Raw genomic sequence first — 115,343 nt, 5'->3', positions numbered from 1 at the left:
GAGCGGTCCAGTGACCAGTCGCCGGAGGGTTCCTGGATCCGGACCTGGCTCGACACGGTGCTGGAACTGCCGTGGAACGAGCGGACCGACGACACCGGCGCGTACGACATCCAGGGCGCCAAGGCCGTCCTGGACGCCGAGCACGCCGGACTCGACGACGTGAAGGAACGCATCACCGAGTACCTCGCGGTGCGCAAGCGCCGCTCCGAGCGCGGGCTCGGCGTGGTCGGCGGGCGGCGCGGCGGTGCCGTGCTCGCGCTCGTGGGGCCGCCCGGTGTCGGCAAGACCTCGCTCGGCGAGTCCGTCGCGCACGCGATGGGCCGGAAGTTCGTCCGGGTCGCCCTCGGCGGCGTCCGGGACGAGGCGGAGATCCGCGGCCACCGGCGTACGTACGTCGGCGCGCTGCCCGGCCGTATCGTCCGCGCCATCAAGGAGGCCGGGTCCATGAACCCGGTGGTCCTGCTGGACGAGATCGACAAGGTGGGCTCCGACTTCCGGGGCGACCCGGCGGCGGCCCTGCTCGAGGTCCTCGACCCCGCGCAGAACCACACCTTCCGGGACCACTACCTGGAGGTCGAACTCGACCTCAGCGACGTGGTGTTCCTGGCGACGGCCAACGTGCTGGAAGCCATCCCGGAGGCACTGCTCGACCGCATGGAACTGGTCAGGCTCGACGGGTACACCGAGGACGAGAAGGTCGTCATCGCCCGTGACCACCTGCTGCCGCGCCAGCTGGAGCGGGCGGGTCTGGCGAAGGACGAGGTCACGCTCGACGAGAGCGCGCTGCGCAAGCTCGCCGGGGAGTACACCCGGGAGGCGGGCGTCCGCAATCTGGAGCGGGCCGTCGCCCGGCTGCTCCGCAAGATCGCCGCGCAGCACGAACTGGGCGCGCGGGAGCTGCCGTTCACGGTGACCGACGCCGATCTGCGCGGGCTCCTCGGGCGGCCGCACCATGTGCCCGAGTCCGCCCAGGACCCGGCCGAGCGCCGTACCGCGGTGCCCGGTGTCGCCACCGGTCTGGCCGTCACGGGCGCGGGCGGTGACGTCCTCTACGTGGAGGCGTCGCTCGCCGACCCGGAGACGGGCGCGGCCGGTCTGACCCTGACCGGTCAGCTGGGTGACGTGATGAAGGAGTCGGCGCAGATCGCGCTGAGCTTCCTGCGGTCGCACGGAGCCGAGCTGGAACTGCCGGTCGGCGACCTCAAGGACCGGGGCGTGCACATCCACTTCCCGGCGGGTGCCGTTCCCAAGGACGGTCCGAGCGCGGGCGTCACCATGACGACGGCCCTCGCGTCGCTGCTCAGCGGGCGGCCGGTCCGTACGGACGTGGCGATGACCGGCGAGGTCTCGCTGACCGGGCGGGTGCTGCCGATCGGCGGCGTCAAGCAGAAGCTGCTGGCCGCCCACCGGGCCGGGGTGACGACGGTCGTGATCCCGAAGCGCAACGAGCCGGACCTGGACGACGTCCCCGCGGAGGTCCTGGAGAAGCTCGACGTCCACGCCGTCACGGACGTCCGGCAGGTGCTGGAGCTGGCGCTGACCCCGGCGACCAGCGGCGCGACCCCGGAGGTGACGGTGGCGGCGTGACGGACGCCGCCGGTACGTCCGGACGGGGAAGGCCCGGGCCCGTGAGGGAGCCCGGGCCTTCCCCTGTCCGGCCACTCACCCGTCGGTGGGCGGCCACGGCCCGCGCCGTGGCGGGCGACCCCCAGGTGATGGCGTGCCCATGCCAGTATTTGTCCGTCCGGGGCGCGGGGGACGGGGAAGGCCGCGGTGAGGGGGCCCGGAGGCTGCCGTTGGCCTATGCCTGCGAAATACTGGCGGAGCTGCGGCGACGGCGACTTTTGGCAGAAACTTTCAGGATCGGGAAACCGGGTCAGGGGTGCTGACGTGCACGAGGACGCAAACGGCGACGGACGTCGTGTCGACTCCGAAGCGCCGGAAAATGGTGTGGACCAGGAATTCCCGGCGCTGGAGCGGGAGTTGACTGTTTTCCTGCGACGCGCACGGGCCAATTCCGGTGAGATGGCTCGCGAGGTCCACCCGGACCTGGAGTCCTCGGCGTACGGACTCCTCTTCCGTCTGGAGGAGTGCGGCCGGCAGCGCGCCACGGAACTGGCCGCCTACATCGGCGTCGGCAAGGCCACGATGTCCCGGCAGCTGCGCGCCCTGGAAGAACTCGGCCTCGTCGCGCGCGAGCCCGACCCGGCCGACGGCCGGGCCTGGCTCGTCCACCTCACCGAGGGGGGCCGGGACCGTTTCCGCCGGGTCCGGGAGGCCCGCCGGGCACGGTACGTCCGCGAGCTCGCCGGCTGGGACCCGCACGAGGTCGCCGAACTCGCCCGTCTGCTGCACCAGCTGAACCAGGGCATGGAGAAGTAACCCCCCGCCGGTCGCTCCGTGAGCGGACCGGCGTCCCTCGGATGCCGCACCGGGCTGCGCCACGGACGCCGAGCCGCGCTGCGATTACCGGCTCGGGTCGCGCTGCGATTACCGGCTCGGGCCGCGCTTCGGTTGCGGCGCCGGGCCGCGGGCGTCGTGCGGCCCTGAGCCGCGTGTGCCGTGCCGCCCCGAGCAACGGGCGCCGAGCCGCGCCGCGGGTGCTGCCCCGGTGGGCGCCGCCCTGTTCCGCGGGCGGATCGCCTCCTGGTGGGCGGCCCGACAGGTCACGGGTGGACAACCGCGGAAGGGCGGTCCGTCGTCTCACGGGTGGGCCACCGCCCCTGGGGCGGCCCCTGCCTCGACGGTGGCCCGCACCCCTTGGACGACCGGTCGTCCCCCGGGTGCCCGGTCGTGCCGTGGCGGGTGGCCCGGCCGCCGTCGGTGGCACGTCCCTGGGCGGCTGCCGTCCGTGAGCGGCTGCCGTCCGTGGCCGGCCCGCCGCTCCGGGCCTGACCGGCGCACGGTTCGCGCGCCGGCGCTCACGGCGGACGCCCGCCGTGGTCCCTCGCGGCCCGCTTCGGCGCGCCCCCGCACGGAGGCGGCGCCCGGCGGATCGACCGCCGGAGGCGGCCCGCGTTCAGTACTCCACGAACACCACCGTCGCGTCGTCGTGCGTCTTGCTCCGTCGCAGGCGCACGCGGCTCTCCGCGTCGTCGCGCTCCAGCGTCCGTACGCGGTCGACGAGGGCCTGCGCGCCCTCCTTGCGGACGAGCGTGAACAGGTCGCCCCAGCCGCCCTCCTCGAACTTCTCGACCCACCGGGTCGCGCCGTCCGTGAGCGCGGCCAGCGCGCGCACCTCCGCACGCGGCAGCACGCCCGTCACGGCCCGCGCCGCCACCGACGGATCCGCAGCCGCCGTGAAGAAGCCCCCCTCCTTGTTGCGGACCGTCGCGTCGGCGATCGCGTCCGTGGCGAGCCAGGCGCGCGGGACGAGGTCGAGGCGGTTGTCCAGGACCGGTGTCACCTCCCCGGTGGGGGACTCCACCAGCAGGGCCGAGTCCGACAGGACCAGGTATTCGACCAGTTCGGCGGACCACCGTGCGACCACGACGGTTGCCTGCGGCGTACGCGGGTGAGAAAGGTCACAAGAGGCGGCGTGAACCTCCGCGGTGCGCCGGATCGCCACGGAAAGGATCTCCGCCAGGGGTAGATCCCGGCGGGTAACGGACAGTTCGGTCAGTGATCCGCCGAGCCGTGCCGAGAACCAGGCAACGGAATGGAGACATCCGACGTCACCCGGCGGAGGCGTCACGCCGTCGAGGAGGACCAGCGAACCCCCCTGTCCCGAGGCGGGAAGTCCGACCGATGCGAAGTCCTCATTGGGGCGACCCGGGTCGCCCGGTTCGGAAACGAGTTCGGTGCGCATCCAGCCAGTCTGCACGAGCTCTTCACAAGGTCCACGAAAGGCTGGCAACGGTCGCCGAACGGGTGCGGACCAGCAGCTCAGCCGCCTGGTTTGACATGGAATGATCGACTCCGGGAACGCGTGGCGGCGAATACTGCCAAAGCCCGCCGCCGACGTCCAACCGGCCCACCGCGCAAGGGGGTCGCACACGCCAGAGGAACTTGCCCGCCAACTCCCGTCCGGGGTTCACTCCTTCGGGTGGCGGGTCTGATGATGCGGGACCACTGCCCACCGGCACTGGGAGGGTCGGGAGCCGATGAGGGGCAACCCCTTCTCGCGCCGGTTCGAAGGCGCGCGGGGGACGGACACCCTCATCGACGGAGCGTCACCCGGGCCCTTGGGTACACGAGTCAGGAATGCGAGCACCGGTGCAGAAGATGCGGTCTCGGCGCACAGGCAGGCAGTCGGCCCCCGAGAGGGGCGCGGAACGTCCGCCGGGAGCCGCGGAGGACACCTCCGCGGGCAAGGGCCGCGCCGCTCACGTGCGCAATCGGCTGATCGTCGCCGTGGCGGTCGTCGCGGCCGCCATCGCCGGCGCCGGAGCCCCCACGGTCATGACGGCCTCCGGGCAACTCAACGACTCCCAGAACCTGGTGACGCTCGCGCAGCGGACCCAGCAGGCGCTCACGCTCGCCCACTCGCTGGCCGACGAGCGCGACGACGTCACCACGTACATCGCCGCGGGACGCCCCAAGTCCAAGGCGCCCTCGGAGCAGCGCAGCGCCCGGGTCGACCGGCAGGTCACGGAGCTGCGGGCGGACGAGGAAGCGCCCGCCGTGCTGCTGAACGACCTGGACGGCATCGGCGCGGTCCGCAGAGCGGCGCTCACCGGCAAGAGCGACGCTCTCGACACGCACGAGGCCTACTCCGCCGTCATCACCGAACTGCACGGCCTCGCCGAGGACCTGGCCGAGCGACTGCCGCCCCGGGCGGGGTCCGGCGCGCACTCGCTCGCCGAGCTCGACTCCGCCGTCCAGCAGTCCGCCGCCGCCCGCGGACTGCTCCTCGCGGCCCTCGGCATCCCGCGCACCACCCGGACGGTCGTCGACCCGCTCACCGGTCTGGCGACCACCACGAGCGGCTCGTCGGCCGCCGGCACCAAACAGCGCGACGCGCTCAGCGCCGCCGCCCAGCAGGCCGCACTGCGCTCGGACGCGGCCCTCGCGGACTTCCGTGCGACCGCGCCCAAGGCCGCCAGGGCCTCCTACGACTCGACGGTCACCGGACCCGACGTCACCACCGCCGACAAGTACCTCGCCGGCCTCACCGATCAGCCGACCTTCTCCGACGACGAGCTCGACACCAGCACGAAGAAGGCGGACGCCGCGCTCTCCGCCCGTGTCGAGCTGATGCGTGGCGCGGAGGCCTCCCTCTACGAGCACCGCACCAAGGACCTCGAACTGCTGCGGGACGACGACGTCACCGCGCTGGAGATCCGGATCGCCCTGATCGGCGCCCTGATGCTGGTCGCGGTCGGCGTCTCCATGGCGATGGCCCGCACCCTCACCCGCCCGCTGGCCGTGCTGCGGATCGGATCGGCCCGCCTCGCCGCCGACCCGGGGTCGGGAGAACCGGTCAAGTTCACCGGCCGCAACGACGAGTTCGCGCAGGTCGTCCGCTCCGTCAACGCGCTGCACACGCACGCCGCCGCGCTGCACGAGCGGCTCGCCACCCTCGAAGGGGACCGCAAGCACCTCGTCGGGCAGCGCCAGTCGATGGCCGACGAGCGCGACCGACTCCGGGCCGAACTGGCCCACGCCGCCGCCCACTTGGAGCAGGTGCGCGGCACCATCCACGGCACCTTCGTCAACCTCGCGCTGCGCACCCTCGGCCTGGTCGAGCGGCAACTCGGCGTCATCGAGGGCCTGGAGGAGCGCGAACAGGACCCGGAGCGGCTGGGCACGCTCTTCAAGCTGGACCACTTCGCCACCGTCATGCGGCGCCACAGCGAGAACCTGCTGGTACTCGCCGGGCACGAGCACGTCCAGCACCACGCGGGCCCGGTCCCGCTCGTCGACGTCGTGCGCGCCGCGGTCAGTGAGATCGAGCGGTACGAGCGGGTCCGGATCGCCGCGATGCCGCCGCACGCCCACCTGGCCGGCTTCGCCGCGGACGACCTCTCGCACCTGGTGGCCGAACTCCTGGAGAACGCCTCGTCGTTCTCGCCGCCGGACCTCCCCGTCGAGGTCTCGGGCTGGCTCCTGGAGAACGGCGAGGTGATGCTCTCCGTGCAGGACGAGGGCATCGGCATGGCGGCCGAGCGGATGACCCAGCTCAACGCCCGCCTGTCCGCGTTCGACCCGGACGACGCGTACGACCAGGAGAGCGGCGACGGACTCGGGCTCGGCCTGTACGTGGTGGCCCGGCTCGCCCACCGGCACGGCGTACGCGTGCAGCTGCGCGAGCAGAAGCAGGGCGGGACCGCCGCGGTGGTCGTCCTGCCGAAGACGCTGCTGTCCGCGTCCCCCGCCGGCACGGTCCCCTCGGCGACCCCGGTCCCCGGTGGCGCCCCGACGGTGACCCTTCCGGGGGCCGCCGCCGAGGTCAACTCCAACGTCCTGCGCGGACGTTCGGCCCTCAGGGCCGCCGCGCCCGCTGCCGCTGCCGCCGCCGCGGACGAGGACCCCTTGATAGCCGCGGCGGAAGAGGCCGTACGGGACGCCGGGGCGCAGGATTCGCCCGTACCCGGCCAGTCGGCCTCCGAGACCACGATGGAACTCATGGCGCCGGTGCCGCCCGCCGACGCGCCGCTGCCGCCGCCGCGCGGCCCGGTCACGCGGACGGACGGACCGATGACGCCGTCGGACGGACCGGGGGCGCCCGCGGAGGGTTCCGCGGCGACGCCCGCGGACGGTTTCGCGGCGGTGCCGGCGGAGGGTTCCGCGGCGACGCCCGCGGAGGGTCGCGCGACGACGCCCGCGGTGACGGCGGACGGACCCGGCGTGCCCGCCGCGGTCCCCGCCCCGCACACGGTGCCCTCCCCCAGGTCCGCCACCGGCCCCGATCCCTACGCCATAGGGCCCGACGCCCACGAGCGCGCGCCGGACGACGAACCGGAGCGGGTCACCGACAAGGGCCTGCCCAAGCGCACACCGAAGATCTCCGCACCCGCGCCTGCCCCCCGGGCGCGTGCAGGCGGGGTGGACGCCGAGGCGCTGCGGCGCAGGCTCGGCGGCTTCCACCGGGGTGCGACGGAGGGCCGCCGCGACGTCGAGGCGGAGATCGCCGACCAGACGGCACAGACACGCACCCCCGGCGCGCCGGACGGCCCGGCCACCGCACCGCACCGGGCACCGGACGCAGTAGACGCATCGGGGGGCACAGTCGAGGAGGCAAGCAGTTGACCGCGCCCAGTACCTTCGGCCTGAGCAGCGAAGCCCGTAATCTGCACTGGCTGCTGACCAACCTCGTCGAGGAGGTGCCCGGACTCCTGTCGGTCGCGGTCGTCTCCTCGGACGGTCTGCTGCTGCTCTCCTCCGACCCCGGCAGGAACGCGGAGGCCCGCACCGGGACGGAGCAGCGCCCCGCCGGCCCCAAGGGGTCCGCCGCGGACCTCGCCACCATCGTCTCCGGCATCGGCAGCCTGACCATCGGCGCCGCGAAGCTGATGGAGGCGGGCGGCGTCAAACAGACCATGGTCGCGATGGACGACGGCAGCCTGTTCGTGATGTCGATCAGCGACGGTTCGCTGCTCGGTGTGCACGGCGCCCCGGACTGTGACATGAGCGTGGTGGCGTACCACATGGCGCTCTTCGTCGGCCGCGCCGGCCATGTGCTGACCCCCGAACTCCGCAGTGAACTGCGCCAGTCACTAGAAGCCAAGCCGACGGGGAGTGCCCAGTGAGTTCTTCCTCCGCGCCCAAGCTCCCCATACGCGGCGGCGATCGCAAACCCGCCCGGGTCCGCCCCTACTCGCTCACCGGGGGCCGTACCCGCTTCGGGCACGTGCTGCTCGTCGAGACCTTCGTGGCGGCGCTCGAAGCCCCCGAGGAGCGCCGGGAACTGACCAACGGGTCGCTCGAGACCCGGGTGATGCCCGAGATGCGGGCCATCGTCGAACTCTGCCGCCGGATGCGCACGGTGGCCGAGATCGCCGCCCTCCTCAGGATGCCGCTGGGCGTGGTCCGCGTGCTCCTGAGCGACCTGGCGGACCAGGGAAAGATCCGTGTGTACGGAACAGGTCACGGCCCGGGACAGCCGGACCGCGCTCTGCTGGAAAGGGTGCTGAATGGACTCCGTCGTCTCTGAGGGCGCGCCGAGAAGCGCCCTCCCCGCCCCGGCACCGATACCGCCGGTCCCGGTGCCGCAGTCCGAGGCGGAGTCCGACGAGAACCTGCACGCCTGGCAGACGGACCGCAGCCGGGCCCCGATCGCCACCAAGATCGTGGTCGCGGGCGGTTTCGGCGTGGGCAAGACCACGCTGGTCACGGCGGTCTCCGAGATCACGCCCCTCCAGACGGAGGCGCTGATGACGCAGGCCAGCGAGGCCACCGACGACCTCAGCGCGACGCCGGAGAAACTGACCACCACCGTGGCCATGGACTTCGGCCGCATCACGCTCGACGACGACCTGGTGCTCTACCTCTTCGGCACGCCGGGGCAGCAGCGCTTCTGGTTCATGTGGGACGACCTGGTGCGCGGCGCGATCGGCGCGGTGGTCCTCGCCGACACCCGACGCCTCAAGGACTGCTTCCCGGCGCTCGACTACTTCGAGAGCTGCGGACTTCCGTACGTCGTCGCGGTCAACCACTTCGACGGCAGCGATCCGTTCGACGCCGCCGACGTGCGTGAGGCCCTCACGGTGCCGTCGCACATACCTGTCATGATCATGGATGCCAGGCGGCGGATCTCGGTCGTCGAGACGCTTCTCGCGCTGGTGGGGCACGCGCTCGACGTGAGCCCCGAATAAGACGTACGCAGAGTAAGGACGCCCATGCGGAAGATACTCGTCGTCGGAGCCGGTCAGTCCGGACTCCAGCTCGCCCTCGGCCTCCAGTCGAACGGGTACGAGGTCACCCTGATGTCGAACCGGACGGCGGACGAGATCCGCACCGGCCGGGTCATGTCGACGCAGTGCATGTTCCACACGGCACTCCAGCACGAGCGCGATCTCCAGCTGAACTTCTGGGAGTCCCAGGCCCCGAGGATCGAGGGACTCGGCGTGTCGGTGGCCGCCCCCGGCTCCTTCGACCCGGGCCCCTCGCAGCGCGCGATCGACTGGGTCGGCAGGCTCGACGGCTACGCCCAGTCGGTCGACCAGCGGGTGAAGATGGCCGGCTGGATGGAGACGTTCGCCCAGCGAGGCGGCCAGCTGGTCATACACGGAGCGGCCGTCTCCGACCTGGACTACTTCTCCCGTACGTACGACCTCGTGCTGGTCTCCGCGGGCAAGGGCGAACTGGTGTCCATGTTCGGCCGGGACGCCTCCCGTTCCCCGTACACGCAGCCGCAGCGGGCACTCGCCGTCGCCTATGTGCACGGTCTGGGTCCGCGTCCGGAGCACCCGGACTACGACGCCGTCCGCTGCAACCTGGTCCCGGGTGTCGGCGAGCTGTTCGTCATGCCGACGCTCACCACCTCCGGCCGCGCCGACATCCTCTTCTGGGAGGGCGTGCCCGGCGGCCCCGCCGACGTCTTCAACGGGATCAAGGACCCGGCGGAGCACCTCTCCCTGACGCTGGAGCTGATGGAGCGGTTCGTGCCGTGGGAGTACGCGCGCGCCACCAAGGTCGAACTGACCGACGCCAACGCGACGCTGTCCGGCCGTTACGCGCCCACCGTCCGCAACCCGGTCGGCCGTCTCCCCGGCGGCGGCCTGGTCCTGGGCGTCGCCGACGTGGTCGTGGCGAACGACCCGATCACCGGCCAGGGCTCCAACTCCGCCTCGAAGTGCGCGGCGGCGTACCTCGGCTCGATCCTGGAGCACGGCGACAAGGAGTTCGACGAGGCCTGGATGCGTTCCACCTTCGACCGCTACTGGGACACCGCCCAGCACGTGACGAAGTGGACGAACGCCATGCTGGGCGTCCCGCCGGAGCATGTTCTCCAGCTGATCGGCGCCGGCACCCAACTCGAGCCGGTGGCTCGCCGCTTCGCCAACGGGTTCGACGACCCCGCGGACTTCGAGAACTTCTTCTATGAGCCGGAGAAGACGGAGGCGTACCTCGCCTCGGTCGCGGGGGCCTGAACCCGCCCGGTCGCGGGGGCCTGAACCCCGCCTCGAAGTGGGGGTCTGAACCTCGCCCCGAAGGGGGAGCCTGATCCCTGCCGGATGTGGGCCGAGCGTGTCCGGCCGTGCGGTTCCCGGCGCTCCTCCGAGGAGCGCCGGCGCCCGCGAGGCAGGGGAAGTAACGATTCTTCACCACCCTGGTGCCAGGACACGCCGCTTCAGTTCTCGCACACATGCGGACAAAACGTGTGTTATTCATCCATGCACACATACAAGCGGCGCACCGTGCTGGGTGCTTCGATCGTGGCCGTCGGCTCCGGAGTCCTGGCAGGCTGCTCCGGCTCCGACTCGGGGTCCGGCCCGCGCCCGGGGGCCGGGGCAGCCGGCAACGGGGGCGCCGGCTTCGTCCCCAACGGACCCGACGGCTATGTGAACCCCTCCGATCCCGAGGTCCTCGCCAGTGAGCGCAGACGGGGCTCGGGACCCGTCCGGGAGTTCCGCCTCACCGCTGCCGAGACCACCCTCGACCTGGGCGGACGTACCGTCAGGTCATGGGCGTACGGCGACGCGCTGCCCGGCAAGGAGGTCCGGGTCACCAAGGGGGACATCCTCTCCCTCACGCTCGCCAACCACCTGCCGACGGACACGACGCTCCACTCGCACGGGATCCGGATGCGCTGCGACATGGACGGCGTGGGGGGACTGACCCAGAACTCCATCAGGCCCGGCGCGGACTTCACCTACCGCTTCGCCGTGGCGCACTCGGGCACCTACTGGCTGCACTCGCACACCGGCATGCAGCTCGACCGCGGGCTGTACGCCCCCCTGATCGTCGAGGACCCCAGGGAGCCCCTGTCCTACGACAAGGAGTGGGTCGTCGTCCTGGACGACTGGGTGGACGGCGTGGGCGGCTCCACCCCCGACGGAGTCCTCTCCCAGCTGCGCGGTGGCAGGAGCGCACCGATGGACATGGGGGAGGGCGGCGCGCACAGCGGGTCCGGCCACGACGCGGCGGCCGGCCCGCAGTCCTCGGGTCACGGTCGCTCCACGGGTCCCTCGCGCATGCTGCACGGCCCCCGCAGTCGCATCCTGCGCAGCGAGGGCGGCAGTGTCGACTACCCGTACTACCTGGTCAACGGCCGGATCCCGCAGGCCCCCTCGGTCTTCCGGGCCCGCCCCGGGGACCGCATCCGGCTGCGGATCATCAACGCCGGCGGCGACACGGCCTTCCGGGTGGCGCTGGGCGGCCACCGGATGACGGTGACCCACACGGACGGCTACCCGGTCCAGCCCAAGGAAACGGACGCGCTGCTGATCGGCATGGCCGAGCGCTACGACGTGCTGATCACCGCCGGGGACGGGGTGTTCCCGCTGGTCGCGCTCGCCGAGGGCAAGAACGCCCGGGCCCTCGCGGTCCTGCGGACCTCCAGCGGGGCCATGCCCGGGCCCTCCGTGCGTCCGCGCGAGCTCGACGGCAAGGTGGTGCCGGCCCGCCGGATGCGGCCGCACGAGTCCGTGGAGCTCAACGACTCCTACCCGGACCGTCAGCTGCGCGTGAAGCTGACCGGCGGCATGCGGAGGTTCGACTGGGCCTTCGACCACGAGCCCTACTCGCTGCAGCGCCGCCATCCGATCCGCGAGGGCGAACGGGTCCGCCTGAGCCTCATCAACGCCACCAACATGTGGCACCCCCTGCATCTGCACGGCCACACGTTCGCACTCACCGGCCTGGGCGCGGTCGGAGCCCGCAAGGACACCGCCGTGGTCCTGCCGCACCGCAAGCTCGTCGTCGACTTCTACGCCGACAACCCTGGACTGTGGATGCTCCACTGCCACAACCAGTACCACTCCGAGTCCGGCATGATGACCATCCTCGGCTATCGCAGGTGAGAGCCGGACACCGCGCCCTGCCGGGCGGACGCCGGGCGGGACGCGGTGCGCCCGGGGGGCGGGACGGCGGCCCCTACCGGGCGTTCCCGTCCGGCCCGTCGGTCGTCCCCGCGGGCAGCGCCGGCGGCGCGTACCGCGGGACGGGCTTTCCGGCGGGGTCGGGCCGTACGGCGCCCAGGACCGGGTTGGCGGCGATCGGCGAGATCTTGATCTTCGCCCCGGGCCGTGGCGCCTGCACCACCATTCCGTCCCCCATGTACAGGGCGACGTGTGTGGCCTCGGGGAAATAGACGACCAGGTCGCCGGGGCGCAGTTCGGTCAGCGGGATCCGGCGCAGCCGCGCCCACTGTTCCTGGCTGGTGCGCGGAATGGGCTGCCCGGCATGGTCCCAGGCCTGCGAGGTGAGCCCCGAACAGTCGTACGCCGCGGGCCCCTCGGCACCCCATCGGTACGGCTTCCCGAGCTGCCGCACGGCGTACTCCACCGCCGCGCGGCCCTCCTGCGAGGGGGTCCGTACGGTGCTCAGCGCCCCGGACGTCACCAGTTTCCGCTGGGCCGTCTCCGTCCCCCGCTTCTCCAGCGTGTCGAGTTCGGCGAGCTGCCGCGCGGTGAGCGAGGCGAGCAGCCTCTCGACGTCCTTCAGCCGCTCGCGGACCTCGTCGCGTGCCTTCTTCTGCCGTGCGGCGAGGGTGAGCTGACCGTCCAGGGCCTTGCGCGCCCGCCGGGCCAGCCCGTCGGTGTGCCGCTCGCTCCCGGCCAGCCGGTCCACGGTCTTGGCGCGCTCCCGGGACAACTGCCTGATCACCTGCTCCTCGTCCAGCGCGCGCTGCGGATCACGGGTGAGCAGCAGCCGTACGTACGAGGAGACCCCGCTGCTGCTCTGGTACTGCTGCCGGGCCAGCCGTCCCGCCGCGCCGCGGCTGTCGTGCAGGGAGAGGCGGGCCCTGACGAGTCTCCCGTCGAGCCGCGCGACCTCGGCCCGCTGTCTCCTGAGCTTCTCCGCGGTCGCGTTGTACGTCTCGGTGGCGCGCTCGGCGTCCCGGTACCGCTTCTGGAGGTTCGTCAGCAGCCGCGCCGCGGACCGCGCTTCGGGACCGCCCGCGCCTGCCCCCACGGAGGCGGAGGGCCGGGTGTCCGCGCCCGCCCCCGCGGAGGCCGCGGGGCCGGGCGCCGGGGCGGCTGCCGCGGGCGCGGCGGGTCCGGAGGCCAGGGCGGCCGCGGCGGGTACGGGCGCGAGCAGCGCCCCGGTCGCCAGCGCCGCCGTGCAGACCAGGCGCAGGACGCGTCCTGACACTTCATCACCTCCGCCGCCGCGGTGGTCTCTCCACCCCGCACCGGAAGGATCGGACGGTCACGCCCCGGATGCGCGCCCGGTGACCGGTTCGGCCCAAGAAGGTCACTCGTCGGCGTGGGACTCCGGCGTGGCGCCGCCCTCGGCGCGCGGCCCGGACCAGGGCCACTTCGGTCCGCCGCCCGCGCGGCCCTCGGGGTCGTACGTGTACTTCCATCCCTGGTGCAGTCCCAGGCGCTTGCTCCGGGCCGACTGGACGCGGCGGTAGACGAGGACGGTCGGCGGGCCGCCGGCCGCGTCCGGCACCGGTACGCGGTACACCTTCGGCGGGTGTCCGGTCAGACCGAGCAGGACGGGCAGCACACGCCCGTCCAGCGGGCCTCCCTCGAAGGGGGTGTCTTGGCTCTTCACCGCACCAGTGTCACAAACGAGCCGCTCAAAGCAGTCGCGCCGCGTCACCGAGCAGCGGGACGACCCGCCGGGCCAGCGCTCCCACCGCGCCGTCCGGCGCCTCCAGGGCGAGCGCCGCGCGCACGACGTCGGCGGTCTGCGGATCGCGCCCGGCGCTCGCCACCAGCATCGCCACGAACTGCTCCACCAGCCAGTCCCGCAGCTCGTCCAGCGGCGGTTCCTTGCCGCCGTCGAGCCAGCTGAGCGACGCGCCCTCGACCGCGGTGATCCACATCCGTACGGTCATCCGCAGCCGCGGGCCCGGATCGCGCACGGCGAGATGGTCGACGATGTGTTCGGCGGCGGCCCGCCGCACTCCGTCCACTATGGCGGTCGTCCTGGACGTCTCCACGACGCTGCCGCCCTGCAGCAGCGCGCTGAAGCCCGTGTCGTGCTGGTCCACGAAGGCGAGATAGCGGTCCAGGGCCCGTGACAGCCGTTCGCTCAGCGAGCCCTGCGGCGGCTCCGCGAAGCAGTGCTCCAGTTCCTCCGCCGCGGAGCGCAGCGCGGCCTCGTACAGCTGCTGCTTGCCGCCGGGGAAGTACCGGTACACGAGGGGCCGCGACACCCCGGCGGCCTCCGCCACGTCGTCCAGCGAGACCTCCTCGGGCGCCCGGTGGGCGAAGAGGGACAGTGCGGCCTCGAGGAGCTGCGAACGCCGCTCCTCGACGCTCAGCCGGCGGTATGCGGGGGTGGGAGCCGCGGAGGTCATGTCGGCAGCGTAACCCGAGGGTTCGCGCCCGCCGGCCCCGCGCGCGCCCGCCCCGCGGGGCCGCGACCCGTGGTTCCGGTCCGTTGCGCGAGGCGGGGCCGCGGCCGGTGGCTCCGGCCCGGGTCCCGCGAGGGGACCGGCGTGGCGGCCCGTCAGGCCAGCAGTCCGGACGCCTTCCACAGCCGCCGCCCGACCCCCCGCAGTACGCCGATGTCGTCCAGGAAGTCGGTCAGGTGCCTCGCCCCGGTCTGCATCACCTCGCGCCGGTGCCCGCTCGCCCGCACCTGCGCCACGGCCTCCCGCCGGTCGAGGCCGACGTTCGTGTAGACCTCCGGATTGACGAACGCGACGGAGAAGATCCGGGCGAACTCGCCGGAGGTGACGCGGGTGAACTCCTGGGACCAGCGTGGCGCGGTCACCATCTGGCGCCGCAGCTCCTCCCGCGCGTACCGCACGTGCCGGGCCTCCTCGATCACATGGATGCGGGTGACACCGCGCACCAGGGTCTGCACCCGCTCGTCCGGGAAGGTCAGCCGCTGCATCCAGTCCAGGATCTCCTCGCCGAGCAGAGTGGCGGTGAAGGAACCGGGGGTGGTCGAGACGGTCTTGAAGAGCCGACCGAGATTCAGATGGGCGCGGCTGACCGGATAGTGCGGGGTGCCGCCGCGCGAGATCAGCCGGGCGAACATCTTCGAGTGCCGGCACTCGTCCTCGATCTCGGTGAGCGCGTACCGCACGTGCGCGCTCGTGGCCGCCTTGTCGTAGATGTGACGCACCAGCAGCTGCATCAGGATGATCTCGAACCAGATCCCGAGGGAGGCGAGCGCCGCCGCCTCGTGCTGCGAGAGCAGGATCCGCTGGTCCTCGCCCATCCGCTTCCACAGCGGGGTGTCGTACAGCGACACCAGCTCGGGCGGCCAGAACCACTTGCCCTCCTCGAAGGGCGCGTCCCAGTCCAGCTCCTCGTCCGGGTCGAAGGAGTGCCTGGCGGAAGAGGCGAGGAGCCGTTCGGCCACCTGTTCCCGGTCCTTGAGCAGGCCGAGCGCGTCGCGCAGCCCGTCGAGCCGGTCGAATCCGTCTTCCGTCACCGTCGTCATGACTGTTCCCACCTCGTCGTACGGGATCTTCAAGGGTTACCGGCGGTCACTTCTTATGAGAATGCCTGTCAGCAAGCTCGTCAATCCCCTGTGCGCGACTTGTTGACGATGCGTCTACCCCGTGTGAGCCTGCCAGGTATGCCGACGCACGAGCTGTACGCCAAGGACCCGGGAGACCCCCTCTGGCAGATACCGGCCTCGGGGGCGGCACGTTTCAGCTGGGAGTACGACGACGGTCGCGACCGCCTCCTCGCCCTGTACCAGAAGGGCAAGGACAAGCAGTGGGACGGACAGCGGCGCATCGACTGGGACATCGAGGTCGACCCGTACGATCCGCTCGGCACCCCCGACGAGGCGATGACCCTGTACGGGACACCGCACTGGGCGAAGATGACCGACCGGGACAAGGGCGAGCTGCGCCGGCACTACACCGCCTGGCAGTTCAGCCAGTTCCTGCACGGCGAGCAGGGCGCGATGGTCTGCGCGGCGCGCATCGTGGAGTCCGTCCCCGACCTCGACGCGAAGCTCTACTCGGCCACCCAGACCATGGACGAGGCCCGGCACGCGGAGATCTACGGCCGTTTCCTGCACGAGAAGATCGGAATGCTCTACCCGGTCAACGACCATCTGCGGTCCCTGCTCGGCGACACCCTCCGCGACTCCCGCTGGGACATGCCCTACCTCGGGATGCAGGTCCTGATCGAGGGCCTGGCACTCGCCGCCTTCGGCATGATCCGCGACACCACGGACAAGCCCCTGCCCCGGCAGATCCTCGCGTACGTGATGCAGGACGAGGCCCGCCATGTCGCCTTCGGCCGCATGGCGCTGCGCGACTACTACCGGCAGCTCTCCGACGCCGAGCGGCGTGAACGCGAGGAGTTCGTCATCGAGGGCTGTTACTTGATGCGGGACCGGTTGCGTGGTGTCGAGGTGCTGGAGAACTTCGGCATCCCCCGGGCCGAGGCCGAGCGGTACAGCGAGCAGTCCGAATTCCTGCACCTCTTCCGCCGGCTGCTCTTCAGCCGCATCGTGCCCTGCGTCAAGGACATCGGCCTGTGGGGCGAACGCCTCCAGCGGGCGTACGTCGACATGGGCGTCTTCGAGATGGGCGACTCCAGCCTCGACCTGCTGATGACCCAGGACGAGGAGATCGCGGAGCGGCTGGACGCGCGGCGGTTCGCGGCGGAGGAGAAGGCGCGCGTGACCGAGGTCGAGGAGATGATCGAGTCCGGCGCGGACTCCTGAGAACCGTGCGCCGCTCCCGCTCGAACCGCGGCGCCTCAGCCCGAACGGCGACGACGGGTCCGCGCCGGGCCGCTCGAACCGCCCGCGCCGGCCTGCCCGTGACGGTGTGTTCGCCATGGCGCGGTGGTCCGCGCAGGACGGTGTGCGGGTACCGGGCCCCGCGAACCGTTCGCGTCAGCGTGCCGGTGACGGTGTGCTGGTACCCGGGCGCGTGGTGGTCCGCGGGGAACGGCGCGTCGGCACCGGGGCGTGTGGTGGTCCGTCGGGGACGGTGTGGTCGTACCGCGCCTTTCCGGCCGGCCCCGGACGAAGGGCCCGGACACCGGTGCGGCAATCCGTCCCGACCGGCATCATCCTTCCCATGACTCCCGAGCCGAACTCCGTCCGGACCGACCGTCCGTCGGCGCGCCGCAGCCTGGAGGGCCTGGCCCTGGGCGACGCCTTCGGCGAACGCTGGTTCCCGCTCGTCCGCGACCACCCCCGGGCGTACGCGGAGATCCGCGCACGGCTCACCCCGCACGAACCCGTCTGGCACTGGACCGACGACACGGCGATGGCGCTGGGCGTGCTCAGGGTCCTCGACCAGTACGGAGAGGTCCGCCCACGCGAACTCGCCCAGGCCTTCGCCCTGGGCCACGACGCGGACCCGGCCCGCGGTTACGGCCACGGAATGCGCCGACTCCTGCCCCGCCTGGTCCAGGAGCCGGAGCGCTGGCCGGAACTGGCCCGGGAGCTCTTCGACGGCGAGGGCAGCCTCGGCAACGGCGCGGCCATGCGCGTCGCCCCGCTCGGCGCCTGGTTCCACCGGAGCCTGCCGCTCGTCGCCGAACAGGCGGCACTCTCCGCCCGGGTGACGCACGCCCACCCGGAGGGTGTCGCGGGAGCGGTCGCGGTCGCGACGGCGGCGGCGCTCTCCGTCCGGGGCGAACTGGACCTCACCGCCGTCGCGGCCGCCACCCCGGCGAGCGCGGTCCGCGACGGCCTCACCGAGGCGGCCGGGGTCCCCTTCACCACCGAACCCTGGAAGGCCGCGGACCTCCTCGGCAGCGGACGGCGCGTCCGCGCCGACGACACCGTCCCGTTCGCCGTCTGGTGCGCGGCCCGCCACCCCGCCGACCTGGTCTCCGCCCTGTGGACCACGGCGGAGGGCTTCGGCGACGTGGACACGACCTGCGCCATCACGGGCGGGATCGTCGCCGCCCGCACCGGCGTCGACGGCGTACCGCAGGAGTGGCTGCGCCGCCGGGAGGCGCTGCCCGGCGCCTCCTGAGCGGACCGGACGACGAACTCCGGGTCGAGGGCCCCCAGGCCGTCGGGAACCCCCGTGTCAGTTGTTCCAGCTCTCGTCGTACGGGTCGTGCGGGGTCGGGACCGGCCTGGCCTCGGTGACGTCGAGGAAGGGGATGACACCGCCGTTGACCGGGTCCTTGGCCCGCTTGCCGGTGTAGGTGCCGGTGACCCGCAGCCAGGCGTCGGGCTGCAGGACGGGCGGGATGTGCCCGGTCAGGCCGATCTTGACCGGCTGCGCGTCGGCGGCACAGCAGTTGAGGGCCATCCGGACCAGGTACGGGGTGCCGTCGTGGCCGAGGGCGACGAAGCCGGTGACCTCGATCCGCCGGTGCCCCAGGGTGCGGCCGTGCCCGTACGCGGCGCGCCCCGCGTAGTCGACGACGCTGAGCGGGAGCGGGTCGGTGGCCGGCAGGCGCGGATAGGCGAGGGGTGCCTGCAGCGCCGTACCGGTGTGCAGGGCGCTGTAGGAGCCGAGGGCGGGCGGGGCGACCAGGATGAGGGCGAACAGGGGCAGGACGAGGAGCCAGGAGACACGGGGTTCCCGGTGCGCGTGCCCGTGTCCGTCCCCGCTCCCGGCCCCTTCCGCCGTGCCCTCGCCCTCGCCCTCCCCGTGTCGGCCCTCGCCCTTCGACGCGCGCCGGTCGTACCGGACCGTCGCCAGCGCCGCGAGGATCAGGACGACACCGGCCGCGAGGAGCAGGGGCCGCAGCCCGGCCTTGACGTAGCGCAGATAGAGATCGGTGAAGCCGGCGTGCAGTACCGCGGCGCCGACCAGGAACATGATCGCCGCCTGGGCCTGCCGGTTCACAGGAGCACCGTCCCGACGAGCACCGATCCGACGACGGCCAGCACGAAGGTGGCGGGCGCGAACCGGAGGGCGAACCCGCGGCCGAACGTGCCCGCCTGCATGGCGAAGAGCTTGAGGTCGATCATCGGTCCCACCACGAGGAAGGCCAGCCGCGCGGTCAGCGAGAACTGGGTCAGCGACGAGACCACGAACGCGTCGGCCTCGGAGCAGATGGACAGCAGCACCGCGAGGACGGCCAGGGCGAGGATCGCCACCACCGGATTGTCGGCCGCCGCGTGCAGCCAGCTCGCCGGTACGACGGCCTTGAGGGTGGCCGCCGCCATGGCCCCGATGACGAGGAAGCCGCCGGCGTGCATCACGTCGTGCCGTACGGACCCCCAGAACGCGGCACCCCTGCCGAGGCCCTCGTGCGAGGGGCGGGCCGGAGGCCGCAGCCAGTCGGCACGGCCCAGCCGCTGCCACAGCCACCCCATCGAGCACGCCACCAGCAGACTCGCCACGAAGCGGGCCACGACCATCCCGGGATCGCGGGGGAACGCGACGGCGGTCGCCGTCAGCACGATCGGGTTGATCGCCGGCGCCGACAGCAGGAACGCCAGCGCCGCCGCCGGAGTCACCCCCCGGCGCACCAGCGCCCCGGCCACCGGAACCGAAGCGCACTCGCAGCCCGGCAGCACCGCCCCGGCCATCCCGGCCACCGGCACGGCCAGCGCGGGCCGTTTCGGCAGCGCCCGAGCGAAGAACGCGGGCGGGACGAACACCGCGATGGCCGCCGACAGCAGCACGCCGAGGACCAGGAAGGGCAGCGCCTGGAGGACCACCGCGACGAACACGGTCATCCAGCTCTGCATCACGGGCGCGGACAGGGCGCCGCGGACCGGGCCCTGCGCCAGCACCAGGACGATCAGCAGCATGACCAGCACGAGCGGCGAGTTGAAGTGCCAGCCCCGCGGATCATCGGCGCGCCCGGGGGCGCCTTCCGCGCGCACCGGCGGCACGTCCGCCTCCGCGTCCCGCGGTTCGTCCGGGTCCTGTGGTCGGTCCGCGTCCCGCGGTTCGTCCGCGGTCCGTGGTTCCTCCGGGTCGCGGCGGCCGGTCCCGGGCGGGGCCACTCTGGTGATGCTCACGGGCGAGGTACCTCCGGCATGACAGGACTGGGGCCTTGTGGTGGGGAGCCCTCCCATCAGTACGCCGATTCAGGCCGGATATCTCATTCCGGCCGGAACCGACCTCCATGACGCCCGTCACCGCTCCCGTTGTCGCTCCCGTCCTCGTTGCCGTTGCCGCCGGCGCCGCCCGCGTCCCCGCCTCCGCCCGCGTCCCCGCCCCCGTCACGGAACCCCAGCACCGCCTCCATCACGGACCTCGCGATCGGCGCCGCGTCGCCGCCCCCGCTGATGTCGCCCCGGTCCGCCGCCGCGTCCTCGACGACGACCGCGACCGCCACCGCGGGCTGCAGCGAGTCGTCCGCCTGGGCCCAGGAGATGAACCAGGCGTACGGCAGCCCCAGGTTGTCGATGCCGTGCTGGGCGGTCCCGGTCTTGCCGCCGACGGTCGCCCCCGGAATCGCGGCGTTCGCGCCGGTGCCGTCCGTCACCACGTCCGTCATCAGCCGGCGCATCCGCGCGGCCGTCACCGGGCTCATCGCCTGGCGGAGCGTGCGCGGGCCGGTCCTCGCGACGGTCATCCCGTCCAGTCCTTTCCTGCGTTCCACCAGATAGGGCGACTTGACCGTCCCGCCGCTCGCCACGGCCGCCGAGACCATCGCCATCTGCAGGGGCGTGGCCCGCGTGTCGAACTGGCCGATGGAGGAGAGCGCCAGCTGCGCCCTGTCGAGGCGGGTGTCGAAATTGCTGGGCGCGGCCAGGAACGGGATCCGCAGCTTCTTGTCGTTGAAGCCGAAGGCGGCCGCCGTGCGGGTCATGTCACGCAGTCCCACGTCCACGCCGAGCTTGGCGAAGACCGTGTTGCACGACCACTCGAAGGCGTACCGCAGCGACGCGTCCGCGCAGCCCTCCGTCTCGTTCGTCAGCCAGGTCGTACTGCCGGGCAGCGTGTACGGATCGGGGGAGTCGGTCGAATCGTCGACATCCGTGACCACGCCGGTCTCCAGCGCCGCCGCGGCCGTCACCACCTTGAACGTCGACCCCGGCGGATAGGTCTGCCGGATCGCCCGGTTGAGCATCGGCTTGTCCGGCGCCGCGTTCAGCCGCCGCCACGCGTCCGTCACCGCCGTGCCTGTCCCCGACAGCAGCCCGGGGTCGTAGGAGGGCGTCGAGACCAGCGCCAGGATCCTTCCCGTCGACGGCTGGATGGCGGCGACCGCGCCCCGGCGCCGGCCCAGCCCCTCGTAGGCCGCCCGCTGCGCGGCCGGGTCGAGGGTGGTGACGACCTGGCCACCGGGGTTGCGGGCGCGCGTGACGTCGTTCCACAGCGGAAGCGGCGAGAGCATCGGATCGGTGCCGGAGAGGATGCCGTCCTCGGTGCTCTCCAGGGACGTCCTGCCGTACACCTGCGAGGCGAAGCCCGTCACGGGCGCGTACAGCGGGCCGTCCGTGTACGTCCGCTCGTAGCGGAGCTGCTCCCCGGTGTCCCTGGAGCCGGTGACGGGCCGGCCGCCGACCAGGATGTCGCCGCGTGGCTGCCCGTACCGCGCGATCGACTGACGGCGGTTGGCCGGGTTGTCGTCGTACGCCCCGCCCCGGACGACCTGGACGCGCGCGGCGTTCACGAGGAGGGCGACGAGCAGCACGGCGCACAGGGCGGCGGCCCTGCGGATGTACTTGGTCATGGTGAGTCCTTCCGGCGGCTCACGGCGCCGCCGTCCCGTCGTACTGACTGCGTGCCGAATCGCTGATCCGGATCAGCAGCGCGACGATGATCCAGTTGGTGACGACCGAGGAGCCGCCCTGGGCGAGGAACGGCATCGCCATGCCGGTCAGCGGGATCAGACCGGTCACACCGCCGGCGATCACGAAGACCTGGAGCGCCACGATCGAGGCGAGGCCGATCGCGAGGAGCCGCCCGAAGGGGTCGCGCAGGGCGAGTCCGGCCCGGTAGCCGCGCTCCACGAGGAGCGCGTAGAGGAGGAAGATCGCCGAGAGCCCGGACAGGCCCAGCTCCTCGCCTGCGGTGGCGAGGATGAAGTCCGACTTGGCGGCGAAGCCGATCAGGATGGAGTGGCCGAGTCCGAGACCGGTACCGAGCATGCCGCCGGCGGCGAACGCGAAGAGGGACTGGGCGAGTTGGTTGGGCCCGAGCCCCGCGTCGATCGAGGCGAAGGGGTGCAGCCAGTCCTGTACCCGCCCGTGGACGTGCGGCTCCAGCCGGCCCACGGCCATGGCGCCCGCACAGGCGAGCAGCAGGCCGACCGCGATCCAGCCGGTGCGGCCGGTGGCGATGTACAGCAGGATCACGAACAGGCCGAAGAACAGCAGCGATGTGCCCAGGTCCCGCTCCAGGACGAGTACCAGCACGCTCAGCAGCCAGACCGTGACGATCGGGCCGAGGACGCGGCCGGTGGGCAGCTGCAGCCGGATGAAGCCCAGGAGGGGGCGGCCCGCGTGCGTGAGCGCGTTGCGGTTGGCCGCGAGGTAACCGGCGAAGAAGACCGCGAGGAGCACCTTCGCGAACTCGCCCGGCTGGATGGAGAATCCGGCGATCCGGATCCAGATCCGGGCGCCGTTCACGGCGGGGAAGAGGATCGGCAGCAGGAGCAGCGCGAGCGCGGTGACGACCGAGACGTAGGTGTAACGCTGCAGGACGCGGTGGTCGCGCAGGAAGAGCACGACCACGATGAAGAGCGCGACACCGAGGGTCGACCAGATGAGCTGGATCGGGGCGGCCGGGTCGCCGGGGGTCTCCAGGTCGAGGCGGTAGATCAGCACCAGACCGAGCCCGTTCAGCAGGACGGCGATCGGCAGCAGCAGCGGATCGGCGTACGGCGCCCGCAGCCGTACCGCGACATGCGCGAGCAGCGCCAGCACGCCGAGTCCCGCGCCGTAACCGGCGGCGCCGGGCGGGACGGTGCCGTGCCGGGCGAGTCCGACCGCGCAGTAGCCGTACACGGAGAGCAGCACGGCGACGACGATGAGCGTGAACTCGATCCCGCGGCGCCGGGCGAGGCGTGCGGAGGGGAGGGGCGGGGGCGGATCCGCCACGACGGCCGTACCGGTGGTTCCGGTGGTTCCGGCCGTCCCGGCTGTTCCGGAGTTTCCGGTTGGTCCCGTTGGTCCGGCCGTTCCGTCCGAACCGGGCATTCCGGGCTGAATCATGTCCGGAACGTAGCAAGTGGTGGAGCTGATGTCCTGTTATGTGGTGACGAACGGGCCGTTTCGGTGTACCTCGCCGGGGTTCATCGTGTTCGGGGACGAAGGGCTCGGGGCGAAGGATTCGGGGGCGCTCAGGGGCCGCCGTCGCCGTACCCGTCGTTCCGCCCGTACTCGTCGTTCCGCCCGCGCCGGTCGTTCCGCCCTTCCCGCCCTTTCCGTCCTGCTCCCTCGTCCCGCTCCTCCCCGTCCTCCCGCTCGGCCCGTTGACCTTCTTCGTCCTGAGGGAGCGTCAAGGTCGCCAGCGCGCCGCCGTCGGGAGCGTTGGCGAAGACCAGCCGCGCGCCCAGTACCTCCGCCTGGCCGAGCGCGATCGTCAGGCCGAGACCATGACCCTTGGAGCCGCCCTCGGTACGGAACCGCTGCGGCCCGTGCTCCAGCAGGTACTCCGGATAGCCGTCACCGTGGTCCCGTACGGTCACCACCGGGCCGTCGACGGTGAGCACCACCGGAACCCTGCCGTGCTTGTGCGCGTTGGCCACCAGATTCCCGAGCACCCGTTCCAGACGGCGCCGGTCGGTCTCCACCCGCGTGTCCCGTACGACCTGGACCCCGGTCTTCGTCCCCGACGCCCGCACCACCCGGCCCGCCAGCGGGGCCAGCGGCTCCGAGTCCAGTTCCAGGCGTTCCCGTCCGGCGTCCAGGCGGGAGATCTCCAGCAGATCCTCGGTGAGCGTGCGCAGCGTGGCGACCCGGTCGCGCACCAGCTCGGTCGGGCGGCCCGGCGGCAGCAGCTCGGCCGCCGCGTGCAGCCCGGTCAGCGGGGTGCGCAGCTCGTGCGCCACGTCCGCGGTGAAGCGCTGCTCGCTCAGCAGCTTGCTCTGCAGCGAGGCCGCCATCGTGTCGAGCGCGCCGGCGACCGCGGCCACCTCGTCCTGGGGCCGCGGCGGGCGCTGCGTACGGGCGTCGACGACGGTACGGGGGTCGTGGACGCCCCGGAAGTCATGGACGGTACGGGGGTCGTTGACGCGCGCGTCCAGGTCGCCGGCGCTGATCCGCCGGGCCACCCTCGCCGTCGCGTGCAGTCGCCGGGTCACCCGGGTCACCGCGAACGCCCCCACCAGCAGCGTCGCGCCGATCGCCAGTGCCGAGGACCACACGATCGCCCGGTCCAGGGCGTCGATGGCGTGGGCGCCCTGCGCGTAGTCGAACTGCACGGTGATCGCCCGCCCCCGGCCGGCGGGTCCGGCCGCCCACATGGTGGGGTGCGTGTCCTGGTCGCCGACCATCGTGCCGCGGTGGCCGTCGGTGGCCAGTTCGCGCAGCGCGGCGGGCAGCCCCGGCAGGTCGACGCCCGCGCCGGGCGGCAGCCGGTCGCCCTCCTCGTACGACGCCGTCACCTCGGTCAGCCGGTCGAGCGCGCGGCCGCGGGCCTCGCCGACGGTCTGGTTGGTCACCGACACGTGCACGAGGATGCCGAGGAGGGCGGCGAGGCCGCAGCACATCACCGCGAGGAAGGCGGTCGCCTTCCAGGTGAGGGTGGCGGTCCAGTGGGGGACACGGCAGAAGGCCCGCAGGGCGCGCACGACCCGCGGGCCCCGTGCGGTGCGCGGGCGCCGTCGGCGGCGCGTCACGAACCGCTCGCCGACGGGCCGGACGTCGTGAACGGGGGCGCGGACGCGGACGGCGGCGGGACGGGCGCGGGTGTGGGGGTGGTGGCGCGGGTGGGGGAGGGGGTGCCCACACGGAGGATCTCGTCGCGGGTCGCCAGCATCGCGTTCTGGTGGGCGTCCCAGGTCCACACCGTGCGGAACTCGTAGCCCGGCAGGGTCGAGGGCGAACGGATGATCACCTGGCGGCCCGCGAGCTCCACGCTGACCACGCTGTCCGAGGTGCCCATGACCTGCACCAGCCTGTGGTCCAGGAAGGCGTACACACGTACGGCCAGCTGGTCGTGGGGGAAGCGGATGCCGAGCACCATGTCGTCCTTCCCGTCGCCGGTGAGATCGCGGTAGTACGCCTTCAGGACCGGGCACGCCTCGCCCGGGGCGCCCTTCTTCCCGCAGTCCTCCAGCTGCCGGGCCGTCGGCGCGTACGAGGCGTGCGCGCCGGAGTACTCGTCCGGGTGCGCGGCCACCTCGGCGCGCACCACGTCGAGCGGATTCACCTTGTGCATGTCGTCGCCCGGCGCGGTGACACCCTTGACCGTCTCGGTGTCGGCCTCGCCGTAGTCGAGGGCGGGCATCGACGCGGGAGGCAGCTCCGGCCAGAGTCTGGCGGGGCCGACGGCGGTGGGCGTCTCACCCGCGGCGCGCAGCGCACCGGAGTCGCCACAGCCGGCCAGGACCGCCACCAGCGCGGCGGTGAGGGCGGCGAGCGGGAGACGGCTGGGCCGAGTGGGGGTCACTGCTCTCCTGCGTCCGGGCCGGCCCCGGTCCGGGGCCGGGGGACGGCTCGGTGCGCGAGGCCCGCGGGAAACCGACGGAACCGACGCCCTACACCTTATTCATACGGAAGTCCTTTTTGTTCGCGAGCGGATGGCCGGCCGGAGCCCCCGGTTCCGCCGGTTCTCCCGTCCGCCGCCTCTCCGGCCCCCTCCCTGCTTCCCGCCCGCGCCGGACCGTTTCCGCCGGTGCCCCGCTACTCCGCCAGTTCCTCCAGGAGCCGGGCGGTGGGGAGTCCGGCCCGCAGGTACTCCACGAACAGTTCGTTGTGCAGGGCCCACGGCGAGCGCCGGCCCCGGATCAGCCGTATCGCCTCGTCGGAACTGTGCCCGGCGAGGACCAGCGCGTGCGCCACGACGAGCCCCGACCGGTTGTAGCCGTGGTAGCAGCGGACCAGGACCCGGCGCCCCTCCTCCAACGCGTCGTCCGCGGCCCGCGCGAGACGGATCACGCCCGCCAGCTGGGTGCCGTCCAGGGGGCCGTCCGGGATCGGCCACACATGGTGCTCGACGCCCGGGTCCGGACCGTGCCCCGGCAGCCGCAGCAGCGTCAGGACCAGGTCGAACTCATCGTGTACGACGGCGAACTCCGGCTCCCCGGAGCGCCCCGCGAACGCGTGCCCGCCCATCCACAGGCCTGGCACGATCTCGCTCCACGGGTTCTGCGGAGCGGGTACATCGGGTTGCTTTCTGCGAGTCCGCAACGGCGCCTCCCACAACTCCCCCAACTGCTCACAAAGGTAACCGGGTTCTTGCCCCTGGAGCACCCCGCCTGTTCCCATGGTCATGGGGTGATGGGGCATGAACGGACTGCGGGTCGTACCGGCCTGGCGCCACGGACAGGAGCGCCTCTACGTGTGCCTGACCGACGGGAGGAACGTCGCCTGGTACGACCGTGACACGGCCCGGGTCAACCTGCTCAGCGAGGACCGGCGGGAGGACGTGCTCGACACGCTCGCCCCGTTCCTCACCGGCCCGGTGACCGTGGGACCGCCCCCGGTCCCCACCCCGGCGGAACTGGCCCGCCTCACTCTCCGTCCGGACGACGACCTCGCGCCCAACCGGCCCGGCGAGGCCCTGGTCGTCGCCCTCGACCGGGACCCGGGACCGCCGCACCGGCTGCGTCCCGACCCGCGCCGCCGCGCGCTCGCCGCCGAGCAGGCCGTCGGCGACGCCCTCGACCGCATGGAGGGCGGGGGCTGGCACACCCTGCACTCGGTCCCCCTGCCCGGCGGCGCCCGAATCCACCATCTGGTCATCGGTCCCGGGGGTCTCTTCGCCGTCCGCGCCCTCCACGCCCGCAAGCAGCGGGTCCTGGTCACCGACCCCATGGTCACGGTCGGCCGCCGCGAGGCGCGTCCGCTGCTCCGGCAGGTCCGTACCGACGCCGACCGGGCCTCGTACGCGCTCACCGCCGAGGTCCACCCCGTGCTGGCGCTGGCGGGCCCCGCCGCTCTCGCCGTCCTCGCACCGCTCCGTGACCTGCGCGTGCTCCAGGACAGCGAACTGTCGTCCCTGGCCCGGCTGGGAGGGGTCCTGAAGCCGGCGGACGTGGAGGCCCTGCACGCGATGGCCCGCGACCGGCACACGTGGCTGAGGCTGTGAGGAGGCCCCGGCCGCCCGCGACGCGTCCCCCCGGTCCGCCGGATGCACGGGCGTTCGGCGGCCGGTGGCAGGTGCGCCGGGCGTTCGGTGGCCGGTGGCAGGTGCGCCGGACGGTCGGTTCCTCCGGACCACGGCCGGTGACAGGCGCGCCGGGCAGCCGGTTCCGCCGGGCGGGACGACGGACGGGGTGTCCGCAGGTGGACGGGCGGCCGGTCTCGTCGCTCCCGTTGGTCCTCCGTACGGCCGGCGTACGCCTGCGAACGGCTGCGTACGACTTCCGTACGGAGGCCGTACGCGGCGGCGGTGTCACATCCGCACGTGACGCTCGATGTCCTCCTCGAACTCGGTCAGGGCCTGCGCGGTGAGGGTCGGGCGGGTGTCGGCGACGGCCGCCAGGTAGTCCTCGGTGCCGGCCGGCGTCCCCCGGCGGTCGGTGATCTCGCGCTCGAACGCGGCCTGGGCGCCTTTGCGGGCGGCGAACTCGATGTCGGCGGGGGTGAACATCTCACTCGCCGCCACCAGCCGGTGCAGCTCGACCCGGTCGGCGGCGGGCCCGAGATAACGCCGCCAGATGGCCTCCCGGGCGGCCGGATCCGGGGGTCCCACCGGGATGACGTAGTCGAACCGTCCGGGCCGCAGGAACGCCTGGTCCAGCGAGCGCACGGAGTTCGTGGCGCAGATCAGCAACCGCTCGTCGTGGTCACGGAAACCGGGGATCAGCTTGAGCAGTTCGTTGGTGACGCCGTGGCCGGGATCGACGGCGAGGCCGGACCGGGCGCCCGCGATCTCCTCGACCTCGTCGATGAACAGCACCACCGTCTCCAGTTCCGCCAGCTCGGCGAAAGTGTCCCGCAGCGACGCGGCCAGCCCTTCGGCGCCCGCCGCCAGCCGGGACGGGAAGAGCTCCACGAACGGCCACTCCAGCCGGGAGGCGACCGCCTTCGCGAAACTGGTCTTCCCGGTGCCCGGAGGCCCGAAGAGGATGACGGCCTTCGGCGGCGCCACCCCGTACCGGTCGGCCAGCGCGGGCTCGGCCAGCGGCAGCACGATCCGCCGCTCGATGGCGTCCTTCTCCCGTTCCATCCCGGCGAGCGCGCGCCAGAGCCCGCTCGGCTGCAGCCTGCCGCCGAGCTCCGCGAGCAGCCCCGCCTCGCCCGCGCCGAGATGCTCGACCTTCTCGTAGAGGACCAGCCCGGTGCGCGCCCGGTAGCCGGAGTTCTCCAGGGCCGTCGTCCCGGTGGCCCCCGGGGTGAGCAGGGCCCCGATCCGGCGTACGTCCTGGGCCCGCAGCCGTCGTTCGAGTTCGCCGATCAGGGCGCTGCCGATACCCCGGTCCCGCCACGCGGCGGACAGCGCCACCAGCGTGATCCAGGCCCGTTCGCCCTGGACCTGTGCCACCGCCATGCCCACCATGTCGTTCCCGGCCACGGCGACCACGGCGGGGCCGCAGTTCCGGGCCGCCGCCATGACCTCGGAGACCGGGAAGACGGCGCCGGCGTCGTCCGCCTGCCGGTTCTGGTCCCATATCTGGATCGCCTGGTCGAGATCATCGTCGTGGAAGTCCCGCAGTCGCCACGTCGGCATCATCGCCACCTCGCCGGCAGGCGCCCACCACCCCGGGTGGCACGCGGCCACACACCTGCGCTGCCTCTGTCGGTCCCGCGCTGAACGCCCGGCGGCCCGGCCCCACCCCGCCTGCCCTGGCGTGACCTGCCGTGCCCTGCTCTGCCCCGGCGGGCGCTGCCCCCGTGCTCTGTCGCTGTTCATTGTCCGTGCGGGCCGGATGGCGGGCGACTTGAGGCGAGGCGAGGCGGGCGGATGCGTGGCGGGCGGGTGCGTGGGGCGCGGAGGTGCGGCCTCTCACGGCGTCCCGCCACGCCGGCAGGGCGTGCGGGAGGCGTCCGCCGTTCACAGCAGGGCGTGCGCGCACGCGTCCGCCGTTCACGGCAGGGCGTGCGGGAGGCGTCCGCCGTTCACAGCAGGGCGTGCGCGCACGCGTCCGCCGTTCACGGCAGGGCGTGCGCGCGCCCCCGATCCAGCAGCGGCGCCAGCAGATCGCCGTACCGCTCCAGCCGCGGCGCGATGTCGTGGGCGTGGAAGACGAGCCGCCCCGGCTCGTCGCAGTCCGCGACCTCGTCCCAGGTGACGGGCGCGGAGACGGTGGGCGTGGCCCGGGCCCGCAGCGTGTACGGCGTCGCCGTGGTCTTGCGCGCGGCGTTCTGGCTGTGGTCGACGAAGACCTTCCCCGGCCGAAGACTCTTCGTCATCCGGTGCGTGACCAGTCGCGGCAGCGCGCGCTCCGCCTCGACGGCGAGCGCCTTCGCGTACGAGCTGACGTCCTCGGACGCCACCGGCACCAACGCCGCCAGCAGATGCAGCCCCTTCGAGCCGGACGTCTTCGCGTACGCCGCGATCCCGTCCGCCGCCAGCCGCTCCCGCAGCCACAGGGCGACCTCGCAGCACTCGACGACCGTCGCGGGCGCGCCCGGGTCGAGGTCGAACACCAGTCGGTCCGCCTCGCCGGGCGCGTCCGCCCGCCACTGCGGCGTGTGGAACTCGGTGACGAGGTTCGCGGCCCACATGAGCGAGGCGAGGTCCTGGACCAGGACCATACGGGCGGGTCCCTCCGTCCGGGGGACCTCGGCGGTCCCGACCCAGGCGGGGGTGCCGGGCGGCACGTTCTTGGTGAAGAAGACCGGACCGTCCGGGCCGTCGGGATAGCGGAGGAAGGAGACCGGCCGGTCGCGGAGGTGAGCCAGCAGAGGGGCCGCGGCCGTCGCACAGTAGTGCAGGACCTCGCCCTTCGTGAAACCGGCCGCCGGGTAGACGACCTTCTCCAGGTTGGTGAGCGTGAGCCGCCGGCCCTCCACCTCGGTGATCGGCGTCATGGGTCGAGCGTCGCACGGAACCGTGGACGCGGCGCCCGGTGGCCCGCCAGCGGATGTGCTGTCGCGAACACGCGTCTAGCCTGGCTTCGACCACACCTCGCGACATCCGTGTCGGACCTCTCGAATCCGTGTCAGGAAGGTGCTGCACGTGCGATCCATCTGGAACGGCGCCATCTCCTTCGGGCTGGTCAGCATCCCGATCAAGCTCGTGAACGCCACGGAGAGCCACTCGATCTCCTTCCGCCAGGTCCACCTCGACGACGGCGGCCGCATCCGGTACCGGAAGTTCTGCGAACTGGAGGACCGCGAGGTCACAGGGGGTGAGATCGGCAAGGCGTACGAGGACGGCGACGGTTCGCTGATCCCCGTCACGGACGAGGACCTGGCCTCGCTGCCGATCCCGACCACCAGGACGATCGAGATCGTGGCCTTCGTACCGGCCGACCGGATCGACCCGCTGCAGATGGACACGGCCTACTACCTGTCCGCGAACGGCGTCCCCGCCACCAAGCCGTACATCCTGCTGCGCGAGGCCCTCAAACGCAGCCAGAAGGTCGCCATCGCGAAGTTCGCGCTGCGCGGACGCGAGCGGCTCGGGATGCTGCGGGTGGTGGACGACGTGATCGCCATGCACGGGCTGCTGTGGCCGGACGAGATCCGCGGTACGGACGAGGTGGCCCCCGACGCGAGCGTGACCGTACGCGACCAGGAACTCGACCTGGCCGACGCCCTCATGGACACCCTCGGGGAGGTCGACCTCGCGGACCTGCACGACGACTACCGGGAGGCCGTGGAGGAGCTGATCGCGGCCAAGGCCTCCGGCGAACAGGCGCCGGCCGCGCCCGCGGGGGAGAAGGCGGGCGGCAAGGTGCTCGACCTGATGGCCGCCCTGGAGAAGAGCGTGCGCGCGGCCAAGGAGTCCCGCGGCGAGGAGACGGGCGGGGCGACGGGCGCGAGAGCGGGGGAGCGGACCGGCGGGAAGGCCGGGGAGAGCGGCGGGAGCGGCGGGAGCGGCGAGGTCACCCCGCTCCCGGCCCGCAGGTCGGCCCGTACGGCGCCGAAGGCGGTCGGCGGGAAGAAGTCCACGTCGACCGCGAAGAAGACGGCGGCGAAGAAGACGGCGAAGAGGACCACGGCGAAGCAGACCTCCGGGACCACCGCCCGGACGGCCACGAAGTCGACGTCCGAGAGGGCCACCAAGGGCGCGGCCAAGAAGACGGCCGCCAAGAAGAACGCCGCGACCGCGAAGAAGGCGACGCCCCGCAAGCGCGCCTCCGCCTGAGACGCGTCGGCCGCCGGCCGGCACCCCGTCAAGGCGTCCGGCGAAACGCCAACACGGCGTTGTGGCCCCCGAATCCGAACGAGTTGCTGAGGGCGAGGTCGCCGCGGGTGGGGAGGGCGCGCGGGCTCTTGGTCACCACGTCCAGGTCGATGGCGTCGTCCTGGACGGCACAGCCGATGGTGGGCGGGATGAGACCGTGATGGAGGGTGAGCACCGTGGCGACGGCCTCCACCCCGCCCGCGGCTCCCTGGAGATGGCCGAGGTGCCCCTTGAGCGCGGTCACGGGCACGCGCCGGCCGAACACCGCGCGCAGGGCGCCCGCCTCGGCGAGATCGCCGTCGACGGTGGCGGTGGCGTGCGCGTTGACGTGGACGACGTCGACGATGTGGGCGCCCGCGTCCTGGACGGCCCGGCGCAGCGCCAGCGCGACGCCGCTGCCGGACGGGTCGGGTGCGGCCATGTGGTGGGCGTCCGCGGACAGGCCCCAGCCCGCGGCCTCGCAGTAGACGCGCGCCCCGCGTGCCCGGGCGTGCTCCTCGGCCTCCAGGAGCAGGAACCCGGCGCCCTCGCCGTTCACGAAGCCGTCGCGATCGGTGGCGAACGGCCGGGAGGGGCTGGTGGATCCGATCGGGTGGGCGGACAGCGCGCGCATCGCGGCGAAGGAGGCCATGATCGCCGGGGTGACCACGGCCTCGGCGCCCCCGGCGAGGGCGAGGTCGACGTGCCCGTACCGGATCCGGTCGACGGCCTGCCCGATGGCCTCGGTGCCGGAGGCGCACGCGCTGGTCACGGTGCGGGCCTCGCCGGTGATGCGCAGGGCGAGCGACACCTGCGACGCGGCCTGCGAGGGCACGGTCATCGGCGTGGTGAGCGGGGAGACCGCGCGCGGTCCGCGTTCGCGCAGCCGGCGGTCGCCGCCGACCAGGACGGAGGCGTCGCCGAGGATGGCGCCGACCGAGACACCGACCCGCTCGGGTGCGAGCCCGCTCTCCCTCGTGCCGGCCGGGTCGAATCCGGCGTCCCGCCAGGCCTCGCGGGCGGCGAGCACCGCGAACTGGGCGGACCGGTTCATCCGCCGCGCCTGCGGCCGGGGCAGCAGCCCGGCCGGGTCCACGGGCACGGTCCCCGCGATCCGCACCGGAAGCCCGGCGAACTCCTCACCCTCCAACTCCCTGATTCCGCAACGCCCTTCCAGCAGCCCCTGCCACAGTTCCCCGACTCCGACACCGAGGGGCGTCAGGGCGCCGAGCCCGGTGACGACGACCCGGCGCGGCGCACGCGCCCGGGCGGTCCGACGCGGACGCGGATGATGGCGGACGACGTGCTCCTGCCGGACGTCCGGGGCACCCCGCTCCCGCAACTCCGCGTCCGAGAGCGGCTCCTGGGCCCCGCTGTCCAGATCCCGGTACCACCGGCCCCACCTACGGGTGTACGGCTCCTCGACGGCCCGGGGGTCCACGACGCGCAGCGAGGTGACGCGGTCCCCGTCCTGGAATTCCACGGCATCGAGGTCGTCAGCAATGACCTCCGGAATGGCCGAGACATCCATCCGGCGTTCCCCGAGGACCAGTTGAAGCCCTCGCTCGAACACCTCGTCGTGATCTCTTCCCCCGAGGGGCGGCCGAAAGGTCAGTCGAATGGTGTCGGGCGTCTCGGGCGAGGTGCGCGTCACCACGTACCAGGTGTTCTCCCCCACGTCCTGCGTGGAGAGGGCGACCAGATCACCAGAAACCACTTCGGCGACGGCGACGGCGTGGGGCAGGACGGGAACGTCGCGAGAATAGCGCATATGAGCGATTGCTTTCTGTGGGGCTTTCTCCCACCAACTTTCCGCGAAGAAGCACGAATTTCATAGATGCCCGCACCATTCAAGTGCGCGACCCCACCGAAAGCACGGCCCGGAATTCCCCACCGAAATCCGACCGAACACCGGCACCGCGCACCTCGACCGCCCCGCACGCCTGAACGACCGCGACCCGGCCCCCGGTCACCGACACCCCGCACTGAGGACCGACACACTGAGGGCACCCCGCCGGTAGGGGGCGCCCGAAGCGCTTCTCCTGGTGGCGCCGTCAGCCCCAGATACGCACCAGGGAGGAACCCGCATCACCTCGGCAGGACGGCGCGGACCGCAGCCGGGTCCAGACTCCGGACAGACACGCGCCATCTTCTCGCAGGGGGAATTCGCTCCCCGTGCCTTCGCGAATCCGGAGGATGCGGAAGCACCGCCCAAGGCCATCCCGTCGACAGAGCAGGCCGATCCGACCGCGGCGCGGACACTCGGTCGAGTCGAACTCAGGCTGACCCGAACCGGGGCCGCCGAAACGCCGGAATCCTCGTGGACCACCACACGAAGTTCCCGAACGGCCACCAGGAGGCCGCCGCCCGTCGCGTGCCCCAAGACCGAAGCCCCGGGCAGGCGTCCAGGGGCTTCGCCGTTCCCTGGAGGACGCCAATCGGTACGGCACGCGGTGATGGGCGGCTGCGGTCTCATCGGCCCCACCGGGCGATGACGGCCCGGGCGTAGAGCCTTTGGGCCGGCCCCTCCAAGGCCGCCGGTGCCTGAGGCCGCAGCGGCACACGCCCCGCCGTGCTGGAAGGCTCCATGTACATGCTGTCCGTGGTCGAGAAGAAGCCGTACTCGCCGAAGACGATGAAGTTCTCCGCGCGGCACGGGGGCAGGGCACGTCGTACCCCTCACCGTTCAGCCCGCCGAGCCGCTAGCCCCAGACCTCAACGCCCTGGAAACTCAGCAGCGTGCCCAGCAGGTCGGCGTAATGCGTGGGATCGTCGGCGAGCCCCGGTTCGTGGAGGGCTTCCTCGGTGAGTCGCGTCAGGCCGGACATCTGGGGGCGTGGATCAGGTAGGAATCGTCATCCCCGTACGGCTGATCCGTGCCGGCCACAATGGAGCCGGCCAGATACAGAGGCATCCGCCGATTCACAGCCGACCACTGACGCGCCATCTCGGTCAGGGCGGGCAGCGCCGCGGAACTCGCCGAGCAGACGGTCCCTTGACGGCACAACCGGGGTCCTGCGCATCCGAGCCCACCCCGTCAAGCAGACCGGGAACGTCCTCTGCGGTGCCGTGTGCGTGGGTGGAGCCGAGACGAGTCCGTCATACCGAAGACCCCCGCAGCCGAGCACGACCCCACGGCACCCGGGGGACCACCGACCGAACCACTCGTCCGGGGAATGCGTCAGCGACTTGCGGTGATGCCTCAAGATCCCCTCCACAGACCCCGACATACGGCCGCTTCGGGCGGTATACGGCTTGGCCGGGGTGTAGATACGCGAAGACCCCGGCCTCAGCGTTTCCGCTGGTGACGGTGTCTTTGGGCACCTCATGAGGGGTGCCGAAGGGCGCGTGTTCGGCAACGAGCGCGGGGGAGTGGTCGGCTCTTCCACCTACTGGCGGGTGCGGGAGGAGGCGCGGGAGTATGCGCTCCCGCCCGAGCGCGTCGACTCACGGTTGGCCGGGCGCCCCTACGACCTGCGGCACGCATGCATCACGCGGTGGTTGAACGCGGGGGCGCCGATCGCCGAGGTTGCCCAGCGGGTCGGCAACTCTCCCGAGGCGATCCACCGGCGCTATCACGGCCGCATCGACGGCCACGAGGAAGCCGCCAACGCGAAGATCACAAGGGCATTGGAAGAGGACGGAGACGCTGCACAGCGCTCCGTGTCATCGCGCTGCGAGGGCGGTCCGGGAGATTCGGACCGCCCTTATGGGTCGGCACGTACCTGCGGCTCTCCCGGCTACGGCTCGCCCGGGAGCGCCCCGCAGCGCGTGGCTGCGGGGCGCCTAGTGGGGTTTAGTCGACATCCTGCCCGTCGAACTTGCCGCCCTTGCAGGTCGGGAGCTTGGCCGCGGACGTGTGCGACCGATCGACCGTTCCGCCGCCTTGCTCGCACTCACCCGGGGTGAGGCTGGCGGGGGTGGCGGTGGCGGCTGTGGCGGTTGTGGCGGTGGCGGTGGCGGCGCCTGTGATGCCGAGTCCGGAGAGGGCTGCCGTCGCGATGACGGCGGCGAGGATTCGTCGAATGCGCATTTGGTTCGCCTTTCACGGAATACCTCGGTTGGGACACCACTCAGCTTGATGTTGATCCATGTGGGTGACACGTCATGTTAGGCCGTTCGGGTGACATTGCTGTCGGGCGCGGAGCCGGTGACGCGACCCGCCGAACAGGCCCTAGCACTAGAGGTGCATGTCCAAAAGCCCTGGTGGCCCGCGCTATCGGCTCAGGCATCGCCTAGCGCCGCCCGGTACGCCTCGTATCGAACCCGGGCGCCTTCGAACATCTCGATGGCGGCTGGGATGGCGCCGCACTCTTCGAGGCAGGCGTGCTGCCCGACCGCCCCTTCCATGAGGGCCGGTCGGGATTATTGGCGACATCGCCGATGCCACTATTTCGATCGGTTTAGGTCATTGAGAAAACCTCATTAGCCACGCTGTGAAGCTCTTCGGTTTGGGCATGTCCACATGCTTCCGCAGAGACCTCCGACGTCGGCAGGGGTGCCCTGTCCGTGAGGAGCGCGTGAGCGTGTCGGAGGTGTGTCGCAGATGGTGCGCTGACAGTGAGAGACAACAAGAGAGGGCGGGAGCCAGTGAGACTGACTCCCGCCCTCTTCTGTCGACATCCGCCCTGGTCAGCGCCTTATTCTTGCTGATCTGCGGCGAGTGCCCCCGGCAGGATTCGAACCTGCGCACACGGCTCCGGAGGCCCTTTGGGGCCTAGACGTATATGCGGGTCACGCGTCCCTAGCCGAGCAGGAGGCAGTTCCCTGTCCGCAGATGGTCCACGGTCCTCGGTTGCGCTTGGACCGCGCGGATCGACGACACCCCCCGGGGTCGCTGGCCGGCAATGGAAATGGTGAGCCGAGCATGCTCATCTGCAGGTCTCGACGAGCGGCGGTTGTGATCTCGCCGAGACCTGCAGGCTCTTCATTACCTCGAGACGAGGGCGTAGCTGGGAAGTGAGTCGTCCTTGGTGGTCCAGGTAATGAGCTTCCCATCCGTCGCTCCCGAAGCCTGAGGGAGGAAGAGCGTGAAGGCCATGACCACTTCGCTCGTAGACAGCTCGCCCTGTACGGTCGCGTCCTTAGGCGCCATGGGGTAGAGGAGCATCCCGCCTCGAGTGGACCCTGCGCGGTTCGCGATTGGCTGGACAAGGGACCGGTCGGCCGGCTGTGACTTGGCTTGGAGCTTTCCGTTGATTACCCGGCGACGGTGGACGCTGAGCGGTCCCACACCACCAATGACCACCTGTGTGTCCTGCCCCTTGAGTTGAGGGAGAACCACGTGCCAGTCCGCGATCGCATCGGGCTTTGCTTGGCGGAGGAAGTTGAGGTCAGGACGGAAGGAGTCTTCCTTAGCCCAGTGGAGCTGGCTCAGGATCGAGACCAATTCCTCATTTGTTAGCTGCGTGCTGAGGACGTTGACTGGACGGCCATCGAGATCGATCACTTCCGGATGGTCAACCGCGGAGGAGAGAAGTGGCAAGAATGCCTGGGTGTTGTCCTGAAGCGATGTCCCGTCGGAGATGAGGGGATAGCCACTGCTCGGTTCCTTCATCGGAGTTCGCCGTTGTTCCACCCGTGCGTTGTACATTTTGTTCGCGGCAGTAGGTCTGATCTTCGGATGGTGCTGGGCGACGAGCGGCGGAATCTGGCTCGGAGTGATTTGTGGCTCACCGTTAGCGCCAAGCGGTGCGTACTGGCGTAGCTCGTCGCGAAAGAACTCCTCGTCCTGACAGACGTCCTCGAAGTCGTCGTATAGCGCTTGAGTGGTGTACAGGCGCACGAGGTCGCGATAGCCGGTGCGGTATCCGAACCATCGACCCATTTGCATCATGGTGTCGGCCTGCCGAGATTGACGCAGGTAGTAGGAGACCGTCAAACCCTCCACGGTGAAGCCGCGAGCGAGCTTGTTACCTCCGACGAGTACCCTCCAGACATGCGGATCCGTGGAGAAGTCGAGCTCCTCTCCCTCGATCTTGTCGCTGTTGACTACAAGGACTGGATGGCCGGTTTTTTCGATTCGATTGATCGTGTCGCCGATGAACGGGACGAGCTCGTCGAACGTCGACGGAGTCTCGCCACCGTCTGGGCGTCTCGTAACCGGCAAAATGTCCTTATCGTAAAGATCCCGAAGTCGTTCGAAACACGCTGCCGACCGGTATCCGGAACGATCCCACATCTCCTTGACTTTTGCCCGTTGCTCGCGGTGGGCGTCCTTCTGCATCGCTACGTGATAGAGCATGGTGTGATGGCGAAACGTATCGTGCCCGCGACTCTCGCGATAGAGCTTGACCGCACCGGTCAGGACGAACGTGTCGAGCGCGCCCTGGAGATTCGCTGACTGCTCCTGCTCTTCTTCGCTAACGATGCGCACGTGCGCCTTCTGGGCGGAGTTCTCTTCGGTACGCTCGTCGAGAGGGATGTCGAGGTTGAGATCGTGAAAGTCACGCGCGCCCATGTATCCCGGGCCAGGGGGCAAGGCGATTAGAAAATTCTTGGGGAAGATGTCTTCAGCGTCGTTCGGGTCGATGAAGACATTGGCGAAGGGTGTGGCCGTGTACCCCACGTACTGGGCCCTAGGCAGCATCCTCAATAGTTCCGCTATGTGATGGTTGATAGCGGAGCGCTTCTTCTTTGCCTCGGTAGAGAGCGGCTTGGGTTTGCTGGTATTGACTGAGGCCTGATCCGACTCATCGTCAATGATGAGGGTAGGAACCTCTTCTAGGCGCGTGGTGATTTTGTTGAGGTCTGCAACGAGCTTTCTAAGTACCCCGCTGTTCTTCTTCACCACCGCGAGGCGCGTGTTTCCGGCAAAGAGATTGTCCGGGTGAAAGAACGGCAGGTGCCGTTCCCGCTTGGGGAAGTCCAGTGCCGAGATGCCGAGTTCCAGGCTCTTGTAGTCGAAAGATTTCTTCGTCAACCGATAGAGGTCCGAACCACCCCCGTCTGAGGGGCGCACGCCGTGTCGGACAAAGCGGTCCCATTCGGGGTCGGCTCCGACGTAATCCGTGGCGTCCAATGCCGCCTCATCGTCCGGTTTGATACCTCTGAGAATGTTCTCCTGACCGACGAGTTCCATGTCCAATCGACGTTGTGTCTGGGTCCTTAGTAGATCTGTGGTTCCGCTGAGGACGATAATCAGCCGGTAGCCGGCATCAATGGCCTTGGCGATGACGCCGGTGAAGTTGGCGGTCTTGCCACTTTGCACGTATCCCACCACAAGGCCTTTGGCTTGGTACGCTTCGGGTGCGGTTGGGTTCGCCAGCCTTTCAACAACCCGATCCGTAGCCTTGTCTAGCGTGGTGATTGCCTTGGCGCCCAAATGGGGAGCGGCGAGAAGGGACTCGGAATAGTGCTGCCAGTAGAACTCCCGGCTACGCTTGATGTTTTCCGTGTACCACGGCGTCCACTTGTCGGCGATGACGATGGGCTCGTCCAGGTTGGCGATGGGGATGAGGTCGCCCAGCAGAACTGCCGTCGCCTCCTCGACATCGAATATGCGTAGCACGACCTCGCGGCGCGCGCGCGTGTTGGGGGCCGTGTCCTCAGTCCAGGCAGCATCCTCGGGGTGGTGGTCAAATGTGGCCAGCCGCAGGCTCAGCGCGCGACGCAATTCGTCGTTCGGATCGGCTGCTGCCAAGTGGGCGCGCAGTTCGTCTTCTTCCACCAGTTCGGGACTTGTGGCAATGAAGGCTGCAGTCTGGTGCAGGGAGCGGGGGCCAGTGATTTCCATCATCTTCAACGCGCCGAGATAGGCGTCGACTAGAGTCATACGGTTCCTCCTGAGGCCAGGGCCGATCGTAGGTATGAAGGAGTTTCATGACTGGGAAGAACTGCTGAGAGATCGAGGCGGTAGCGGACCTCGGTGATGGAGGACAAATGCGCGCCAGCACCGGCCAAACTCGCTGGCGTAAGGCACGGGAACGTCTCGTCGACCAGGTATAGGACTGGTGATGTTCGGGAGAGGAAGCGCCGTCCCTTGTCCTGTGCCGCAGCTCCGCGCCAGCCAGCGGCTGTCAGGCGGCGATCCAGGTCTGCCAAGACGATGTCGTTCAGAGCGGCTCTTACTTCTGCGATGAGCTCGGCCAGAGTTTTTCCTTGGCCGGGCCCGGCGGCGGTGAGCTGATGCGAGACCAGCCACAAGGGCTTAGCCACCTTCGGTACGAGTTGCGTGAGACTGGAAATCCAGTGCTCGCGATTCTCCGAGAGGGTGGTCTTCACCTCGAGATCGATCTCTTGCAGACTGAAGTCATGCTCCTCAGCTACGGGGCCGAGCCATCCGCCTACAGCCTCTTCCGAGCCGAGGCAACTGATCAGGGATCTCAGCGTCACCAGTTCGCCGAACAAGCCGATCTCACGCTCGGGAGAGAGGGGCCCTGGAGCGCGAAGCAGCTTCCCGAGAGTACGAATCGTCTCTGTAACAGCTGCAAGGACGCTGCGACCCGCCAGCTGGATTCGGTCTGCCACGAGGCACAAGATCGCGTAGCCTTCGACGAACATCTCGGGATCATTGACGACAACCTCGATGTGTCGCTTGCCGCCGAGCAATACTGATCGACACCGAAGGTGCGTCAGGCCCGTCTCGATCCGCCCGTGCTTCGCCCACGGCGCCCGCAGTCCGATCTCTCGGCGGTACGGGTTGAAGAAGATACTCAGCCTCGGATTCCCTGCAATCGGGTGCTCGAAGGGGATGCCGAGAGAGAGGGCTGCCTCGAAGTGCTCCGGATCCAGGTGGCGGTTTTCACTCACTCGCGTCCACCTTCGCTGCCGTACTCAAGACTTCCTGCCACAGGTCGATGTTGTCTCGGTCACGGACTCCGAGATACTCGCCAGTGAAGGCTTGCTCCATCAGGAGGTACAGGACGGACTTCAGCAGCGCGGCGTCGTTCGCCCCGCGGCGCCCACTCTTCGCGAGCGGCCTGAAGCGCTCGTTGAGCAACAACACCCGGTCGGCTCGGTCGACGCGGAAGAAGTCATCCCTGTGGGCGCGATCGAATCGGGTCCACCGCATTGTGATGGGGACCTGATGGTCCTGCATCGGTATCTCATCTCGGATCGCACGCTTCAGCTGCGGCGCGAAGCCTCTGCCTGGTGGGATCATCGCCTTTCGTGCCCGCCGCCTCTTACGAGACGCTTTGAATCGCTCCTCGGCGTCCGTCAGGTAGTCCACGAATGCGGTACCGTCGTCGGCGGCTGCTGACGCGGCCAACGTCGCAAAGTCTGGGCCAACTTGGACACGGGATTTCTCGGGATTCATCGCGGCGAGCGCTGGCGGCAACCCGTCGATGTCGACCTCGACACGAGCCAACTGTCGCTCGCGGGCTGAGACGCTAACTCCGTCCCAGCTTCCCCCTGCCTGAAGGAGTCGGTCGCGTCGGTAGAAGTAGAGTCCTTGGTGCTTCTCCGCGCCGGTGACGAGGTTGAACTCGGGCATTCGCGACCGCGGCGGCCAGATGTGGCAGCTGAAAACGACGGACAGGTCACCGTGTCGGGCGAGTAGATTCCTTGGGTAGCCCGCTTTGCCCGTTTTGGTGTAACCGAACGGATCGATTGAATCCACTCGGGAACGAGGACCTACGAGGCCTTGGTCGACATCCTCCACGTCAAGGGCGATCGCAATTCGACCCTGATCGATGATGCGATGCAGGATCAATCCCAGGTGGTTGATGATCTCTGTCATCGACCTGGTGATGAACTCTTCGACTCGTGCAGGATCGTTCGTGGCTGGGAAGCCGAAGACCTCATCCCATCGGACAATGGTTCCCGTGCCAGACCAGGGGATCCCCCACCTGCGGGAGAGCTCTGCTTTGGCGAATGTCTCGGCGACAACGTCGCAATGGAAACCGCGCTTGTTCGGGTCGGCCTCCAACCGCCGGCCAACCGGGGCGTGCCCCGCCGTCCGCGACAATACGGTGACGGCCTTCGCGTTGCTGAACGAGGCCGCCTTGAGGCCGACTCCGAAGCTTCCCAGGTCTTTAGCGGCATACTCTCGACGTCCGCCGAGGGTCATCGCCACGTTGATGGCCGAGTCGCTCATGCCTTTGCCGTTGTCCACTACATACAGTCCGCGGAGCCGACCGTGTTTGCGGACGAACCGGATCAGCACGTGGCTCGCGCCGGCGTCGATCGAGTTGTCGACCAGATCTGCGAGGGCCGTCGGTAGCGAGTGATTTCGGCCCAGGCCATCAAGAGCTCGCCGGTCCGGAGGCAGCTCGATGGTGCCATCGACCGGCACCTGCTCTTGCCACACTTGACTCAGCGTCATGGTATCCGCACTGTCGAAGGGTTGAGCCACCGTGGGCATGGGGTCACCGTATCGTCATAGGTGTACTTCTTGTGAAGATGTTCAACAGGCGAAGGTGTCTCTGAGTGGCTGCTCTCGGTTGAGCGCGATCACGTAGTTCCTCCGTCCATGGCCCGATCCGCAATCCCCGGGCTGAGGGGTTAACTGCCTGAGCTAGCGTGTCTCGTGGGCGAACTGTCCGGGGGCACTTCGGCTTTGGAGGTCCCCTCATCTCGTCGCCTTCTGCCTGGCCCTCATGTGAAGGCTGCCGGTTGTCAGCAACGGGCCCGCGCCTTCGGCCCACAAATGGTGTCGGGGTCGAAGAGTCTGTTTCGGTGATGGCGTGGCCAGAGCGGGCGCCGCACGTCGTCGCGGCTCCGCATCTGAGTCCGTGGCCTTGACGGCCGGAGAGGGGTGATGGACGCGTGGTCAGGCCGTACCGGCGACAGCAGGACATTCGCCATCGGCGCAGCCATGTCTTACCTGGGCCGTGTTGTCGTCGAGGCGCATCAGTACGGCCAGCACACACCCCTCGACAACGTTGAGTTCTCTCGCGTGGTGGCGAAGGCTGGAGAGCTGGGCGACGCTGGTGCCGCGGCGGATGACGAGCGACGCATGATTACCGACCGTGGAGAAGGTACGGCTCATGGGGGCCTGGCGAAGCCCGAGATACCACGTCAGCCAAGTGTGCACCGCGATACCACTGCCCCGAAGAACGTCCTTGGTGACCGAGAGGCGCACACCAACGACCTCTCCGCTCTCAGCGACTGCCACTGAGTCGGGTTTGGTGGGTTCCTTGTCCTCGATAGGACGGGCGCCGCGGGCTACCAGGTCGATGAGTCCATCGTCGGTCTCGCCGATCTGATCGCTCAGCAGGCACTGTCTGAGGCGCCACTGGGTGACTGGATAGATCTCCGCCGTCTTCGCGAACAGCGTAGGCACGGACAGCGGGCCTGACTCTCTGACCACGGCGATCAGCGCATCAACGGCGCTGGTGTGGGGCGACACCGGCAGGTGCGACCACTCGGCGAGTGCCCATACCCCTGCGGGACGGACTTGGACGAACCGCTCGTCCCGACGCAATGCTTCGCGTACGGCGGCCGCGGTGGTCGTGGACATCGGCTTAAGCAGTTCTTCCGGTTTCGCCGGTCGTCCGGCTTCCAGTAGCCATAGATAGGCGGCGTCGCGACCCCGAGCCCGGCGCCGCACCCAGTGTCCTTCGGAACTGAGCGCGAGCCGGGAAGCGGAAGCCGAAAGGATTGTTACTAGCGGAAGTTCCTCTGGCAGACCGACTTCAGCAGCTGCGCGGTCGAGATCATCGGCGCGCAGCGGAGCAGCCTCCGCCAGTTCTCGCAATAGAGCGTCGAGTCGTCCTGGTCGCCCCGTCCACCAACCCCGGACGGGTCCCGCCCATGTGACAGGCGGTCGCAATCCGACCATGGACAGCAAGGGTTCCAGCGCTACATGATCAGTGACGCCCATAGCGTCCGCGAACGCCGCGCGTGGGGTCGCTGGGGCGTCTCCCAAAGCCTTCGCCTTCTCGCGCCAGTCCGGACACATCACGTCGGCGGCCGGAGTAAGCGCCTTCTGAGCGCGGGTCTGAACCTGCCTCGCCCACTCCCTGCTCAGCCCGTAAGCGCGACCGACCTCGTCCAGGGTGGCGCCATTCGAGCGTGCCTCGACCGCAGCCCTGTCCCGATCGTCGAGGAGGCCTGAGGACCACATCAACGCCACCAAGTCGTAACTGTCCACCGCTGTTTCCTAGATCTCGCTGAAGTAGACGACACGCACGCCGAGGAAGTTCTCCAGACGTCGGTGGAGGGACTTCTGTTCCACCGTTAGCGGCGACGCGAAAGGATCTACGACGCAGACGACCCAGGGGTATGACTCACTGCGGGACCTGTCGATGACCGCTGGCCACAGAAGGTGCTTCAGCTGTGGCTCTTCCCCTAGGACGAAGTGACGCTCCTCGTCTTCTGATCCAGTTCGGCGGATCCGGACGCGCAGCGGCTTTACCGCCCGGGTACCTTCCACGATCTCCCAATCCGCGCCCATGGTTTTTGCGACCACTTCCTCCAGCGTGGCGGCGTGGCGGGTGATGAACGCCGAGTACTTGCCCTCCCCGCGGCGGGCTCGTTCGTACTCCTTCATGGGGCAGTCCTTCAGCCAGGGACGGATATTCTCCGTTCCCCCCACGAAGCCGATGAGCCGTCCCCCGATCTCGGGGTCCTTCGTCCAAGACTGGTACCACCGCGTCCGGTCTGTGGAGTTGAGATGTGTCCAGTCCAGCTCGGCCGCCTGGGCGTAGAGCTGGGTGACGACTGCGGCCTCGACATCTGGAGGGATGTTGTAGTCGCTCACAGGATTCCTCTCGGCAGGGGGAACTGGAGGCGGACCTCGTCCGCCGCGGTCTCAAGGTCGGCGGCGTCCTGGAGCCACATGTCCATGAGGGAGCCGACGGTCTCGTCCTGGAATTCGACGCGCGAGGCCAGAGGGAGTTCCAGGTGCTCGGACTCCTCGGCTTCGAGGGACCGTCGCAGGTCGAGAGCCGCCGCGACTCGGCGGATATCGGTGACGAAGTCGAGAACTTTCAGAGCTTTCTTGCCGGGGCTGAGCCTGAGTCCGCGGCCGAGTTGTTGGACGAAGATCCTGCGACTGTGCGTGACGCGGAGGAACGCGATCAGGTTCACGTCGGGTACGTCCACGCCCTCGTTGAACACGTCGACGCAGGTGATGACCGGGACACGGCCGAGACGGAACTCGTTGAGCAATACATCCCGTTGTCTTTTGGGTAGTCCGCTGTGCAAGTAGGACGCCCGTGCCCAGTCGGGGGAGGACACCGAGAGAAGCTCCGCCATGTGCTCAGCGTGCTCGATGGTCTGGCAGAACACGATCGCGCGGGGATCCGGGGTCTCCCGCCATGCGGCCCGTAGATGCTCGACCACCTCCTCGTCGCGCTGGGGGAGGAACAGTCGGCGGTTGAGGTCTTTGATGGAGTATCCGTGCCGGCTGACGTCCTTGACGACGTCCCAGTCGATGCCGTCGGCGTATAGGCGGTAGTCGACGGTGGATAGGTAACCGGCGGCCATGCCTTCGGCGATGCCCATTTTGTAACTAGGGACGCCGAAGCGAGCTGTGATGTCGAACTTGTCGCCACGCCAGGGGGTGGCGGTGACTCCGAAGCGCGCCGCACTTCCGCACAGATCGAGGAGTTCCGCAAACCTGCCGGTCTCGGCCACGTGGTGGGTCTCATCGATCATGATGAGGTCGGGCCGGTAGCCCGCGCGTGCGGAGGACAGCGCCGACTCGACCGTGGCCACGACGACGCCGTCGAGGGTGCCTGGTTTATGGTCACCGGTGAGGAGACGCGTGGAGACCCCCTTGGGGATGTGACGCCACAACGCCTTCTCCAACTGCTCTACCAGGTCACGCATGTGGGCCACGACGAGGACGTGTGCCCCCAGCCTCCGGCGCAGGAGATTCCCGATCACCTCTCCGCCCACGACGGTCTTGCCGAGCCCCGTGGCCAGGACGAGCAGGGCTGATCCCTCGGCGACTAGGTCTCGCTCGATCGCGGCTACGGCTTCTTCCTGATACGGGCGCAAGGTGTAAGCGCGGGGGACACGATCAGGCATCCGCTCGCCGATCGTGGCGAGTGTGGCCCCGTGCCATAGCGTGATGTCGACGCCGACGCTGGCCAAGGCGCGCCGCCGCGTCTCGGCCGTTGCGGCGATGTCCGTGTTGGTGACCAGGACGGCCCGGTCCGCACGGTAGTGGGCCCGCGCTCGTTCCAGGTCGTCGACCCCGCCTCGGTCGGCGACCCCGTGGGCTTTCCACTTGCTCTGGAACACCCACTGCTCGCGGTCCCGCACGGCCAGCAGGTCCGCCCCGTTGTCGTGGGCCCCGTCCACGACGCGAACGTCCTGGAACCCAAGATGCCACAGCGTGCGTTCCAGCGCCTTGGTCAACCCCGCCGGGCCGCCGTCACGCAGGGCGGCGGCCGTCAGGAACGCGGCGGTCACTCGTCACCGGCCAGTTCGTCGACGAGCAACGCGGCGCTGAGGCGGGCACGCTGCAGCTGGTAGGCCGTCGCCCCGGCCGCGTACGTGCCATGGGTCGCTACATCGGAGAGATACCCGGTCACGCGGGCGAGGCTCAGGGCTCGTGCGGAGTCCGAGGCCACGTTCGCGTACGGACCTCGGAACACATGCCCGTCCAGGAACATGGCAGGCATCGTCTCGACGAGCCTCACCAGAGCGAGAGGCGGCACGTGTTCGAGGAAACCGCCCTCCTGGCCGAGGTCACGTACCCGGCCTACCTTCCCGGAGGCGATCATCTGGTTCTCGGTCGCGGTGATCTCATCGCGGGTGAGATGGGTGAAGGCCTTTCCGGCAGCACCGGTGCGGTCCAGTTCCCGGGCCATGCGGGCCCGTACCTCCACAAGCAGTTCACGAGCCTCAGCCCCTACCGTGGTCCCGTCCAGGACGCCGTCCTTGAGGGACTCGGAGCGGATGGCCGCGACCAAGCGGGACGGGCTCCACTCCGAGCGGGCGCGGACCTTGAGGACGGCAGCGAGTTCCACGAGGAGCAGGTCGGCGTAGTCCGAGCCGAACAGCCGGAACACGTCGTGCTCCGGGTCGATCAGAGCGGTCATGTCGTTGCCGGCGCGCTGGTCGAGGAGGACGGGCACCGGCTGACCGGAGTCGTCCCGCAAGCCTTCTTCGCCGTCGAGCAAGCGGGTCTCGACTTGGAGATAGCCGAGCGAGGGGTGACCGAACGGACGGGACAGGCGGGGATGCGGGTTCGAGAGCCGCTCGTACCGTGCGATCCGTTCGCCGCGTGTCTCCTTCCTCTCCTTGGCGGTGGGCGTGGCGGAAGTTGCGTCCTTCTGACCGTCGGGCGCCGCGTTAGTCGCGATTTCGCCGGAGGACGGAGCGTCGCCGGGAACCCCCAGAGCGTCCAGGACGGCATCCACGTCCGGCTGACTGGGCACGCTGGCAGTGGTCTTGGTCTCCTTGCCTCGCTGTTTGATGGCCTCGTGGTCCTGCACGGCCTGCCACCAGCGTTCGTCGGTCTGGTAGTCCGGGCTTCCCTTGTGGAAGTCGGCTGCCCAGCGTCGGGTCTCCTCGTGGATCGGCTTGCGTCCGTCACCGGGGACGAGGCAGCGCAGGCCGGCGTCGTTTCGCCGGAACCCCTTGAACAGGGTCGCCAGCGGGCTCGTGTTCTCAGGGAATCCAGCGTTCTCGGCGCGCTTCGGCTGCAGCGGAGCGACGCCACGGATCACTTCCACGGCGCTGCGCCAGCTGCGGTCCCCGTATTCGAAGGCGTCCTTCTGGTACGTGACGGGGACGTGGTCGAGGTGGATCTCGCCGATGATGCGACCGCCCTGGTGCGCGAGTTCGACCGGATACTCCGGCTCCTCGTTGCCAGCGACACCGTTGGGGTTCCGCCACGTGAAGAGCTGCTTGTCCCAGCGCAGGATTTTGCGACCGTTGCGCAGGAAGTCGAGTCCGTACTCGGTCTTGTCGAGGTGGCGTTGGATGCCCAGCCAGCCGTGGATGCGCCGCTGGCGTTCGGAGAGCCGATCACCACCGCAGTCGGAGCAGATGTCCGTCATCGTCAGCTGCCACTGGCCGCAGTCCAGGCAGGCGAGGCCGTCCTCCAGCTTCTCGTCGATGGCGATATAGGCGGGGATACGCTCCTTGGTGGTGCCGTGCTCGACGTACCGGTCCTCTCCCCATCGGCAGTGACGGACGGGCTTGACCCGAGTGCGTCCCACGTACAACTCGAAGCCCCGCTCGATCAGGAGCCACGAATAGACGGCGCCGAGCTGATTACGCAGGGCCGCGCCGTTACGCCGCAACCAGTCGCCCCGGGTGCGGTGCAGCCGGTCAACGATGATTTTGGTTCCGTGCTCGCTGGGGTCGTCTTTCGGTTCTGTGATGTCGTCGGCCTCGAAATCGTCTCCGATCTTGTCGAGGTCGATCTCGACGCCGATCCACTCGGTGTCGCCGGGGCGGGTTGTCAACACACGGGTGCGCTTGCCGAGCCGGGCGGTGGATACGTTGAACCCCATCCCGAACAGACCGAGCTTGTCGTGCATGTCGTTGCTGGACCAGCCGGCGCGCACCGCCCGCTCCAGCTGCTCGTAGGCCATGCCCCTGCCGGTGTCCCGGATTACGAGCTGGGCTTGAGGAGTGGAGGAGTCGGGCAGGGAGACACTCACCTTGTACCCGTTGGGCCAGTTGACGCCCGATCGGATGATCTCGGTGAAGTCGTCGAACGAGTTGTCCACGAGTTCGGCGACGCACTGCCACTCTTTGAACTCGATCTCGCCCAGCATGCGCAGCACGCGGGCGGACGGGGTGATCTTCACGCTGGTGGAACCCTCCTCGAAGATCGGGACGCGGCCCAGGTCATACCGCTGCCCGGGCACGGCGAGTCGGCGTAACCGCCATGAGTCACGCGTCGGATCCTGAGGATAGGCCGCCCTACTGACAATGTGACGGGCAGTTGCGGGAACCCGGTGATTGTGCAGACGGCGTCCCAGCGTTCCGACCGTCGGCGAGCCCTGTGATTGGTAGGGGGAAGCGCTACGAACTACCCGATCCAGTCGTGGTGTTCTTCCCACGCACTAGCTCGACCACTCGCTCCGCGGCTTGCGCGGTGTCGTCGTGTTCCCAGAACCGGAGGACGTCCCAGCCCTCCAGGGCGAGGAGTCGGTCGGTCTCCGCGTCACGGGCCTGATTCGCGGCGATCTTCTTGCGCCAGAATTCGGAGTTCGTCGCCGCGGGCCGCAGATGCTCGGGGCAGCCGTGCCAAAAGCATCCATCGACGAACACCGCGACGCGGGCCCGCGTGAACACGAGATCCGCAGTGCGTCGCAGTGAGGGGACAGGGCGCGTTGAGACGCGATATCGCAGGCCCCGCTGGTGGACGAGGGAGCGCAACGCGAGCTCCGGGGCTGTGTCCCGACCGCGGTTGCCCCGCATGCTGTCCCTGACGGCTGAGGAGGAGGCCCACGAACCGGCTGGCACCGCGCGTTCCCCCACCAGCTTCCTCTCCCGCGCCCGTTCCCAGGCGGCGGCGAGATTGCGGGCTCGGGTGTCCTCGCAGACTTCGCAGATATACCGCGTCACCGTCCGCCCGGCGTCGGACCAGCGCAGGTAGGCCCTAATGCGGCGTGTCCTGGGGAACAGCTTCAACGCGACGGAGGCCAGCGCGTAGCTCCCTCCGCCCAGATCGACGTGGCGACCCTCGCGTCCCCCGGCGGCCTTGTCCTGTTCCGCGGCCAGGGCCGTACGTCCGCGTCCCGGCTTCCCGCGCCAGGCTCGGTCCGGAGGTGGCCCCTCTTCGCGCCAACCCTCCTGGCCAACTTCCCCCGCCTTGGTCATGCCCGCTTTTCCGCCTCGTCGAGAGCGTCTGAGACCACGCTTGCGAAGGTCTTGCCCAACTCGACAGGGACGGCGTTCCCGAGCTGTCGCATACGCTCACCGCGTGGGCCGGCCAGACGCCAATCGTCCCGGAAGGTCATGACGCGCGCGGCCTCCCGTACGGTCATATAGCGATGCACGTATTCCCAGCGCCCATCCTCGGCGCGGGCTCGTTCGTCCAGCAGCATCACGGACTCGCCTCCCGGAACGCCGTGCACACCCGCCTTGACCGTCTTGGCCGGACGGTCGAGCTCGTTCGGTGTGTGTCCGTCGTAGATACGGGCGCCCGGCCAGCCGACGTGATCACGGAAACCTTGTTCCGTGATCTTGTCTAGCTTGTGCATGTCGATCGCCGGAAGGTCGCACACCGCGTCACGCAGAGTGACCCACGGTGCTTTTCCGGCCGCTTCGTCGTCGCCGAGCGTGAGCTGTTCGCCAGCCCGGGCCGCCACTCGATCACGTACGTGCTTTGCCACCCGCGGATGCCGCTCCCAGTAGGAGCCGTCTTGGAAGGAGCGGATGAGCGCTTCCACCGAGTGGGTCTGCCGCAGAGCCCGACGTACCCGTTCCTTGTCCACCCGGAGGTCCGCCCGGAAGGCGAGCAGGATCACGCGGTTACGGATCTGCGGTACACCGTAGTTGGCCGCGTTCACCTCGAATTCCATCACGTCGTAGCGCTCGGACGGATCCGTGTCTCCAGCTGTGACCATCTCGGTGAGGAGGCGGTCGTGCTCCCGCCAGTCGATCCCGTCTCCGCGCTCGACGAAGGGGAGTGTGAGCTCGCGCTGGATGTACTGGAAGTAAGGCTTGAAGGACGGTCGGAGTAGCCCTCGGACGTTCTCGCAGAGGATCGCCTTCGGTCGCATCTCGCGGACCGCTCGGAACATTTGGGGGAACATGTTCCTTTCGTCCTCGTCTCCCTTCGCCACTCCGCCCAGGCTGAAGGGCTGGCACGGCGGACCGCCTGTGAGGAGGTCAACGCCACGCTCGCGCAGGAAGGACATGTCCAGTTGACGTACGTCGCCGCGGACGAGTGGCACGCCTTTGCGTAGCTCCTCAGGCGACATCGCCGGATCGGGTTCGGGAAGGTTCTCCACGGCTTTGGCCAGGACGTCCACGCCCACGTCCTCAGGATGACCTGTGAAGTGGTTCTCCTCCAGGGTCTCGCAAGCGCGGCGGGCGAACTCGTTCAGCAACAGATGCCGGAAGCCGGCCTCCTCGCTGGCCTGGACCAGCCCCCCGCCACCGGCGAAAAGCTCTACCGATGTCCGTTTCATTGTCGCCCTCCTAGCATGTCAGCGCCTTGAAACCATACCGCGGAGGTGACGGTAGTGAGGCGCACTCGCGGAGAAGGGGCGCATAATCAATCCAAACATCCGCGGTAAGCGGGGCGGGAGCGGCTATATCACGGCCAGCCCGGCCGTGATATAGCGGACATCCAGTACTGCGGCTTCGCACTCAGCGATACAAGGTGCCTGCTGGCAGTCGGAGAACGATGGATGGCCGCCCCTCACCACGGGACGGCGGCCATCTATCACTTCTCCTCGGCCAGGACATCCTCAGAGGTGTCCAGCACGCCTCAACGCAATGCCCCGCGGCTGATCTGCTCCAGTTCGCACCACCGGCGCCGTGGCCCCATCGTGACGGTTGACCCCTGACGGGATTGCCGATCGGCACACACCGATCAGAGCTATCGGCTTCCCTTAGTACTCCAGCTGTAGATCTTGATCTTGGCCTGTGGGCGGACAGCATCTCCGGTCGGTAGGTCGGCTTCTGCTGGCCGCTGGCAGGTAGACCGGGCCCGGTGGAACAGGCACTATGCCCCGGTGAGCATCGTCATCAAGTTCTTCGTGGCACCGGACGCTGAAGCTGCCGCTGCTGTCGCAGAGGGTGGTCCCGACGGGGTCTTCGAGTCCCTGACCTTCGGCAACTTCGATGTCGAGGAGGCTCTGATCGAGTGGGAGGGCATCTTCACGGGTCGGAGCTTTGAGGAAGTCCTTGACGACGATGTTCCCGAGACTGTTGTCGACCCGGACGACGGCGAGGGTCCGCTCGTCCTCGCCGTCTCCGGCACCCTTCGATATGCCCTGTGCACTGCCGTCGAGCACCGGCTCGCTGAAGTCAGCCGGCTGTGGGTGGCCGAGCGGGCGGCAGACGGCGAGGTCTTCGACCCCGAGATCGCCGTGTGGATCCTGAATGGCTTGGCCGGCCTGGCCCGTGCCGTCCGCGAGGGAGACGAGAACCTGTACTGCTGGGTGGCGTAGAAAGGGCACGGCCACCGTTGATCATCGTCGGTTGTGTGGACAGACGAAGATCAGCCGATGGCCGTGGGCCACAGCGTAGACCCTGCCCAGTGGCAGCCGGTGTTCGACGACCTGATGGCGAGGGTGGCGAGGCGTTTCGCCCGGGTCGAGCCGCGTCGCAGGGCACGGGCCTTCGTGCTGGGCCTGCTGGCAGAGTTGCCGCGGAAGAACTGCTGGACGATCGCGGAGCATGCCGGTGACAGCAGTCCGGCCGGTATGCAGCACCTGCTCAGCCGCGCGTCCTGGGACGCCGACGAAGTCCGCGACGACATAAGGGACTTCGTGGTTGAGCATCTCGGCAACCAGGACGCCGTCCTGGTGGTGGACGAGACCGGTGACCTGAAGAAGGGCACCGCGAGCGTCGGGGTGCAACGCCAGTACACCGGGACCGCGGGGGCCCGTATTTCAATAAGTGCTCGGCAAGGGGGTGTTGGTGGGAGTCTGAGTTATGACTCCGTGTCTGCCAGGCCGCGTTGCCGCTCGTGCTCTGCGGGCCAAGTTCGATCGGATCCTGCCGCACTTCGATGAGCGCCGCCGTCGGTTGTACCTGGCCAGTGAGGCGATGGCCCTCGGCCACGGCGGGATCGTCCGGGTCGCTGTCGCCTCCGGCACCAGCACTGCCACCATCGCGCGAGGTATCGCCGAGTTGGCCGGTTGCTCCTCGCCGACCCGACGGGTTCGGGCTCAAGGTGCCGGCCGCAAGCGGCTGACAGACACCGACTCCGGTCTGCTGCCCGCGCTGGAGTCGCTGATCGAGCCGCACACCCGAGGCGACCCCGTCTCCCCGCTGCGGTGGACCACGTTGTCGTTACGGGCCTGGCCTCGACCCTCACCGCACAGGGCCATCCCGTCAGCGCTTCAACCGTCGGACACCTGCTGCACACCCTGGGCTACAGCCTGCAGGGAACCGCGAAGACGACGGAGGGCATCAGACATCCGGACCGCGATGCCCAGTTCACCCACCTCAATGCCACCGCTACCGAGTTCCTCAACGACGCCCAGCCGGTGATCAGCGTCGACACCAAGGCCAAGGAATGGCTCGGCAACCGTGACCGGCCCGGTCGCACCTGGCGGCCGGGCAAGAACGCGATCAAGGTGGACTGACACACGTTCACCACCAACGACCAGCCCATGGCGATCCCCTACGGGATCTACGACATCGCCAACAACACCGGATGGGTCAACGTCGGAACCGACCACGACACCGCCCAGTTCGCGGTGGAGTCCATCCGCCACTGGTGGCAGCACCGAGGACGGGCGGACCACCCGAATGCAGGCCGGCTCCTGATCACCGCCGACTCCGGCGGCTCCAACGACCCCCGCCGCTGGACCTGGAAGAGCAACCTGGCTGCCTTCGCACGAGAGAGCGGCCTGGAGATCACGGTCTGTCACCTACCGCCCGGGACTTCGAAATGGAACAAAATAGAGCATCGGATGTTCTGCCACATCACCGCGAACTGGCGGGGGCGACCGCTGACCAGCTACCAGGTCGTCCTCGAGACCATCGCCGCCACAACAACCAAGACCGGCCTAAGCATTGAAGCCGAACTGGACACCGGCAGCTACGACCTCGGCATCAACGTCACACCCGCCGAGTTCCACACCCTTCCGATCACACCCAACGCCTTCCACGGCGACTGGAACTACACCCTGTCTCCCGAGCCACCGCGAACGCCCGACGCGCCGGCAACCACTCACAGGACCGACCCGGCCCTGACCATGATGCTCACCGATCCAGCCCTGACCGGCATGTCACGAACCGCCTTCGAGCATTTGGTGGCGGCCTCGGAACCCTTCTGGGACGCCATGGCCGAGGCGGCATTCCAGCGACGCTTCCACCGCCCACGCAGCTACCGACACCCGCAGACCAGCAGCGTGGACCACACCCACCGGCTCCTGGCAGCCATCCTGCGCCGCCGCAGAGCGGTCACCATGACCTTCCTGGCCCAACTACTGGGCGTCAACCGCACCAACCTGTCCATCCAGTACCAAGACGGAAAACGGCTCCTGGACCTGCACCAGATCCTCGTCACACCGATACCCGGAACACCCGCCCGAACAATGGAACAGCTACACGCCCGAACAACCCCCGCGGAAAACCGCCGCTGACAGTTATTGAAATACGGGCCCCGGGACGCACCGAGAACTCCCAGGTCGCCGTCTACCTCGTCTACTCCACCCCGGTCGGGCACGCTGCCGTCGACCGGCGCCTCTACATCCCACGCTCCTGGACTCAGGACCCCGATCGCTGCCGGGCCGCAGGCATCCCGGACCATACGGGGTTCGCCACCAAGCCCGCCCTGGCCACCGAGATGATCACCCAGGCCCTGGACGCCGGCGTCACGGCCTCATGGGTCACCGGCGACGAGGTCTACGGCGGCGACCCCCACCTGAGCGCCGAACTGGAGCGCCGTCAGGTCGGCTACGTCCTCGCCGTCTCACGCAAGCGACCGATCCCGACCCGCGCGGGCGTCTTCACGGCCGGCATGCTGGCCCACTGCCTCCCGAAGACCGTATGGCAGCGACTCTCAGCCGGAGAAGGCGCCAAAGGTCACCGCTTCTACGACTGGGCCCAAGTAGAGATCGACAGCCCGGCGAGCAGCACGGGTCACCGGTCATTGCTCATTCGACGCAACCGGCGCACCGCCGAACTCGCCTTCTACCGTTGCTACTCGGCTGGACCCGTTCCTTTGAGCGCCCTGGTCAGGGTGGCCGGACGCCGCTGGACGGTGGAGGAGACCTTCCAGTCCGCGAAGGGCCTTGCCGGCCTGGACGAGCACCAGGTCCGCCGCTGGACCTCCTGGCATCGCTGGACCACGCTGGCCATGCTCGCGCACGCATTCCTCGTGGTCACGGCCGCCATCGAACGGACCACTGTGACCACGCCGCCAGGGCTCGCTCCGCTGACCTGCGGCGAGATCCAACGTCTCTTCACCGCCTTCGCCGCACCGCAACCACGCGGCCTGGCGCACTGGCTCAGTTGGTCATGCTGGCGCCGACGACACCAGGCCCGTGCACGGAGCAGCCACTACCAACGTCAGGCCCTCCAACAGTCGTGATCAAGATCTACAGCTGGAGTATTAGTCGTCTCCACCTTCGTCGTCGCCCGCGTCGGCCTCATCGATGATGCTTTCCCCCACGACGCCAGCCAACGTATCCGTGGCTCGCCAAGCGTCAGGTTCCACGTGGATGCCGAACGCCGTGTTCTCCTCCAGGAAGGCTGCCGGTCGATGGACGACAATGCGCTTGTCCTTGTCCGTTTTACGGGGCAGCGACCAGACGGATTGGTACTTGCGCCTTCGCAGCGACGCGAGTGCTTCATCTCGTGCGGGGCCAAACGTCATGAGTGACACGGAGATGCCCTCCTGGACGCGCGTTTCCACCTCATCGCGTGTCAGGAGGCGGTTGCACAAATTGTTGGCGGCACGCGGGCGTCCTGGATGCAAGGTATCCCAAAAGGATCTGGGATTCGTTCGCGCTCTACCAGGGGTATTTGATCCGAATCCGGTCAGGAGGGTGTTCCACAGGACCGGGCTGTAGGACCGCAGCAGGGCTCGCTCGCCCAGCACGATCCATACATCATCCAAGACGACGTAACGGACATCGAAATCGCTTGCGGAGAGGTTTTGCGCTTCACTGATGCTAGTCCGATGCTTGTCTATGCGGTCGTACAGCTTCGGCTTCTGTTCGTTGGGCGGGTCACCATAACTGCTATTCCCAGCCTCGGCCTTGCCCACATAGAGGGGCACGTCGGTCTCGCTCAACCTCTGATAGATCGGCAGGTCGCCCCGGTAGTAGAGCGCGTAGAGGCCGGCGCCCGCGAACGGCTGGAGCCCGGTTAGTGACACTTTGGGTCGGTCTTCTAGAGCCCCACGCAAGTTTTGGCTCAAATGCGCGAGACCCAAAGGGTTGAACCGGCCGTGTGAGGGACCAGATGTCGCGGCTGGAGAAGAGGTCGGCATGCTCAAGATCCTAGAAGCTCACTTTGCGACAGATCCGGTCGGTTGATCTTGTGGAGCAGAGTTGGAACCACCCGCGCGAGGCCCGGCGTCAGCACCACGCCAAGAAACTTGGATCAGGCACGTCGGCCCGAGCCCGGGCGCCGACTGGCCGCCTCAAGTATTCAGAGACGGTTGAGCAGCTCAGTCTTCTTCTCCACGAACTCCTCGTCCGTGAGGATGCCAGCGTCATGGAGCGACGCGAGCTTCGCGATCTGCTCGACCACATCCGGCTGAGCTGCGGCCTCGGCCGGTGCCCCATGCTTGCCTCGCTGGATCACCGAAGAAGCGAGGTCCAAGATCTTCTCGGTCACGCCAGGCTGCGTCGGGAGGGGCTCCGAAGACTCGGCCTGCGCGGAGGTATCAGTTACGATCTGCTGGCCCTCGAGCAATACCGAGAAGATCATGAACAACTTCTCCGGCAACTCAACGATGGACTGATTGCCGTCGGCCCAGTTCACGCGGACGGTATGCCCGGATTTCATGGAAGCCCCGAGGCCGGCACCGACAGCCTTACCGATCATCCCAGGCAGAGCAGCCTTCGCGGCAGCCTGGCCCATGACGCCAGCGACACCTTCCCTGGTTGAGAGTGCCTCCCACTCGAGCACCGTCTCGGCGTTGAGCTTGTGCCGCTTGAATGGGTTGCGTGGGTGCTGGATCGTGAGTCCGCCGTGGCCTGAGAGAACGCTGCCGCTCGCCAAGTGGCCGCCCACTACGCGTCCCTGGTTCGTCAGCGTCTGCAGAATCGCCATTCGCGCAACCTAGAGCAAGACTTCGACCCGAATCAAGCCCAGAAGATCAGCCAGGCGTCGTCGACGGGTCGAGAGGCTCATGCGGGTTGTCGTATGACATCCGAGCCTCTCTGAAGACGACGAACTGGTACGCGAGGCACAAGCTGAAGATCCGCATCGTCGGCGCCGCGACTCTGGCCGTGGGCTCACGCCCAGACCAGGTGGGAGCCCCTGCACCACTTCCCTTGGACGCAACCGTTGGCAGCTGCCGCCGTCTGCCGCCGTCTGCCGCCGTTGCCGTCATCGCAGTCGTCACGTAGCGGTCGCTGCTGTTTATGCGTCAACGGGTATCGTGAGCCCTATCCGACCTGGCTGTGGCGTCGGGGTGTTGGTGGGCATGGGTTGTACGGAACGACAAAGCTCCTGGTAGATGGGCTCTTGACCAAGATCACCCGTGTCCGCCAGGAGCTTCGCGTGCTTGTCTACCCGTCGTCGATCGATCTGGCCAGGCGCACGCTGCGGCATCGGACGAGGCAACTGGCGGCTCACCGGCGGGAGATCGGCACGCGATGGCGGCGTCTGCCCGTCGGCCGTCAAGCCCTGCTCGCCCTGGCCCACCTGCGATGCGGCGACACGAACGCCCAACTCGCCGCAGGGTTCGAGATCGGCATCGCGACCGTCTACCGCTACATACGCGAGGCCGTCGAAGCGCTGGCCGCCCAGGCGCAGACCCTGGCCCAGGCAATGACGATCGTCCGGACGAAGGCGCACGTGATCCTGGACGGCACCCTCCCGCCCATCGACCGGATCGACGCCGACACCCCGTACTACTCCGGAAAACACAAGCGCCAGGGCATGAACGTCCAGGTCATCACGGATCCCTTCGGCCGAAGGCTGTGGGCTTCCGCGGTCCTGCCCGGCTCCACCCACGACCTGACCGCCGCGCGCGAACACGGCATCATCGACGCGTTCGCAACAGCAGGGCTGAATTGCTGGGCGGACAAGGCGTACTAGGGGCCGGCCGCCACGTCCACGTACCTTTCCGGGGCCGCCGGCTCAAGCGCTGGAAGCGGCGGCACAACAGTACCCACGCCAAAATCCGGCGCCTCGGCGAGCAGGCCATGGCCGTCCTGAAGGGTTGGCGCCTGCTACGCAAGCTCCGCTGCAGCACCAACCGGATCACCAACATGGTGAAGGCCGTCGTCGTCCTTCACCACGCCTCAACCTGAGATTGGAAAGGACTCTGTGATGCGCGACGCCAGCGTCTGACGCATGGGGCCCGGCCCTAGAGTAGTCCGGGCCCCATGCTTCATTGAACGACTAATAAAAAGCTCAGGCGTGCAGGTGGAGTGCGACCTACTATTGGAGCAGCTTCGACTTGGGGAGGGTGAGTGCTTCGAGGTGCGACAGTTTACCTAGATCAAAACGCATGGGTAAACCTCCTGAAGGATTCCAAAAATAATCTAGACGCCGGCGACAGAATCCAGGAGTTGGCTGATTGCAAGGATTCAGGACGGGCGCACTTTCCTTTGTCTGCGATGCACTATATGGAGACTTGGCATCGCGCCAAGTGGGAGTCTCGATACGAGCTGGCTGGCATTATGCGCCAGCTTTCCGGCTACCTGCCCCTTGCGCCCATGTTTCGCCTTCAGCGAGCGGAGATCGAAGAAGCGATCGTTGAGAAGTTGGGAATCAAAGGGTACGTACCCGCCCCTGAGGTGGGAGCGTTCGGGCACGGAGTCGATCACGCGTTCGCGTCTACGTCGGGCCGATTCGTATACGTCGAGAGCCTAGGGGATGAAAACCTTGACTCCCCGCCAATAAAAATGGAAGACGATCCGATTCGGATTCTGAAGTCGAGTGGGGATGCCGTCTATCAGTGGGCCTCCCTGGCCGGGTCTCCAGACTCGCTGGATATCGAGGGTATCGATCGAATCACGCAGCACAGGCGTGGATCTCTTTACGCGGAGAGTCAGCAGATAAAAATGGAACGTTGGACATCCTCTGGAGGGAGGGATCTACTGGATCGCGCCGTAATTACCGATGACTTCAACCTCGCCCTGGATGAGATCAATGAGATTTGCGAGATTCGCGGAGTGACTCCAATGTCGCTGGTCCGCTCGCGTGAGGACATCGTTGAGCTATGGAGATCTATTCCGACGATGCACGTATATTCTTCACTGAGAATGCAGCGATTCCGAAATTCTCATCAAAAGTGGTCGCAGCATGATCTTGCCGACTTGCTGGCTTTGTCCGCCGCCATTCCTTACTGCGATATTGTTGTCACGGAGCGACAATGGTGCCACTTCGCAAAACAGGCGAAACTCGACCGTGCGTACGGTACGCTCATCGCGTCGAGCGTTGATGCCGCCCTGGTAAAGGTGAATGAATTTACGGCTTAGTAAAACTCCGAGACTTAGGCGGGATGCAATTGCCTTTCCTGCGATCCCTAACCCACCACTTCCCCTGCTCCCATCCCGTCCGCCGTCGACCCACACACCGTGGAGCGGGCGTGGTTCATGGCGTCCAGGTGGAGCGCGCCACTGTACGAACGACCTGGACGCCATGGGCCGCGTCTGCTCGGCTCTGCCTGGGTCGACGGTGGACGGGATGGGAGCCCACCGCGCTCGCCACGATGTGCCCGCGGCCGGGAACGGCGCCCCCTCCATCCCGGTGCCGGCCGATCCCCCGCCGGAGGCATCGCCCGTGACCGTGGGCCTCAGAAGCCGGGTGCTCGACTCATGACCTCCGGGCCTATCTACCTGTGGGCGCGCGTCGGCGCAGCGCGGGCGAAGCGGGCCGAAGGCAGGAGCGGCGCCCGCAGCGGAGCCGGGTGCCTTGAACCAGTAGAGAAGGTTGTAACTCACCGACGGGTGCGCTCATGATCACGGTCCGGCCGGAGCTAGAACGGTGGCCTTTCGCCGTAGCTCTCGCCGAGGCTAGGGCCTGTGGGCAAAGGGAAGCTGTCTGCCGTTAGGTCGCTGTCGCAGAAGAGGAAAGGATTCCGTTGGCCTTCCAGTCCCGACGAGTCCTCGCCCCAGGCGTCGAGCGCATCGATGGCCCGTTCCCGGTGCTGCCAGCGCTTGCTGGTTCCGAGGACCTCGCGGAGCAGGGGTACCAGCGTCGCTCGGTGGGGCAGCAACTCCGCGTCATCCAAGAGCGGGATGCATGCTGCGATCGCTGCTTCGCTCACATGCCGGTCGGCGTCATGGACGTACGCGAATACGGCGGCCAACAACTGCGGTCGGGTTTGCCGGATGGCCGCGGCGGGCGGATAGCTGTCGAGAGGAAACCCGTGGAGGCGGCTCGCGGCATCGATCTCGTTGGTCACCTCGTCGGCTACCGACCCGATCCAGGCAAGTAGTTCGGCCCGCATGCATCCGGGGGCGTCACGGTGGGTCTTGTCCACCGGAAGTGTCGTTCTCGGGTCGGTCAGGATCGCGGCCAGGTAGAGCGCCGTGGGGACTGTTGCTTCATAGATCGTGTTCTGGTGATGAAGGATGCCGTGAACGTAGGCGAGGGCCTTCGTCCTCACGGTCTGATCTATGTCCAGCAGCGCGCCCAACATCTTGGGCGCGTCCGTCGCCGGTCCATAGGCATGGTTCAGCCCCGCCCAGTCGGTCTGTGTGAGTGTCCAATGCGGGTCGGGCAGATCAGTGGCGGTAGAAGACGCCTGGTCGTTCCTCACGCGATGCGCCACAGGGGTGCTGTGTGTCGCTCCGGGCGGGTGCTGATCAGCAGTCGGCGCAGATCTTCACGTTGGGAGCCGCTGAGGTTCAGGACCTCCGTGAGTCGGCGAAACGTCGTATGGCTGACTCCGCGGCCTCGGGCCTCGTTCTCGAACTCGTCGAGCTGGGACAGCACCGTGTCGGGATCCAGCGTGACCGTCGGCTGGTCCTTGAGCCACGCCGCCTTGTTGCGTTCGTAGTCGATCTCCGAGTAGCCGCAGACCTCGCGGCTGAGTGTCTCGGCCTCGTCCAAGGTGTTCGTCGACAGGATCGCGCGGGCCAGCTCGTTGCGGCTCAGCGCGTCGTCCAGGTCGACTTCGTGGACCGTGGGGCCCTCGTCCGTGAGCGGGATGGGGAGCCCTGCGTCTCGGACTTCACAGGTGCCTCGGACTCCTCGCGCTGTCGCGGCGAGCATCCCGGTTGCCTCGGAGGGGTGCCATTCCAGGACCGAGCTGATCGACTCCGTGTCCTGCGCGGTGAATCTGTGGACGAGGGGACCGAGCAAGCTGCGCAGGTCGTCGAGTGGGAGTTCGCCGTCCAGGCCAGGGCCGGCGACCAGCAGTCGCACTGGGGTGGTCAGCTGGGAGCACGCCGCCAGTGTCAGGGCGTCTCCGAGCGGGCTCTTGAGGGTCGGCTCATCGCCTCGCGCGAGGATGTCGCCGCCGACGTCGAGAAGATCGATCGAGGTCAGTCGGAAGTGGCCCACCAGTTCGTCCAGTTGGCGCGCGATGCCCGCGGCGCCGTGGTGGGGGTCGATCAAGGCGAACGTGTGCGGGAGCTCTGCGGCCAGTCGGGGGAGCGTGGATCCCGCCGGCGGGATCGGACGGGCTGTGGCCGGTACCGACCAGACCGCGGATGTCACGGGTTCGAGGCCCGAGAAGTTGTCGGGCCCTCGTGGGCCCGGCACCGGGTCGATCAGCAGGCGGTCCCACGCGTAGGTGAGGATCACCGCCCGCCCGTCCTCGTCGCCGTACAGGGCGGCGTCAAGCATTGCGGCGGCGACAGCGTCGCCCCCTCCTCCTGCTGCGACGATCAACCGCGTCATGTCCCCAACACTACGGGTTCGGTAATTGACCAGTCACCCTATAGTGGCCAGAGGCCATAGCCACTTGAGGAGGAGGGGACATGCCTCAGATCGAGGAAGCGCAGCCGAAGTATCTCCAGATCGCCCACTACATCCGCGATCAGATCCTTCGAGGCGACCTGCGGCCAGGGGACGAGGTCCCGTCGGAACGGCAGTTGGCTTCCACCTGGAAGGTTTCCAGGCCGACAGCCGCACGGTCGTTGGAGGCTTTGAGTCATCAGGGGCTCGTCGAGAAGCGGCAGGGGTCCGGAACGTACGTACGCAGTCTGGAAGTCAACCGGCGGGCGCGGGAGTTGTACGGCAGAGCCCGGCAGACGGGGAAGATCTACACCTCCGGTGAGTACGCGATCATCACCTCGACCGGTTGGCTGGACGCTCCGGATCACGTCGCTGAGGCGCTGGGCTTGACGAAGGATCGGTGGGCCGTGCACCGCCGGCGCGTGACCAACGATCAGAGCGGACCCATCACCTTGTCCACTTCGTGGTTCGCGCCCGACGTGGGAGAACGGGCGCCCAAGCTTCTTGAGCCCGAGCGGATCCAGGAGGGGACGCTGATGTACGTCGAGAGCATGACGGGGCGGCAGGGGAGTTACGCCGAGGACCGGATGTGCGCTCGACCGGCGACGGATGAGGAGTCGCAGGACCTCCAACTGGACCCGGGGTCTGCGGTCTTGATCGTGAACCATGTGGTGTTCGACCTCCAGGACCGGCCGTTGGAGTTCGCCGAGGCCACCTACCCGCCGCATCGGTGGGCGTTCGAGCAGGGCTACCCCCTCACCTGACAGTCGACGGTTGGTCGTTTCGGCGAACCGCTTGCGTCTCACAGGTGGCCAATGCCACTATCCAGTAAGTGGCTAAGGCCACTTACTGAAGGGGGCGCGGTGTGACGAGTCGGCGGCCGGACCAAGGCGCGCACTTACCTTGCCGGGGATGTCGTGGGCGCGGTTGGAAGCGAGTCGGCTCCCGTACGGCCCTGGCGCTCATCACCGTCAATGACCGTGTCCGTCCCACATCGAAACGGCGCTGCCTCGATTGCGACGGCAGCGGCAGGGAGTGAACGCGGATGAGTTACCTGATCGACCGCCATCCCTCGTCGGACTCGCCGCGGCTCGGTGCGATGACCTTGCACCCCGTCGCGGAGTCCGTGCCCCGGGCCCGGCGCTGGTTCCGGAAGTTCATCGCCCCGTACAACCCGGCCTGCTCGGTGGACGACTGCGTACTGATGGTCTCTGAGCTGGTGACCAACGCCATCGTCCATGGGTACTCGGACGATCCGTGGATCGTCCAGATCGAGTGGTTCCGCGAGGGGGCCTCACTCCGGGTCGATGTGCACAACCCGGGGTATCCGGCGAACGTGCGGCTACGGCGCCCTGGGGCCGATGAGGCGCATGGACGCGGCTTGCTGCTCGTCGATTCCATCGCGGAGTCCTGGCGGTCGGGTCCCAGTCGCTTCGGTGGCACGGTCGTCTCCTTCGTGATGGCCGATGCCTGGCCCGACAGCTGACGTGGCCGCCGCGCAGCAGTACTGCGCAACAGGATTTCTCGCTAGTCTGGTTGACCAGTTGACTTGGCCAATCTCGACAGGCGGCGTTCATGGCGTATGAAGTGGCGGCACCCAAGTACGTCCGCCTCGCCCAGACGATCCAGAGCCGCATCGAGGACGGCACGTATGCCCCGGGCACTCGGGTGCCCAGTGAGAACCAGTTGGTCCAGGCGTTCGGGATGTCGCGGCCTACCGTCGTCCGGGCCCTGGAGCTGCTGAAGCGTGATGGCTGGCTGGAGTCCCGGCAGGGCTTCGGCACGATCGTGCGGGGTCGGCTGGCTGTCGTCGAGCAGAAGAGTCGGCGCGGGCGGGAAACGCTGGAGCGCGAGGAGTCGCAGACTCCGGGGCGGCTGGTCGCGGTTGACCGAGTGTCCGTTCCGGCGCGCGTCGCCTCGGTGCTCGGGCTGCCCAAGCGCGCCGAAGTCCTGATGCGCCGGTTCCTGGTCGAGGACGAGGGGGAAGCGGTCGAACTCGTCTCGTCGTACTTCCCCGCCGGCCTGGTCGATGGCACCGACCTCGGGAGCTCCGAGCCGTTGGGTGCCGGGATCCGGGAACACTTGGAGGGGCGGAAGAAAGTCCGCTTCGACCATGTGACGGAGCGGGTCTCCGCCCGGCTGGCGGATGCCGGCGAAGCGGCGCTCCTCGGTCTGCCTGACGGTGTGCCCGTCCTCAGCGTTCTGGTGGCCGCCTTCGATGCCGCGGGCCAGGCGCTACAGGTTTCCGACGTGCTGCTTCCCGCCGATCGGCAGGAGCTCGAAGACACGTACCGCTTGAACTAGCCCCAGGATGGCGGCCGTTGAGGCGGAATCGCACTTAACAAGTCAACCTGGCAACTCTAACTTCGAACTTGCTAAGTCAACCTGTCAGGTGATGGGTTGATCTTCCTCAGAAGGAGACCCTCTGTGCGTGTAATCCGTATCGATGCCTCGTCCGCCACGATCCTGCTCACCGAAGCGCCGGCGCCGAAGGTGCGTGACCGGCAGACCGGTGAGATCGCCAAGGACGCCGTGAGCGGCGAGACCCTGATGACCCTGGGAGTCGTCTACATCGACGACGGCGAATCGGCCCTGATTCAGGTCACGGTCCCTGAAAGCGGGGTCACGGAAGGGCTGACTGTCGGAGCCCCGGTCGCGCTGCCGGGCCTGGTGGCCCGCCCTTGGCAGAGCGTGTTCAACGGCCAGCAGCGCCACGGCATCGCCTACCGGGCGACCGCCGTCATGCCGGGGGCCTTCTCGATGGCTGAGGCGGGCTGATCGCGTGACCGACCTGGTGACGGTGGCGGAGCTGGGCGGGGCCTTCGCCGCGATAGGCGGCACGGCCTACCTCAAGCATGCTCACCCCGCCGCGTACTGGTCCACGGTCGGGCTGCCGGTCTCGGTGGCCCGGCTGCTGGGCTCCTACTCCTCGACCATGGACGCATGTGGTCTGACCGTCGAGCCCTCACGCTGGCGGGCCCTGGCCGTCAGGGCGACCACTCGACGTGAGGTCCGGCCGGTACCGCCGCGCCGGGGCATCATCCGGCCCACCTCGACCGGTCTGCGTATGCGGCTCAGGCTCGCCCCGGGTCAGGAACCCGCGGACCTGGCGGCCTCGGCCGAACGCCTTCGGCACGCTTGGGGCGTTCACGCCGTGTACGTACGGGACGTCAAGCCCGGAGTCGTCGAACTGCGGCTCGTCGGCTTCGACGTCCTGCGGAAGGTACGGATGCCGCGCCGGGCCGGGGCCGATCTCTTACGGGTGCCGGTGGCGCTGCGGGAGGACGCGACCGCGTTCGTCCGTGACTACCGGGCCGTACCGCACGAACTCGTCCTCGGCGCCACGCTCTCGGGCAAGTCCATGTACCTGCGCAACCTGATCGCCGGCCTGGCCGCGCAGCCCGTCGTCCTGGTCGGTATCGACTGCAAGCGGGGTGTTGAACTCTCACCGTTCGCCGCCCGGCTCTCCGCCCTGGCGACCGACCCTGAGCAGGCGGCCGAATTGCTGCCGGTGCTCGTGAAGGAAATGGAGGACCGGTACGACCTGATCAAGGCCCGACAGGGCACCGCCCCGGGCACCCCCGACGAACTGATCACCTCCGACATCTGGGGTCTGCCGGAAGACGAACGCCCGTACCCGGTCGTGCTGTTCGTCGACGAGGTCGCGGAGCTCTTCCTCGTCGCGACACGCAAGGAAGAGGAACGACGGGACGAGATGGTCACCCACCTCATCCGACTCGCCCAGCTCGGCCGCGCGGCCGGCATCTACCTGGAGGTCTGCGGGCAGCGCTTCGGCGCCGAGCTGGGCAAGGGCGCCACCATGCTCCGCGCCCAGCTCACCGGCCGCGTCTCCCACCGCGTCAACGACGAAGCCTCCGCGAAGATGGCACTCGGCGACATCGCGCCGGAGGCCGTGTCCGCCGCTTGCTCCATTCCCGCCGAGCGCCCCGGGCTCGCCGTCGCCGGTGACACCTCCGGCGGCTGGTCCCGCATCCGTACCCCGTACATCTCGCTGGCCGACGCCGCCGCCACCTGCCGCAGCACGGCTCACCTTGCCCCCGACGTACCGGCGCTCTCTCCCTTCAAGCCCTACGTCCCTCCGGCACCGGCCGCGAAGCCTGCCGAGCCACTGAGCCACCCCCGGCCGGTCGTCGAGTAGGCCCAACCCGCCCCCGATTCGACGCACCCAAGCGTCAGGTCCCTACCCCGCCACGCCCGAAAGGAGGAGAGCACCCACCATGTGCCCCGACTGCGAGGACTTCGCCCGAACCGTCGTCCTGCTGGGACAACTCGCCCTGTACGCCGACAGGTCGGACGCCGACGCGACGTTCGTGGATGCCGTGGGCGTGTCCCTGGCCGCGTCCCTCCCGGAGCCCCCGCCCGGCATCTTCCCGCCCGGCTACGACCCCGATGACGGCCCGGACTACCCCGGTGAAACGCCCCGATGACCCGGCCCGTCTTCCGCGCGGACGCGGTCCTGGTCCAAGCCGTCATCGCCGGGGCCCTGTCCTTCGCCCACCTGCACGACCTCGCCGCCGCTGCCGGACAGAGCGGATGGAAGGCCTGGGCCTATCCGGTCTCGGTCGACCTGCTTCTCGTCGCCGCCTGGCACCGACTCCGCACCGGAGGACCGAAAGCCGCGGCGTGGGTCTGGTTCCTCGTCGCCCTGACGGCCTCGCTCGGAGCCAACGTTTCGACCGCCGGCCTCCTCGACCTGGACCACGTTCCCGCCTGGCTGCGGATCCTTGTCGCCGGATGGCCCGCGGTCGACTTCCTCGACGGAACCCTGCTCGCTCACCGAAGCCCCGTGACGGCGCCGGAACCGGAACCGGGGCGGGGGAAGGCGCCCACCCGGATCGACGAGAACGATCCGATCACCCCGGCTCCTGAACCGTCGGCCGTCCATTCCCCCCTCAATGCCGCCATGCCGCCCGCCCTCGTCGCACTGGCCCACAAGGTCGCCGATGAACACCGCACCCGGACGGGGACGGCCATCGACACCGCGACCCTGCGCGCCCGCCTCGGCGTCCCGCTGCCGCTCGCCGAAGCCATCGCCGCCCGACTCGCCTGACCCGGAGGACATTCCACCGTGCGCCCGTCCACGCTCCGCGCGCTGAACCGCGCAGCCGAGCTCACCCGACAGAACCGGCTCACCGAAGCCATGTTGATCGCCGAGCCGGTCATCCTCGCCGCCGACTTCTACGAGGGCGAGGAGATCAAGGCCTGGCTGGTCAGCCACGTCGCCGACTTCACCCGAGAGAACAGGAAGGGAACCGACTGATGCCCGCGAACCCGCGCTTTCGCCGAGTCGTCCGCATCGGCCCCGTCCAGGTGGCCACGTACTACGACGCCCGGGGCCGCGAGAAGCACGCCGCCGCCTGCACCGCACCGCGCTGCGGCTTCTGCACCGACTACGACAGCCGCGCCGCCGCCGAACTGGCCGCGCGCACCCACCGCTGCGCGACCCGCTGAGGGAGCTCCCATGACCGTCTCGCTGCCGCTCGTCCTCGTCCTGGGGCTCATCGCCTGGGCCGCGATCAAGTTCCTGGGCGTCCGCGTCTGGATCGTCGTCGTGATCGCCCTGTTCGGCTTCCTGCTCTCCAGGACCTTCCTCGCCCCGGTCATCGACTCCGGCACCCGCTCCGGTGTCGACGTCGTCAACGGTACCCACGACTGAGAAGGAGACCCGCCGTGTTCCGCCCCAAGCTGCCCGACGTCCCGACGCTGCCCGGCTCGAACGCGCTGAGCCCGCACCACACCCACACCCCGGCACCCTCCGCCGGCCGCCACTCCCTGAGCCCGTACGTGGGCGCGGTCGCCGCGGTGGTCGTCGTCGGAGTCGTCCTGACCGCGCTCCTCGCCGTCGTCGCCGTCACGGCTGTGTCCGTGGCCATCGCCGCCGTGGTCCTGCGCTCCCTGGTCACTGGCGCGAACAAGCGCTGACCGGCCGCCGGGGCGGCAACAAGCCGCCAAGCATCCCGCCGCCCCGGGGCCGTCCCTCCCAGCCACCGAAACAGCCGAAAGGAACTCTCATCATCACCCGGCAGACTCCGCCCCCGCTGGCGGAACTCTCCACGCTGGCCTCCATAGGCACTCTGCCCGAACTGGCCCGCCAGCTGTCCACCTTGGGTGGTTGCACTCACCCTGTCCGCCTCGACGGTCACCGCACCGAGTACTCGGTCGACACCACGACCGGCGAGATCGGCCCTGCCCTGCACCACCTCGACTCGACCGCCCTCCCAGCCGGCAACCTCCTCGTCCGCTGCAACAACCGACGCGCGACCCGCTGCCCGGCCTGTGCCGAGACCTACCGCCGCGACACCTTCCACCTGATCACCGCGGGACTCCGCGGCGGCAAGGGCACTTCGGACCAGGTCGCCACACACCCACGCGTCTTCGCCACCTTCACCGCACCCGGCTTCGGCCCCGTCCACAACCGCCCCACAGGCGGCCGGGCCTGCCGCTGCGGCACGCACCACGACCACCAGGACCCGGCCCTGGGGACGCCGCTCACTCCCGACTCCTACGACTACGAAGCGGCCGTTCTCTGGAACGCACATGCCGGAGCCCTCTGGCGTCGCTTCTCGATCTACCTCCGCCGCGAGGTCGCCAAGCGCGCCGGCCTCACCCAACGAGCCCTTCGCCATCACGCCCGCGTCTCCTTCGCGAAAGTGGCCGAGTACCAGAAGCGCGGCGCGGTCCACTTCCACGCGGTCATCCGCCTGGACGGCCCCGAGGGCGGTGACACCACGCCTCCGGCATGGGCGACTGCCGACCTGCTGACCGACGCCATTCGCGCCGCAGCGACCGCCACCCGCGTCGACGGGCCGGAAGTCGACGACCGTCAGCACTCCTTCGTCTTCGGCCGGCAACTCGACGTGCGCCCGATCCGCTCCGCCGACTTCGACGACGGCCAGGAGCTCACCGACCGGGCCGTCGCGTCGTACATCGCGAAGTACGCCACCAAGGGCGCCGAGACCACGACCGGCACCCTCGACCGCCCGCTCAGGTTCCTCGCCGAGCTGGCCCAAGCCAGCCTCACCGAACACGCCCGCCGCCTGATCCGCACCGCGTGGACCCTCGGCGCCCGCAAGGACCTGGAACACCTCCGCTTACGCGCCTGGGCCCACATGCTCGGCTTCCGCGGCCACTTCTCCACCAAGTCACGCCGCTACTCCACCACCCTCGGAGCCCTCCGCACGGCCCGCGCCGACTGGCGCCGAGCCCAAGCCGCGGCCGCGCAGCCTGAGCGCGAGCCCGAGACGACGTACGTCCTCGCGCACTGGGCCTTCGCCGGAACCGGCCTCTCGGCCGCCGAAGCCTGGCTGTCCGCGTCCCTCGAACCCGCCCTCGGTACGGAAGGAGAGCCGACGTGAATCCGCAACGCGATGAGCTGATGACCGTGCGCCAGGTCCTGAACGAGCTGGGTGGGGTTTCTCGCCGGACGTTCTATCGCTGGCGTGAGTTGGGGCATGGGCCGGCCGCATTCAAGCTGCCCAACGGGGAGCTCCGGGTGTGGCGAAGTGACTTCTCCACGTGGCTGCGAGAGCTGGAGGCCGCGGCGTGAAGTCTCTTGACGTGAAGGTCTGGGCCGTTCGGAAGCGTGACACGAAGACGCCCTCGTACGGCGTTCGCTGGTCCGTGGCGGGCAATGTCTTCTCCGACTCGTTCCGGACGAAGGCACTCGCCGATCACTACCGCTCGAAGCTGATGCGGGCGATGCGCGACGGCGAGGAATTCGACCAGGCGTCCGGGCTTCCGGACTCGATGGAACCGAAGAAGTCGGCTGTGTCCTGGTACGACTTCGCCCTGCGGTACCTCGCCATGAAATGGCCCCACGCCGCCCCCAATACGCGCAACGGCATCAACGAATCGCTTACCAGCGTGACCGTGGAGCTCCTCGACGAGCGGGCTGGACGGCCGTCCGATCGGGCCATCCGCCAAGCGCTCCGCAATTGGGCTTTCGTCCTGCCAGGGCCTGGTGATCGAGACGTCCCGGACGACGTGCGGAACGTCCTTCACTGGGTGTCGAAGGCATCGCGACCGCTGACCGATCTCGCTGAACCGGCCACGGCGCGTGCGGTGCTGGACTCGCTGAAGCTCAAGCTCGACGGCACGGCCGCGGCAGCCGAGACCGTGCGGCGTAAACGGCGGACCCTTGTCAACGCTGCCAACTATGCGGTCGACCTGGGGGAGCTGCGCGAGAACCCGATCACGGCCGTCCGCTGGCAGAAGCCGAAGGTCTCCAACCAGGTCGATCCTCGCGTTGTCGCGAACCCCGAGCAGGCTCGGAATCTCCTGGCGGCCGTCTCCTACGTGGGCGGCTACCGGCGGGCCCGTGGTCGGCGCCTGGTGGGCCTCTTCGCTGCGATGTACTTCGGCGGTCTCCGGCCGGCTGAAGCGATCGGCCTCGTCGAGACGGACCTGAGCCTCCCCGAACAGGGCTGGGGAGCGGCGCTGCTCCACCGGACACGTCCGTCGGTCGGCAAGCAGTGGACCGACACGGGGGAGACTCACGACGACCGCGGTCTGAAGAACCGGCCGGTTGAGGACGTCAGGCGAGTGCCGATACCACCCCACCTCGTCTCCGCACTCCGCGAGCACCTGGCTACCTTCGGCACCGCGGACGACGGCCGACTCTTCTTCAGTGAGAAGGGTTCGGTAGTCCCGTCCTCGACGTACTACCGCGTGTGGCAGGAGGCCCGTCTCCTCGCGCTCCCGCCGGCCGTGGCGTCCTCGCCGCTCGCGAGTCGGCCGTACGACCTGCGGCACTCAGCACTGTCGACGTGGCTCAACGCGGGGGTCGACCCCACAGAGGTGGCCGAGCGCGCCGGCAACAGTGTCGAAGTCCTGCTGACTCGCTATGCGAAGTGCCTCGACGGGCGGCAGGACGTCGCCAACCGGCGTATCGAGGACCTGCTGCGTGAATACGAGTGAGATGTCCCGCCCCCGAGACTGAGGCCCCAGGCATATCGTCTGGGGCCTTCTCGTTTCGAGCCGCACCTACGGTGCGGCTCACTCACTTGCGTGGGCAGTTGCGTTTGTCATGCCCGCGGTAGTCGCACACGCTGCACTTCCCAGCGTTGGGAGATACGTCGCACGACCGTCTGTCGTGCCCTTCCTCGCCGCACCAAGAGCAAGTGCGGGTCCCGCTCGCGCTCATTTTTGTCCTCCGTATGGTCCGTGGCTCGCCCCTCGGACGGGAGTCTAAACGTCGCGAACCTGTTAGATCGGCGTGTTGTCAGACGAACAGCCACATGGGGAAGGGGAGTTGGCCACAGTGCGTGTGCGGTCCGCTAGCCGCTCCCGTTCGACCGGAGATTCGCCCCTCGCTAACGCGTCCTTTTCGCGAGACGCCAGCGTTGCCTGCGTCGGCGGCATCCATGATCTCCACCCGGTGGGGCCGACTGCATGCGCTGGCAGGCGTTCCCCGTTTCCAGGTCCTCATCTGCGGCAACGTCCCAAGATCCCGTCCACGCCTCGTCCACAGACCCCGACATACGGCCGCTCCGGGCGGCATCCGGCTGCACATACGCGAAGACCCCGGCCTCAGCGTTTCCGCTGGTGACGGGGTCTTTGGGCACCTCATGAGGGGTGCCCCCGGCAGGATTCGAACCTGCGCACACGGCTCCGGAGCACAATCAGAGTTCGGCTTGCATCTTGGCTCTGACCAGTGGTTTTCCTGATCCCAGGAGCTGCCTGGTGCCCTCCCGTATCGCAGATAGTGCGAAGTCGGAAGGCGCCTCCGGCGCCTGCCTCGATTGAAAGGTCGGCTTCGCCGACGGGCTGCAACACCCCGGGGTGTTGCAGCCCTCTGTGACCGGACCGCCCGGACATCTCCTGCGACTCGGAGCTGTGGCGCCTGCAACTTGCTGCTCGCGGCACTGCGACGGCCAGTGGGTGCGTCGGCCGACCAGGCGCGCGTGTACATCGATGCTCCCCAGGGGACTCAGTAGGATCGTCTGAGTGTGCCTGCCCGCTGGCTGGTTCGGGGTTACCGGCGCTTGCGGCCAAAGCGTGACTTCTTCCGCTTCTGTGGGGCCAGCAACCGTTGGGCCTCGAATTGCCTTCCCATTGTGCTTAGCACCTTGGCCAGGTCTCGCGTGGCGCGTGCGGTGGCGGGGTGATCGTTGCCGAGGCTGCGGCGCCGACGATTGCGCACGTCGTCTAGGAGTTGAGCCGCTGTCGTGTATTGGTGCAGGGCGTGCAGAGTGACGGCGAGGCTGTGAGCGGAGTTGAGGGTGTTGGGGTGGTCGTCGCCGAGGGTGTGGCGCCGGCGGGCGAGGGTGTCCTCGTGGATGCGGCGGGCTTCGGCGTACTCGCCGAGGCTGTGCAGGATGGTGGCGAGGCCGTTGGCGGAGGCGAGGGTGTTGGGGTGGTCGTCGCCGAAGATGCGGCGCCCGCGGGCGAGGGTGTCCTCGATGATGCGGCGGCCTTCGGCGTACCCGCCGAGGCCGTGCAGGGTGTTGGCGAGGCCGTTGGCGGATTGGAGGGTTTCGGGGTGGTCGTCGCCGAGGGTGCGGCGCCGGCGGGCGAGGGTGTCCTCGTGGATGCGGCGGGCTTCGGCGTACTCGCCGAGGCTGTGCAGGATGGTGGCGAGGCCGTTGGCGGAGTCGAGGGTGGTGGGGTGGTCGTCGCCGAGGGTGCGGCGCCCGCGGGCGAGGGTGTCCTCGATGACGCGGCGGGCTTCGGCGTACTCGCCAAGGGCGTGCAGGGTGGTGGCGTGTTCGTTGGCGGATTGGTAGGTGGTGGGGTGGTCGTCGCCGAGGGTGCGGCGCCCGCGGGCGAGGGTGTCCTCGTGGATGCGGCGGGCTTCGGCGTACTCGCCGGCGACGTGCAGGTTGACGGCGAGGCTGTGGGCGGCTTGGAGGGTGGTGGGGTGGTCGTCGCCGAGGGTGCGGCGCCCGCGGGCGAGGGTGTCCTCGATGATGCGGCGGGCTTCGGCGTGCTCGCCGAGGTTGTGCAGGGTGATGGCGAGGCTGTGGGCGGATTGGAGGGTGTTGGGGTGGTCGTCGCCGAGGGTGCGGCGCCGACGGGCGAGGATGTCCTCGAAGAGGTAGAGGTTTCCGGCGTACTCGCCGAGGCGGGACAGGGCGCTGGCGAGATCGTTTGCGGATTGGAGGGTGTCGGGGTGGTCGTCGCCGAGGGTGCGGCGCCGACGGGCGAGGGTGTCCTCGATGATGGGGCGGGCCGCGTTGGTGTTGCCGAGGTCGGCGGTGGCGTGGCCGAGGTACTGCGCGGCAGTGAGGGTGTCCGGGTGATCCTGTCCCAGATCGGTCGACCAGGCGTTGTGAGCTGCGGCGGTGAGGTCGCGGGCGGTGCGTGTCTGGCCGCTTCTGATTAGGTAGTGGGCGGCGTCGAGGACCGTTGGCCGCAGTTCAGGTTGCTCGGTGGTGGCGAGGTGGACTGCAGCGAGGTGGGGGGTGAGAGCTGCCCAGCTAGGCCAGGAGTCCGGGCTCTGGGGGTCGCCGGGGTTGACGGCGGCAAGGAGGGTGGTGGCGTCGTTGCGGATGGCCACGGATTGGTCTGGGCGGGTTTGGTCGCGCAGGACGGCTTGCGTGAGGCGGTGGATCTGGAAGCTCTCGGACTCGGTGCGGGCGAGGCCATAACGGCTGAGGGGGCTTAGCGCGTCGTGGAGCCACATGGGGTCGTCGGGGTCGCCGGGGATCGTAGTCAGTAGGGGCCGGACGGTCTCCAGCCAACTGTTTTGAATGGGTTCGGGGCCGAGGAGGGCAACGAGGTGGAGGAGGGCAACCGCAGCGGGGTGATCGTCGGTGAGGCGGTTGGTGGCGATGGTGACGGTAGCTTCAACCGATGCGGGGTAGCCAGGGGCGCCGCCTTTCTTCAGGATCTGAGTCGTGTTCGTGGTCAGGAGTTGGCGGTAGCGGTCCAAGCTCATGCCGCCGTTGGCGATGACGCCGGCGGCTTGTGCGAGGGCGAGGGGGAGGTCGCCGAGGTCCGCCGCGAGGGTGTTGGCCTGCTCATCGCTCATGCCGCTGACTCGACCCTGCAGATAGGTGACGGAGTCGGTGCGGGCGAAGACGTTCAGTGGAGTGGTGCGGGCAGTGCCGGCCCAGTTCGGGTTGCGTGAGGTGATCAGAGTGTGGCCGGAGCCTTGGGCGAGCCAGGGTTCGATCTGGTCGGGGTCTTCGGCGTTGTCGAGGATGAGCAACCAACGGTCGCGGACGTCGAGATGGGTGAGCATGGCGCGGGCGTTGGCTTCGGCGCCGGCCTCGGGTTTGGCGATGCCCAGGCGGGTAGCAATTTCGGTGTAGCGGACGGGCATCTCGGCGGGCTGTTCGGCGTCGATCCACCACACTAGGTCGTACTGGCCGGCGAAGCGGTGGGCGTACTCCAGGGCGAGCTGGGTCTTGCCGACCCCGCCCATGCCGTGCAGGACCTGGGGAACGGCCCTGCCTTCCTTCACGAGCCTTTCGCGCAGGCGGGCGATCTCGGCTTCGCGGCCGGCGAAATCGGGATTGCGCCGTCGCACACTCCACACTTCGGGCTGCCCAGTGCTTCCGGGCAGACGTGGCTTGCCCTGGCCTGCAACTGGAGTGGTGGCTGTGACCGGGATGGTGCCGGGAAAGGGCGGCGGGGCAGTGGGGCGGCTGCCGCTGTTGACGGCCTCGCGCAGTGCGGCCAGGGCGGCGGCTTCATCTAGGCCATGTAGGTCCTTGCGGAGCTTGGCGGCCAGGATGCGGGGAAGATCCTTGGTAGCGAGGGGCTCAAGGGCAAGGGGGATGAGGCGGTCGCGATGCGCAACGGCGGCAGTCCACTCCTCGGTAGTCCAGCGTTCATCCTCGAAGTAGGAGGCGGAGAACAGGGCGATCACCGCATCGGCGCCCTCCAGTGCCTCATCCATGCGCTGGACCAGGTTGTCCCCGGTGCGCCAATCCCAGATGTCCAGGGTGACCTGGTGGCCGGCCTGCTCCAGGTGCCAGCCGGCCCATTCGGCCCAGCCCCGGTCGGTGCCCGCGTAGCTGATGAAGAACTGCTGGGCGTAGTCGGTCACTCTTGCCCCCCGTCCCTAGGCGATCGTGGTCCTTTGTCACGCAGTGGCCATGATCCCGCCTATAGCCTGGGGCGGACAGGGGATAGGTGAAATCGGGAGGGGTGGGGTCAGTGCGGAGTCCGAAGAGTGTGGACGTAACCCTGAAACTGCCGGGAGTAGAGGTCTCCGGTAGCTGGGAGCCGAACAATGTGGAGCGGCGTGCCGCGTGGGAGCTCTACGTCGAACTCGTCACCCGGGTCTCTGTCGTACCACTCCGGCAAGACGAAGGGCTGCTCCGGGAGGCGCTGAGCAGTCTGTATTCGCTATTCGGAACCACGCGGGAGATCCTGCGCCGGCATGGACCTGAGATTGCTGAACCGAAACGGGACGGACAGTACAACTTCGGCTACCTGGCTGTGGCGATGCTCAACTACGGGGTGCGCCCGCTACTGGCCCGCTGGCACCCCGCTCTGGAGGACTGGGAACACCGCCGGCCCGTCGACCGCTCTCGACGCGACCACGAGCTGGCCTGGCCCCAATCCGACCAACTCCGCACCGCCCTGCGCGACACCCGCCAGCTCCTCACCGCATACGCAGACCTCCTCGCCACAGCCTGCGGCGTCCCCAACCTCCTCGAAGCCATCCCCACCCGCGAATGAACGACGGAGTTGAACCGCCACACTGCCGCTGTGTCCGCCCGGTCCGGTGGGCTGCTGAGGTATACCAAGAGGAACCCGCGGCCCTGCGGTGGCACGGCTGATTCTGGCGACCGACCGGCCCCGCCTCGGGTCTCGCTCCATGCCTTCGCGCCTATCCACGTGTGGGCGCGCGGCGGCGGACGGCCGTGCCGAGCGGGACGGAGCCAGGAGCTTGGGCGCGGCCGGGCGCGGGCCGCGTGCCCGGCGGAGCGTGAATGACGCCGGGTGTCTTGATCGGGTGGGGAAAATTTCAGTTCCCCACCGTCGCGCAGGTCAGATCTGAAGTCGCCTCTGGCTCCTACGCCCATTGAGAGGTCGCCGACGGGCTGCAGCACCCCGGGTGCTGCAGCTTCTGCGACCGGACAGCCCGGACAGCCGTACCTCGAGCTGTCCGGCGCGTTAGTGCAGGTGAGAGCCATAGTCGGACAGTCGGACAGTCGGGACACCACCAGCAAGGGTGTCCGTGGGAAGCTTGAACGCGACGGTGTCCGAAGGAGGAACGCGTGCCGAGCCCCAGCCCTCGCGGGACGTATCAGGTGATCTCTCAGGCATTGCGCGAGCGGATCGCCGCTGGAACCTACGCGGACGGGATGCCGTCGGAGGCCGAGATCGGACGCGAGTTCGAGGTGGCTCGTACGACGGTTCGGCGCGCGCTGCATGCCCTTGAAGAAGCGGGGGACATCAAGACCGTTGCCGGCGTTGGCCGCATTGTCGCCAGGACAGCTGGGAATGCCCCGTACGAACGGATCATGGTCGACCTGTTGAAGCAGATCCGGAATGGCGACCTGCCTGCTGGAGCGCGACTCCCGAGTGAAGCCACTCTCGTAGAGAGGTACGGGGTGTCTCGTGGCACGATTCGCCGCGCCGTGCATGAGCTGGAGACCGCCGGCCACGTTGAGGCGCGGCAGGGCGTAGGTCGGTTCGTCAGGTCCCCTTCTTGAACTCCCAATCTCCCAGAAGGCAGTAGAAGATGCGCCTGGTCAAGTGGGCCCACGACCTTGCTGAGTCGATGTTGGCTGACAGCTTGCCGCGGCGGTGGGCCCACTCCAAGAGGGTTCACTCCCAGGCACTGGCGCTCGCGCCGACGTTGGGCCGGGACGCCGAACTGCTGGCCGCTGCTGCCATTGTGCACGACATCGGATATGCCAGGGACGCTGTGGATACCGGACAGCACATGATCGACGGGGCTCGGTATTTGCGCGACGTTGTAGTGGCCGACCCGCGGCTGTGCAGCGTGGTGGCCTTCCACACGTCCTCTTCGTGGGAGGCATCTCAACTCGGTCTGGATGATGCGCTCGCCGAGTTCGGGCCCGCCGAACCGGAGTTGGTAGACGCGATCACCTATTGTGACCTGACCAGTACTCCGACTGGAGACCTCGTGGACCCTGCCGAGCGGCTCTCAGAAGTTCTAGAGCGGTACGGTCCTGAACACGTCGTCTTCCGGGCGGTGTCCGAGGCTCGACCCGAGCTTATGGCCAGGGTGGCCCGAGTACGGCGCCGTGCCGAGGCGATGGAGACGAAGCTCAACTGATTAACGGGACCTCGGCGTCGCGGAACCCCTCTTCGAGGCGTCGGCGTGTCGTTGGTGAGACGTCGAGAGAGTCGAGTTCTGCTCGCCGGAACCACTGCACGGCGAATGACTCCGCACTCACCTTGATCTCGCCGCCGATCGGCCTGGCTCGGAAACAGAGCGAGAACTCCTGACGCACCTCTCCGTCCGCGAAGGCGATGACGTGACCGGGGTCGGTGAAGATGCCGACCAAGCCGACCACTTTGACGTGAATCCCTGTCTCCTCCAGGACCTCCCGGACGACAGTACTGGCGATGTTCTCCCCGACTTCCTGAACGCCACCGGGCATGCCCCAGCGCCCGTTGTCCGAACGTTGCTCTAGGAGTACGTCGCCTGCGTCGTTCACGACGAACGCGGTTACCGCGGGCACGATGCTGTTGGCTTTCGGCGCGGCTGGATCGTTGAAGTAGTCGGTGCGACGACTCATGAGGACCCTTCAATGGGGACGGCTTCGGACCACACTTTCTCGAAACTCTGTTGGTACGTCGAGACCAGCTCGGCGCCGGCTACACGACGGAGGTGGAGCACCGGGGCCATAGGGGCGCTCACGCCGTAGACCTGCGTATTGACCAGCCACTCGTCGTCGGAGCGGTAGAGCGAATTGTGAAGAGTTGACCTGTGCTTGCGGAACTCGATGCCTGGGACCGAGTACAGCGGACGGTAGAGCTTCATGACCTCGCGCACCTTGTAGGCGACGCCTTCGCCGATCTCCTCCTCTTCGCCCCGCCGCTGGATCTCCGGACTGCTGGGGTCGCCCAACAGGATCCGGGCCCGTACGCCGGACGACGCCTTCAGCCTCAGCAGCTGGGGCCAACGCGGGTTCTCCGCGAGGAAGACCCCCGCGTGGACGAGTACGCCTATCTCGCGCTCGGCGCGGCCGAAGAGCTGGAGCCAGAGATCCGAAGGAACGTAGGAGCGATGTGGGTACACCTTCAGGACCTCGGCGTCGGCAGCATCCTGACGCTGGCCGTCGGGAAGGCCGTTCGGCCAGAGATATGCCTCGTCTTCGCGTACGAACGCGGCGACGGCAAGGCGGTGGCGCCGGTAGGGCGCACGGTCCTGAGTTATCCAGCGCTCGACGGTCTTCGGGTCCACTCCGATGTGGGTTGCCATGGCGTCGACCGTGATGCCGTTCGTCAACATCGCCGATCGTAAGCGTTCGTTCGCCATCCCAACTCCCGGGGACGTCTGGGGACGTGCATGACTCAGTGAACGCTAACGAGGACGTCCCAAGTCGTCCAGGGACGTGGTGACTTCGTCCCACCAATGAGCGGCAATCTGATGTCACGCCGCAGGGCAACCCGAAAGTCCCGACTGACTTGACAGCCGCAATCGAGCGCGCCACTGTGAGATACACGTTCAAGCATGTATCGCATGCCGAATGGGGCAGCCACGGCTGTCTCGACCTGCACAAACACGCCCTGCGGCGGGACTCCCCAGCAAGGTCGTCCGCCGCCGGGTTCTCCCTGCTCCTCCGACCCAGGAGAGATCTGTGAGTAGTTCGAGGTTGCGCACGTTCGTGGCGGGCCATGAGGCCCTGACCACGGACGACTTTGTGGAACTGGCGCTCGGCACCCCGGTTGAGTTGTGGCTCGGGGTGGAGGGCGAGACGGACGAAGAGCGCGCGGCCCGCGAGGACGCGGCGCGCGACATCCTCGCCGACAACCCGCACCTGCCCGACGACGTGAGCCGGATCGCCGCGGAGGCGATCGAGGCGTACGCGCCGGAGCTGTTCAACATCGTTCCGCTGGCCCGTCCCGCCGGCCGTCGCTCGGTGCGCAAGGGGGCGGCGGCATGAGCGAGGACCCGACCTTCGAGGGCCGCATGTTCCTGGAGAGCGAGGCCGTCTATCAGCGCATTCTCGACGGCCAGGTGACGGACGTGGAAGCCGAACTGATGGAGGCCCAGCTCCGGGCCTCGCAGGGCGGTGAGAGCGCATGACGACCACGACGCAGACGAGCGAGCGGCCCGCGGTCCCGCCGCTGACGACCCCAGAACTGTCGCTGCTGGGCACGGTCGCCGTGCTCGCGGCCGGCGTCGGTGGCCTGGGCCTGGCCTCTTCCTTCGAGGCCGTTTCCACGGCCGGGGCCCGCTGGGGCTTCACCTCCCCGTGGATGCTGCCTGTGGGTATCGACACGGCGATCCCCGTGTTCACCGCAGCCTTCTTGCTGCTGATCCGTACGGACATGCCGTTGGGCTGGGTGCGGTTCGTGCCGTGGGCGCTGACCGGGGTGACGTGCTGGCTGAACGTCGCGGCCGGGCACTCGCTGTCCGCGAAGCTCGCGCACGGCACGATGCCGCTGCTGTGGGTGGTCCTGTCCGAGGTTGCCGCGCACGTCTACGCCTCCCGGATCGGTGCTGTCACTGGCCGGCGGATGGAGAAGATCCGGCGCTCGCGCTGGCTGCTCGCCCCGCTGTCCACGTTCGCCCTGTGGCGCCGCATGACGCTGTGGGAGGTCACCTCCTACACGGACGCGCTGGGACGGGAGCGGGAGCGGCAGTTGGCCCGCGCGCAGCTGCGGCAGCAGCACGGCCGCCGCTGGCGCTCCAAGACCCCCCGCCCCGAGCGGGTGCTGTTGAAGCTGGGGGAACTGGCCCCGGCCAGCGAAGACGTCCCGCCCGCCCCTCCGCAGGGCCCGAAGCCGCCCAAACAGGAGACGCCGAAGCCGCCGCGCAAGCGCACCACCAAGGCCAAGACCACCAAGGCGCCGCGGACCCCTGCGGAGCTGCTCGCGGAGGCGCGGACGGCCACGGCGGAGTGGACGGATGACGCGATCAACGCGGAGGCGATCCGGACCACGCTGCACTGCTCGGCAGCGAACTCCCGCGTGCTGCGGGACCTGCTGCTCAGCGAGCGCGCCGACGGCCGACGCCTGCACCCCGTCAACGACACCGATGGCAGCGAGAGCGGCGAGGGGGCGGCGGCATGAACACCCCGGTCACCGTCCTGCTCTCCGCACTGCCGCCGGCCGCTGGCTGGGCTGTCCACGCGTGGCGGCTGCGGGCCCGTCTCAACACCGCGCGGCGTGACCCGCTGACCGGCTTACGGACCCGGGACGGCTTCACCCGCCGTGCCACCGTCCTGCTCAAGGACCCGCGCGCGGTGGTGGTGCTGGCCGACGTGGACCGCTTCAAGCAGATCAACGACACGTTCGGGCATGCGGCCGGGGACGCGCTGTTGAAGGCGACCGCCGACCGTCTCACCCACTACGTCCAGGGCTCCGGGGTGGCCGGGCGGCTCGGGGGCGACGAGTTCGCCGCCGTCGTCATCGACGATCACGGCACGGCCGGCGATCTCCTCGCCGTCCTTCACGGCGTCCTCGCCCGTCCGGTCGACGGCCAGGACCCGGCCGTGCGGACCACGGTCTCGCTCGGCTGGGTGCGTGCCGCGGACTTCCCCGACGACGACCTGTCCGGGCTGCTGCGGCGCGCGGATGAGGCGATGTACGCGGCCAAGCAGGCCCGCGCCGGACTGCGCCGTGCAGGGCTGGGGCGGCTGTTTGCCACGGTCACCGGTCGGCGTGCCGGACGCACCGGCGCCCGTACTGGCGCGCCAGTTGTGGGGGTGGCGGCCTGATGTCCACGGCGTTCAGCAAGTGCTACGACCCCAGCGGCACCCGGTTCGGGGTCCCCACCTTCCCATGGCGCTTCGCCCCCCACGGCTACGCCACCCGCCGTCAGCTGCGGGACCGCGGACTGCGGCCGGGTGGACAGCCGATCGCTGCGCAGGTGATGCGTCGCCACCGGGGCCGGAAGTCCGGGGTGCAGGTCGCCTACCTCTACCGCCTCGACCGCGCCCGCCCGGTGCGGCCGATGACCTCCCGCAAGTGGGGCGCGCTCGCCCTGGCGATGCTCGCCCGCCGCACCTGCCCGCAGTGCCAGTTGGACGCCGGATACGTCATCCCGACCTCGCTCGGAACGTGCGTGTCCTGCGCCTACCCCGAGGAACAGCGCGCCGCATGACCCACGCGGCTGGCCCGACCGCCCACCTCCTACAGCGACGGCCGGGCCCGCCCTTTCCCTCCCGAGAGAAGGAACTGACAGTGAAACACCCCGACGACGACAACGAACTCTTCAACCGGATGGAAGCCGAAATGACCGACCCCGCAGCCCCGTCCGGGGGCGAGGTGGTCGACTTCGGCAAGGCCCGGACCGCGCGCGGCGAGTCGACCGACCCGAGCCCCGACCCGTCGGCCGACTCCCGGCCGTCGAAGTCGGCCGACCCGGAGCCGACCGAGTCTGCCGACGGACGGCCGACGCTGGTCGACAGCACGGTGCCGACCGTGTCCGGCCCCGGCGTCATCGACCGCATCAAGAACTCCAAGCGACTCGACGTCTTCCCCGCCTGGCTCAAGTCGGCCGCGGAGTTCAAGGAAGCGCTCGGCTGGCTGGCCGGGCACGCCTGGCACACAGTGGCTTTCCACGCGGTCCGCGTCCCGTTCGTCTACCTGCCCAAACTCGTCTGGCGCTCCCCGAGCGGCCTGCTCAACACCCTCGGCAGGGTGGGGCGTTGGTCCGTGGACGCCGAGGGCGAGGCCCTGCGGCAGTACACGGCCACGAACGAGCAGGTCGACGAGTACCTGAAGCTCTCGCGGCAGCGCGACCGGCGCGTCCGCCTGCGGATGATCCTCACCGTCCTCGGCTCCCTTTTCACCCTGGGCACGGTCCTGTTCTTGGTCTACGGCGCGGAGCCGATGACGCAGGTCATCGCCGCCGCGGTGGCCGTGCTCGGCTTCGGCCTGGCCGGGGCGCCGGCCGACGCGCCGCTGACGACTCGGGCGGTCATCAAGACCGAGGTACAGAAGCTGACCAGCGACATCGTGGTCAAGGCCATGGCCTCCATCGGCATCGGCCAGATCGCGAGCGCGGTCGCCAAGGGCAGGGACGGCATCCAGTTCGCCGCTCCCATCACCCGCGAGGGCCCCGGCTGGCGCGCGGACATTGACCTGCCGCTCGGAGTCACGGTCGCGGACGTGGCCGACCGGCGTGCCCGACTGGCCTCCGGTTTGCGCCGGCCGCTCGGGTGCGTGTGGCCGGACGCCGACCCCAACGAGCACGAGGGACGCCTGATCCTGTGGGTGGGGGATCGGGACCTGTCCAAGACCGGCATCGTCAAGTGGCAGCTCGCCACCGCCCGCCGCCACGACATCTTCAAGGGCATTCCGTTCGGCCTGGACCCGCGCGGCCGTGGCCAGTCGGTGCCGATGATTCAGCACAACGTGCTGATCGGCTCGCAGCCCGGCCAGGGCAAGACCGCCTCCGTCCGCGTCCTGGCCTGCGGGGCGGCACTGGACCCGTCGGTGGAAATGTGGCTGCACGAGCTGAAAGGCACCGGCGACGTGGACGCCCTCGCCTGCACCTGCCACCGGTTCGTCTCCGGCATCGACGACGACTCCATCAAGTACGCCGCCGACTCCCTCACCCTGCTGCGCGCCGAGGTCATGCGCCGCGCGGCCGCGATCAAGAAGCTGCCGCGGGACCTGTGCCCGGACAAGCGCATCACCCGCACCATCGCCGACAAGCGCTCGCTGAAGCTGTGGCCGCTGCTGGCCGTGTTCGACGAGTGCCAGAACCTGTTCGCCCACCCCAAGTACGGCAAACAGGCTGGTGAGGATGCCGAGTTCATCATCAAGCTCGGCCGCGCCCTCGGGGTCATCCTGATCCTGGCCACCCAGCGCCCGGACAAGGACTCGCTCCCGACCGGGATCAGCGGCAACGTGTCCATCCGCTTCTGCCTGAGGGTCGCCGGCCAGGTCGAGAACGACATGATCCTCGGCACGAGCGCGTACCGGAACGGCGTGCGCGCCACCGCGTTCCGCCCGGAGATCGACGCAGGCAACGGCTACCTCGCCGGAGCGGGCCCCCTGCCGAGCGTGGTCCGCACCGCCTACCTCGACGACCCGGCCACCAACGCCATCGCTCAGCGCGCTCTCGCCCTGCGCAAGGCCGAAGGAACCCTGTCCGGGCACGCGCTCGGGGAGGACGCCGAAAGCACTGCCGGTCCGTCGTACGACCTGCTCGCCGACGTCGCCGCTGTCGTCCCTGTCTCGGAGAAGCGGGTGTGGAACGAGCGGATCGCCGCCCGGCTCGCCGAGCTGCGGCCGGAGGTCTACGGCGGCTGGAAGGGCGAGAACGTCACCTCAGCACTCAAGCCGCACGGCATCAAGACGACCGGCGTGGCCGGGATCACCGACGACGGAGAGCGCACCACCCGCCGCGGCATCGTCCGCGACGACCTCACCACCGCAATCGCGGAGCGTGACGAAAACCGGGGTGCCGCCTAGCCCCGCGCACCCGCTACCGGTAGCGGGCTCACCTGCTACCGGTAGCACCCCCGCTAGCACCCCAAACAGCACCCCACCTGTGATCTAGCGGATAGCAGCCCACCTGCGAAAACCCCGGAAACCGGCCCGGAGGGACCCCGATGACCCCCATAGCCCTTGCTGTCGCCTGCCTACTAGCCATCACACTCTGTTACGCAGCCTTGTGTGCGGGGAGCCCGTTCGGGACCTGCCGCAAGTGCAACGGCTTCGGCTTCGCCACCACCGCCGACCGCAAGGGACGCCCCAAGCGCGGCAAGCACTGCCGCCGCTGCAAGGGCCGCGGCAAACGCGTCCGCGCCGGCCGCTGGCTCTACAACCGCGCCTCACGGATCTACCGCCAAGGCACCCACTGAGCACACGACCGGCGACCACCCGTCATCAGACGGACCCCGCTCCTAGCTGGAGCCAGGCGGGCACGGTCGCCGGTCGAAGCCCCGAACTTGCCGGCACCCGGCGCCCGCGCAGCGTAACCAGCCGCTCTTCCCGACCGAAAGCGAGTTTCGCCATGGCCGTGACCATCTCGCTCGCCCTGCTCTTCGGCCTGCTGCTCATCGTCCTCATCCGCTCCGGATCACTCAAGGCGGGCGGGGCGTTCGTGGCCGTGATGTTCGGCTTCTACCTCGCCTCCACCGGCGCCTCCCACACCGTCAACGCCCTCATGAACGCCGTCATCAACGCGCTCCCCAACCTGTGAGGAAGCCAGTCGTGAACGAACAGATCGTGGCCCGCCACTGGCTCGCCATCATCGCCCCCAAAGCCGCGCCCGCCGTGGCGACGTCCACCGTGCTGATCCTGGCCCGGATCTGGAACGCCAACGGCGCCCAACACTCCCTCGGCAACGCCGTGCTCATGACCGCGCTCTCCCTCGCCGCCGGTGCGGCCGGCGTCTGCGCGAGCATCGGCCGCGCCGGAGACCCCGTCATCGCCGGGTCCGCGTTCGCCGCCTCCGGCGGGCTCGCCCTCGCCGGCGTCGCCGGATACGCCGACGGGCTGTCTCTGCCCCTGCTGCTGTGGGTGCTGACGACCGCCATCGCCTACGGGCTCGCCGCCCGGTACTGGCGCACTGACCGCCGCGAACGCGTCGCGTACGAGAGGCACGTGAGCGACCGGCGCGAGGAACGCGCCCACATCGAGCGCGTGGAAACCATCCGCGGCACGACACAGATCGAGGTCGCCCGCACCGGCGCCGCCTACGCCGAACAGCTCGCGCAGGCACTCATCACCCGCGCGGCCCTGCCCGGCTTCGACCCCGGGGCCCTCGAAGCGGTGGGCCTGCCCCAACTCCCGTTCGCCGACAGCAGCAAGGAGAACCGCGCATGACCTGTCCCGTCGCGCCGTTGGAGGGCGGCAACATCAGTCTGTGCACCGGCTCCGGCGCGCTGGACCAGGCCGTGGAAGCCGTCACCGGCCTGTCCACCGTTCTGGTCGGCGAGAAGGACCCGGCCGCCGCCCGGCTGCTGGCCGCCCGCCTGCCCCTTGTGGACAACCTTGGGGACATCACGGCCGTCGACTTCGCCGCCCTGGCCGCAACGGTGTCCCGCCCGGTGGCGCTGACGGCCGGGTTTCCCTGCCAGGACATCTCCAACGCCGGACCTCGGGGAGGGATCGCCGGTGACCGCTCCGGACTGTGGAAAACCATTGTCTGTGCCGTTCGCCATCTTCGACCCCGCCTCGTCTTCCTGGAGAACGTCGCAGCCCTGCGCAGCCGGGGACTCGACGTCGTCGCCTCCGACCTGGCCGCGATCGGGTACGACGCGCGGTGGATGTGCCTTCGAGCTGGAGATCCCGAAGTCGGCGCCTGCCACCGGCGCGACCGCTGGTTCGCCATCGCCTATCCCGCTGCTGAAGACCCCCACCTCACAGCTCGGACGCAACGGCGGACCGCAGCACCCGGACAAGCGCCGGGCGGGCGGGCACGGGCCGACGCTGGAGGACGAAGTGGTGTTCTTGCTTCCCCCGACCGGCACCTGAGGCTGCTGCCCACCCCGGCCGCCGCCGACGGCACCGGCGGACCGGGCGTCTCTCCCAAGCGTCGGGGCGGGATGAACCTGCGCACCGCCGTCACCCTGCTGCCCACCCCCGCCGCCCGGGACTGGAAGTCCGGCGCCTCCAACCTGATCGGCGTCAACTCCCGCCCCCTGAACGAGGTGGTGGTGAACCTGCTGCCCACCCCCAAGGCGTCCGACGGCCCGCACGGCGGACCCAACCAGCGCGACACGGCGGGCAACTACTACCTGCCCGGCCAGGCCGTCCGCCTCGACCGGCGGTGGGTGGCCACCAACGGTACCGACTACGGGCCCGCCATCCGCCGCTGGGAACAGGTTCTGGGCCGGCCCGCGCCCGAGCCGACCGAACCCGGGACCAAGGGAAACCGCCGGCTGTCCCCGGCGTTCGTGGAATGGATGATGGGCGCCGATCCCGGCTGGGTCACCGGCCCCGACCTGGGCCTGTCCCGCTCCGACCAGCTCAAGATCCTCGGCAACGGCGTCGTCATCCACCAAGCCGCACTCGCCTACCGCGCCCTGCTCGCCGCCACCGCGCCCGACGCCGCGGACACCGCACCGGCCCAGCTCACCCTGGACATCGCCTAGCTACGCCGCGGCGGCGGGACTCCCCAGCAAGGTCGCCCGCCGCCGCGGTTCTCCCTGCCCATCCGAAGACAGAAACAGGAGAACCCCAGGATGCCGTACCCGGACGACTCTGCCCAGCTCACCGCCGTGCTTGACGCAGCGTCCCGTGACTGGCGCGTCTTCCCCCTTATCCCCGGCGACAAGCGCCCGGCCATCTCCGACTGGGAGACCCGAGCCACCACCCACCCGGACCGCATCGCCCGAGCGTGGTCCGTCGCCGCCTACAACGTCGGCATCGCCACTGGCCCCTCCGGCCTGATCGTCATCGACCTGGACAAGCCCAAGCACCCCGGCGACACTCCGCCGGATGCTTGGGCCGAACACGGAGTCGCCGACGGCGCCGACGTCCTCGCCGTGCTCTGCGAACGCCACGGCCAGCCCTTCCCCGCCGACACGTACACCGTCCGCACCTGGAGCGGCGGCACCCACCTCTACTTCACCGCCCCCGAGGGCGAGCACCTGCGTAACACTGCCGGGGACAGCACCCGAGGGCTCGGATGGAAAGTCGACACCCGCGCATGGGGCGGACTCGTGGTCGGCGCGGGCAGCACCTTCGACGGACACCCGTACGAGATCACCCACCACGCCCCCGTGGCACCCCTGCCAGGTTGGCTTGCCGAACTCCTGCGCCCGGCGCCGCTGCCCCCTCAGACACCCATCAGGGTTGCCCTCACCGGGCGCGGCCGACGTACCGCCTTCCTCCGGTCCGCCGTCAACGGCGAAGTGGAGCGGGTCACCGGCTCCGGCCCGCACGAGCACAACAACGCGCTCTACGTCGCCGCAGTCGCCCTTGGACAGCTCGTCGCCGGAGCCGAGTTGAGCGAAGCCGAGGTCACCGGTTGGCTCCTCACGGCCGCGGTTCAAGTCGGACAGGGCGAGCGCGAGGCACGGCGCACCATCGCTTCCGGGCTCCGGGCCGGAGCACGGCGCCCCCGGACGGTGGCGGCATGAGCGTCAACCCCATCCCGCCCCTGCACCTGTACTCCGTGCCCAGCGACACCGAGGCGGCCCCGGTTCCACCGCCAAAGCGGGAACGACCGCGGACCGCATGGACGGCCGATCAGCTCATGGCTGCCAACTTCCCCGAGCCGAAATGGGCCGTGCCCGGCATCCTCGCCGAGGGCGTCAGCCTGCTCGCCGGACCGCCCAAGGTCGGCAAATCCTGGCTCTCCCTCGGACTGGCGCTCGCGGTCGCCGCCGGAGGCCAGGCGTTCGACTCCGTGCCCGTCCAGGGCGGACCCGTCCTCTACCTCGCCCTGGAGGACACCCCGCGCCGCCTTCAGACCCGGATGGGCAAGCTCTTGGGCGGACAGTCGGCGCCCGCAGGTCTGACCCTGGTCACCGAATGCCCGCCCTTCCCCCAGGGCGGAACCGAGGCCATTGCACAGTGGCTGGAGCGCAACCCCGAGGCTCGCATGGTCGTCATCGACGTGTTCGCCAAGATGCGCGGACAGGCCCCGCAGGGCGTATCGGCGTACGACGCGGACTATGTCTCAGTCGGCTACGCGAAGCGGCTCGCGGATTACTACGGCATCGCCGTCGTCCTGGTCCACCACGTCCGCAAGGCAGGCTCGGACGACTTCCTGACCGAGGTGTCCGGGACCAACGGCATCGCCGGCGCGGCAGACGCCACCCTCGTACTGAAACGGGCCCGCGGGCAGGCAGACGGCATCCTGCACGTCACCGGCCGCGACGTGGACGAAGCCGAGTACGCCCTCAGCTTCCAACCCGCTTCCGGCGCCTGGCACTTGCTGGACGGACCGGCCACCGACCACACCGTCGGCGACACCCGAGCCGCGATCCTGAGGTACCTCCGAGCCCATCCCGGCGCGAAGCCCAAGGAGATGGCGGGAGTGCTGCAGCAGGTCGACATGGACACGATCCGCCGGACGTGCTCCCGCATGGCCGAGGCGGGACAGCTCACTAAGGACGGTGGCGGCCGGTACTACCCGACCACCGAGACCCGGACAGAGAGTACCCACCAGGTGTCCGGACTGTCCGGCTGTCCGGTTACCCCATCTGACCAGCATGAACACCCCGGACAGTCGGAATTGGAGCTGTCCGGGCTGTCCGGGTCGACCGAAGCCGAAGGGACGGCTGTATGAGCGCCCGCGCGCTGGACGAGAAGTTGACCGTCGCGGAGGTCATCACCGATCTGAAGGTCGCTCCGTCGACGTTCTACCGGTGGCGCCAACTCGGGAAGGCCCCTCGCTCGATCAAGCTGCCCAACGGTGACGTTCGCATCCGCCGATCCGAATACGAGCGTTGGCTTGCGGAGCGGGAGGACGCCGCGTGAGCACGACCGATGATGCCTCGCCTCTCCGTCCGCACGGAGAGGCGAGGCCTGGGTACTCCCTGGATGTCCGGCTGTGGAAGGTCACAAAGGTCGACCGCAAGGCACGCCCGTACCAACTCCGTTGGGTTGTAGGCGGGAAGGTGAGCAGCGCGACGTTCGCCACGTCCGCACTCGCCGAAAGCCGGCGCTCGGAGTTGCGGCAGGCCATGCGCCGGGGAGAAGCGTTCGAGATCGCGAGCGGACAGCCTGAGTCCGAAGTCCGCGCGGCTGAAGCGACGGCGGCTGAGGTCAAGCCGTCGTTGCGGTGGTTTGAGTTCTGCCGGAAGTACGTCGCCGGGCGGTGGCGCATGAGCGCCGCCAAGACCCGTGAGGGCATGGCGGACGGTCTGGCGGCCGTCGCGCTGGCCATGGTGGAGCGAGGCGAGAACACCCCTGAGGACAAGCTCCTGCGCCTGGCGTTCCGGTGGGCGATTGTCCCCGCGAACGCCGGAAATGAGCCGCCGGCCGAACTCAAGGCCGCGTACGAGTGGCTCACGAGGGAGGATCGGCCGGTTATCGACCTGGTCGACTTTGAGGTGATCGAGGATGTGCTGTACCGCCTCAGCTATCGACTGGACGGCACGCCGGCGGCGGGGGAGACGCACAAGCGGCGACGCCGGGTCCTGAACACGGCCCTTGAACACGCGGTGGCCGCGAAAGAACTCCCTGAGAACCCTCTCCAAGGGGCCCACAAGAAGCGCGTGGGTTCCGGCGCGGTGGTGGACCGACGCGTTCTCGTGAACGCCGCACAGGGGCGCCAGTTGCTCACTGCGGTCTCCTACGTAGGTTCGTGGGATCGCTGTCGAGGGCGGCGTCTGGTGGCCTTCTACGCGGTCCTGTACTACGCGGGGCTGCGGCCCGCTGAGGCGGTCGGGCTGAGGCTGTCCGACTGCAATCTGCCGGACGAGGGTTGGGGCACGTTGACGCTTCGGGAAACGCGTCCGGTCTCCGGGAAGCAGTGGACCGATTCGGGGGAGCGGCACGACCGCCGGGGGCTGAAGGCGCGCGAGGCGGACACGGACCGCCCGGTGCCCATCCCGCCCGTCGTGGTCGCGATCCTGCGGGCGCACCTGGACACGTTTGGCACGGCCCAGGAAGGGCGCGTGTTCGGGAACGAGCGTGGGGGAGTCGTCGGATCTTCTACCTATTGGCGGGTGTGGGAGGAGGCACGGGAGTATGCGCTCCCACCTGAGCGCGTCGACTCGCCGTTGGCAGGGCGCCCGTACGATCTGCGGCATGCGTGCATCACGCGGTGGCTGAACGCGGGGGTTCCGATCGCTGAGGTTGCCCGGCGGGTTGGCAACTCACCCGAGGTGATCCACCGGCGCTATCACGGCTGCATCGATGGCCACGAGGAAGCGGCCAACGCGAAGATCACAAAGGCGCTGGAAGAAGACGGGGATACGGCCTAGGTCGCTGGCCCCGGCGATGCCGGAGGAGGCCAGCGGATCCGCTCCCATCGTCCGGCCGGGCCGGGCGGTCTTCGCAGGCCCGGCAAACTGCACGGAGACAAGGGTTACGGCTCCAGGCGCTTGCGACGATGGCTCGTCGCTCGCGGGATCAGATGTCGCCTCGCCTGCAAAGGCATCGAGTCATCCCGACGTGCGGGCCGGCGCCGCTGCGTCGTGGAACGGACCGGGTCCTGGCTGTCGACGCCTTCACGGCCGCTACGAGCGCAAGTCCGAACACTTCCTCGCCCATACGGCCATCGCCGCGACCCTCATATGCCACCGCCGCATCGCCAAATGAAATGACGTCAAAGTGGGTGCTTGCCCGATGAGGCGGGGAAGCACCCACCGAATATCTTTAGGTCGTTGCGGTCACCGTGCTAGTGCAGGTGCCGCCATCAACCGCGAGGTCCGCGTACTCTCCGACACACAGCTGAAACTTGACCTTAAGACCCTCAGGGAACGACTTGTTTTGGTAGCCGATGGTGCCATTGCCCCTGGTGTTCCAGATGGTGCCCAACCGAGTTAGGACGGTAAAATTACCGGCAGAGTCTTTTTTGTACAGCTCCCAGACCACGACAGCAGAGTGACCGTCTGCCTTGCCGTCCTCCACTGAGAACCACTCCCCATTTGGGGCGAAGCAGCCCTGCCCGTACGACGATACTCGGCATGCACTGAATGTGAGAGCGGTACCACCGGTGCTGGATTCGGTGACATCGACTTCAGCACTTGCCGCAGATGCGGGAGAAACTGCGACCGTCCATGCGGCGGCGGCGGCCGTTACGACAGTCATGAACTTTGATCGACTTTTCACGTGTTCTCCTAATTTTGCTAAGGACGAAAGGCCTCGCCGGAGCCATGTCGGGACGTTCCTCTTGAAGAGTGCTGCGCGATTAGTGTCCGCCATGCCTTCACGTATCAACAGCGCCGGTTTCATCGGAGCATGATCAGGCTTACCGCATCGGCCCTGATGCGCGGACGGTGGAGTTTCCGCCACTCTTCGCAACACCGTCCCCACTGGAGGTTTGCCCGTCCTGGTTGCCCTTCCAGTGTTGATCACGGGAGTTGCCGCACTTTATCGAGTGCGGCAGTTCGTGGCAACCGTCGAAGGGTAGGGCAAGGAAAACGGACTCCAACGGCCAGGACGGTTGGAATGCCGCAGCCCAATAGGTTCAGGTGAAGATAAATCACCCACCAATCGCATACCACTCCCGGAGGTATATAGCGATACCGCCATCGCCGCGGCGTAAGCCAGCCCCTGAGTGTCAGCGGCACCATCCTGACCACTGAACAAGTCTCCAGGCATAGGTATCTGCGTCAGTGAAACTCTTCGGCTTGGGCGTGGCCGCATCCTTCTGCGGCCGCATGACGTCCACACCTGGTGTATCGCAGATGGTGCGTGGTCAGTGAGAGGCAATGAGAAAGGGCGGGAGTCAGTGAGACTGACTCCCGCCCTCTTCTGTCGGCATCCGCCCTGGTCAGCGCTTGATTGCTGCTGTTCCTAGGCGAGTGCCCCCGGCAGGATTCGAACCTGCGCACACGGCTCCGGAGGCCGTTGCTCTATCCCCTGAGCTACGGGGGCGTGTCGGCCTTGGTGTGTGGCGACGGGTAGAACCCTACCAGCTCTTTCAGGGGGGACTGGCATGGGTTTATGTGGGGGAGGGGCGGTGTGTTGAGGGGGTGGGGAGGCTCGCGGGCGTGGGTCGAACCGGCCCGGCTCCCCGGCGTGAGTCGTGGATGCGGGGGCGGGGCGGGTTCAGGGTCCCCGTCCGGGGTGGAAGTGGGGAAAACCCGGACGCGGTGGTGGGCGCGGACCTACTCTCGAGTTGTGTCAGGCGCGTCCGGTCGGGTGCTTGTTGTGGACGACAACAAGGTCATCCGGCAGCTGATCAGGGTCAATCTCGAGCTGGAGGGCATCGAGGTCGTGACCGCGGCCGATGGTGTCGAATGTCTGGACGTGGTCCATCACGTGCGGCCCGATGTCGTGACCCTCGATGTGGTCATGCCCCGGCTCGACGGGTTGCGGACCGCCGCTCGCCTCCGTGCCGATCCGCGGACGCGGAACCTTCCCCTCGCCATCGTCAGCGCCTGTACCCAGTACGAGGTCGAGAGCGGTCTCGACGTGGGTGTTGACGCCTTTCTCGCCAAGCCCTTCGAGCCTGCTGAACTCGTGCGACTCGTGCGGCAGTTGATGGAGCGGCGGGGGAGTCGGGGCGGCGAAGGCGGTGGTGACGACGACTGCGAGTCACCCTTCCGAGGCGCTTTCCACGGTGCCTTCGAGGGCGCGGACGCAGGCGAGCGCTTCGCGTCGGACGCGTTCGGTACGGAGCGTTTCCGTACGGAGAGGTTCGGTCCGGAGGGGCTCGGGGCCGACGACGCCGAGCGCGCCGGCCGGTTCGGTCATTGATCAGCAGAGGTTTGCTGGTGCGGCAGGCATTGCCGGCAACGCAGGATTTGCGGGATTTGCGGGAATTGCGGGAATCGCAGGTGTGCCGGCCGTACAGCCGGTGCGGCCTGCACGCCATTGAATCGGCACCCACTGGCCGTCGCACATTGATCGCGGGGCATTGCGTGGCTGGAGACCAGTCGGGCGGCGCCGGATCAGCCGTTCGGGTCATCTGACCTCCGCCCTCACCTCCCCCTTCGATACATCACCGCACGTCACCTGACCTCACCCCCTCCGGCCCAGGCAGCCCTCCCGGGTGTACCCGTACCGCGCCCGTACCGCGCCCGTACCGCGCCACCCCCACATCCCCGTCCCGTCACCCACACGGGCGGACGGACGACAGGCCCGCCCGTCCGCCCCACCCCCTGACCCCGCCTCCCGCACCACCCCGCACCCCGTCCACATCCCGGACCTCTGGCCAAACCGACTCGCATACCCACCCCCCTCCTCCCCTACGCTGGTCACGTGACCCCCGTCGAGCTCTCCCGTACCGTGCTGGGCGCGGTGCGTCGTGCCGTGGACGCGGGGGAGCTGAGCGTGGCCGTGCCGGTGCGGGCGCAGGTGGCGCCGCCGGGGCCCGGTGGGTGCGGGGACTACGCCACGAACATCGCGTTGCAGCTGGCCCGGCCCGCCGGGCGCTCCGCGGCGCAGGTCGCCGAGATCCTGCGGCCCCACCTCGTCGGCGCCGACGGTGTCGATGACGTCGCGATCACCGGGCCCGGGTTCCTCAACATTCGCCTCGGCGGCGCGGACTCGGCCGTCGCGTCCCTCGTACGGGAGATCGGGCGCGGTTCCTACGGTCATGGCGACGCGCTCGCCGGACAGGTCGTCCCTCTCAGGATCCCGTACGACATCCGTGCCGAAGTCGTCGCCGACGCGCTCGTACGGATCATCGCCACCCAGGGTGGCCTGGCCCAGGTGCAGTACGCCGAGCCGCGGCACACCGTCCGGAAGGACATCGACGCGCCGTCCATCGACGCGCCGCACATCAGCGCCTCGCACGCCGGCGCGCGGCACACCGCCGCCCCCCACCCCGCCACCCCCCACCCCGCCACCCCGTGCATCGCCCCTCCACCCGCCGCCGTACGGCACACCGGCCCACGGCACACGGACGGAACCGTCCCCCTCACCCCGGCGGAGCCCGTTACCCCCGACCCCCTCACCCCGGCGGAGCCCGTTACCCCCGTCCCGCTCCGCCCCGTCCCCGCCGCCGAGGACCCCACCCCCCTCGGTCCCGACGCCGCCCGCTGGGCGCTGCTGCATCCGGCCGGGCACGACCGGCCCCGGATCGGGGCCGGGCATCTCCTCCAGCACGAGAGCAACCCGCTCTTCCGCGTCCGGTACGCGTACGCCCGCACCCGGGCTCTCACCCGCAACGCCGCCGCCCTCGGCTTCACCGGCACCCCCGGTGACGTCCCGGCGGCCGACGACCTGCTCGGCGCCCTCGCCGAGTACCCCCGTGCCCTGCGCGTCGCCGCGACCCACCGCGCCCCCGACCGCCTCGCCCGGCACCTCGTCACCACCGCCGACGCCCTCCTCGCCGTCCAGCACCTGGTGCTGCCGCTCGGCGACGAGAAACCCTCGGCCGCCCACCGCGCCCGGCTCGCGCTCGCCGAAGCCACCGGGACGGTGCTGGCCGGCGGCCTGTCCCTGCTCGGCATCAGCGCCCCTGACTATCTGTGAGAGAAGAATGAGCCGTTCCGCACACCCCGCCGGGCCCCGTCACGCCGATGTCCTGCCCGAGGGGCACTACAGCGCCCCGCCCGCCGACCTCAACGCCCTCGACCCCAAGGTCTGGGCCCACACCGTCACCCGTACCGACGACGGGATCGTGAGCGTCGGAGGTGTCGAAGTCACCACCCTCGCCGAGGAGTTCGGCACCCCCGCCTACTTCCTCGACGAGTCGGACTTCCGGGCCCGCGCCCGCGCCTGGCGCACCGCCTTCGGGCACGACGCCGACGTGTTCTACGCGGGCAAGGCCTTCCTCTCCCGCGCCGTCGTGCGGTGGCTGTACGAGGAGGGGCTGAACCTCGACGTCTGTTCGGGTGGCGAACTGGTCACCGCCCTCTCCGCCGGTATGCCCGCGGACCGCATCGCCTTCCACGGCAACAACAAGTCCGCCGAGGAGATCACCGCGGCCGTCCGGGCCGGCGTCGGGCGGATCGTGCTCGACTCCTTCCAGGAGATCGTGCGTGTCGCCCACATCGCCCAGTCCCTCGGCACGCGGCAGCGCGTGCAGATCCGGGTGACGGTCGGCGTGGAGGCCCACACCCACGAGTTCATCGCCACCGCCCACGAGGACCAGAAGTTCGGGATCGCCCTCGCCGACGGGCAGGCCGCGGAGGCCGTACGCCGCGCGCTGACCCTCGACGGTCTCGAACTGGTCGGGATCCACTCGCACATCGGCTCGCAGATCTTCGACATGGCCGGGTTCGAGGTCGCCGCCCGGCGCGTCGTCGCGCTGCTCGCGGCCGTCCGTGACGAGCACGGGGTCGAACTGCCCGAGATCGACCTCGGCGGCGGCCTCGGCATCGCGTACACCAGCGACGACGACCCCCGTGAGCCGCACGAGATCGCCAAGGCCCTCAGCGAGATCGTCACCCGGGAGTGCGAGGCCGCGAAGCTGCGGACGCCCCGGATCTCGGTGGAGCCCGGACGCGCCATCGTCGGTCCGACCGCGTTCACGCTCTACGAGGTCGGCACGATCAAGCCGCTCGAAGGGCTGCGGACGTACGTCTCCGTGGACGGCGGCATGTCCGACAACATCCGCACCGCGCTGTACGACGCCGAGTACAGCGTCGCCCTCGTCTCGCGCACCTCCGACGCCGAGCCCATGCTCGCGCGCGTCGTCGGCAAGCACTGCGAGAGCGGTGACATCGTCGTGAAGGACGCGTTCCTGCCCTCGGACCTGGCCCCCGGCGACCTGATCGCCGTGCCGGCCACCGGCGCCTACTGCCGGTCGATGGCCAGCAACTACAACCACGCGCTGCGTCCGCCGGTCGTCGCGGTCAACGACGGCGAGGCGCGGGTCATCGTGCGGCGCGAGACGGAGGAGGACCTGCTCCGGCTCGACGTGGGATGACGGCCGCCGGAGGGCGTATGACGGACGGCGTACGGGCGGAGGAAGATCTCCGGTCCGCCGGTCCCGCAAGAATGAAATAGACATCTCACGATCCGGACGAGGGACAGAAAGCCCCGTCCGGTGAGTGAGACTGGTCCCACCGTAGACGGTATGAGGAAACGAGGTCGGATGATGCGTACGCGTCCGCTGAAGGTGGCGCTGCTGGGCTGTGGGGTTGTCGGCTCAGAGGTGGCTCGCATCATGACGACGCACGCCGACGACCTCGCCGCGCGCATCGGGGCCCCGGTCGAGCTGACCGGCGTCGCGGTGCGGCGCCCCTCCAAGGTCCGTGAGGGCATCGACCCCGCCCTGGTGACGACCGACGCGACCGCCCTGGTCAAGCGCGGGGACATCGACGTCGTCGTCGAGGTCATCGGGGGGATCGAGCCCGCCCGCTCCCTCATCACCACCGCCTTCGCGCACGGCGCCTCCGTCGTGTCCGCCAACAAGGCGCTGCTCGCGCAGGACGGTGCCGCGCTGCACGCCGCCGCCGAGGAGCACGGCAGGGACCTCTACTACGAGGCCGCCGTCGCCGGTGCCATCCCGCTGATCCGCCCGCTGCGCGAGTCCCTCGCCGGCGACAAGATCAACCGCGTGATGGGGATCGTCAACGGGACCACGAACTTCATCCTCGACAAGATGGACTCCACGGGCGCGGGCTACCAGGAGGCCCTCGACGAGGCCACCGCGCTCGGCTACGCGGAAGCCGACCCGACCGCCGACGTCGAGGGCTTCGACGCCGCGGCCAAGGCCGCCATCCTCGCCGGGATCGCCTTCCACACCCGGGTACGCCTCGACGACGTCTACCGCGAGGGCATGAACGAGGTCACCTCCGCCGACTTCGCCTCGGCCAAGGCGATGGGCTGCACCATCAAACTGCTCGCCATCTGCGAGCGGGCCGCGGACGGCGGCTCGGTGACGGCGCGCGTGCACCCGGCGATGATTCCGCTGAGCCACCCGCTGGCCTCCGTGCGCGGCGCGTACAACGCCGTGTTCGTCGAGTCGGACGCCGCTGGTCAGCTCATGTTCTACGGACCGGGCGCCGGCGGTGCCCCGACCGCCTCCGCCGTCCTCGGCGACCTCGTCGCCGTCTGCCGCAACAAGCTCGGCGGCGCGACCGGCCCCGGCGACTCCGCGTACACCCAGCTGCCCGTGAGCTCCATGGGCGAGGTCGTCACGCGGTACCACATCAGCCTCGACGTGGCCGACAAACCGGGTGTTCTCGCCCAGGTGGCCACTGTCTTCGCCGAGCACGGCGTCTCGATCGATACCGTTCGCCAGCAGGGCCGGCAGGACGGAGGCGGCGAGGCCTCTCTCGTCGTAGTCACCCACCGTGCGTCCGACGCGTCCCTGAACGGGACCGTCGAGGCGCTGCGCAGCCTCGACACCGTGCGGGGTGTCGCCAGCATCATGCGGGTTGAAGGAGAGTAACCAGCAATGACCCACCAGTGGCGCGGAATCATCGAGGAGTACCGGGACCGGCTTCCGGTCTCCGAGAACACGCCGGTCGTGACGCTCCGTGAGGGCGGTACGCCGCTCGTGCCCGCGCAGGTGCTCTCCGAGCGCACGGGCTGCGACGTCCACCTCAAGGTGGAGGGTGCGAATCCGACCGGGTCCTTCAAGGACCGCGGTATGACCATGGCCATCACGCGGGCGAAGGAGGAGGGCGCCAAGGCGGTCATCTGCGCCTCCACCGGGAACACGTCGGCCTCCGCCGCGGCCTACGCGGTGCGGGCCGGGATGGTCTGCGCCGTCCTCGTGCCGCAGGGCAAGATCGCGCTCGGCAAGATGGGGCAGGCCCTCATCCACGGCGCGAAGATCCTCCAGGTCGACGGCAATTTCGACGACTGCCTCACGCTCGCCCGCTCGCTGTCGGACAACTACCCGGTGGCGCTGGTCAATTCGGTCAATCCGGTGCGCATCGAGGGTCAGAAGACCGCGGCCTTCGAGATCGTGGACATGCTCGGCGACGCGCCCGACATCCACGTCCTGCCGGTGGGCAACGCGGGCAATATCACGGCGTACTGGAAGGGTTACACCGAGTACGCCGCCGACGGCATCGCCACCCGGACCCCGCGCATGTGGGGCTTCCAGGCCTCCGGTTCCGCGCCCATCGTGCGCGGCGAGGTGGTCAAGGACCCCTCGACCATCGCCACCGCGATCCGCATCGGCAACCCGGCCTCGTGGCAGTTCGCGCTGGCCGCGCGGGACGAGTCCGGCGGGTTCATCGACGAAGTGACGGACCGTGAGATCCTGCGCGCCTACCGGCTGTTGGCGGCGCAGGAGGGTGTCTTCGTCGAGCCGGCGTCCGCCGCGTCCGTCGCCGGGCTGCTGAAGGCGGCCGAGCAGGGCAAGGTCGACCCCGGCCAGCGGATCGTCTGCACGGTGACCGGGAACGGCCTCAAGGATCCGGACTGGGCCGTCGCCGGCGCCCCGCAGCCCGTCACCGTACCCGTGGACGCGGTCACGGCGGCGGAGCGGCTCGGGCTGGTGTAGACCCGGTCGGCGCGAACCCGCGGTCATCTCGTAGGAGTGGCCGCGGTCCCTCGGGAGTCCCTGGCGGGAGTGCCCGGGGGGAGTCCCCGACAGGAGTCCCCGGGGGCGCGCGGGGCGCCTGCAGAGGCGCCGCGCGGTTCCGCTGGTTCTTCGTGGCGGCGGAAAGCGCCGAAAAGCGGCGAAAGACGTCCATCGCGGCGAGCGTCCCTGAGGCGATCCGACCGGGGGTGCACGGGGGGCTTACGACACGCATCGTGCGCCTCCTGTGCGCCCTATGTCGCCACAGAACCTTCCTTCGATAGGCTGTACCGAACCCGCCCGCCGCATATGCCGCGGTGCCGCGCCGTCATTGCGGCCTCCGGGTCTTCCGTAGGCCTCGCAACCCATCGCAGTTCCTCGCAGAAGTCACCGCAGCAGTTCACCGCAGTTCCTCGCAGTTCATCGAGAATCTCGCACATCACGCAGCTCAAGGAGAGTCATCGAGCGATGGCCGGTCCAGCGTTCCGCGCCGCCGCCGTCCGGGTGCGCGTCCCCGCCACCAGCGCCAACCTCGGGCCGGGCTTCGACGCCTTCGGCCTGTCACTGGGGCTGTACGACGACGTGGTCGTCCGGGTGGCCGACACCGGGCTGCACATCGACATCGCGGGTGAGGGCAGCGAAACGCTGCCGCGCGACGAGAACCATCTCCTCGTACGCTCCCTGCGCACCGCTTTCGACCTGCTCGGCGGACAGCCGCGCGGCCTCGAGATCGTGTGCGCCAACCGCATTCCGCACGGGCGGGGTCTCGGTTCCTCCTCGGCCGCCATCTGCGCCGGAATCGTCGCCGCGCGCGCCGTGACCATAGGCGGCGACAGCAGGCTCGACGACTCCGCGCTGCTGGAACTCGCCACCGAGATCGAAGGGCATCCCGACAATGTCGCGGCCTGCCTGCTCGGTGGTTTCACGCTCTCCTGGATGGAGGCCGGAGCCGCGCGCGCGATCCGCATGGAACCCGCCGATTCCATCGTTCCGGTGGTTTTCGTACCGGGAAAGCCGGTGCTCACCGAGACCGCGCGCGGTCTGCTGCCCCGCACGGTCCCGCACGTCGACGCCGCCACGAACGCGGGCCGCGCCGCACTGCTCGTCGAGGCCCTCACCAGGCGCCCCGAGCTGCTGCTGCCCGCCACCGAGGACCGTCTGCACCAGGAGTACCGCGCCCCGGCGATGCCGGAGAGCGCCGCACTGGTGGAACGGCTGCGGGCCGACGGCATTCCCGCGGTGATCTCCGGCGCGGGCCCCACGGTGCTCGCGCTCGCCGACGCGGAATCGGCCGACAAAATCGCTGACCTCGCAGGTCAGGGCTGGGCCGCCAATCGACTGGACCTCGACGCCACGGGGGCGAGTGTGCTGCCGCTCGCGCCGACGGGTGTCCATTAAAAGCGCGCGGTCGCCGGATTTCGAGAGGGGGAATGTTTGTTGGATCCGGTAGTGTTAACCTCAAGTCTGCACCCGACCCCACCATGGCGAGGTGCATCGTGTCCCCGTCCGGGACAACCTTTCTTCCGGGAGCCTCCCAAACTGCTTTGTGCCATGCATTGGGTGCTATGCCCTGAGCAGTGCTGAGCACGCTCCGGAACCGGCGTGACCGTGCCGATGACACCGCAATTCAGTGCCACGGCTCCGGAATCGTCATCACCAGATATGTCTTCCGCCGCTGAGGCGGACCACCGCCCCGGCGCGGTCCACACCACAGGGACCAAAGCCGGACAGCACAACCGGTCGCCGAGCCAGACAGGCCGACGTCCGCTCCAGGGAAGGACCCTTCGTGAGCGACACCACCGATCTGATGGGCGCGCGTGTCGAGGAGACCGCTGCCGCGCCCGCCACGGACGCCTCTGCCGCGCCTGCCTCCGGTGCCGGCTCCCGGCGGCGCCGCGGTACCGGCCTCGACGGCATGGTGCTGGCCGAGCTTCAGCAGGTCGCGTCCGGCCTCGGCATCAGGGGCACCGCGCGGATGCGCAAGAGCCAGCTGATCGAGGTCATCAAGGAGGCGCAGGCGGGCGGTGCCCCGGCGCAGGCCGCCGACACCGCCGCCGAGGCCAAGCCGAAGCGCCGGGCCACCTCCAAGGCCCGTACCGGCGACGAGGCCGCCGCTGCCGACCAGAAGGCCGAGAAGGCCGCCGAGAAGGCCGTGGCCCAGCAGCAGATCGAGATCCCCGGCCAGCCCGCCGGAGGCCCCTCCCGCGCGAGCGAGGCCGAGCGTGACGACGCCCCCGTCGCGGAGCGTCGCCGGCGTCGCGCCGTCGCCGAGGCGGGCAGCCCCGAGACGGTCGCCGTCGAGGCGAAGAGCGAGCCGAAGGCCGACACGGCCGGCGAGGCCAAGGGCGACGCCGGTGACGGCGCCGACGGCCGCCAGGGGCGCCGTGACCGCCGGGACCGCGGCGAGCGCGGTGACCGCGAGCGCGGCGGACGTGAGCGCGACCGCCGCGGCGGCAAGGGCGACGAGCCGCAGCAGGGCCAGGCCGGCGGCGGACAGCAGCAGCAGCGTCCGGAGCGCCAGGACCGGCAGGACCGTCAGGACCGCCAGCAGCAGGGCGGCGGCCGTCAGGACCGTCAGGACCGCCAGCAGCGTGACAACGGCCCGCAGGACGACGACGACTTCGACGGTGGCCGCCGCGGCCGCCGCGGACGTTACCGCGACCGCCGTGGCCGTCGTGGCCGCGACGAGTTCGCGACCAACGAGCCGCAGCTCGCCGACGACGACGTCCTGATCCCGGTCGCGGGCATCCTGGACATCCTCGACAACTACGCGTTCATCCGCACCTCGGGCTACCTGCCGGGTCCGAACGACGTGTACGTCTCGCTGGCCCAGGTCCGCAAGAACGGTCTGCGCAAGGGTGACCACGTCACCGGCGCGGTTCGCCAGCCCAAGGACGGCGAGCGCCGCGAGAAGTTCAACGCGCTGGTCCGCCTGGACTCGACCAACGGCATGGCCCCCGACTCCGGGCGCGGCCGACCGGAGTTCAACAAGCTGACGCCGCTCTACCCGCAGGACCGGCTCCGCCTGGAGACCGACCCGGGCGTGCTGACGACCCGGATCATCGACCTCGTCGCGCCGATCGGCAAGGGCCAGCGCGGTCTGATCGTGGCTCCGCCGAAGACCGGCAAGACCATGATCATGCAGGCGATCGCCAACGCGATCACGCACAACAACCCCGAGTGCCACCTGATGGTCGTCCTGGTCGACGAGCGTCCGGAAGAGGTCACCGACATGCAGCGGTCGGTCAAGGGCGAGGTCATCTCCTCGACCTTCGACCGCCCGGCCGAGGACCACACCACGGTCGCCGAGCTCGCCATCGAGCGCGCCAAGCGCCTGGTGGAGCTGGGCCACGACGTCGTCGTGCTGCTCGACTCGATCACGCGTCTGGGCCGTGCGTACAACCTGGCGGCCCCCGCCTCCGGCCGCATCCTGTCCGGTGGTGTCGACTCGACCGCGCTGTACCCGCCGAAGCGCTTCTTCGGTGCCGCGCGCAACATCGAGGACGGCGGTTCGCTGACGATCCTGGCCACCGCGCTCGTCGACACCGGCTCGCGCATGGACGAGGTCATCTTCGAGGAGTTCAAGGGCACCGGCAACGCCGAGCTCAAGCTCGACCGGAAGCTCGCCGACAAGCGCATCTTCCCGGCGGTGGACGTCGACGCGTCCGGTACCCGTAAGGAAGAGATCCTGCTCGGCAGCGACGAGCTCGCGATCACCTGGAAGCTGCGCCGCGTGCTGCACGCGCTCGACCAGCAGCAGGCGATCGAGCTGCTGCTCGACAAGATGAAGCAGACGAAGTCGAACGCGGAGTTCCTTCTGCAGATCCAGAAGACGACGCCGTCGCCGGGCAACGGCAACGACTGAGCTCCGCACGACCGGTTCGCGCACGACTGAGGGCCGCCCCCGATCCCGGGGGCGGCCCTTCGTGCTGCCCGGCACCGGCGTCCGGTCCTGGCGGCGCCGATGTCCGGGCCTGTGCGGTCCGGCACCGTCGTCCGGTGCTGCGCGTCCGGCACCGGCGTCCGGGCCTGGCGGCACCGGCGTCCGGGCCGGCGGGTCCGGTCAGGCGCGTACGGACGGGTGGGTACGACCACGTGCGTCCGGCCGCACGCGCACGGCCAACGTGCCTGTCGCGGTGGGGACTTGAGCGGGTGGCGCGGGTGTCCTCGTCGGCGTGGACGCCCTCGCCGGGCGCGGGAGCCCGTGGGCGGAGGCGCGTACGGAACGGGGAGCGCGGGTGTCCGGGAGCGAGCACCGGCGGCCCGGTGACGCACGCGCTTCGTACCCGGTGCACCGAGAAGGCCCGTGACGAGACCTTCGCCACAAGGATCATGGTCGGTGCCGGTTTCGAGCGATGCCGTGTCCTCGGCCGAAAGAGCAGGTGAGCGCGGTGCCGCCGACCCGCGCCGAGCGTCCCGGGCGGGCGTCGCGGCAGGTGGCGGGCACACCGCGCTGTGCAACCCTTTGCCGAGTTTCCCCGTCTGACGGTACGGAGTGACCATGGAGAAGTACGTGTCACGACCGCGGACGGGCCTGGCCCTGACAGACAGGGGTAATCGACAGCAAGAGGACTGAGGGAGCACATGCCTGCCGAGAGCACGCCGGGACCCGGGACACCGGGCGAGTCCGGCACGAGCCGCCGCCACCGGGCGAAGGGCAGCCGCCGCAGGCCGCGGGGGGCGCGCCGCAAGGCCCTCCTCGTCACGGCCTGGACAGCGGCCGGCATCGTCGTGCTGGGCGGCACCGGCGTCGGGATCCTGTACTTCAAGCTCAACGACAACCTCAAGACCGTCGACATCAACCAGGCCCTCGGCGCGGACCGGCCCACGAAGGCCGACAACGGCTCCGAGAACATCCTGGTGCTGGGGTCCGACACGCGGGCCGGCGGCAACGAGAAGCTCGGCGGCGGCGTCGACGACGGCAGCGCCCGCTCGGACACGGCGATGGTCGTGCACGTGTACAAGGGCCACAAGAAGGCCAGTGTGGTCTCCATACCCCGCGACACCCTCGTCAGGCGCCCCTCCTGCACCGACGCCAAGGGCGTCACGCACGACGCCGCGACCGGCGTGATGTTCAACTCCGCGTACTCCACCGGGGGCGCCACCTGCGCCGTGAAGACCGTCGAGTCCCTGTCCGGCATCCGCATGGACCACTACGTCGAGGTCGACTTCAGCGGCTTCCAGAAGCTCATCGACGACCTCGGCGGTGTCTCGGTCACCACGACCAAGGCCATCAAGGACCCCGACAGCCACCTGAACCTGACGGCGGGCCCGCACAAGCTCGACGGCCGGCAGGCACTCGGTCTGGTCCGCACCCGGCACGGCGTCGGTGACGGCTCCGACCTCGGCCGCATCCAGCTCCAGCAGGCGTTCATCAAGGCCCTGGTCGACCAGGTCAAGCACCTCGGCGTCCTCACCAGCCCCACGAAGCTCTACCGGCTCGCCGACACCGCGACCAAGACCGTCACCACCGACTCCGACATCGGTTCCGTCAAGGACCTCGCGTCCTTCGCCGACGGCCTCAAGGGCATCGGCTCGTCGCACATGAACATGGTGACGATGCCGGTCCAGTACGACAGAGCGGACGCCAACCGCGTCCTGGTCGACGACGCCAAGGCCGAACTGGTCTGGAACGCCATCAAGGGCGACCGGGCGATTCCGAAGGGGGCCACCCAGGGCACCGCCACGGGCTCGGCGAAGGGCGTCGTGAACGCGTCCTGAGCCCCGTGCGCAGCCCGGAGCGGCTCCGTGCGCAGGCCCGGACCGGCTCCGTGCGCAGGCCCTGTTCGGGGCCGTGCACACGCCCTGAGCGGCCCGTACACATGCCCGGGAATAGATAATCCATCCCCCCGGTTTTGGGGGATGCGCCCAGTCCTGGCAGACTGGTACGTCGGCTCCGGTTCACGCACCCGCATCCCGCGGCGGCGACCCGGCGCCCTCCCGAAACTAGGAGACACCTTGAAGCGCGAGATCCACCCCGAGTACGTCGAGACCCAGGTCAGCTGCACCTGTGGCGCGTCGTTCACCACCCGCAGCACGATCGAGTCCGGCACCATCCGTGCCGAGGTCTGCTCCGAGTGCCACCCGTTCTACACGGGCAAGCAGAAGATCCTCGACACCGGTGGCCGCGTGGCCCGCTTCGAGGCCCGCTTCGGCAAGGCTGCAGCTGCCAAGAAGTAGCGAGCCCACAGCGCCGGTCTCCGGCGTCCCCGGCACGGGGGCGCCGGGACCGGCGCTTTGCGGTGCAGCCCCTTTCCCCGGGTTCCCGACCTCGTTCGGACCGGGGGACCCCCACGCCGTACCTACGTCCCCGAGCCCGTCACGGAGCGGGGGACAGTCCATTGGAGCCGGAGATGTTCGAGGCGGTCGAGGAACTCATCGGTGAGCACGCCGATCTGGAGAAGAAGCTCGCTGACCCGTCGGTCCACGCCGATCAGGCCAACGCGCGCAAGCTGAACAAGCGCTACGCCGAGCTGACCCCGATCGTCGCGACGTACCGCTCCTGGAAGCAGACCGGGGACGACATCGGGACCGCGAAGGAGTTCGCGGCCGACGACCCCGACTTCGCCGCCGAGGTCAAGGAGCTGGAGAAGCAGCGCGAGGAGCTCACCGAGAAGCTCCGGCTGCTGCTGGTCCCGCGCGACCCCAGCGACGACAAGGACGTCATCCTGGAGATCAAGGCCGGCGCCGGCGGCGACGAGTCCGCGCTCTTCGCCGGTGACCTGCTGCGCATGTACCTGCGCTACGCCGAGCGCATCGGCTGGAAGACCGAGATCATCGACTCCACCGAGTCCGAGCTCGGCGGCTACAAGGACGTCCAGGTCGCGGTGAAGACCAAGGGCGGCCAGGGCGCCACCGAGCCGGGGCAGGGCGTCTGGGCGCGCCTGAAGTACGAGGGAGGCGTGCACCGCGTGCAGCGCGTGCCGTCCACCGAGTCGCAGGGCCGCATCCACACCTCCGCGGCCGGTGTGCTGGTCACACCGGAGGCCGAGGAGGTCGACGTCGAGATCCACGCGAACGATCTGCGCATCGACGTCTACCGCTCCTCCGGACCCGGCGGCCAGTCCGTGAACACGACCGACTCCGCGGTGCGCATCACGCACATTCCCACCGGAGTCGTCGCCTCCTGCCAGAACGAGAAGAGCCAGCTGCAGAACAAGGAGCAGGCGATGCGTATCCTGCGCTCCAGGCTCCTCGCGGCGGCGCAGGAGGAAGCGGAACGGGAGGCCGCGGACGTCCGCCGCAGTCAGGTCCGTACCGTCGACCGCTCCGAGAAGATCCGTACGTACAACTTCCCGGAGAACCGCATCTCGGACCACCGCGTCGGATTCAAGGCGTACAACTTGGACCAGGTCCTCGACGGCGACCTCGACGCGATGATCCAGGCCTGCGTCGACGCGGACTCGGCGGCCAAACTCGCCGCCGCGTAAGAAGCTCACGACAACAGCTCAGCCCCGGAGGACCAGCGTGCAGCAACATCTTGGGGGGCGACCCCCGAACCCCCGCGGCGTGCTGCTCGCGGAAGTGGCCCAGGCCACCCAGCGGCTGGCCGACGCCGGCGTGCCCTCACCGCGCAACGACGCGGAGGAGCTCGCCGCCTTCGTGCACGGCGTGAAGCGGGGCGAGCTGCACACCGTCAAGGACGCGGACTTCGACGCCCGCTACTGGGAGGTGATCGCGCGCCGCGAGGCCCGCGAGCCGCTCCAGCACATCACCGGGCACGCCTACTTCCGCTATCTGGAGCTCCAGGTCGGCCCCGGCGTCTTCGTGCCCCGCCCGGAGACCGAGTCCGTGGTCGGCTGGGCGATAGACGCCGTCCGCGCGATGGACGTCGTCGAACCGCTGATCGTCGACCTCTGCACCGGCTCCGGCGCCATCGCGCTCGCCCTCGCCCAGGAGGTCCCGCGCTCCCGCGTACACGCCGTGGAGCTGTCCGAGGACGCCCTGCGGTGGACGCGCAAGAACGTCGAGGGGTCCAGGGTCGACCTGCGCCAGGGAGACGCCCTGGAGGCCTTCCGGGACCTCGACGGGCAGGTGGACCTGGTGATCTCCAACCCGCCGTACATCCCCCTCACCGAGTGGGAGTACGTGGCGCCGGAGGCCCGGGACCACGATCCCGAACTCGCCCTGTTCTCCGGCGAGGACGGACTCGACCTCATCCGCGGCATCGAGCGCACCGCCCACCGGCTGCTGCGCCCCGGCGGGGTCGTCGTCGTCGAGCACGCCGACACCCAGGGCGGACAGGTGCCGTGGATCTTCACCGAGGAGCGGGGCTGGGCCGACGCGGCCGACCACCCGGACCTCAACAACCGGCCGCGGTTCGCGACCGCCCGCAAGGCGATGCCGTGATGACGCGCATCCCCTTCCCCAGCCAGCAGTACGTGTACGAGGAGGCCCGCTAAATGGCACGGCGATACGACACCAACGACGCGACCGACCGCACGACCGGTCTGCGTGAGGCCGCGTCCGCCGTCCGCCGTGGCGAGCTGGTGGTCCTCCCGACGGACACGGTCTACGGCATCGGTGCCGACGCGTTCACCTCGGAGGCCGTCGCCGATCTGCTCGACGCCAAGGGCCGCGGCCGCAACATGCCCACCCCTGTCCTCATCGGCTCCCCGAACACCCTGCACGGACTCGTCACGGACTTCTCCGAGATGGCCTGGGAGCTCGTCGACGCGTTCTGGCCGGGCGCCCTGACGCTCGTCGCCAGGCACCAGCCGTCCCTCCAGTGGGACCTCGGGGACACCCGGGGCACCGTGGCCGTGCGCATGCCGCTGCACCCGGTCGCCATCGAACTGCTCACGGAGGTCGGCCCGATGGCCGTCTCCTCCGCGAACCTCACCGGCCACCCGGCGCCGGAGGACTGCGACGCCGCGCAGAACATGCTCGGGGACTCCGTCTCCGTCTACCTGGACGGCGGTCCGACCCCCGGCAACGTGCCCTCCTCGATCGTGGACGTGACCGGCAAGGTGCCCGTGCTGCTGCGCGCCGGGGCGCTGTCGGCGGAGGAGCTGCGGAAGGTCGTGCCCGACCTCGAGGTGGCGAATTGACAGCCCCTGACTCCCCCAGGCACCAGGCCCCCCTCGACCAGGGGGCACCCCCATGCGTGGCATAGGCACGGGGAGCGCGGGGTCCAACGGTTCTCCCGGGGGGTCCTTCCGCATCCTCCACGTCAGCACCGGCAACGTGTGCCGCTCGCCGATCACCGAGCGGCTGACCCGGCATGCCCTCGCGGACCGGCTCGGCGACCCCCTGTGGGGCGGCCTGATCGTGGAGAGCGCGGGCACCTGGGGCCACGAGGGCGCGCCCATGGAGGCGAACGCGGAGACGGTCCTCGCGGACTTCGGCGCGGACGCCACGGGCTTCGTCGGCCGTGAACTCCTCGACGACCACGTCATCCGGGCCGACCTGGTCCTGACGGCCACCCGCGACCACCGCGCCCAGGTCATCTCCATGGGCCACTCGGCGGGTCTGCGCACCTTCACGCTGAAGGAGTTCACCCGTCTCGTGAGGGCCATAGACACCGCGACGCTGCCCCCGCTGGAGGACGGCGTGGTCGAACGCGCCCGTGCCCTGGTGCGGGCCGCCGCGGCGCTGCGCGGGTGGCTGCTGGCCCCGACGGCGGAGGCGGACGAGGTGTACGACCCGTACGGCGCGCCGCTGCCCTTCTTCCGGTCCATCGGGGACGAGATCAACGAGGCGCTCGACCCGGTCGTGACGGCGCTGACGGGCGTGCGGGCGAGCGCCTGACCCGGGCGCCCGGCAGGGGCGTGGGACGCGGCCGGCCGGCCCGCGCGGCGCCGGCCGAGGTGCGGCGGGGGCGAGACCGGGCGGTCACGGGATCGCGGTTCTACATTGGACGTAGCGCATCTCGCCGCCCAGGACGTGGCGCACCCCCCTGCCGAGGTCCGGAGAACACCATGCCGGTCACACACACGCTGGAAGCGGATGTCCTGCGCCGCCAGGACCCGGAACTCGCCGAGATCCTGCTCGGGGAGCTGGTGCGGCAGTCGACGTCGTTGCAGCTGATCGCGGCCGAGAACTTCACCTCGCCGGCCGTGCTGGCCGCACTCGGCTCGCCGCTCGCCAACAAGTACGCCGAGGGATACCCCGGCGCCCGCCACCACGGCGGCTGCGAGATCGTCGACGTCGCCGAACGGGTGGCCGTGGAGCGCGCCGGGGCCCTGTTCGGCGCCGATCACGCGAATGTGCAGTCCCACTCCGGGTCCTCGGCCGTGCTGGCCGCGTACGCCGCGCTGCTGCGACCCGGCGACACCGTGCTCGCCATGGGGCTGCCCTTCGGCGGTCACCTCACGCACGGGTCGCCCGCGAACTTCTCCGGCCGCTGGTTCGACTTCGTCGGCTACGGGGTGGAGCCGGAGTCCGGGCGGATCGACTACGCGCAGGTGCGGACGCTGGCGCGGGCCCACCGCCCCAAGGCCATCGTCTGCGGTTCCATCTCCTATCCCCGGCACATCGACTACGCGCTCTTCCGGGAGATCGCCGACGAGGTCGGCGCCCATCTCATCGCCGACGCCGCCCATCCCATCGGGCTGGTCGCCGGGGGAGCGGCGCCCAGTCCGGTGCCGTACGCCGACGTGGTCTGCGCGACGACCCACAAGGTGCTGCGCGGGCCGCGGGGCGGCATGATCCTGTGCGGCGCGGAACTGGCCGAGCGCGTCGACCGCGCCGTGTTCCCGTTCACCCAGGGCGGTGCGCAGATGCACACGATCGCCGCCAAGGCCGTCGCGTTCGGCGAGGCCGCGACGCCCGCGTTCACGGCGTACGCCCATCAGGTGGTCGTCAACGCGCGGGCACTGGGCGAGCGGCTGGCCGCGGAGGGACTCGCCCTGACCACGGGCGGTACTGACACCCACATGCTGATCGCCGACCCGGCGCCGTTCGGCCTCGACGGGCGCACCGCACGCGGGCGGCTCGCCGCCGCCGGAATGGTCCTCGACACCTGTGCGCTGCCTCACGGGGAGACGCGGGGTCTGCGGCTGGGCACCGCGGCGATGACCACGCAGGGCATGGGCGAAGTGGAGATGGCGCAGGTCGCGGCGGTGTTCGCGGCCGTGCTGCGAGGTGCGAAGGACAGCAGGACCGCGCGTGAAGAAGTGCGGGAGCTCACCGGAAGATTTCCGCCCTATCCGGACCTCTGAGGGGTACACGCACTCGTGTGCACAGCCAGTCGTGCAACCATCGTCGCTACCCGGAAGTCCTCAACCGTATGCGCACATCGCTAGGGTGTGGGGCTGAGATGGCCAGCGAGACCTGTGGGGAAGCCCGTGCGTGAATATCTGCTGACGCTCTGTGTCACAGCCGCGGTGACGTATCTGCTGACCGGGCCGGTACGGAAGTTCGCGATCGTGGCCGGAGCCATGCCGCAGATCCGGGCACGGGACGTGCACCGGGAACCCACACCGCGGCTCGGCGGCATCGCGATGTTCTTCGGCCTGTGCGCCGGACTGCTGGTCGCCGACCACCTGAGGAACCTCAACGCGGTCTTCTCGAATTCCAACGAGCCGCGCGCGCTGCTCTCCGGGGCGGCGCTGATCTGGCTGATCGGCGTGCTCGACGACAAGTTCGAGATCGACGCCCTGATCAAGCTGGGCGGTCAGATGATCGCCGCGGGTGTGATGGTCATGCAGGGTCTGACGATCCTGTGGCTGCCGATCCCCGGTGTCGGCCTGGTGGCCCTCACCCAGTGGCAGGGCACCCTGCTGACGGTGGCGCTGGTGGTCATCACGATCAACGCCGTGAACTTCGTCGACGGGCTGGACGGGCTCGCCGCGGGGATGGTGTGCATCGCCTCCGCCGCGTTCTTCCTGTACGCCTACCGGATCTGGTACTCGTACGGCATCGAGGCGGCCGCCCCGGCGACGCTGTTCGCGGCGATCCTGATGGGCATGTGCCTGGGCTTCCTGCCGCACAACATGCATCCCGCCCGGATCTTCATGGGCGACTCCGGGTCGATGCTCATCGGGCTGGTGCTGGCGGCCGGCGCGATCTCCATCACCGGGCAGATCGACCCCGACGTGATGAACCTGTTCTCCGGCTCCGAGCGCAACACCGTCCACCAGACGGTGCCCGTCTTCATCCCGCTGCTGCTGCCGCTGACGATCATCGCCATCCCGGCCGCCGACCTCGTGCTCGCCATCGTGCGGCGCACCTGGCGCGGGCAGTCGCCGTTCGCCGCCGACCGCGGGCATCTGCACCACCGTCTGCTGGAGGTCGGCCACTCGCACAGCCGGGCCGTGCTCATCATGTACTTCTGGTCGGCGCTCATCGCCTTCGGCGCCCTGGCCTACTCGGTGAACTCGGGAGCCATGTGGAGCGTGCTCGGGATCGCGGCGCTCAGCGCGGTCGGTCTCGTGCTGCTCCTGCTGCCGCGCTTCACACCCCGTGCCCCGCGCTGGGCCGAGCACCTGGTGCCGCCGCGCTACCGGCGCCGTCGCGCCGCCGCCTCGGCGCTCCCGGAGGACGGGGCCGCGGAGCCGGCCACGCAGGGGACCGAGGCCGCGCGCGCGAGGGAGGACACCGACCGGTCGGAGCGTGCCCCGGTCGTCGTCGGAGTCTCAGGAGTCAACGGGGCGACGGCAATTGGCACCCGTGCGCGGGTGCTGGACCGCCGTGGAGCCGAAAGTTCACGCTGACGCAAAGTAAGAATTGTGCAAGAGACGGCGATGGCAAACCGCTGCAATACCAGACAAGTTGCCCGCTATTTTGCACAGACGCGCAGGTTCACTCTCATGTGTGACAGCGAGCACACCATCTAGGTAAAGACCGCATCAAATAGTTTGTGATACGGTTCACGAGAACCCGGGGTGGAGCCGAAGGACCGCAGTGAGACGGCCCCTTGGCGTGAGGATCCCTCTCTACCCGGGACTACGCTCGTCCATGACGACACCCTGCCCCCCTGAGCAAGCGGAGCTGCCGCCATGCCGTCCAATGACGCCCGGATTCTCCTTCAGGCCGCCGTGCCCACAGCTGCCGTCGGCGCGATCGCCGCCGTGGTCAGCGGTGTGGTCGCCGGTGGCAAGGGAGCACTCGGGGCGGTCGTCGCGACGCTGGTCGTGATCCTGTTCATGGGCATCGGGCTCTACGTTCTGCAGCGCACCGCCAAATCGCTTCCGCACCTGTTCCAGGCGATGGGCCTCCTGCTCTACACGGCACAGATTCTTCTGCTGTTCATCTTCGTCGCCGCGTTCAAGAACACGACGCTGTTCAACCCCAAGGCCTTCGCGATCACCCTGGTCGCCACCACGCTCGCGTGGATCGGCGCACAGGCGCGTGCCCATATGAACGCCAAGATCCTGTATGTCGAGCCCGACTCCGCGAAGGGCGACAAGCCCGAAAAAACGGGGCACTCGTCGTGAGGGGTAGGGCCGGGATAAGTGCCTGTAGGAGATCCTGCTATCGTCCGGTGCCAACTGCGGCATCGCGGGCGCGGGCATCTGAGCTGACGCCTGCTCAATCGCGAGGCTTGATGCCCCACAGCCGCCCTCCCATCCGTAACACCAGTCCAGTGCCGAACCGCGGCTGTGCGCCGCGCCGACACAACGAGGTTGCCGTACCTATGCGCCACGCTGAAGGAGCCCGCGGTGAGTGCTGACCCGACGCAGGTGCTCGCCTTCGAGACCGACTGCCACATCTTCGACGGCTGTGGATTCCCGGCTCCCGGCCTGCACTCGTTCCTGTTCAAGCCCCTCTTGGGCGACGGGGACAGCAACTTGTACTTCAACAAGACGATGCTGCTGGCGCTGCTCGGCTCGATCATCATCGTCGGCTTCTTCTGGGCCGCCTTCCGTAAGCCGAAGGTCGTCCCGGGCAAGCTCCAGATGGTCGCCGAGACGGGCTACGACTTCGTCCGGCGCGGCATCGTCTACGAGACCATCGGCAAGAAGGAAGGCGAGAAGTACGTACCGCTCGTCGTCTCGCTCTTCTTCTTCGTCTGGATGATGAACCTCTGGTCGATCGTGCCGCTCGCCCAGTTCCCGGTCACGTCGATCATCTCGTACCCCTTGGTGCTCGCCCTGATCGTCTATGTCCTGTGGGTCTCGCTGACCTTCAAGCGGCATGGCTTCGTCGGCGCCCTCAAGAACTTCACGGGATACGACAAGTCGCTCGGCCCCGTGCTGCCGCTGGCCATGCTCATCGAGTTCTTCTCGAACCTGATCGTCAGGCCCTTCACGCACGCGGTGCGACTCTTCGCGAACATGTTCGCCGGCCACACCCTGCTGCTGCTGTTCACGATCGCCAGCTGGTACCTGCTCAACGGCATCGGGATCGCCTACGCCAGCGTCTCGTTCATCATGGTCCTCGTCATGACGGCCTTCGAGCTGTTCATCCAGGCCCTGCAGGCGTACGTGTTCGTGCTGCTGACCTGCTCCTTCATCCAGGGCGCGCTGGCCGAGCACCACTGAGCGCCTCCCCTCTCGACCCCGCAGTCGTCCGGTGGCCAACCCCCACCGGTCCGTAAAGAAAAGGAAGAACTGGCATGTCCCAGACCCTTGCCGCTGTCTCCGGCTCGCTCGGCTCGATCGGTTACGGCCTCGCGGCCATCGGCCCCGGCGTCGGCGTCGGCATCATCTTCGGTAACGGCACCCAGGCGCTCGCCCGCCAGCCTGAGGCCGCCGGTCTGATCCGCGCCAACCAGATCCTCGGCTTCGCCTTCTGTGAGGCGCTCGCCCTCATCGGTCTGGTCATGCCGTTCGTCTACGGCGTGTGACGTCGGATTCACGTCAGCCCACTAGACGAAAGGCACTGATATGAGCCAGCTGCTCATTCTGGCGGCCGAGCAGGAGAACCCGCTCGTCCCGCCGATCCCTGAGCTTGTCATCGGCCTGATCGCCTTCGTCATCGTCTTCGGCTTCCTCGCCAAGAAGCTCCTTCCGAACATCAACAAGGTTCTGGACGAGCGCCGCGAGGCCATCGAGGGCGGTATCGAGAAGGCCGAGGCCGCTCAGACCGAGGCCCAGAGCGTGCTGGAGCAGTACAAGGCCCAGCTCGCCGAAGCCCGGCACGAGGCCGCGCGGCTGCGCCAGGAGGCGCAGGAGCAGGGCGCCACGCTCATCGCCGAGATGCGCGCGGAAGGCCAGCGGCAGCGTGAGGAGATCATCGCCGCCGGCCACTCGCAGATCGAGGCCGACCGCAAGGCCGCTTCCCAGGCACTGCGCCAGGACGTGGGCAAGCTCGCCACCGACCTGGCCGGCAAGCTCGTCGGTGAGTCCCTCGAGGACCACGCCCGGCAGAGCCGCGTCATCGACCGCTTCCTCGACGAGCTCGAGGAGAAGGCCGAGGCGACTCGATGACAGCGCACGGAGCGAGCCGCGAGGCATTCGCTGCAGCCCGTGAGCGTCTCGACGCGCTGACGGACTCGACGTCCGTGGACGCGGCACGGCTCGGCGACGAGCTGGCCGCCGTCACCGCACTGCTCGACCGCGAGGTGTCACTGCGTCGGGTCCTGACCGACCCGGCGCAGCCCGGTGAGGCCAAGGCCGAGCTGGCCCAGCGCCTGCTGGGCGGCCAGGTCGGCGGCCCGGCCGCGGACCTGGTGGCCGGCCTGGTGCGTTCGCGCTGGTCGCAGTCGCGCAACCTGGTGGACACGCTGGAGGAGCTGGCGAACATCGCCGACCTCACGGCTGCCCAGCGGGCGAACACGCTCGACGACGTCGAGGACGAGCTGTTCCGGTTCGGCCGGATCGTCGCCTCGAACACGGAGCTGCGTGCCGCGCTGACCGACCGCGCCGCCTCGAAGGCGGCCAAGAGCGAGCTGCTGCGCAGCCTGCTCGGCGGCCGTGCCGACGCGACCACCGAGCGTCTGGTGACGCGCCTTGTGACCGCGCCGCGTGGACGTAGCCTGGAGTCGGGACTCGAGTCCCTGTCCAAGCTCGCCGCCGAGCGCCGGGACCGCATGGTCGCCGTCGTCACCTCGGCGGTCCCGCTGAGCGACGGCCAGAAGCAGCGCCTCGGCGCCGCCCTGGCGAAGCTCTACGGGCGCTCGATGCACCTCAACCTCGACGTGGACCCCGAGGTCCTCGGCGGGATCCGGGTGCAGGTCGGTGACGAGATCATCAACGGCGCCATCGCGGACCGGCTCGACGACGCCGGCCGCCGCATGGCCGGCTAGCAGCAACTCCATACACGCAACACGTTGTACTTACGGCCCTGGTTGGGCCGTGCAGAGGATTCCTGGGGACTGACCCCAGACCCCCAAGAACACTTCGGGCCCAACAAGGAGAGCAGGGAACCCAGATGGCGGAGCTCACGATCCGGCCGGAGGAGATCCGGGACGCGCTGGAGAACTTTGTCCAGTCGTACCAGCCGGACGCGGCCTCGCGCGAGGAGGTCGGTACGGTCACCGTCGCCGGCGACGGTATTGCCAAGATCGAGGGTCTTCCCTCGGCGATGGCGAACGAGCTGCTGAAGTTCGAGGACGGGACCCTCGGTCTCGCGCTGAACCTGGAAGAGCGCGAGATCGGTGCGGTCGTCCTCGGCGAGTTCAGCGGTATCGAGGAGGGCCAGCCGGTGCACCGCACCGGTGAGGTGCTGTCCGTCGCCGTGGGCGAGGGCTACCTCGGCCGCGTCGTCGACCCGCTCGGCAACCCGATCGACGGCCTCGGCGAGATCGAGACGTCCGGCCGCCGCGCCCTCGAGCTGCAGGCCCCGGGCGTCATGGTCCGCAAGTCGGTGCACGAGCCGATGGAGACCGGCTACAAGGCCGTCGACGCGATGACCCCGGTCGGCCGTGGCCAGCGTCAGCTGATCATCGGTGACCGTCAGACCGGCAAGACCGCGCTGGCCGTCGACACGATCATCAACCAGCGCGACAACTGGCGCTCGGGCGACCCGAAGAAGCAGGTCCGCTGCATCTACGTCGCCATCGGTCAGAAGGGCTCCACCATCGCCTCCGTGCGAGGTGCCCTGGAAGAGGCCGGCGCGCTCGAGTACACGACCATCGTCGCCGCCCCGGCGTCCGACCCGGCCGGCTTCAAGTACCTGGCGCCGTACACCGGTTCGGCCATCGGCCAGCACTGGATGTACGACGGCAAGCACGTCCTCATCATCTTCGACGACCTCTCGAAGCAGGCCGACGCCTACCGCGCCGTGTCCCTGCTGCTGCGCCGTCCGCCGGGGCGTGAGGCCTACCCCGGTGACGTCTTCTACCTGCACTCCCGTCTGCTGGAGCGCTGCGCGAAGCTCTCCGACGAGATGGGCGCCGGTTCGATGACGGGTCTGCCGATCGTCGAGACCAAGGCGAACGACGTGTCGGCGTTCATCCCGACCAACGTCATCTCCATCACCGACGGCCAGTGCTTCCTGGAGTCCGACCTGTTCAACGCCGGCCAGCGTCCGGCCCTGAACGTCGGTATCTCGGTCTCCCGCGTCGGTGGCTCCGCCCAGCACAAGGCGATGAAGCAGGTCTCCGGCCGGCTCCGTCTCGACCTCGCCCAGTACCGTGAGCTGGAGGCGTTCGCCGCCTTCGGTTCCGACCTGGACGCCGCGTCGAAGTCGCAGCTGGAGCGCGGTCAGCGTCTGGTCGAGCTGCTCAAGCAGCCGCAGTACCAGCCGATGCCGACCGAGGACCAGGTCGTCTCCGTCTGGGCCGGTACCACCGGCAAGATGGACGACGTACCGGTCTCCGACGTCCGCCGCTTCGAGAAGGAGCTCCTGGAGTTCCTGCACCGCAAGGAGCAGGGCCTCATGACCTCCATCAAGGAGGGCGGCAAGATGTCGGACGACACCCTCACCGCCGTCGCGGACGCCATCGCGGACTTCAAGAAGCAGTTCGAGACCTCGGACGGGAAGCTTCTCGGCGAGGACGCTCCGGCCGCCGCCAAGTGACGTAAGGAAGGGACCTGACTCATGGGAGCCCAGCTCCGGGTCTACAAGCGTCGCATCCGATCCGTCACCGCGACCAAGAAGATCACCAAGGCGATGGAGATGATCGCCGCCTCGCGTGTCGTCAAGGCGCAGCGCAAGGTGGCGGCCTCCGCGCCGTACGCGACCGAGCTCACCCGCGCGGTCACGGCGGTCGGTACCGGTTCGAACACCAAGCACCCGCTGACCACCGAGGCGGAGACGGCGACCCGTTCCGCGGTGCTGCTCCTCACGAGCGACCGCGGGCTGGCCGGCGCCTTCAACTCCAACGCCATCAAGGCGGCGGAGCTGCTGACCGCCCGTCTCGCGGCCGAGGGCAAGGAGGTCGACACGTACATCGTCGGCCGCCGCGGTCTGGCCCACTACCACTTCCGCGAGCGCACGGTCGTGGAGTCGTGGTCGGGCTTCACCGACGAGCCCACCTACGCGGACGCGAAGAAGGTCGCGGGTCCGCTCATCGAGGCCATCGAGAAGGAGACGGCGGACGGCGGCGTGGAT

The 115,343-nt window shown here is 69.2% G+C and carries 101 protein-coding genes, 1 tRNA gene and 6 pseudogenes (2 of these 108 only partly in view); 73 read left to right on the top strand and 35 right to left on the bottom strand.

What is annotated here, in order from left to right; genetic code table 11:
* Positions 1-1,587 carry the 3' portion of an endopeptidase La gene (gene lon / locus GFH48_RS14390; protein ID WP_153288653.1) on the top strand. Its footprint begins 837 nt before the window's first position, so 1,587 of the gene's 2,424 nt are visible here — the last part of the coding sequence; its start codon lies beyond the left edge, outside the window; it ends in the stop codon at positions 1,585-1,587.
* A gap of 303 nt (positions 1,588-1,890) precedes the next feature.
* A complete protein-coding gene (locus GFH48_RS14385; protein WP_153288652.1) occupies positions 1,891-2,382 on the top strand; it encodes a MarR family winged helix-turn-helix transcriptional regulator in 492 nt (163 codons plus the stop codon).
* Between the two features lie 637 nt (positions 2,383-3,019).
* On the opposite strand, the gene GFH48_RS14380 is transcribed toward GFH48_RS14385, so the two are convergent.
* Complete coding sequence (locus GFH48_RS14380) at positions 3,020-3,808, bottom strand: protein phosphatase 2C domain-containing protein (RefSeq protein ID WP_153288651.1); 789 nt, start codon at positions 3,806-3,808, stop codon at positions 3,020-3,022.
* 395 nt (positions 3,809-4,203) lie between these two features.
* Here GFH48_RS14380 and GFH48_RS14375 point away from each other — a divergent pair, with 395 nt between their 5' ends.
* The 6 genes from GFH48_RS14375 to GFH48_RS14350 all read left to right on the top strand — a co-directional run bounded on the left by GFH48_RS14375 (position 4,204) and on the right by GFH48_RS14350 (position 11,906).
* Positions 4,204-7,191 (top strand): sensor histidine kinase, encoded by a 2,988-nt coding sequence (locus GFH48_RS14375; RefSeq protein ID WP_153288650.1) that lies wholly within the window; start codon positions 4,204-4,206, stop codon positions 7,189-7,191.
* Positions 7,188-7,691 (top strand): roadblock/LC7 domain-containing protein, encoded by a 504-nt coding sequence (locus GFH48_RS14370; RefSeq protein ID WP_153288649.1) that lies wholly within the window; start codon positions 7,188-7,190, stop codon positions 7,689-7,691. The genes GFH48_RS14375 and GFH48_RS14370 overlap by 4 nt, the downstream gene beginning before the upstream one ends.
* On the top strand, positions 7,688-8,095 hold the full coding sequence (locus GFH48_RS14365; protein ID WP_153288648.1) for a DUF742 domain-containing protein: 408 nt from the start codon (positions 7,688-7,690) through the stop codon (positions 8,093-8,095). The genes GFH48_RS14370 and GFH48_RS14365 overlap by 4 nt, the downstream gene beginning before the upstream one ends.
* Complete coding sequence (locus tag GFH48_RS14360) at positions 8,076-8,756, top strand: GTP-binding protein (protein ID WP_407698631.1); 681 nt, start codon at positions 8,076-8,078, stop codon at positions 8,754-8,756. The genes GFH48_RS14365 and GFH48_RS14360 overlap by 20 nt, the downstream gene beginning before the upstream one ends.
* A gap of 24 nt (positions 8,757-8,780) precedes the next feature.
* Positions 8,781-10,034, top strand: a complete 1,254-nt coding sequence (locus GFH48_RS14355; protein ID WP_153288647.1) for a styrene monooxygenase/indole monooxygenase family protein — start codon at positions 8,781-8,783, stop codon at positions 10,032-10,034.
* A 243-nt stretch (positions 10,035-10,277) separates the two neighbouring features.
* Positions 10,278-11,906: a multicopper oxidase family protein gene (locus GFH48_RS14350; RefSeq protein ID WP_153288646.1), complete on the top strand. Its 1,629-nt coding sequence runs from the start codon at positions 10,278-10,280 to the stop codon at positions 11,904-11,906.
* A 73-nt stretch (positions 11,907-11,979) separates the two neighbouring features.
* Here GFH48_RS14350 and GFH48_RS14345 read toward each other — a convergent pair whose 3' ends face one another.
* The 4 genes from GFH48_RS14345 to GFH48_RS14330 all read right to left on the bottom strand — a co-directional run bounded on the left by GFH48_RS14345 (position 11,980) and on the right by GFH48_RS14330 (position 15,456).
* Positions 11,980-13,200, bottom strand: coding sequence for a C40 family peptidase (locus GFH48_RS14345; RefSeq protein WP_153288645.1), 1,221 nt, complete (start codon positions 13,198-13,200; stop codon positions 11,980-11,982).
* A 102-nt stretch (positions 13,201-13,302) separates the two neighbouring features.
* The gene (locus GFH48_RS14340) at positions 13,303-13,608 is read right to left on the bottom strand and encodes a hypothetical protein (protein WP_153288644.1); all 306 of its coding nucleotides are present in this window, start codon (positions 13,606-13,608) and stop codon (positions 13,303-13,305) included.
* Positions 13,609-13,633: 25 nt separating this feature from the next.
* A complete protein-coding gene (locus GFH48_RS14335; RefSeq protein ID WP_153288643.1) occupies positions 13,634-14,359 on the bottom strand; it encodes a TetR/AcrR family transcriptional regulator in 726 nt (241 codons plus the stop codon).
* Positions 14,360-14,511: 152 nt separating this feature from the next.
* Entirely contained in the window at positions 14,512-15,456 is a 945-nt protein-coding gene (locus GFH48_RS14330; protein ID WP_153288642.1) for an AurF N-oxygenase family protein, read from the bottom strand.
* 138 nt (positions 15,457-15,594) lie between these two features.
* Here GFH48_RS14330 and GFH48_RS14325 point away from each other — a divergent pair, with 138 nt between their 5' ends.
* On the top strand, positions 15,595-16,701 hold the full coding sequence (locus GFH48_RS14325; RefSeq protein ID WP_153288641.1) for a ferritin-like domain-containing protein: 1,107 nt from the start codon (positions 15,595-15,597) through the stop codon (positions 16,699-16,701).
* A 361-nt stretch (positions 16,702-17,062) separates the two neighbouring features.
* Positions 17,063-17,971 (top strand): ADP-ribosylglycohydrolase family protein, encoded by a 909-nt coding sequence (locus tag GFH48_RS14320; RefSeq protein WP_228120574.1) that lies wholly within the window; start codon positions 17,063-17,065, stop codon positions 17,969-17,971.
* 57 nt (positions 17,972-18,028) lie between these two features.
* Here GFH48_RS14320 and GFH48_RS14315 read toward each other — a convergent pair whose 3' ends face one another.
* The 7 genes from GFH48_RS14315 to GFH48_RS14285 form a co-directional block, all read right to left on the bottom strand.
* On the bottom strand, positions 18,029-18,799 hold the full coding sequence (locus GFH48_RS14315; protein ID WP_153288639.1) for a TIGR03943 family putative permease subunit: 771 nt from the start codon (positions 18,797-18,799) through the stop codon (positions 18,029-18,031).
* Complete coding sequence (locus GFH48_RS14310) at positions 18,796-19,926, bottom strand: permease (RefSeq protein WP_407698630.1); 1,131 nt, start codon at positions 19,924-19,926, stop codon at positions 18,796-18,798. The genes GFH48_RS14315 and GFH48_RS14310 overlap by 4 nt, the downstream gene beginning before the upstream one ends.
* A gap of 83 nt (positions 19,927-20,009) precedes the next feature.
* Positions 20,010-21,590, bottom strand: coding sequence for a penicillin-binding transpeptidase domain-containing protein (locus GFH48_RS14305; protein WP_153288638.1), 1,581 nt, complete (start codon positions 21,588-21,590; stop codon positions 20,010-20,012).
* Between the two features lie 19 nt (positions 21,591-21,609).
* Positions 21,610-22,959 (bottom strand): FtsW/RodA/SpoVE family cell cycle protein, encoded by a 1,350-nt coding sequence (locus GFH48_RS14300; protein WP_153292906.1) that lies wholly within the window; start codon positions 22,957-22,959, stop codon positions 21,610-21,612.
* A 242-nt stretch (positions 22,960-23,201) separates the two neighbouring features.
* Positions 23,202-24,572 (bottom strand): sensor histidine kinase, encoded by a 1,371-nt coding sequence (locus GFH48_RS14295; protein WP_153292905.1) that lies wholly within the window; start codon positions 24,570-24,572, stop codon positions 23,202-23,204.
* Positions 24,573-24,697: 125 nt separating this feature from the next.
* Positions 24,698-25,474, bottom strand: coding sequence for a hypothetical protein (locus GFH48_RS14290; RefSeq protein ID WP_153288637.1), 777 nt, complete (start codon positions 25,472-25,474; stop codon positions 24,698-24,700).
* Positions 25,475-25,707: 233 nt separating this feature from the next.
* On the bottom strand, positions 25,708-26,214 hold the full coding sequence (locus tag GFH48_RS14285) for a protein-tyrosine phosphatase family protein (protein ID WP_153288636.1): 507 nt from the start codon (positions 26,212-26,214) through the stop codon (positions 25,708-25,710).
* Positions 26,215-26,311: 97 nt separating this feature from the next.
* On the opposite strand from GFH48_RS14285, the gene GFH48_RS14280 reads away from it, so the two are divergent.
* Positions 26,312-27,115 carry a nuclease-related domain-containing protein gene (locus tag GFH48_RS14280; RefSeq protein ID WP_153288635.1) on the top strand — a complete coding sequence of 268 codons (804 nt, stop codon included), beginning with the start codon at positions 26,312-26,314 and terminating at the stop codon, positions 27,113-27,115.
* Between the two features lie 306 nt (positions 27,116-27,421).
* On the opposite strand, the gene GFH48_RS14275 is transcribed toward GFH48_RS14280, so the two are convergent.
* Together GFH48_RS14275 and ligD are read right to left on the bottom strand one after the other, a co-directional pair.
* Entirely contained in the window at positions 27,422-28,699 is a 1,278-nt protein-coding gene (locus GFH48_RS14275) for an ATP-binding protein (protein ID WP_153288634.1), read from the bottom strand.
* A gap of 422 nt (positions 28,700-29,121) precedes the next feature.
* Positions 29,122-30,003 (bottom strand): non-homologous end-joining DNA ligase, encoded by an 882-nt coding sequence (ligD, locus tag GFH48_RS14270; protein ID WP_153288633.1) that lies wholly within the window; start codon positions 30,001-30,003, stop codon positions 29,122-29,124.
* Positions 30,004-30,151: 148 nt separating this feature from the next.
* Here ligD and ku point away from each other — a divergent pair, with 148 nt between their 5' ends.
* On the top strand, positions 30,152-31,285 hold the full coding sequence (ku, locus tag GFH48_RS14265) for a non-homologous end joining protein Ku (RefSeq protein WP_194280585.1): 1,134 nt from the start codon (positions 30,152-30,154) through the stop codon (positions 31,283-31,285).
* 28 nt (positions 31,286-31,313) lie between these two features.
* On the opposite strand, the gene GFH48_RS14260 is transcribed toward ku, so the two are convergent.
* Complete coding sequence (locus tag GFH48_RS14260) at positions 31,314-33,074, bottom strand: beta-ketoacyl-[acyl-carrier-protein] synthase family protein (RefSeq protein ID WP_153288631.1); 1,761 nt, start codon at positions 33,072-33,074, stop codon at positions 31,314-31,316.
* Between the two features lie 931 nt (positions 33,075-34,005).
* A complete protein-coding gene (locus GFH48_RS39715) occupies positions 34,006-34,131 on the bottom strand; it encodes a hypothetical protein (RefSeq protein WP_265590173.1) in 126 nt (41 codons plus the stop codon).
* Positions 34,132-34,642: 511 nt separating this feature from the next.
* Between GFH48_RS39715 and GFH48_RS39130 the strand changes: the two are divergent.
* Positions 34,643-34,939, top strand: a pseudogene (locus GFH48_RS39130) (tyrosine-type recombinase/integrase); the annotation flags it as partial.
* A 160-nt stretch (positions 34,940-35,099) separates the two neighbouring features.
* Here the strand turns inward: GFH48_RS39130 and GFH48_RS14250 are convergent.
* The 10 genes from GFH48_RS14250 to GFH48_RS14205 form a co-directional block, all read right to left on the bottom strand.
* Positions 35,100-35,336 carry a hypothetical protein gene (locus GFH48_RS14250; RefSeq protein ID WP_153288630.1) on the bottom strand — a complete coding sequence of 79 codons (237 nt, stop codon included), beginning with the start codon at positions 35,334-35,336 and terminating at the stop codon, positions 35,100-35,102.
* A gap of 897 nt (positions 35,337-36,233) precedes the next feature.
* Positions 36,234-39,077, bottom strand: a complete 2,844-nt coding sequence (locus GFH48_RS14245) for a Z1 domain-containing protein (RefSeq protein WP_153288629.1) — start codon at positions 39,075-39,077, stop codon at positions 36,234-36,236.
* Entirely contained in the window at positions 39,074-40,054 is a 981-nt protein-coding gene (locus GFH48_RS14240) for a PD-(D/E)XK motif protein (RefSeq protein WP_153288628.1), read from the bottom strand. The genes GFH48_RS14245 and GFH48_RS14240 overlap by 4 nt, the downstream gene beginning before the upstream one ends.
* Positions 40,047-41,609, bottom strand: coding sequence for an ATP-binding protein (locus GFH48_RS14235; RefSeq protein WP_228120572.1), 1,563 nt, complete (start codon positions 41,607-41,609; stop codon positions 40,047-40,049). Before GFH48_RS14235 ends, GFH48_RS14240 begins: the two co-directional genes overlap by 8 nt.
* A 408-nt stretch (positions 41,610-42,017) precedes the next feature.
* Positions 42,018-43,340 (bottom strand): sigma factor-like helix-turn-helix DNA-binding protein, encoded by a 1,323-nt coding sequence (locus GFH48_RS14230; RefSeq protein WP_228120571.1) that lies wholly within the window; start codon positions 43,338-43,340, stop codon positions 42,018-42,020.
* Between the two features lie 9 nt (positions 43,341-43,349).
* Positions 43,350-43,949: a hypothetical protein gene (locus tag GFH48_RS14225; RefSeq protein ID WP_153288627.1), complete on the bottom strand. Its 600-nt coding sequence runs from the start codon at positions 43,947-43,949 to the stop codon at positions 43,350-43,352.
* A complete protein-coding gene (locus GFH48_RS14220; RefSeq protein ID WP_153288626.1) occupies positions 43,946-45,610 on the bottom strand; it encodes a DEAD/DEAH box helicase in 1,665 nt (554 codons plus the stop codon). Before GFH48_RS14220 ends, GFH48_RS14225 begins: the two co-directional genes overlap by 4 nt.
* Complete coding sequence (locus tag GFH48_RS14215; protein WP_228120570.1) at positions 45,607-48,024, bottom strand: ATP-binding protein; 2,418 nt, start codon at positions 48,022-48,024, stop codon at positions 45,607-45,609. The genes GFH48_RS14220 and GFH48_RS14215 overlap by 4 nt, the downstream gene beginning before the upstream one ends.
* Positions 48,025-48,181: 157 nt before the next feature.
* Complete coding sequence (locus GFH48_RS39125) at positions 48,182-48,580, bottom strand: very short patch repair endonuclease (RefSeq protein ID WP_228121328.1); 399 nt, start codon at positions 48,578-48,580, stop codon at positions 48,182-48,184.
* A gap of 398 nt (positions 48,581-48,978) precedes the next feature.
* On the bottom strand, positions 48,979-50,298 hold the full coding sequence (locus GFH48_RS14205) for a DNA cytosine methyltransferase (RefSeq protein WP_153288624.1): 1,320 nt from the start codon (positions 50,296-50,298) through the stop codon (positions 48,979-48,981).
* A 549-nt stretch (positions 50,299-50,847) separates the two neighbouring features.
* On the opposite strand from GFH48_RS14205, the gene GFH48_RS14200 reads away from it, so the two are divergent.
* From GFH48_RS14200 to GFH48_RS39705, 4 genes and pseudogenes are all read left to right on the top strand, one after another.
* Positions 50,848-51,285: a hypothetical protein gene (locus GFH48_RS14200; protein WP_153288623.1), complete on the top strand. Its 438-nt coding sequence runs from the start codon at positions 50,848-50,850 to the stop codon at positions 51,283-51,285.
* Positions 51,286-51,399: 114 nt separating this feature from the next.
* Positions 51,400-51,792 (top strand): annotated as a pseudogene (locus tag GFH48_RS14195) (transposase); the annotation flags it as partial.
* A pseudogene (locus GFH48_RS39710) lies at positions 51,773-53,453 on the top strand (ISAzo13 family transposase); the annotation flags it as partial. The pseudogenes GFH48_RS14195 and GFH48_RS39710, both read left to right, overlap by 20 nt.
* A gap of 3 nt (positions 53,454-53,456) precedes the next feature.
* A pseudogene (locus GFH48_RS39705) lies at positions 53,457-54,383 on the top strand (IS701 family transposase); the annotation flags it as partial.
* Between the two features lie 21 nt (positions 54,384-54,404).
* Here GFH48_RS39705 and GFH48_RS14185 read toward each other — a convergent pair.
* Both GFH48_RS14185 and GFH48_RS14180 read right to left on the bottom strand, forming a co-directional pair.
* On the bottom strand, positions 54,405-55,286 hold the full coding sequence (locus tag GFH48_RS14185) for an Eco29kI family restriction endonuclease (protein ID WP_153288622.1): 882 nt from the start codon (positions 55,284-55,286) through the stop codon (positions 54,405-54,407).
* Between the two features lie 161 nt (positions 55,287-55,447).
* Complete coding sequence (locus tag GFH48_RS14180) at positions 55,448-56,074, bottom strand: SHOCT domain-containing protein (protein ID WP_228120569.1); 627 nt, start codon at positions 56,072-56,074, stop codon at positions 55,448-55,450.
* A gap of 453 nt (positions 56,075-56,527) precedes the next feature.
* On the opposite strand from GFH48_RS14180, the pseudogene GFH48_RS14175 reads away from it, so the two are divergent.
* Positions 56,528-57,282, top strand: a pseudogene (locus tag GFH48_RS14175) (transposase family protein).
* 261 nt (positions 57,283-57,543) lie between these two features.
* A complete protein-coding gene (locus GFH48_RS14170) occupies positions 57,544-58,455 on the top strand; it encodes a hypothetical protein (RefSeq protein WP_153288621.1) in 912 nt (303 codons plus the stop codon).
* A 500-nt stretch (positions 58,456-58,955) separates the two neighbouring features.
* On the opposite strand, the gene GFH48_RS14165 is transcribed toward GFH48_RS14170, so the two are convergent.
* Entirely contained in the window at positions 58,956-59,741 is a 786-nt protein-coding gene (locus tag GFH48_RS14165) for a hypothetical protein (RefSeq protein WP_194280584.1), read from the bottom strand.
* The gene (locus tag GFH48_RS14160; protein WP_153288620.1) at positions 59,738-60,826 is read right to left on the bottom strand and encodes a DUF1152 domain-containing protein; all 1,089 of its coding nucleotides are present in this window, start codon (positions 60,824-60,826) and stop codon (positions 59,738-59,740) included. Before GFH48_RS14160 ends, GFH48_RS14165 begins: the two co-directional genes overlap by 4 nt.
* Positions 60,827-60,906: 80 nt before the next feature.
* Here GFH48_RS14160 and GFH48_RS14155 point away from each other — a divergent pair, with 80 nt between their 5' ends.
* The 14 genes from GFH48_RS14155 to GFH48_RS14090 all read left to right on the top strand — a co-directional run bounded on the left by GFH48_RS14155 (position 60,907) and on the right by GFH48_RS14090 (position 69,820).
* Positions 60,907-61,647, top strand: a complete 741-nt coding sequence (locus tag GFH48_RS14155) for a GntR family transcriptional regulator (RefSeq protein WP_153288619.1) — start codon at positions 60,907-60,909, stop codon at positions 61,645-61,647.
* A 281-nt stretch (positions 61,648-61,928) separates the two neighbouring features.
* Positions 61,929-62,369 (top strand): ATP-binding protein, encoded by a 441-nt coding sequence (locus GFH48_RS14150; RefSeq protein WP_153288618.1) that lies wholly within the window; start codon positions 61,929-61,931, stop codon positions 62,367-62,369.
* Positions 62,370-62,458: 89 nt separating this feature from the next.
* Positions 62,459-63,187, top strand: a complete 729-nt coding sequence (locus GFH48_RS14145) for a GntR family transcriptional regulator (protein ID WP_153288617.1) — start codon at positions 62,459-62,461, stop codon at positions 63,185-63,187.
* Between the two features lie 123 nt (positions 63,188-63,310).
* Positions 63,311-63,661 (top strand): SCO3933 family regulatory protein, encoded by a 351-nt coding sequence (locus tag GFH48_RS14140; protein WP_153288616.1) that lies wholly within the window; start codon positions 63,311-63,313, stop codon positions 63,659-63,661.
* Between the two features lie 4 nt (positions 63,662-63,665).
* Positions 63,666-65,042, top strand: a complete 1,377-nt coding sequence (locus GFH48_RS14135; RefSeq protein ID WP_153288615.1) for an FtsK/SpoIIIE domain-containing protein — start codon at positions 63,666-63,668, stop codon at positions 65,040-65,042.
* Between the two features lie 79 nt (positions 65,043-65,121).
* Positions 65,122-65,331 carry a hypothetical protein gene (locus tag GFH48_RS14130; protein ID WP_153288614.1) on the top strand — a complete coding sequence of 70 codons (210 nt, stop codon included), beginning with the start codon at positions 65,122-65,124 and terminating at the stop codon, positions 65,329-65,331.
* On the top strand, positions 65,328-65,954 hold the full coding sequence (locus GFH48_RS14125) for a DUF2637 domain-containing protein (protein ID WP_153288613.1): 627 nt from the start codon (positions 65,328-65,330) through the stop codon (positions 65,952-65,954). Before GFH48_RS14130 ends, GFH48_RS14125 begins: the two co-directional genes overlap by 4 nt.
* 18 nt (positions 65,955-65,972) lie before the next feature.
* Positions 65,973-66,164, top strand: a complete 192-nt coding sequence (locus tag GFH48_RS14120; protein WP_153288612.1) for a hypothetical protein — start codon at positions 65,973-65,975, stop codon at positions 66,162-66,164.
* Entirely contained in the window at positions 66,164-66,355 is a 192-nt protein-coding gene (locus GFH48_RS14115) for a mobile element transfer protein (RefSeq protein WP_153288611.1), read from the top strand. The genes GFH48_RS14120 and GFH48_RS14115 overlap by 1 nt, the downstream gene beginning before the upstream one ends.
* 10 nt (positions 66,356-66,365) lie before the next feature.
* Entirely contained in the window at positions 66,366-66,560 is a 195-nt protein-coding gene (locus tag GFH48_RS14110) for a hypothetical protein (protein WP_153288610.1), read from the top strand.
* 14 nt (positions 66,561-66,574) lie between these two features.
* Positions 66,575-66,826: a SpdD protein gene (locus tag GFH48_RS14105; protein ID WP_153292900.1), complete on the top strand. Its 252-nt coding sequence runs from the start codon at positions 66,575-66,577 to the stop codon at positions 66,824-66,826.
* Positions 66,827-66,942: 116 nt separating this feature from the next.
* The gene (locus GFH48_RS14100) at positions 66,943-68,259 is read left to right on the top strand and encodes a replication initiator (protein WP_153292899.1); all 1,317 of its coding nucleotides are present in this window, start codon (positions 66,943-66,945) and stop codon (positions 68,257-68,259) included.
* Positions 68,260-68,279: 20 nt separating this feature from the next.
* Positions 68,280-68,450 (top strand): helix-turn-helix transcriptional regulator, encoded by a 171-nt coding sequence (locus GFH48_RS14095; RefSeq protein ID WP_028805806.1) that lies wholly within the window; start codon positions 68,280-68,282, stop codon positions 68,448-68,450.
* Entirely contained in the window at positions 68,447-69,820 is a 1,374-nt protein-coding gene (locus GFH48_RS14090; RefSeq protein WP_153288609.1) for a tyrosine-type recombinase/integrase, read from the top strand. Before GFH48_RS14095 ends, GFH48_RS14090 begins: the two co-directional genes overlap by 4 nt.
* 1,057 nt (positions 69,821-70,877) lie before the next feature.
* On the opposite strand, the gene fxsT is transcribed toward GFH48_RS14090, so the two are convergent.
* Positions 70,878-73,898 carry an FxSxx-COOH system tetratricopeptide repeat protein gene (fxsT, locus tag GFH48_RS14085; RefSeq protein WP_153288608.1) on the bottom strand — a complete coding sequence of 1,007 codons (3,021 nt, stop codon included), beginning with the start codon at positions 73,896-73,898 and terminating at the stop codon, positions 70,878-70,880.
* Positions 73,899-74,026: 128 nt separating this feature from the next.
* Between fxsT and GFH48_RS14080 the strand changes: the two genes are divergently transcribed.
* The 3 genes from GFH48_RS14080 to GFH48_RS14070 all read left to right on the top strand — a co-directional run bounded on the left by GFH48_RS14080 (position 74,027) and on the right by GFH48_RS14070 (position 76,106).
* Positions 74,027-74,536: a hypothetical protein gene (locus GFH48_RS14080; RefSeq protein WP_228120568.1), complete on the top strand. Its 510-nt coding sequence runs from the start codon at positions 74,027-74,029 to the stop codon at positions 74,534-74,536.
* Positions 74,537-75,078: 542 nt separating this feature from the next.
* Positions 75,079-75,516: a GntR family transcriptional regulator gene (locus GFH48_RS14075; protein ID WP_153288606.1), complete on the top strand. Its 438-nt coding sequence runs from the start codon at positions 75,079-75,081 to the stop codon at positions 75,514-75,516.
* Positions 75,517-75,545: 29 nt separating this feature from the next.
* On the top strand, positions 75,546-76,106 hold the full coding sequence (locus GFH48_RS14070; RefSeq protein ID WP_153288605.1) for an HD domain-containing protein: 561 nt from the start codon (positions 75,546-75,548) through the stop codon (positions 76,104-76,106).
* On the opposite strand, the gene GFH48_RS14065 is transcribed toward GFH48_RS14070, so the two are convergent.
* On the bottom strand, positions 76,099-76,572 hold the full coding sequence (locus GFH48_RS14065; protein ID WP_153288604.1) for an NUDIX domain-containing protein: 474 nt from the start codon (positions 76,570-76,572) through the stop codon (positions 76,099-76,101). The genes GFH48_RS14070 and GFH48_RS14065 overlap by 8 nt on opposite strands.
* Positions 76,569-77,315, bottom strand: a complete 747-nt coding sequence (locus GFH48_RS14060) for a helix-turn-helix transcriptional regulator (protein WP_153288603.1) — start codon at positions 77,313-77,315, stop codon at positions 76,569-76,571. Before GFH48_RS14060 ends, GFH48_RS14065 begins: the two co-directional genes overlap by 4 nt.
* A 322-nt stretch (positions 77,316-77,637) precedes the next feature.
* On the opposite strand from GFH48_RS14060, the gene GFH48_RS14055 reads away from it, so the two are divergent.
* The 15 genes and pseudogenes from GFH48_RS14055 to GFH48_RS13985 all read left to right on the top strand — a co-directional run.
* The gene (locus GFH48_RS14055) at positions 77,638-77,943 is read left to right on the top strand and encodes a hypothetical protein (protein WP_407698629.1); all 306 of its coding nucleotides are present in this window, start codon (positions 77,638-77,640) and stop codon (positions 77,941-77,943) included.
* Positions 77,940-78,086 (top strand): hypothetical protein, encoded by a 147-nt coding sequence (locus GFH48_RS14050; protein ID WP_153288602.1) that lies wholly within the window; start codon positions 77,940-77,942, stop codon positions 78,084-78,086. Before GFH48_RS14055 ends, GFH48_RS14050 begins: the two co-directional genes overlap by 4 nt.
* Positions 78,083-79,075: a DUF2637 domain-containing protein gene (locus GFH48_RS14045; RefSeq protein ID WP_153288601.1), complete on the top strand. Its 993-nt coding sequence runs from the start codon at positions 78,083-78,085 to the stop codon at positions 79,073-79,075. The genes GFH48_RS14050 and GFH48_RS14045 overlap by 4 nt, the downstream gene beginning before the upstream one ends.
* Positions 79,072-79,722, top strand: coding sequence for a GGDEF domain-containing protein (locus GFH48_RS14040; protein WP_153288600.1), 651 nt, complete (start codon positions 79,072-79,074; stop codon positions 79,720-79,722). The genes GFH48_RS14045 and GFH48_RS14040 overlap by 4 nt, the downstream gene beginning before the upstream one ends.
* Positions 79,722-80,108 (top strand): RRQRL motif-containing zinc-binding protein, encoded by a 387-nt coding sequence (locus GFH48_RS14035; protein ID WP_153288599.1) that lies wholly within the window; start codon positions 79,722-79,724, stop codon positions 80,106-80,108. Before GFH48_RS14040 ends, GFH48_RS14035 begins: the two co-directional genes overlap by 1 nt.
* A gap of 80 nt (positions 80,109-80,188) precedes the next feature.
* Entirely contained in the window at positions 80,189-82,429 is a 2,241-nt protein-coding gene (locus GFH48_RS14030; RefSeq protein WP_194280583.1) for a cell division protein FtsK, read from the top strand.
* 140 nt (positions 82,430-82,569) lie between these two features.
* Positions 82,570-82,821 (top strand): hypothetical protein, encoded by a 252-nt coding sequence (locus tag GFH48_RS14025; RefSeq protein ID WP_153288598.1) that lies wholly within the window; start codon positions 82,570-82,572, stop codon positions 82,819-82,821.
* A 152-nt stretch (positions 82,822-82,973) separates the two neighbouring features.
* Positions 82,974-83,162, top strand: coding sequence for a hypothetical protein (locus GFH48_RS14020; protein ID WP_153288597.1), 189 nt, complete (start codon positions 82,974-82,976; stop codon positions 83,160-83,162).
* 11 nt (positions 83,163-83,173) lie between these two features.
* Positions 83,174-83,788, top strand: a complete 615-nt coding sequence (locus GFH48_RS14015; RefSeq protein ID WP_153288596.1) for a hypothetical protein — start codon at positions 83,174-83,176, stop codon at positions 83,786-83,788.
* Positions 83,785-85,059, top strand: a complete 1,275-nt coding sequence (locus GFH48_RS14010) for a DNA cytosine methyltransferase (RefSeq protein WP_153288595.1) — start codon at positions 83,785-83,787, stop codon at positions 85,057-85,059. Before GFH48_RS14015 ends, GFH48_RS14010 begins: the two co-directional genes overlap by 4 nt.
* Before the next feature lie 90 nt (positions 85,060-85,149).
* The gene (locus GFH48_RS14005) at positions 85,150-86,049 is read left to right on the top strand and encodes a bifunctional DNA primase/polymerase (RefSeq protein WP_153288594.1); all 900 of its coding nucleotides are present in this window, start codon (positions 85,150-85,152) and stop codon (positions 86,047-86,049) included.
* On the top strand, positions 86,046-87,203 hold the full coding sequence (locus GFH48_RS14000) for an AAA family ATPase (RefSeq protein ID WP_153288593.1): 1,158 nt from the start codon (positions 86,046-86,048) through the stop codon (positions 87,201-87,203). Before GFH48_RS14005 ends, GFH48_RS14000 begins: the two co-directional genes overlap by 4 nt.
* The gene (locus GFH48_RS13995) at positions 87,200-87,394 is read left to right on the top strand and encodes a helix-turn-helix transcriptional regulator (RefSeq protein ID WP_043674231.1); all 195 of its coding nucleotides are present in this window, start codon (positions 87,200-87,202) and stop codon (positions 87,392-87,394) included. The genes GFH48_RS14000 and GFH48_RS13995 overlap by 4 nt, the downstream gene beginning before the upstream one ends.
* Entirely contained in the window at positions 87,391-88,845 is a 1,455-nt protein-coding gene (locus GFH48_RS13990) for a tyrosine-type recombinase/integrase (RefSeq protein ID WP_194280582.1), read from the top strand. Before GFH48_RS13995 ends, GFH48_RS13990 begins: the two co-directional genes overlap by 4 nt.
* Positions 88,846-88,881: 36 nt before the next feature.
* Positions 88,882-89,182, top strand: a pseudogene (locus GFH48_RS13985) (IS5/IS1182 family transposase); the annotation flags it as partial.
* A gap of 57 nt (positions 89,183-89,239) precedes the next feature.
* Here GFH48_RS13985 and GFH48_RS13980 read toward each other — a convergent pair.
* Together GFH48_RS13980 and GFH48_RS13975 are read right to left on the bottom strand one after the other, a co-directional pair.
* Complete coding sequence (locus GFH48_RS13980) at positions 89,240-89,818, bottom strand: hypothetical protein (protein WP_153288592.1); 579 nt, start codon at positions 89,816-89,818, stop codon at positions 89,240-89,242.
* Positions 89,819-90,391: 573 nt separating this feature from the next.
* A tRNA-Arg gene (locus tag GFH48_RS13975) sits at positions 90,392-90,463 on the bottom strand.
* 276 nt (positions 90,464-90,739) lie between these two features.
* Between GFH48_RS13975 and GFH48_RS39115 the strand changes: the two genes are divergently transcribed.
* From GFH48_RS39115 to GFH48_RS13865, 22 genes are all read left to right on the top strand, one after another.
* Positions 90,740-91,288: a response regulator gene (locus GFH48_RS39115; RefSeq protein ID WP_407698628.1), complete on the top strand. Its 549-nt coding sequence runs from the start codon at positions 90,740-90,742 to the stop codon at positions 91,286-91,288.
* Between the two features lie 504 nt (positions 91,289-91,792).
* Positions 91,793-93,010, top strand: a complete 1,218-nt coding sequence (nrtL, locus tag GFH48_RS13965) for an ArgS-related anticodon-binding protein NrtL (protein WP_153288591.1) — start codon at positions 91,793-91,795, stop codon at positions 93,008-93,010.
* 7 nt (positions 93,011-93,017) lie between these two features.
* On the top strand, positions 93,018-94,409 hold the full coding sequence (lysA, locus tag GFH48_RS13960) for a diaminopimelate decarboxylase (protein ID WP_153288590.1): 1,392 nt from the start codon (positions 93,018-93,020) through the stop codon (positions 94,407-94,409).
* 171 nt (positions 94,410-94,580) lie between these two features.
* The gene (locus tag GFH48_RS13955) at positions 94,581-95,879 is read left to right on the top strand and encodes a homoserine dehydrogenase (protein WP_153292895.1); all 1,299 of its coding nucleotides are present in this window, start codon (positions 94,581-94,583) and stop codon (positions 95,877-95,879) included.
* A gap of 6 nt (positions 95,880-95,885) precedes the next feature.
* Positions 95,886-96,944 carry a threonine synthase gene (gene thrC, locus GFH48_RS13950; RefSeq protein ID WP_153288589.1) on the top strand — a complete coding sequence of 353 codons (1,059 nt, stop codon included), beginning with the start codon at positions 95,886-95,888 and terminating at the stop codon, positions 96,942-96,944.
* Between the two features lie 486 nt (positions 96,945-97,430).
* On the top strand, positions 97,431-98,360 hold the full coding sequence (gene thrB, locus GFH48_RS13945; protein WP_153288588.1) for a homoserine kinase: 930 nt from the start codon (positions 97,431-97,433) through the stop codon (positions 98,358-98,360).
* 388 nt (positions 98,361-98,748) lie between these two features.
* On the top strand, positions 98,749-100,827 hold the full coding sequence (rho, locus tag GFH48_RS13940) for a transcription termination factor Rho (RefSeq protein WP_153288587.1): 2,079 nt from the start codon (positions 98,749-98,751) through the stop codon (positions 100,825-100,827).
* A gap of 719 nt (positions 100,828-101,546) precedes the next feature.
* Complete coding sequence (locus GFH48_RS13935; protein WP_153288586.1) at positions 101,547-102,683, top strand: LCP family protein; 1,137 nt, start codon at positions 101,547-101,549, stop codon at positions 102,681-102,683.
* Positions 102,684-102,920: 237 nt separating this feature from the next.
* A complete protein-coding gene (gene rpmE, locus GFH48_RS13930; RefSeq protein WP_148010473.1) occupies positions 102,921-103,142 on the top strand; it encodes a 50S ribosomal protein L31 in 222 nt (73 codons plus the stop codon).
* Between the two features lie 173 nt (positions 103,143-103,315).
* Positions 103,316-104,392: a peptide chain release factor 1 gene (gene prfA, locus GFH48_RS13925; protein WP_153288585.1), complete on the top strand. Its 1,077-nt coding sequence runs from the start codon at positions 103,316-103,318 to the stop codon at positions 104,390-104,392.
* A 79-nt stretch (positions 104,393-104,471) separates the two neighbouring features.
* Complete coding sequence (gene prmC, locus GFH48_RS13920; protein WP_148010474.1) at positions 104,472-105,311, top strand: peptide chain release factor N(5)-glutamine methyltransferase; 840 nt, start codon at positions 104,472-104,474, stop codon at positions 105,309-105,311.
* Between the two features lie 53 nt (positions 105,312-105,364).
* The gene (locus tag GFH48_RS13915) at positions 105,365-106,012 is read left to right on the top strand and encodes an L-threonylcarbamoyladenylate synthase (RefSeq protein ID WP_153288584.1); all 648 of its coding nucleotides are present in this window, start codon (positions 105,365-105,367) and stop codon (positions 106,010-106,012) included.
* A gap of 52 nt (positions 106,013-106,064) precedes the next feature.
* Entirely contained in the window at positions 106,065-106,712 is a 648-nt protein-coding gene (locus tag GFH48_RS13910; protein WP_153288583.1) for an arsenate reductase/protein-tyrosine-phosphatase family protein, read from the top strand.
* Positions 106,713-106,882: 170 nt separating this feature from the next.
* Positions 106,883-108,124, top strand: coding sequence for a serine hydroxymethyltransferase (locus GFH48_RS13905; protein ID WP_153288582.1), 1,242 nt, complete (start codon positions 106,883-106,885; stop codon positions 108,122-108,124).
* Positions 108,125-108,250: 126 nt separating this feature from the next.
* Positions 108,251-109,618, top strand: a complete 1,368-nt coding sequence (locus GFH48_RS13900; protein ID WP_153288581.1) for an MraY family glycosyltransferase — start codon at positions 108,251-108,253, stop codon at positions 109,616-109,618.
* 285 nt (positions 109,619-109,903) lie between these two features.
* Positions 109,904-110,341 carry a hypothetical protein gene (locus GFH48_RS13895; protein WP_153288580.1) on the top strand — a complete coding sequence of 146 codons (438 nt, stop codon included), beginning with the start codon at positions 109,904-109,906 and terminating at the stop codon, positions 110,339-110,341.
* A gap of 225 nt (positions 110,342-110,566) precedes the next feature.
* Positions 110,567-111,388 (top strand): F0F1 ATP synthase subunit A, encoded by an 822-nt coding sequence (gene atpB / locus GFH48_RS13890; protein WP_153288579.1) that lies wholly within the window; start codon positions 110,567-110,569, stop codon positions 111,386-111,388.
* A gap of 74 nt (positions 111,389-111,462) precedes the next feature.
* Positions 111,463-111,693: an ATP synthase F0 subunit C gene (gene atpE, locus GFH48_RS13885; protein WP_031039373.1), complete on the top strand. Its 231-nt coding sequence runs from the start codon at positions 111,463-111,465 to the stop codon at positions 111,691-111,693.
* A 40-nt stretch (positions 111,694-111,733) separates the two neighbouring features.
* The gene (locus GFH48_RS13880; RefSeq protein WP_153288578.1) at positions 111,734-112,276 is read left to right on the top strand and encodes a F0F1 ATP synthase subunit B; all 543 of its coding nucleotides are present in this window, start codon (positions 111,734-111,736) and stop codon (positions 112,274-112,276) included.
* Complete coding sequence (locus tag GFH48_RS13875) at positions 112,273-113,094, top strand: F0F1 ATP synthase subunit delta (RefSeq protein ID WP_153288577.1); 822 nt, start codon at positions 112,273-112,275, stop codon at positions 113,092-113,094. The genes GFH48_RS13880 and GFH48_RS13875 overlap by 4 nt, the downstream gene beginning before the upstream one ends.
* 125 nt (positions 113,095-113,219) lie before the next feature.
* The gene (atpA, locus tag GFH48_RS13870; protein WP_153288576.1) at positions 113,220-114,809 is read left to right on the top strand and encodes a F0F1 ATP synthase subunit alpha; all 1,590 of its coding nucleotides are present in this window, start codon (positions 113,220-113,222) and stop codon (positions 114,807-114,809) included.
* A 21-nt stretch (positions 114,810-114,830) separates the two neighbouring features.
* Positions 114,831-115,343, top strand: the 5' portion of a protein-coding gene (locus GFH48_RS13865) for a F0F1 ATP synthase subunit gamma (protein WP_153288575.1). 405 nt of this gene lie beyond the right edge of the window; 513 of the gene's 918 nt are visible here — the first part of the coding sequence; the start codon lies at positions 114,831-114,833; the stop codon falls past the right edge of the window.

Origin of the sequence: Streptomyces fagopyri (assembly GCF_009498275.1) — a bacterium.
GTDB lineage: Bacteria > Actinomycetota > Actinomycetes > Streptomycetales > Streptomycetaceae > Streptomyces > Streptomyces fagopyri.
This window is presented reverse-complemented; position numbering and strand designations above follow the sequence as displayed.

Bases quoted from the DNA above. Each gene is read 5' to 3' on its own strand.
- GFH48_RS14380 (WP_153288651.1), bottom strand. From the start codon at position 3,808: ATGCGCACCGAACTCGTTTCCGAACCGGGCGACCCGGGTCGCCCCAAT.
- GFH48_RS14375 (WP_153288650.1), top strand. From the start codon at position 4,204: ATGCGAGCACCGGTGCAGAAGATGCGGTCTCGGCGCACAGGCAGGCAG.
- GFH48_RS14360 (WP_407698631.1), top strand. From the start codon at position 8,076: ATGGACTCCGTCGTCTCTGAGGGCGCGCCGAGAAGCGCCCTCCCCGCC.
- GFH48_RS14355 (WP_153288647.1), top strand. From the start codon at position 8,781: ATGCGGAAGATACTCGTCGTCGGAGCCGGTCAGTCCGGACTCCAGCTC.
- GFH48_RS14350 (WP_153288646.1), top strand. From the start codon at position 10,278: ATGCACACATACAAGCGGCGCACCGTGCTGGGTGCTTCGATCGTGGCC.
- GFH48_RS14335 (WP_153288643.1), bottom strand. From the start codon at position 14,359: ATGACCTCCGCGGCTCCCACCCCCGCATACCGCCGGCTGAGCGTCGAG.
- GFH48_RS14330 (WP_153288642.1), bottom strand. From the start codon at position 15,456: ATGACGACGGTGACGGAAGACGGATTCGACCGGCTCGACGGGCTGCGC.
- GFH48_RS14325 (WP_153288641.1), top strand. From the start codon at position 15,595: ATGCCGACGCACGAGCTGTACGCCAAGGACCCGGGAGACCCCCTCTGG.
- GFH48_RS14320 (WP_228120574.1), top strand. From the start codon at position 17,063: ATGACTCCCGAGCCGAACTCCGTCCGGACCGACCGTCCGTCGGCGCGC.
- GFH48_RS14305 (WP_153288638.1), bottom strand. From the start codon at position 21,590: ATGACCAAGTACATCCGCAGGGCCGCCGCCCTGTGCGCCGTGCTGCTC.
- GFH48_RS14295 (WP_153292905.1), bottom strand. From the start codon at position 24,572: ATGTGCTGCGGCCTCGCCGCCCTCCTCGGCATCCTCGTGCACGTGTCG.
- GFH48_RS14280 (WP_153288635.1), top strand. From the start codon at position 26,312: ATGAACGGACTGCGGGTCGTACCGGCCTGGCGCCACGGACAGGAGCGC.
- GFH48_RS14275 (WP_153288634.1), bottom strand. From the start codon at position 28,699: ATGCCGACGTGGCGACTGCGGGACTTCCACGACGATGATCTCGACCAG.
- ligD (WP_153288633.1), bottom strand. From the start codon at position 30,003: ATGACGCCGATCACCGAGGTGGAGGGCCGGCGGCTCACGCTCACCAAC.
- GFH48_RS14260 (WP_153288631.1), bottom strand. From the start codon at position 33,074: ATGCGCTATTCTCGCGACGTTCCCGTCCTGCCCCACGCCGTCGCCGTC.
- GFH48_RS39715 (WP_265590173.1), bottom strand. From the start codon at position 34,131: ATGTCCGGCCTGACGCGACTCACCGAGGAAGCCCTCCACGAACCGGGG.
- GFH48_RS14250 (WP_153288630.1), bottom strand. From the start codon at position 35,336: ATGCGCATTCGACGAATCCTCGCCGCCGTCATCGCGACGGCAGCCCTC.
- GFH48_RS14245 (WP_153288629.1), bottom strand. From the start codon at position 39,077: ATGACTCTAGTCGACGCCTATCTCGGCGCGTTGAAGATGATGGAAATC.
- GFH48_RS14235 (WP_228120572.1), bottom strand. From the start codon at position 41,609: ATGCCCACGGTGGCTCAACCCTTCGACAGTGCGGATACCATGACGCTG.
- GFH48_RS39125 (WP_228121328.1), bottom strand. From the start codon at position 48,580: ATGCGGGGCAACCGCGGTCGGGACACAGCCCCGGAGCTCGCGTTGCGC.
- GFH48_RS14205 (WP_153288624.1), bottom strand. From the start codon at position 50,298: ATGAAACGGACATCGGTAGAGCTTTTCGCCGGTGGCGGGGGGCTGGTC.
- GFH48_RS14185 (WP_153288622.1), bottom strand. From the start codon at position 55,286: ATGCCGACCTCTTCTCCAGCCGCGACATCTGGTCCCTCACACGGCCGG.
- GFH48_RS14180 (WP_228120569.1), bottom strand. From the start codon at position 56,074: ATGGCGATTCTGCAGACGCTGACGAACCAGGGACGCGTAGTGGGCGGC.
- GFH48_RS14160 (WP_153288620.1), bottom strand. From the start codon at position 60,826: ATGACGCGGTTGATCGTCGCAGCAGGAGGAGGGGGCGACGCTGTCGCC.
- GFH48_RS14155 (WP_153288619.1), top strand. From the start codon at position 60,907: ATGCCTCAGATCGAGGAAGCGCAGCCGAAGTATCTCCAGATCGCCCAC.
- GFH48_RS14150 (WP_153288618.1), top strand. From the start codon at position 61,929: ATGAGTTACCTGATCGACCGCCATCCCTCGTCGGACTCGCCGCGGCTC.
- GFH48_RS14145 (WP_153288617.1), top strand. From the start codon at position 62,459: ATGGCGTATGAAGTGGCGGCACCCAAGTACGTCCGCCTCGCCCAGACG.
- GFH48_RS14130 (WP_153288614.1), top strand. From the start codon at position 65,122: ATGTGCCCCGACTGCGAGGACTTCGCCCGAACCGTCGTCCTGCTGGGA.
- GFH48_RS14125 (WP_153288613.1), top strand. From the start codon at position 65,328: ATGACCCGGCCCGTCTTCCGCGCGGACGCGGTCCTGGTCCAAGCCGTC.
- GFH48_RS14115 (WP_153288611.1), top strand. From the start codon at position 66,164: ATGCCCGCGAACCCGCGCTTTCGCCGAGTCGTCCGCATCGGCCCCGTC.
- GFH48_RS14110 (WP_153288610.1), top strand. From the start codon at position 66,366: ATGACCGTCTCGCTGCCGCTCGTCCTCGTCCTGGGGCTCATCGCCTGG.
- GFH48_RS14095 (WP_028805806.1), top strand. From the start codon at position 68,280: ATGACCGTGCGCCAGGTCCTGAACGAGCTGGGTGGGGTTTCTCGCCGG.
- GFH48_RS14070 (WP_153288605.1), top strand. From the start codon at position 75,546: ATGCGCCTGGTCAAGTGGGCCCACGACCTTGCTGAGTCGATGTTGGCT.
- GFH48_RS14065 (WP_153288604.1), bottom strand. From the start codon at position 76,572: ATGAGTCGTCGCACCGACTACTTCAACGATCCAGCCGCGCCGAAAGCC.
- GFH48_RS14060 (WP_153288603.1), bottom strand. From the start codon at position 77,315: ATGGCGAACGAACGCTTACGATCGGCGATGTTGACGAACGGCATCACG.
- GFH48_RS14050 (WP_153288602.1), top strand. From the start codon at position 77,940: ATGAGCGAGGACCCGACCTTCGAGGGCCGCATGTTCCTGGAGAGCGAG.
- GFH48_RS14045 (WP_153288601.1), top strand. From the start codon at position 78,083: ATGACGACCACGACGCAGACGAGCGAGCGGCCCGCGGTCCCGCCGCTG.
- GFH48_RS14040 (WP_153288600.1), top strand. From the start codon at position 79,072: ATGAACACCCCGGTCACCGTCCTGCTCTCCGCACTGCCGCCGGCCGCT.
- GFH48_RS14035 (WP_153288599.1), top strand. From the start codon at position 79,722: ATGTCCACGGCGTTCAGCAAGTGCTACGACCCCAGCGGCACCCGGTTC.
- GFH48_RS14025 (WP_153288598.1), top strand. From the start codon at position 82,570: ATGACCCCCATAGCCCTTGCTGTCGCCTGCCTACTAGCCATCACACTC.
- GFH48_RS14020 (WP_153288597.1), top strand. From the start codon at position 82,974: ATGGCCGTGACCATCTCGCTCGCCCTGCTCTTCGGCCTGCTGCTCATC.
- GFH48_RS14010 (WP_153288595.1), top strand. From the start codon at position 83,785: ATGACCTGTCCCGTCGCGCCGTTGGAGGGCGGCAACATCAGTCTGTGC.
- GFH48_RS14005 (WP_153288594.1), top strand. From the start codon at position 85,150: ATGCCGTACCCGGACGACTCTGCCCAGCTCACCGCCGTGCTTGACGCA.
- GFH48_RS14000 (WP_153288593.1), top strand. From the start codon at position 86,046: ATGAGCGTCAACCCCATCCCGCCCCTGCACCTGTACTCCGTGCCCAGC.
- GFH48_RS13995 (WP_043674231.1), top strand. From the start codon at position 87,200: ATGAGCGCCCGCGCGCTGGACGAGAAGTTGACCGTCGCGGAGGTCATC.
- GFH48_RS13980 (WP_153288592.1), bottom strand. From the start codon at position 89,818: ATGAAACCGGCGCTGTTGATACGTGAAGGCATGGCGGACACTAATCGC.
- lysA (WP_153288590.1), top strand. From the start codon at position 93,018: ATGAGCCGTTCCGCACACCCCGCCGGGCCCCGTCACGCCGATGTCCTG.
- GFH48_RS13955 (WP_153292895.1), top strand. From the start codon at position 94,581: ATGCGTACGCGTCCGCTGAAGGTGGCGCTGCTGGGCTGTGGGGTTGTC.
- thrC (WP_153288589.1), top strand. From the start codon at position 95,886: ATGACCCACCAGTGGCGCGGAATCATCGAGGAGTACCGGGACCGGCTT.
- thrB (WP_153288588.1), top strand. From the start codon at position 97,431: ATGGCCGGTCCAGCGTTCCGCGCCGCCGCCGTCCGGGTGCGCGTCCCC.
- GFH48_RS13935 (WP_153288586.1), top strand. From the start codon at position 101,547: ATGCCTGCCGAGAGCACGCCGGGACCCGGGACACCGGGCGAGTCCGGC.
- prfA (WP_153288585.1), top strand. From the start codon at position 103,316: ATGTTCGAGGCGGTCGAGGAACTCATCGGTGAGCACGCCGATCTGGAG.
- GFH48_RS13915 (WP_153288584.1), top strand. From the start codon at position 105,365: ATGGCACGGCGATACGACACCAACGACGCGACCGACCGCACGACCGGT.
- GFH48_RS13910 (WP_153288583.1), top strand. From the start codon at position 106,065: ATGCGTGGCATAGGCACGGGGAGCGCGGGGTCCAACGGTTCTCCCGGG.
- GFH48_RS13905 (WP_153288582.1), top strand. From the start codon at position 106,883: ATGCCGGTCACACACACGCTGGAAGCGGATGTCCTGCGCCGCCAGGAC.
- GFH48_RS13895 (WP_153288580.1), top strand. From the start codon at position 109,904: ATGCCGTCCAATGACGCCCGGATTCTCCTTCAGGCCGCCGTGCCCACA.
- atpE (WP_031039373.1), top strand. From the start codon at position 111,463: ATGTCCCAGACCCTTGCCGCTGTCTCCGGCTCGCTCGGCTCGATCGGT.
- GFH48_RS13880 (WP_153288578.1), top strand. From the start codon at position 111,734: ATGAGCCAGCTGCTCATTCTGGCGGCCGAGCAGGAGAACCCGCTCGTC.
- GFH48_RS13875 (WP_153288577.1), top strand. From the start codon at position 112,273: ATGACAGCGCACGGAGCGAGCCGCGAGGCATTCGCTGCAGCCCGTGAG.
- atpA (WP_153288576.1), top strand. From the start codon at position 113,220: ATGGCGGAGCTCACGATCCGGCCGGAGGAGATCCGGGACGCGCTGGAG.